This is a genomic window from Streptomyces sp. NPDC047049 (assembly GCF_040643995.1).
Lineage (GTDB): Bacteria > Actinomycetota > Actinomycetes > Streptomycetales > Streptomycetaceae > Streptomyces > Streptomyces mooreae.
On record NZ_JBEYVM010000011.1, the window covers coordinates 112045 to 215822 of the forward strand.

General features: G+C 70.3%; 108 protein-coding genes, 4 tRNA genes and 1 pseudogene (1 of these 113 running past the window's edge). 93 read left to right on the top strand and 20 right to left on the bottom strand.

Annotation, left to right across the window (positions count from 1 at the left end; translation table 11 throughout):
• On the top strand, nt 1–1306 hold the 3' portion of the coding sequence (gene nuoN, locus ABZ851_RS23725; RefSeq protein WP_361130973.1) for an NADH-quinone oxidoreductase subunit NuoN. It extends 347 nt beyond the left edge of the window; 1306 of the gene's 1653 nt are visible here — the last part of the coding sequence; its start codon lies off the left edge, out of view; its stop codon occupies nt 1304–1306.
• 116 nt (nt 1307–1422) lie between these two features.
• Here the strand turns inward: nuoN and ABZ851_RS23730 are convergent, their stop codons facing one another.
• Together ABZ851_RS23730 and fahA are read right to left on the bottom strand one after the other, a co-directional pair.
• The gene (locus ABZ851_RS23730) at nt 1423–1908 is read right to left on the bottom strand and encodes a hypothetical protein (protein WP_361130976.1); all 486 of its coding nucleotides are present in this window, start codon (nt 1906–1908) and stop codon (nt 1423–1425) included.
• 188 nt (nt 1909–2096) lie between these two features.
• Nucleotides 2097–3299 carry a fumarylacetoacetase gene (gene fahA / locus ABZ851_RS23735; protein WP_361130979.1) on the bottom strand — a complete coding sequence of 401 codons (1203 nt, stop codon included), beginning with the start codon at nt 3297–3299 and terminating at the stop codon, nt 2097–2099.
• Between the two features lie 371 nt (nt 3300–3670).
• Here fahA and ABZ851_RS23740 point away from each other — a divergent pair, with 371 nt between their 5' ends.
• From ABZ851_RS23740 to ABZ851_RS23755, 4 genes are all read left to right on the top strand, one after another.
• Complete coding sequence (locus ABZ851_RS23740; protein ID WP_361130982.1) at nt 3671–4861, top strand: ATP-grasp domain-containing protein; 1191 nt, start codon at nt 3671–3673, stop codon at nt 4859–4861.
• Entirely contained in the window at nt 4858–6060 is a 1203-nt protein-coding gene (locus ABZ851_RS23745) for an FAD-dependent oxidoreductase (protein ID WP_361130985.1), read from the top strand. The genes ABZ851_RS23740 and ABZ851_RS23745 overlap by 4 nt, the downstream gene beginning before the upstream one ends.
• A 471-nt stretch (nt 6061–6531) precedes the next feature.
• Complete coding sequence (locus tag ABZ851_RS23750; RefSeq protein WP_311623484.1) at nt 6532–7545, top strand: polyprenyl synthetase family protein; 1014 nt, start codon at nt 6532–6534, stop codon at nt 7543–7545.
• A 270-nt stretch (nt 7546–7815) separates the two neighbouring features.
• Complete coding sequence (locus ABZ851_RS23755; protein ID WP_361130988.1) at nt 7816–9081, top strand: DUF2092 domain-containing protein; 1266 nt, start codon at nt 7816–7818, stop codon at nt 9079–9081.
• Nucleotides 9082–9115: 34 nt separating this feature from the next.
• On the opposite strand, the gene ABZ851_RS23760 is transcribed toward ABZ851_RS23755, so the two are convergent.
• On the bottom strand, nt 9116–9256 hold the full coding sequence (locus ABZ851_RS23760) for a hypothetical protein (RefSeq protein ID WP_361130991.1): 141 nt from the start codon (nt 9254–9256) through the stop codon (nt 9116–9118).
• 18 nt (nt 9257–9274) lie between these two features.
• Here ABZ851_RS23760 and ABZ851_RS23765 point away from each other — a divergent pair, with 18 nt between their 5' ends.
• Both ABZ851_RS23765 and ABZ851_RS23770 read left to right on the top strand, forming a co-directional pair.
• Nucleotides 9275–10357, top strand: a complete 1083-nt coding sequence (locus tag ABZ851_RS23765; protein WP_361130994.1) for an ABC transporter ATP-binding protein — start codon at nt 9275–9277, stop codon at nt 10355–10357.
• Nucleotides 10344–11216, top strand: a complete 873-nt coding sequence (locus ABZ851_RS23770) for an ABC transporter permease (RefSeq protein ID WP_361130997.1) — start codon at nt 10344–10346, stop codon at nt 11214–11216. The genes ABZ851_RS23765 and ABZ851_RS23770 overlap by 14 nt, the downstream gene beginning before the upstream one ends.
• On the opposite strand, the gene rarD is transcribed toward ABZ851_RS23770, so the two are convergent.
• The 6 genes from rarD to ABZ851_RS23800 form a co-directional block, all read right to left on the bottom strand.
• Nucleotides 11206–12303 (bottom strand): EamA family transporter RarD, encoded by a 1098-nt coding sequence (rarD, locus tag ABZ851_RS23775; RefSeq protein WP_361131000.1) that lies wholly within the window; start codon nt 12301–12303, stop codon nt 11206–11208. The two genes, ABZ851_RS23770 and rarD, sit on opposite strands and share 11 nt — an antisense overlap.
• A gap of 260 nt (nt 12304–12563) precedes the next feature.
• Complete coding sequence (locus tag ABZ851_RS23780; protein WP_361131003.1) at nt 12564–13658, bottom strand: 2-oxoacid:ferredoxin oxidoreductase subunit beta; 1095 nt, start codon at nt 13656–13658, stop codon at nt 12564–12566.
• On the bottom strand, nt 13651–15603 hold the full coding sequence (locus ABZ851_RS23785; RefSeq protein WP_361131006.1) for a 2-oxoacid:acceptor oxidoreductase subunit alpha: 1953 nt from the start codon (nt 15601–15603) through the stop codon (nt 13651–13653). The genes ABZ851_RS23780 and ABZ851_RS23785 overlap by 8 nt, the downstream gene beginning before the upstream one ends.
• A gap of 293 nt (nt 15604–15896) precedes the next feature.
• Nucleotides 15897–16556 carry a response regulator transcription factor gene (locus ABZ851_RS23790; protein ID WP_361131172.1) on the bottom strand — a complete coding sequence of 220 codons (660 nt, stop codon included), beginning with the start codon at nt 16554–16556 and terminating at the stop codon, nt 15897–15899.
• Nucleotides 16557–16717: 161 nt separating this feature from the next.
• Nucleotides 16718–18031 (bottom strand): sensor domain-containing protein, encoded by a 1314-nt coding sequence (locus ABZ851_RS23795; protein ID WP_361131009.1) that lies wholly within the window; start codon nt 18029–18031, stop codon nt 16718–16720.
• Nucleotides 18032–18249: 218 nt separating this feature from the next.
• The gene (locus tag ABZ851_RS23800; protein WP_361131012.1) at nt 18250–19578 is read right to left on the bottom strand and encodes a sensor domain-containing protein; all 1329 of its coding nucleotides are present in this window, start codon (nt 19576–19578) and stop codon (nt 18250–18252) included.
• Nucleotides 19579–19733: 155 nt separating this feature from the next.
• Here ABZ851_RS23800 and ABZ851_RS23805 point away from each other — a divergent pair, with 155 nt between their 5' ends.
• The 15 genes from ABZ851_RS23805 (at nt 19734) to ABZ851_RS23875 (ending at nt 35368) form a co-directional block, all read left to right on the top strand.
• The gene (locus ABZ851_RS23805) at nt 19734–20978 is read left to right on the top strand and encodes a secretion protein snm4 (RefSeq protein ID WP_361131015.1); all 1245 of its coding nucleotides are present in this window, start codon (nt 19734–19736) and stop codon (nt 20976–20978) included.
• A gap of 64 nt (nt 20979–21042) precedes the next feature.
• Complete coding sequence (locus ABZ851_RS23810; protein WP_361131018.1) at nt 21043–21195, top strand: hypothetical protein; 153 nt, start codon at nt 21043–21045, stop codon at nt 21193–21195.
• Between the two features lie 653 nt (nt 21196–21848).
• Nucleotides 21849–22910 (top strand): hypothetical protein, encoded by a 1062-nt coding sequence (locus ABZ851_RS23815; protein WP_361131021.1) that lies wholly within the window; start codon nt 21849–21851, stop codon nt 22908–22910.
• 276 nt (nt 22911–23186) lie between these two features.
• Nucleotides 23187–23588 carry an NADH-quinone oxidoreductase subunit A gene (locus ABZ851_RS23820; RefSeq protein ID WP_361131024.1) on the top strand — a complete coding sequence of 134 codons (402 nt, stop codon included), beginning with the start codon at nt 23187–23189 and terminating at the stop codon, nt 23586–23588.
• Complete coding sequence (locus tag ABZ851_RS23825; RefSeq protein ID WP_361131027.1) at nt 23579–24253, top strand: NADH-quinone oxidoreductase subunit B family protein; 675 nt, start codon at nt 23579–23581, stop codon at nt 24251–24253. Before ABZ851_RS23820 ends, ABZ851_RS23825 begins: the two co-directional genes overlap by 10 nt.
• Nucleotides 24250–25533 (top strand): NADH-quinone oxidoreductase subunit C, encoded by a 1284-nt coding sequence (locus tag ABZ851_RS23830; RefSeq protein WP_361131030.1) that lies wholly within the window; start codon nt 24250–24252, stop codon nt 25531–25533. Before ABZ851_RS23825 ends, ABZ851_RS23830 begins: the two co-directional genes overlap by 4 nt.
• Nucleotides 25530–26498 carry a complex I subunit 1 family protein gene (locus ABZ851_RS23835; protein ID WP_235446528.1) on the top strand — a complete coding sequence of 323 codons (969 nt, stop codon included), beginning with the start codon at nt 25530–25532 and terminating at the stop codon, nt 26496–26498. Before ABZ851_RS23830 ends, ABZ851_RS23835 begins: the two co-directional genes overlap by 4 nt.
• Nucleotides 26495–27190: an NADH-quinone oxidoreductase subunit I gene (locus ABZ851_RS23840; protein ID WP_361131033.1), complete on the top strand. Its 696-nt coding sequence runs from the start codon at nt 26495–26497 to the stop codon at nt 27188–27190. The genes ABZ851_RS23835 and ABZ851_RS23840 overlap by 4 nt, the downstream gene beginning before the upstream one ends.
• Complete coding sequence (locus tag ABZ851_RS23845) at nt 27187–27825, top strand: NADH-quinone oxidoreductase subunit J (RefSeq protein WP_361131036.1); 639 nt, start codon at nt 27187–27189, stop codon at nt 27823–27825. The genes ABZ851_RS23840 and ABZ851_RS23845 overlap by 4 nt, the downstream gene beginning before the upstream one ends.
• Nucleotides 27825–28187, top strand: a complete 363-nt coding sequence (nuoK, locus tag ABZ851_RS23850) for an NADH-quinone oxidoreductase subunit NuoK (RefSeq protein ID WP_361131039.1) — start codon at nt 27825–27827, stop codon at nt 28185–28187. Before ABZ851_RS23845 ends, nuoK begins: the two co-directional genes overlap by 1 nt.
• Nucleotides 28184–30181 carry an NADH-quinone oxidoreductase subunit L gene (locus tag ABZ851_RS23855; protein WP_361131042.1) on the top strand — a complete coding sequence of 666 codons (1998 nt, stop codon included), beginning with the start codon at nt 28184–28186 and terminating at the stop codon, nt 30179–30181. Before nuoK ends, ABZ851_RS23855 begins: the two co-directional genes overlap by 4 nt.
• A 201-nt stretch (nt 30182–30382) precedes the next feature.
• A complete protein-coding gene (locus ABZ851_RS23860) occupies nt 30383–32116 on the top strand; it encodes an NADH-quinone oxidoreductase subunit M (protein ID WP_361131175.1) in 1734 nt (577 codons plus the stop codon).
• A complete protein-coding gene (locus ABZ851_RS23865; protein ID WP_361131045.1) occupies nt 32116–33681 on the top strand; it encodes an NADH-quinone oxidoreductase subunit N in 1566 nt (521 codons plus the stop codon). The genes ABZ851_RS23860 and ABZ851_RS23865 overlap by 1 nt, the downstream gene beginning before the upstream one ends.
• Nucleotides 33682–33982: 301 nt before the next feature.
• Nucleotides 33983–34843: a zinc metalloprotease HtpX gene (gene htpX / locus ABZ851_RS23870; RefSeq protein ID WP_336049313.1), complete on the top strand. Its 861-nt coding sequence runs from the start codon at nt 33983–33985 to the stop codon at nt 34841–34843.
• A 132-nt stretch (nt 34844–34975) separates the two neighbouring features.
• The gene (locus tag ABZ851_RS23875) at nt 34976–35368 is read left to right on the top strand and encodes a YccF domain-containing protein (RefSeq protein WP_361131048.1); all 393 of its coding nucleotides are present in this window, start codon (nt 34976–34978) and stop codon (nt 35366–35368) included.
• 139 nt (nt 35369–35507) lie between these two features.
• On the opposite strand, the gene ABZ851_RS23880 is transcribed toward ABZ851_RS23875, so the two are convergent.
• A complete protein-coding gene (locus tag ABZ851_RS23880; protein WP_018090929.1) occupies nt 35508–35996 on the bottom strand; it encodes a YajQ family cyclic di-GMP-binding protein in 489 nt (162 codons plus the stop codon).
• A gap of 190 nt (nt 35997–36186) precedes the next feature.
• On the opposite strand from ABZ851_RS23880, the gene ABZ851_RS23885 reads away from it, so the two are divergent.
• Nucleotides 36187–36268 (top strand) — tRNA-Tyr (locus ABZ851_RS23885).
• A 101-nt stretch (nt 36269–36369) separates the two neighbouring features.
• On the opposite strand, the gene ABZ851_RS23890 is transcribed toward ABZ851_RS23885, so the two are convergent.
• Nucleotides 36370–37038 carry an NAD(P)H-binding protein gene (locus ABZ851_RS23890; RefSeq protein ID WP_361131051.1) on the bottom strand — a complete coding sequence of 223 codons (669 nt, stop codon included), beginning with the start codon at nt 37036–37038 and terminating at the stop codon, nt 36370–36372.
• Between the two features lie 76 nt (nt 37039–37114).
• A complete protein-coding gene (locus tag ABZ851_RS23895) occupies nt 37115–38377 on the bottom strand; it encodes an amidohydrolase family protein (protein ID WP_361131054.1) in 1263 nt (420 codons plus the stop codon).
• A gap of 182 nt (nt 38378–38559) precedes the next feature.
• Between ABZ851_RS23895 and ABZ851_RS23900 the strand changes: the two genes are divergently transcribed.
• The 6 genes from ABZ851_RS23900 (at nt 38560) to ABZ851_RS23925 (ending at nt 41103) form a co-directional block, all read left to right on the top strand.
• A tRNA-Thr gene (locus ABZ851_RS23900) sits at nt 38560–38632 on the top strand.
• A 47-nt stretch (nt 38633–38679) separates the two neighbouring features.
• A tRNA-Met gene (locus ABZ851_RS23905) sits at nt 38680–38752 on the top strand.
• Between the two features lie 89 nt (nt 38753–38841).
• Nucleotides 38842–39006, top strand: a complete 165-nt coding sequence (gene rpmG, locus ABZ851_RS23910; RefSeq protein WP_006604855.1) for a 50S ribosomal protein L33 — start codon at nt 38842–38844, stop codon at nt 39004–39006.
• Between the two features lie 84 nt (nt 39007–39090).
• The gene (locus ABZ851_RS23915) at nt 39091–39543 is read left to right on the top strand and encodes a MaoC family dehydratase N-terminal domain-containing protein (protein WP_361131057.1); all 453 of its coding nucleotides are present in this window, start codon (nt 39091–39093) and stop codon (nt 39541–39543) included.
• Between the two features lies 1 nt (nt 39544).
• Complete coding sequence (locus ABZ851_RS23920; RefSeq protein ID WP_088798421.1) at nt 39545–39979, top strand: MaoC family dehydratase; 435 nt, start codon at nt 39545–39547, stop codon at nt 39977–39979.
• A gap of 68 nt (nt 39980–40047) precedes the next feature.
• Nucleotides 40048–41103 carry a UDP-N-acetylmuramate dehydrogenase gene (locus ABZ851_RS23925; RefSeq protein ID WP_361131060.1) on the top strand — a complete coding sequence of 352 codons (1056 nt, stop codon included), beginning with the start codon at nt 40048–40050 and terminating at the stop codon, nt 41101–41103.
• 61 nt (nt 41104–41164) lie between these two features.
• Here the strand turns inward: ABZ851_RS23925 and ABZ851_RS23930 are convergent, their stop codons facing one another.
• Together ABZ851_RS23930 and ABZ851_RS23935 are read right to left on the bottom strand one after the other, a co-directional pair.
• Nucleotides 41165–42208 (bottom strand): adenosine deaminase, encoded by a 1044-nt coding sequence (locus tag ABZ851_RS23930; protein WP_361131063.1) that lies wholly within the window; start codon nt 42206–42208, stop codon nt 41165–41167.
• Nucleotides 42209–42346: 138 nt separating this feature from the next.
• The gene (locus ABZ851_RS23935) at nt 42347–43582 is read right to left on the bottom strand and encodes a pyridoxal phosphate-dependent aminotransferase (protein WP_361131066.1); all 1236 of its coding nucleotides are present in this window, start codon (nt 43580–43582) and stop codon (nt 42347–42349) included.
• A 193-nt stretch (nt 43583–43775) separates the two neighbouring features.
• On the opposite strand from ABZ851_RS23935, the gene ABZ851_RS23940 reads away from it, so the two are divergent.
• From ABZ851_RS23940 to tuf, 15 genes are all read left to right on the top strand, one after another.
• Nucleotides 43776–43848: transfer RNA gene (locus ABZ851_RS23940), tRNA-Trp, on the top strand.
• A 107-nt stretch (nt 43849–43955) separates the two neighbouring features.
• Nucleotides 43956–44252 carry a preprotein translocase subunit SecE gene (gene secE / locus ABZ851_RS23945; RefSeq protein ID WP_042155825.1) on the top strand — a complete coding sequence of 99 codons (297 nt, stop codon included), beginning with the start codon at nt 43956–43958 and terminating at the stop codon, nt 44250–44252.
• Between the two features lie 73 nt (nt 44253–44325).
• The gene (nusG, locus tag ABZ851_RS23950; protein WP_336049320.1) at nt 44326–45192 is read left to right on the top strand and encodes a transcription termination/antitermination protein NusG; all 867 of its coding nucleotides are present in this window, start codon (nt 44326–44328) and stop codon (nt 45190–45192) included.
• A gap of 168 nt (nt 45193–45360) precedes the next feature.
• Nucleotides 45361–45795, top strand: a complete 435-nt coding sequence (gene rplK, locus ABZ851_RS23955; protein ID WP_030074757.1) for a 50S ribosomal protein L11 — start codon at nt 45361–45363, stop codon at nt 45793–45795.
• An 82-nt stretch (nt 45796–45877) separates the two neighbouring features.
• Entirely contained in the window at nt 45878–46594 is a 717-nt protein-coding gene (gene rplA / locus ABZ851_RS23960; protein ID WP_336049321.1) for a 50S ribosomal protein L1, read from the top strand.
• Between the two features lie 149 nt (nt 46595–46743).
• Nucleotides 46744–47616: a hypothetical protein gene (locus tag ABZ851_RS23965; RefSeq protein ID WP_361131071.1), complete on the top strand. Its 873-nt coding sequence runs from the start codon at nt 46744–46746 to the stop codon at nt 47614–47616.
• Nucleotides 47617–47935: 319 nt separating this feature from the next.
• Entirely contained in the window at nt 47936–48487 is a 552-nt protein-coding gene (rplJ, locus tag ABZ851_RS23970; protein ID WP_311623459.1) for a 50S ribosomal protein L10, read from the top strand.
• Nucleotides 48488–48571: 84 nt separating this feature from the next.
• The gene (gene rplL / locus ABZ851_RS23975; protein ID WP_088798414.1) at nt 48572–48958 is read left to right on the top strand and encodes a 50S ribosomal protein L7/L12; all 387 of its coding nucleotides are present in this window, start codon (nt 48572–48574) and stop codon (nt 48956–48958) included.
• A gap of 627 nt (nt 48959–49585) precedes the next feature.
• A complete protein-coding gene (gene rpoB / locus ABZ851_RS23980; protein ID WP_361131075.1) occupies nt 49586–53071 on the top strand; it encodes a DNA-directed RNA polymerase subunit beta in 3486 nt (1161 codons plus the stop codon).
• 103 nt (nt 53072–53174) lie between these two features.
• Entirely contained in the window at nt 53175–57074 is a 3900-nt protein-coding gene (locus ABZ851_RS23985) for a DNA-directed RNA polymerase subunit beta' (protein WP_311623458.1), read from the top strand.
• Between the two features lie 230 nt (nt 57075–57304).
• Nucleotides 57305–57787, top strand: coding sequence for a DUF1707 and DUF4190 domain-containing protein (locus ABZ851_RS23990; protein WP_361131178.1), 483 nt, complete (start codon nt 57305–57307; stop codon nt 57785–57787).
• Nucleotides 57788–58190: 403 nt separating this feature from the next.
• On the top strand, nt 58191–58562 hold the full coding sequence (gene rpsL / locus ABZ851_RS23995; RefSeq protein ID WP_003948652.1) for a 30S ribosomal protein S12: 372 nt from the start codon (nt 58191–58193) through the stop codon (nt 58560–58562).
• 2 nt (nt 58563–58564) lie between these two features.
• Nucleotides 58565–59035: a 30S ribosomal protein S7 gene (gene rpsG / locus ABZ851_RS24000; RefSeq protein ID WP_004571813.1), complete on the top strand. Its 471-nt coding sequence runs from the start codon at nt 58565–58567 to the stop codon at nt 59033–59035.
• A 39-nt stretch (nt 59036–59074) separates the two neighbouring features.
• The gene (gene fusA / locus ABZ851_RS24005; RefSeq protein WP_088798410.1) at nt 59075–61195 is read left to right on the top strand and encodes an elongation factor G; all 2121 of its coding nucleotides are present in this window, start codon (nt 59075–59077) and stop codon (nt 61193–61195) included.
• 155 nt (nt 61196–61350) lie between these two features.
• Nucleotides 61351–62544, top strand: coding sequence for an elongation factor Tu (tuf, locus tag ABZ851_RS24010; protein WP_088798409.1), 1194 nt, complete (start codon nt 61351–61353; stop codon nt 62542–62544).
• Nucleotides 62545–62584: 40 nt separating this feature from the next.
• Here the strand turns inward: tuf and ABZ851_RS24015 are convergent.
• Nucleotides 62585–63129 (bottom strand): annotated as a pseudogene (locus tag ABZ851_RS24015) (SUKH-3 domain-containing protein).
• 622 nt (nt 63130–63751) lie between these two features.
• On the opposite strand from ABZ851_RS24015, the gene rpsJ reads away from it, so the two are divergent.
• The 32 genes from rpsJ to truA all read left to right on the top strand — a co-directional run bounded on the left by rpsJ (nt 63752) and on the right by truA (nt 81783).
• Nucleotides 63752–64060 (top strand): 30S ribosomal protein S10, encoded by a 309-nt coding sequence (rpsJ, locus tag ABZ851_RS24020; protein ID WP_003948644.1) that lies wholly within the window; start codon nt 63752–63754, stop codon nt 64058–64060.
• A gap of 14 nt (nt 64061–64074) precedes the next feature.
• Complete coding sequence (gene rplC / locus ABZ851_RS24025; RefSeq protein ID WP_042155856.1) at nt 64075–64719, top strand: 50S ribosomal protein L3; 645 nt, start codon at nt 64075–64077, stop codon at nt 64717–64719.
• A gap of 8 nt (nt 64720–64727) precedes the next feature.
• Entirely contained in the window at nt 64728–65378 is a 651-nt protein-coding gene (gene rplD, locus ABZ851_RS24030; protein WP_088798408.1) for a 50S ribosomal protein L4, read from the top strand.
• Nucleotides 65378–65701, top strand: a complete 324-nt coding sequence (rplW, locus tag ABZ851_RS24035; RefSeq protein WP_129295745.1) for a 50S ribosomal protein L23 — start codon at nt 65378–65380, stop codon at nt 65699–65701. The genes rplD and rplW overlap by 1 nt, the downstream gene beginning before the upstream one ends.
• A gap of 39 nt (nt 65702–65740) precedes the next feature.
• Nucleotides 65741–66577, top strand: a complete 837-nt coding sequence (gene rplB / locus ABZ851_RS24040) for a 50S ribosomal protein L2 (protein WP_088798407.1) — start codon at nt 65741–65743, stop codon at nt 66575–66577.
• 12 nt (nt 66578–66589) lie between these two features.
• Nucleotides 66590–66871 (top strand): 30S ribosomal protein S19, encoded by a 282-nt coding sequence (gene rpsS / locus ABZ851_RS24045; RefSeq protein ID WP_018090899.1) that lies wholly within the window; start codon nt 66590–66592, stop codon nt 66869–66871.
• A 43-nt stretch (nt 66872–66914) separates the two neighbouring features.
• The gene (gene rplV, locus ABZ851_RS24050) at nt 66915–67262 is read left to right on the top strand and encodes a 50S ribosomal protein L22 (protein ID WP_037839423.1); all 348 of its coding nucleotides are present in this window, start codon (nt 66915–66917) and stop codon (nt 67260–67262) included.
• Complete coding sequence (gene rpsC / locus ABZ851_RS24055; RefSeq protein WP_088798406.1) at nt 67262–68089, top strand: 30S ribosomal protein S3; 828 nt, start codon at nt 67262–67264, stop codon at nt 68087–68089. Before rplV ends, rpsC begins: the two co-directional genes overlap by 1 nt.
• Before the next feature lie 5 nt (nt 68090–68094).
• Complete coding sequence (rplP, locus tag ABZ851_RS24060; RefSeq protein ID WP_006604880.1) at nt 68095–68514, top strand: 50S ribosomal protein L16; 420 nt, start codon at nt 68095–68097, stop codon at nt 68512–68514.
• Nucleotides 68514–68738, top strand: coding sequence for a 50S ribosomal protein L29 (rpmC, locus tag ABZ851_RS24065; protein ID WP_030283449.1), 225 nt, complete (start codon nt 68514–68516; stop codon nt 68736–68738). Before rplP ends, rpmC begins: the two co-directional genes overlap by 1 nt.
• A complete protein-coding gene (rpsQ, locus tag ABZ851_RS24070) occupies nt 68738–69019 on the top strand; it encodes a 30S ribosomal protein S17 (RefSeq protein ID WP_006604882.1) in 282 nt (93 codons plus the stop codon). The genes rpmC and rpsQ overlap by 1 nt, the downstream gene beginning before the upstream one ends.
• A 107-nt stretch (nt 69020–69126) precedes the next feature.
• On the top strand, nt 69127–69495 hold the full coding sequence (gene rplN / locus ABZ851_RS24075) for a 50S ribosomal protein L14 (RefSeq protein ID WP_003992364.1): 369 nt from the start codon (nt 69127–69129) through the stop codon (nt 69493–69495).
• 3 nt (nt 69496–69498) lie between these two features.
• On the top strand, nt 69499–69822 hold the full coding sequence (rplX, locus tag ABZ851_RS24080; RefSeq protein ID WP_006604883.1) for a 50S ribosomal protein L24: 324 nt from the start codon (nt 69499–69501) through the stop codon (nt 69820–69822).
• Complete coding sequence (gene rplE / locus ABZ851_RS24085) at nt 69822–70382, top strand: 50S ribosomal protein L5 (protein WP_361131087.1); 561 nt, start codon at nt 69822–69824, stop codon at nt 70380–70382. The genes rplX and rplE overlap by 1 nt, the downstream gene beginning before the upstream one ends.
• Before the next feature lie 2 nt (nt 70383–70384).
• Nucleotides 70385–70570, top strand: a complete 186-nt coding sequence (locus tag ABZ851_RS24090; RefSeq protein WP_004571834.1) for a type Z 30S ribosomal protein S14 — start codon at nt 70385–70387, stop codon at nt 70568–70570.
• A 239-nt stretch (nt 70571–70809) separates the two neighbouring features.
• The gene (gene rpsH / locus ABZ851_RS24095) at nt 70810–71208 is read left to right on the top strand and encodes a 30S ribosomal protein S8 (protein WP_006604885.1); all 399 of its coding nucleotides are present in this window, start codon (nt 70810–70812) and stop codon (nt 71206–71208) included.
• 22 nt (nt 71209–71230) lie between these two features.
• Nucleotides 71231–71770 (top strand): 50S ribosomal protein L6, encoded by a 540-nt coding sequence (rplF, locus tag ABZ851_RS24100; RefSeq protein ID WP_088798405.1) that lies wholly within the window; start codon nt 71231–71233, stop codon nt 71768–71770.
• A 3-nt stretch (nt 71771–71773) separates the two neighbouring features.
• Complete coding sequence (rplR, locus tag ABZ851_RS24105; protein ID WP_088798404.1) at nt 71774–72157, top strand: 50S ribosomal protein L18; 384 nt, start codon at nt 71774–71776, stop codon at nt 72155–72157.
• Between the two features lie 46 nt (nt 72158–72203).
• Nucleotides 72204–72806 carry a 30S ribosomal protein S5 gene (gene rpsE / locus ABZ851_RS24110; protein ID WP_088798403.1) on the top strand — a complete coding sequence of 201 codons (603 nt, stop codon included), beginning with the start codon at nt 72204–72206 and terminating at the stop codon, nt 72804–72806.
• Nucleotides 72806–72988, top strand: coding sequence for a 50S ribosomal protein L30 (rpmD, locus tag ABZ851_RS24115; RefSeq protein WP_030074796.1), 183 nt, complete (start codon nt 72806–72808; stop codon nt 72986–72988). The genes rpsE and rpmD overlap by 1 nt, the downstream gene beginning before the upstream one ends.
• Nucleotide 72989: 1 nt before the next feature.
• Entirely contained in the window at nt 72990–73445 is a 456-nt protein-coding gene (rplO, locus tag ABZ851_RS24120) for a 50S ribosomal protein L15 (protein ID WP_088798402.1), read from the top strand.
• 226 nt (nt 73446–73671) lie between these two features.
• Nucleotides 73672–74985 carry a preprotein translocase subunit SecY gene (gene secY, locus ABZ851_RS24125; protein WP_088798401.1) on the top strand — a complete coding sequence of 438 codons (1314 nt, stop codon included), beginning with the start codon at nt 73672–73674 and terminating at the stop codon, nt 74983–74985.
• Complete coding sequence (locus tag ABZ851_RS24130) at nt 74985–75641, top strand: adenylate kinase (RefSeq protein WP_336049325.1); 657 nt, start codon at nt 74985–74987, stop codon at nt 75639–75641. Before secY ends, ABZ851_RS24130 begins: the two co-directional genes overlap by 1 nt.
• A 123-nt stretch (nt 75642–75764) precedes the next feature.
• Nucleotides 75765–76601, top strand: coding sequence for a type I methionyl aminopeptidase (map, locus tag ABZ851_RS24135; protein ID WP_361131096.1), 837 nt, complete (start codon nt 75765–75767; stop codon nt 76599–76601).
• Nucleotides 76602–76850: 249 nt separating this feature from the next.
• Complete coding sequence (gene infA / locus ABZ851_RS24140; protein WP_003956442.1) at nt 76851–77072, top strand: translation initiation factor IF-1; 222 nt, start codon at nt 76851–76853, stop codon at nt 77070–77072.
• A 60-nt stretch (nt 77073–77132) separates the two neighbouring features.
• Nucleotides 77133–77246, top strand: a complete 114-nt coding sequence (rpmJ, locus tag ABZ851_RS24145; RefSeq protein ID WP_003956441.1) for a 50S ribosomal protein L36 — start codon at nt 77133–77135, stop codon at nt 77244–77246.
• A gap of 199 nt (nt 77247–77445) precedes the next feature.
• A complete protein-coding gene (gene rpsM / locus ABZ851_RS24150) occupies nt 77446–77826 on the top strand; it encodes a 30S ribosomal protein S13 (protein ID WP_030074809.1) in 381 nt (126 codons plus the stop codon).
• Between the two features lie 96 nt (nt 77827–77922).
• Nucleotides 77923–78327: a 30S ribosomal protein S11 gene (gene rpsK, locus ABZ851_RS24155; RefSeq protein WP_004571845.1), complete on the top strand. Its 405-nt coding sequence runs from the start codon at nt 77923–77925 to the stop codon at nt 78325–78327.
• A 29-nt stretch (nt 78328–78356) separates the two neighbouring features.
• Nucleotides 78357–78983 (top strand): 30S ribosomal protein S4, encoded by a 627-nt coding sequence (gene rpsD, locus ABZ851_RS24160; protein ID WP_088798398.1) that lies wholly within the window; start codon nt 78357–78359, stop codon nt 78981–78983.
• Nucleotides 78984–79092: 109 nt separating this feature from the next.
• Complete coding sequence (locus ABZ851_RS24165; RefSeq protein WP_003956430.1) at nt 79093–80115, top strand: DNA-directed RNA polymerase subunit alpha; 1023 nt, start codon at nt 79093–79095, stop codon at nt 80113–80115.
• Nucleotides 80116–80293: 178 nt separating this feature from the next.
• Nucleotides 80294–80761, top strand: a complete 468-nt coding sequence (rplQ, locus tag ABZ851_RS24170) for a 50S ribosomal protein L17 (protein ID WP_088798397.1) — start codon at nt 80294–80296, stop codon at nt 80759–80761.
• A 158-nt stretch (nt 80762–80919) separates the two neighbouring features.
• On the top strand, nt 80920–81783 hold the full coding sequence (gene truA, locus ABZ851_RS24175) for a tRNA pseudouridine(38-40) synthase TruA (RefSeq protein WP_093492411.1): 864 nt from the start codon (nt 80920–80922) through the stop codon (nt 81781–81783).
• Between the two features lie 79 nt (nt 81784–81862).
• Here truA and ABZ851_RS24180 read toward each other — a convergent pair whose 3' ends face one another.
• A complete protein-coding gene (locus tag ABZ851_RS24180) occupies nt 81863–82735 on the bottom strand; it encodes a hypothetical protein (protein WP_361131103.1) in 873 nt (290 codons plus the stop codon).
• A gap of 56 nt (nt 82736–82791) precedes the next feature.
• On the opposite strand from ABZ851_RS24180, the gene ABZ851_RS24185 reads away from it, so the two are divergent.
• The 4 genes from ABZ851_RS24185 to glmM all read left to right on the top strand — a co-directional run bounded on the left by ABZ851_RS24185 (nt 82792) and on the right by glmM (nt 87292).
• Nucleotides 82792–84426, top strand: coding sequence for an ATP-binding cassette domain-containing protein (locus tag ABZ851_RS24185; RefSeq protein WP_361131106.1), 1635 nt, complete (start codon nt 82792–82794; stop codon nt 84424–84426).
• Between the two features lie 364 nt (nt 84427–84790).
• Nucleotides 84791–85234 (top strand): 50S ribosomal protein L13, encoded by a 444-nt coding sequence (gene rplM / locus ABZ851_RS24190; RefSeq protein WP_006604900.1) that lies wholly within the window; start codon nt 84791–84793, stop codon nt 85232–85234.
• 43 nt (nt 85235–85277) lie between these two features.
• On the top strand, nt 85278–85790 hold the full coding sequence (rpsI, locus tag ABZ851_RS24195; protein ID WP_018090882.1) for a 30S ribosomal protein S9: 513 nt from the start codon (nt 85278–85280) through the stop codon (nt 85788–85790).
• Between the two features lie 143 nt (nt 85791–85933).
• The gene (glmM, locus tag ABZ851_RS24200) at nt 85934–87292 is read left to right on the top strand and encodes a phosphoglucosamine mutase (RefSeq protein ID WP_361131111.1); all 1359 of its coding nucleotides are present in this window, start codon (nt 85934–85936) and stop codon (nt 87290–87292) included.
• 88 nt (nt 87293–87380) lie between these two features.
• Here the strand turns inward: glmM and ABZ851_RS24205 are convergent, their stop codons facing one another.
• Nucleotides 87381–88319 carry a DUF389 domain-containing protein gene (locus tag ABZ851_RS24205; RefSeq protein WP_361131114.1) on the bottom strand — a complete coding sequence of 313 codons (939 nt, stop codon included), beginning with the start codon at nt 88317–88319 and terminating at the stop codon, nt 87381–87383.
• Between the two features lie 13 nt (nt 88320–88332).
• Entirely contained in the window at nt 88333–89316 is a 984-nt protein-coding gene (gene coaA, locus ABZ851_RS24210) for a type I pantothenate kinase (RefSeq protein WP_361131117.1), read from the bottom strand.
• Between the two features lie 327 nt (nt 89317–89643).
• On the opposite strand from coaA, the gene ABZ851_RS24215 reads away from it, so the two are divergent.
• The 9 genes from ABZ851_RS24215 (at nt 89644) to ABZ851_RS24255 (ending at nt 98596) form a co-directional block, all read left to right on the top strand.
• On the top strand, nt 89644–89814 hold the full coding sequence (locus ABZ851_RS24215) for a hypothetical protein (RefSeq protein WP_361131120.1): 171 nt from the start codon (nt 89644–89646) through the stop codon (nt 89812–89814).
• Between the two features lie 162 nt (nt 89815–89976).
• A complete protein-coding gene (glmS, locus tag ABZ851_RS24220) occupies nt 89977–91824 on the top strand; it encodes a glutamine--fructose-6-phosphate transaminase (isomerizing) (protein WP_361131123.1) in 1848 nt (615 codons plus the stop codon).
• A complete protein-coding gene (locus tag ABZ851_RS24225; protein ID WP_088798389.1) occupies nt 91821–92189 on the top strand; it encodes a holo-ACP synthase in 369 nt (122 codons plus the stop codon). The genes glmS and ABZ851_RS24225 overlap by 4 nt, the downstream gene beginning before the upstream one ends.
• A gap of 151 nt (nt 92190–92340) precedes the next feature.
• Nucleotides 92341–93765: an NAD(P)H-hydrate dehydratase gene (locus tag ABZ851_RS24230; RefSeq protein ID WP_361131126.1), complete on the top strand. Its 1425-nt coding sequence runs from the start codon at nt 92341–92343 to the stop codon at nt 93763–93765.
• A 234-nt stretch (nt 93766–93999) separates the two neighbouring features.
• Entirely contained in the window at nt 94000–94842 is an 843-nt protein-coding gene (locus tag ABZ851_RS24235) for a L,D-transpeptidase family protein (RefSeq protein WP_361131129.1), read from the top strand.
• 59 nt (nt 94843–94901) lie between these two features.
• Nucleotides 94902–96089, top strand: a complete 1188-nt coding sequence (gene alr / locus ABZ851_RS24240) for an alanine racemase (RefSeq protein WP_361131132.1) — start codon at nt 94902–94904, stop codon at nt 96087–96089.
• Nucleotides 96086–97420, top strand: a complete 1335-nt coding sequence (locus ABZ851_RS24245; RefSeq protein ID WP_336049336.1) for an alpha/beta hydrolase — start codon at nt 96086–96088, stop codon at nt 97418–97420. The genes alr and ABZ851_RS24245 overlap by 4 nt, the downstream gene beginning before the upstream one ends.
• 149 nt (nt 97421–97569) lie before the next feature.
• Nucleotides 97570–98106: a tRNA (adenosine(37)-N6)-threonylcarbamoyltransferase complex ATPase subunit type 1 TsaE gene (tsaE, locus tag ABZ851_RS24250; RefSeq protein ID WP_361131135.1), complete on the top strand. Its 537-nt coding sequence runs from the start codon at nt 97570–97572 to the stop codon at nt 98104–98106.
• A 220-nt stretch (nt 98107–98326) separates the two neighbouring features.
• Nucleotides 98327–98596, top strand: a complete 270-nt coding sequence (locus ABZ851_RS24255; protein WP_336049338.1) for a hypothetical protein — start codon at nt 98327–98329, stop codon at nt 98594–98596.
• Nucleotides 98597–98645: 49 nt separating this feature from the next.
• On the opposite strand, the gene ABZ851_RS24260 is transcribed toward ABZ851_RS24255, so the two are convergent.
• Nucleotides 98646–99215, bottom strand: coding sequence for a hypothetical protein (locus ABZ851_RS24260; RefSeq protein WP_361131139.1), 570 nt, complete (start codon nt 99213–99215; stop codon nt 98646–98648).
• Nucleotides 99216–99355: 140 nt separating this feature from the next.
• On the opposite strand from ABZ851_RS24260, the gene tsaB reads away from it, so the two are divergent.
• The 4 genes from tsaB (at nt 99356) to ABZ851_RS24280 (ending at nt 102281) form a co-directional block, all read left to right on the top strand.
• The gene (gene tsaB / locus ABZ851_RS24265) at nt 99356–100015 is read left to right on the top strand and encodes a tRNA (adenosine(37)-N6)-threonylcarbamoyltransferase complex dimerization subunit type 1 TsaB (RefSeq protein ID WP_361131142.1); all 660 of its coding nucleotides are present in this window, start codon (nt 99356–99358) and stop codon (nt 100013–100015) included.
• 122 nt (nt 100016–100137) lie between these two features.
• Nucleotides 100138–100638, top strand: coding sequence for a ribosomal protein S18-alanine N-acetyltransferase (rimI, locus tag ABZ851_RS24270; protein ID WP_088802129.1), 501 nt, complete (start codon nt 100138–100140; stop codon nt 100636–100638).
• Nucleotides 100639–100643: 5 nt separating this feature from the next.
• Nucleotides 100644–101780, top strand: coding sequence for a tRNA (adenosine(37)-N6)-threonylcarbamoyltransferase complex transferase subunit TsaD (tsaD, locus tag ABZ851_RS24275; protein WP_361131145.1), 1137 nt, complete (start codon nt 100644–100646; stop codon nt 101778–101780).
• Between the two features lie 135 nt (nt 101781–101915).
• Nucleotides 101916–102281 (top strand): hypothetical protein, encoded by a 366-nt coding sequence (locus ABZ851_RS24280; RefSeq protein WP_088798379.1) that lies wholly within the window; start codon nt 101916–101918, stop codon nt 102279–102281.
• Nucleotides 102282–102333: 52 nt separating this feature from the next.
• Here ABZ851_RS24280 and ABZ851_RS24285 read toward each other — a convergent pair whose 3' ends face one another.
• Nucleotides 102334–103581, bottom strand: a complete 1248-nt coding sequence (locus ABZ851_RS24285) for a class I SAM-dependent methyltransferase (protein WP_361131148.1) — start codon at nt 103579–103581, stop codon at nt 102334–102336.
• Nucleotides 103582–103778: the final 197 nt, after the last annotated feature.

Genomic DNA, 103778 nt, shown 5'->3' on the forward strand with positions numbered 1-103778 from the left:
GGTCTTCACCTTCGCCGAGCGGCGGCTCGACCCGGCGGCGCACGGAAAGCGGGTGGACTCCTTCGCCGCCCAGGCCGCTGCCGTTCCCGGCGGCGCCGCCGAACAGGCCGCGGTGAAGGCCGGGTTCACCACCACCGAGGTCTTCCCGATCCTGCTCTTCGCGGTCGGCGGGATGCTGGTCTTCCCGGCGGCCAACGACCTGCTGACGCTCTTCATCGCGCTGGAGGTCTTCTCCCTCCCGCTGTACATCCTGTGCGCGCTGGCCCGCCGCCAGCGGCTGCTGTCACAGGAGTCCGCGGTGAAGTACTTCCTCCTCGGCGCCTTCTCGTCGGCCTTCCTGCTGTTCGGCGTGGCCCTGCTGTACGGCTATGCGGGCACGGTCACCTACGCCGGGATCGCCGAGGTCGTCTCGGACGGCGCCAAGCAGATCGATCCGGCGCTGGCCGGCACGATGGGCAATGACGTGCTGCTCCTGATCGGTGCGGCGCTGGTGCTGATGGGGCTGCTGTTCAAGGTCGGCGCGGTCCCCTTCCACATGTGGACCCCGGACGTCTACCAGGGCGCCCCGACCCCCGTCACCGGCTTCATGGCGGCCGCCACCAAGGTCGCCGCGTTCGGTGCGCTGCTGCGGCTGCTGTACGTCGCCCTGCCGGGCCTGCGCTGGGACTGGCAGCCGGTGATGTGGGGCGTCGCGATCCTCACCATGCTGGGCGGGGCGATCGTCGCCATCACCCAGACCGACATCAAGCGGCTGCTGGCCTACTCCTCCATCGCCCACGCCGGCTTCATCCTCGCGGGTGTCATCGCCACCAGCAAGGACGGCATCTCCTCGGTGCTCTTCTACCTCGGCGCCTACTCCTTCGTGACGCTCGGCGCCTTCGCCGTGGTCACCCTGGTGCGGGACGCGGGCGGCGAGGCCACCGCGCTGTCCAAGTGGGCCGGGCTCGGCCGGCGTTCGCCGCTGGTGGCCGCGGTCTTCGCGGTCTTCCTGCTGGCCTTCGCCGGCATCCCGCTGACCTCCGGTTTCGCCGGGAAGTTCGCGGTGTTCAAGGCGGCGGCGCAGAGCGGCGCGGGCTGGCTGGTGGTCGTCGGTGTGATCTCGTCGGCCATCGCGGCGTTCTTCTACATCCGCGTGATCGTGCTGATGTTCTTCAACGAGCCCAAGGCGGACGGCCCGACCGTCGCGGTGCCCAGCCCGCTGACGAGCACGGCCATCGCCGTCGGCGTCACGGCCACGCTGGTGCTCGGCCTGGCGCCGCAGTACTTCCTCGACCTGGCCGGCCAGGCCGGGGTCTTCGTGCGCTGAGATCCGGCGGCGCGCCACGACAGCGGCCGCCGCCCGGAGCCCTCGGGGGGTTCCGGGCGGCGGCCGTGCGTCGTACGGCGCACGGTCCGTCGTGCGAGGGGCCGTCCGGTGGGCGGTCAGCCCTTGGGCATACCGCTCGGCAGCTGCGGCATGTCGGGGACCTTCACGCTGCCGTCGCTGGACTTGGTGTACTTCTCGGTGGGCCCGTTCTTCCAGTCGACGGTCAGGGTCTTGCCGTCGGCAGCGGGCTTGAGGGTGCCCATGGTGCGGGTGGTGTCCTTGTCGGTGCACTTGACCGCGGCCATGGTCATCCCGGCCATCTCCTGGACCTTGCCCAGGCAGGCGGCCTTGTGCCCGTTGCTGAAGGCGACGGTGCCCTTGCTGATCACCAGGATCAGCGGGCTGCTCTTCGTGCCGGCCTTCCAGGCACCCTCGACCGAGCCCGCGCCCCCGGACTTGTCGGCGCCGCCCGGAGTCGACGGCGCGGCCTGCGGCGTCTTGCTCGGCTTGCTGTCGCTGCCGTTGTCGCCGCTGCTTCCGCAACCGCTGAGCAGCATCGCGGCGATGGCTGCCGCCCCGGCGATCTGCGCTGCCTTGCGCACGTACGTCTCCTCCGTTGTGGGTCAGGGACCCGTGAGGCTAGCAGCGCTCCGCGACGGGCCCCGGACCGCGGCAACGCCGGTACGGACTTGGTGTGGGGCTGTGACGTAGGGCGGCATGTGCCGCCGGCCGCGGACCGGGGCGAGGGCGAGCAGCAGCAGCTCCTCCGGGAGGGTGAGCGGTGGCTCGGTCATTCCGCGGGCAGGATGCGGCCGGTGACCTCGCCCAGGCCGATCCGGGCGCCGTCGGGGCCGGGCGCCCAGGCAGTGAGGGTGACCTCGTCGCCATCCTGGAGGTAGGGGCCCTTGCCCTGGGTGAGCTCCAGCAGGCAGCCGAGCTGGTCGGGGTCGGGCCCGGAGACGGTGCCGGAGGCGAACAGGTCGCCGGTGCGCAGCGAGGCGCCGTTGACGGTCATATGGGCGAGCTGCTGGGCGGCCGTCCAGTACATGGTGGAGAACGGCGGCCGGGAGACGGTCTCGCCGTTGATGCGCACCTCGATGCGGATGTCGATGCCGCCCGGCTCCGCGTCCGCGTCGTCGAGGTAGGGCAGCAGCGGCACGTCACGGGCGGGCGGCGGCGTCCGGGCCTCGTCGAGGGCGTCGAGCGGGGTGATCCAGGCGGAGACGGAGGTGGCGAAGGACTTGCCCAGGAAGGGGCCGAGCGGCACGTACTCCCAGGCCTGGATGTCGCGCGCGGACCAGTCGTTGAGCAGGCAGACGCCGAAGACGTGGTCGCGGAAGGCTTCCTGCGGGACGGGCTCGTGCAGCGTGGAGGACGTCCCCACGACGAAGCCGACCTCGGCCTCGATGTCGAGGCGGAGGGAGGGGCCGAAGGCGGGCGCCTCGTCCGTGGGGGCCTTGCGCTGGCCGTGCGGCCGGACGACCGGGGTGCCGCTGACGACGACGGTGCCCGCCCGGCCGTGGTAACCGATCGGCAGGTGCTTCCAGTTGGGGGTCAGCGCCGCGGCGTCCGGGCGGAAGATCCGGCCGACGTTGGTGGCGTGGTGCTCGCTGGCGTAGAAGTCGACGTAGTCGGCGACCTCGAAGGGGAGGTGCAGCGTGACCTCGGCGAGCGGATGGAACAGCGGTGCCACTTCGTCGCGGTGCGCCGGGTCGGTCACGGCGCTGTGGACGGCCGCCCGGATCTGCTGCCAGACGGGGCGGCCTGCCGCCAGCAGCGGGTTGAGGGTCGGGGCCGCGAGCAGTTCGGCGTGCGGGTGGATGGCGGCGGGCAGGGCGCTCGGCAGTGCGCTCAGATCGAGGACCCGGTCGCCGTAGCGGACGCCGAGGCGCCGCTGACCGGGCGCGTCGGCGGTGCTGAACACACCGTAGGGCAGGTTGTGCGGGCCGAAGGGATCGCCTTCCGCCAGGTCGAACGGGCTCTGCTCGGGCATGGACAGCTCCTCGCGTTCGTCGTCGCCGGTGGGCGGGCCGGCCGGGCCTGGTGGCCCGTCGGCCGGCGGTGCCGACGATCAGCGTACGGCCGGGCGGCGACCGGCGGGGCGGTCATGGGGCGCGTGGGCGCGGAGGCGTACGGATTTGGACGGCGGGCGCGCTGCCTGATGCGCCCCCAAGCATCGGCAATGTCCGGAAAAGCCTTGCTGCACCGCGCAATTCGGGCCTAGCTTCCTTTCCTGGCGCGGGCCGGGGAGGGACCGCGCCGTTGGGGGGACACGTGGCTCGCAGTGCCGCACGGCCCGCGGTCGACCGGAGCGTTCCGGGGCTGATCGTGAAAATCGGGGCTTACCCCCTGCACCACGGAGGTGTGGGGGCGATCCGCAGCCTGGGGCGGCTCGGGGTGCCCATGTACGCCGTGACGGAGGACCGCTTCACCCCGGCGGCCCTCTCGCGCTACCTCCGTGGCCGTTTCGTCTGGCCGACCACCGGGCGGGAGGAGCCGGACCGGCTGGTGACGGGGCTGCTGCGGATCGGCCGGCGGATCGGCCGCCCGACGCTGCTGCTTCCCACCGACGAAGAGGCGGCCGTACTGATAGCCGAGCACGCCGAAGCGCTCGCCGGGTCGTTCCTCTTCCCCCGGGTCGCCCCCGGGCTGCCGCGCCGGCTGGCCAGCAAACAGGGCCTGCACGAACTGTGCGCGGCCCATGGGGTGCCCTCGCCGGCCGCCGTCTTCCCCGGTTCGTACGCGGACATCGAGGCGTACGCCGGGCGCGCGCGCTTCCCGGTGGTGGCCAAGAACCGCGAGGCGTTCGTCCGGCGCAAACGGCCCGCCGTCGCGGGGACGACCCGCATAGGAGGGCCGGACCAGCTGCTGGACCTGGCCCGTGACTGGGGTCCGCGGCCGGGCGTGATCCTGCAGGAGTACCTGCCGCGGGAGCAGGCCGAGGACTGGATCGTGCATGCCTGCTTCGGCGCGGACCGTGCGCCGCTGGTGCTGTTCACCGGGGTAAAGGTGCGCTCCTGGCCGCCGCACGCGGGCATGACGGCCTGCGCGTATGTCGTCGACAACCCGGAACTCGCCACCCTGTCGGCGCGGTTCGCCGACCGCATCGGGTTCATCGGCATCGCCGATCTGGACTGGCGGTTCGACCGCCGCGACGGCAAGTACAAGCTGCTGGACTTCAATCCGCGGATGGGCGCGCAGTTCCGGCTCTTCGAGAACGCCGCCGGGGTGGACGTCGTCCGCGCCCAGCATCTGGAACTCACCGGGCGCACCGTCCCCGAGGGGGCGCAGCGGGCCGGGCGCCGCTTCGTCGTCGAGAACGTCGATCTGCCCGCCCGGCTCGCGTACCGGCGCAGCGGCTCGCGCCCGCCGCACGCTCCGGCGCGGGCCTCGGGCACCGAGCTGGCGTGGTTCGCGGGCGACGACCCGCTGCCGTTCTTCACGATGCTGGCGCGGTCCGCCGGGCCGGGCGCCCGGCATCTGAGGCAGCTGCGGCGGGCGGGCCGCCGGGCGGGTACCGAGGCACCACTCAGGCAAGGGGAGGGACCGAAGTGAGCACTCCGGTAGCGGTCATCGGGGCCGGCCCGTACGGCGTGTCGACGGCCGCGCACCTACGGGCGCGCGGTCTGCCGGTGCGGGTCTTCGGGGCGCCGATGGCGAGCTGGCGCACGCAGATGCCCGCGGGCATGCTGCTCAAGTCGACGCCGGCGGCTTCCACCATCGATGTCCCGCAGCCCGGCCACACCCTCGGCGACTTCTGCGCGAAGACGGGGGAGGGGCCCTACCCCTCGGACTGGGACATCGTCCCCGTCGAGGTGTTCATCCGGTACGGGCAGTGGGTGCAGCAGCGCACGGTCCCCGGCCTGGAGCAGGTCAGGGTGGTCTCGGTCGACCGGCAAGGCGGCGGCTTCGAGCTGAAGCTGGACAGCGGGGAGCAGGTCGCCGCGCGGGCCGTGGTCGTGGCCACCGGCCTGAGCGGGCTGGCGCAGCTGCCGCCGGAGCTGGCCGCCGCGATCCCGGACGGGCCGTCCGCCACGGGGCCGGTCTCGCACAGTTCGCAGCACCACGACCTGTCCGCGCTGGCCGGCCGTGAGGTGGTGGTGATCGGCGCCGGGCAGTCGGCGCTGGAGAGCGCGGTGCTGCTCGCCGAGGCGGGCGCGGCGTCCGTACGGGTCGTGGCGCGCCGCGAGGGCGCGGTGGGCTTCGGGGCGCCGCCGGACCGCCAGCCCCGCCTGCGGCCGCCGTCGCCGTTCGGCAACGCCTGGTCGCTGCATGCGCTGACGTATTACGCCGGCGGCTTCCGCCGGCTGCCGGTGCCCGCCCGGCGGTATCTGGTGCGGCGGGTGCTCGGCCCGCTGGGGGCGTGGTGGCTGCGGGACCGTTTCGCCGGCCGGGTGCAGGTGACGCAGGGGCGGCGGATCGTACGGGCCACGGTCCGTGACGGCCGTCCCGTGCTGGCGCTGCGCGGGGCCGACGGGCAGGGCGGGGAGCTCGCCGCCGACCATGTGCTGGCCGCGACGGGCTACCGGATGGACCTGGCGGCACTGGATTTCCTGGGCCAGGGGTTGCGCACCGGGATCGTGACACGGGCCGGCGGGCCGCTGCTGGACGCCGGCTTCGGCTCGTCCGTACCGGGGCTGTACTTCACGGGGCTGCCGGCGGCCGCCTCGTTCGGGCCGGTGATGCGCTTCGTGTGCGGCACACGGTTCGCCTCGCCGCGGCTGGCACGGGCGGTGGCGCGGGCCTGGGGGTGAGCGGGGCTGCGCGTCTGCGGGGGAGCGGGCCCGGGGGAGCAGGCTTACGGGAGGCGGGCTCACGGGTGAGGTGAGCCGGTACGGCTGCGTGCTTCCGGTGGGGCCCGCGGTTCCTCTCCCATGGGGGAAGTCACCCTGCGCTGTGGTGCTTTCACCCGGGGGGCCGCGGCGAGGGCGGCGGCGAGCGGAGCCGCCGTGCCCGGGGCGGGGCCGTGCCCGGGGCCGGGCGAGAGGTCTTGCCGGACAAGAAGCAGGCCGGAAATACTCCTCTCGTTGCCGGACCCCATGCTCCCGCGTCACACTCGCGTCAACAGGTGATCCAGAACCTGTCGGCCGGGCCGCTGTGCTTCCCGGGCGGTTCGGGGGGCGGGCGCTCACGGTGATCGAACTGCGACCGGATACGCTGGCCAATGGTGGAGACAGCGACAGATCGACATTCAGTTTGATCGTCAGCAGACAGGAGTACCCCTCGTGACCGTCGTCGGGCCCTTCGGGCTGAGCGTGCGGGACCAGGCTCTTGAGGCCGATGTCCAGGCCGGGTTGGCGGCTGTCGAGGAGGGCCTGCTGGAGGCCACCAAGAGCGACGTGCCGTTCATCACCGAATCCGCGCAGCACCTCGTGCGCGCGGGCGGTAAGCGGTTCCGGCCGCTGCTGGTGACGCTCGCCGCCCAATTCGGTGACCCCTACAGCCCGGGCGTGGTGCCCTCCGCGGTCGTCGTGGAGCTGACGCATCTCGCGACGCTGTATCACGACGACGTGATGGACGAGGCCGAGGTGCGCCGTGGCGTGGCCAGCGCCAACGCCCGCTGGGGCAACTCCGTCGCGGTGCTGACCGGCGACTTCCTGTTCGCCCGCGCCTCGCACATCCTCGCCGACCTCGGGCCGGAGGCGGTCCGGATCCAGGCCGAGGCGTTCGAACGCCTGGTGACCGGCCAGATCCTGGAGACCGCGGGCCCGCGCGACGGCCGCGACCCCATCAGCCACTACCTGGACGTCCTCGCCGGCAAGACCGGCTCGCTGGTCGCCGTCGCCTGCCGGTTCGGCGCGATGATGTCGGGCGCCGAGGAGTCGACGGTCAACATCCTCACCCAGTACGGCGAGCGGCTGGGCACCGCCTTCCAGCTCGCCGACGACGTGCTGGACATCGCCAGCGATTCGCATGAATCGGGCAAGACGCCCGGCACGGATCTGCGGGAAGGCATCCCGACGCTGCCCGTGCTGCATCTGCGGGCACGCGCCGAGAGCGACGCCGGTACGCCCGAGGACCGCGCCCTCGCCGAGCTGCTGTCCGGGGATCTCACGGACGACGCCCGGCATGCCGAGGCGCTGGCCGGCCTGCGCGCCCACCCGGCGCTCGAAGAGGCCCGCCGCGACACCGTGCGCTATGCGCAAGAGGCCCGCGCGATGCTGGCGCCGCTGCCGTCCTGCACGGCCAAGTCGGCCCTGGAAGGGCTCTGCGACGCGGTGGTCCACCGGGCGGGCTGAGGCCTTTGTGCGGCGCTGTCCCGCCGCGTCCCTGAGAGTCCGCGTCCGCATCCCCTAGGGAACGGTCCGACTCCGGTGGTACGGACTCCGACCTGAGGTGACCATGCGTCATACCTCAGCAGTAGGACGAGTTGCTCCCGCTGGTTGACGTTATCCGTCCCGGGATTTGGTGAGATGGAAAGCACCAGAGCGCGGCGGACGGTCACAATGAGCCCCAGAGGTGACGGGTGGACAGCGCAGCAACCGCCGCATACGACGGAGGTAGAGCAGATGCCACGGAACGAACCGACACAGGTCACGGACGGATGGGACGAGGGGCGCTCCCTGAAGCGCCGTAAGGCGGTGCGGTACGGCGTACCGGTAGCCGTGGCGGGAGTGGCGGCGGCCACGATCGGGCTGGTTCCGGCGTTCGCCGGTTCTCCGGACCTGCCGAAGATCTCCGCGCAGGACCTGATAGCCAAGGTCGCCAAGTCGGACGTCCAGCAGCTCTCCGGGACGGTCCGGGTCTCCACGGACCTCGGCCTGCCGTCCCTGCCGGGTGCCGGCGGCGCGGCGGGCGGCTTCGGCGGCGGCCAGGCCGGTGCCGGCGGGAAGGGCGGCGACGGCGCCTCCGCCGCGCCCCAGAACAAGCTGATGGAGCTGGCGTCCGGTGCGCACACGCTGCGCGTCGCGGCCGACGGCCCCGAGAAGCAGCGGGTGTCGATCATCGACAAGGCCGCCGAGTACAGCCTGGTCCACAACGGCAACGAGGTCTGGGCCTACGACAGCGGCAGCAACACCGCGATGCACAGCACCGCACCCGACGCCGGCCGGCACGGCAAGCAGCACCAGGCGCCCGAGGGCCTGCCCAAGGGCCTGAAGAGCGCCACCCCGCAGGACCTCGCGAAGCAGGCCCTGAAGGCGGCCGGCGACACGACCTCGGTCACCGTCGACGGCACCGCCACGGTGGCCGGGCGGGACGCCTACCAGCTGCTGATCAAGCCCAAGCAGGCCGCCTCGACGGTCGGCTCGATCCGGGTCGCGGTGGACGCAGCCAACGGTGTGCCGCTGAAGTTCACCCTGACCCCCAAGAGCGGTGGCGCGGCCGCCATCGACGTCGGCTACACGAACGTCGACTTCGCCAAGCCCGCCGCGAGCACGTTCTCCTTCACCCCGCCCAAGGGCGCCAAGGTCGTCGACGGCGACAAGGAAGCGGCGAAGGACCGGCGCGAGCACGGCAAGAACCTCCCGTCCCACCAGGACGCGAAGGACTTCCAGAAGAACAGGGGCGGGCTGAAGGTCATCGGCAAGGGCTGGACGTCCATCGCCACGATCAAGGGCGCCGGCGCCGGCCTGCCCTCCGGCAAGGAGCAGGGCGCCGGCGGTGATGCCGCCAAGTTCCTGGACAGCATCGGCGAGAAGGTGCACGGCTCCTTCGGCTCCGGCCGGGTCTTCAGCACCCGCCTGGTCAACGCCCTGGTCACGGACCACGGCACCGTCTACGTCGGCGCCGTCGACAAGCAGGCCCTGATCGACGCGGCCAACGCCGCCAAGTAACGGGCCGGCGCGCGGAAGCGCAGAAGCGCCCACGTCAGTACAGGGCGCGGAAGCGCAGCGCGTAGAGCGCGGAATTGCGGAAGCGCAGACGCGCAACAAGTGCGGGAGCGCCGTGCCACCCCTCGGCGGGTGGCGCGGTGCGGCTCGTGGGCCATATCCGTACGTCGTTGTCCATACGTCGTTGGGGGAGCCGATGCCACAGTCCACCGCCTCGGCGCCCGACGGTGCCCGGCCGGCCGATGGCGCCCGCCCGGCCCACGACGGGCCCGCCTGCCGGGCGGCCGGGAAGCCGGCGATCGAGACGCGCGGGCTGACCAAGGCCTACCGTGGCGGCCGGCTCGCCGTCGACGGCCTTGAGCTGGCCGTACCGCGCGGCAGTGTCTTCGGCTTCCTCGGGCCCAACGGCTCCGGCAAGACCACCACCATCCGCATGCTGATGGGCCTGATCGAGGCGAGCGCCGGCAGCGCGCGGGTGCTGGGGCAGCCGATGCCCGCCGCGGTCCGCCGGGTGCTCCCCAAGGTCGGCGCGCTCATCGAGGGTCCGGCGCATTACGGCTTCCTCAGCGGGCGGGACAACCTCCGCCGGTTCGACGCCGCCGACCCGCTCGCCGATCCCCGTACCCGTGCCGAACGGGTCGGGCGGGCACTGGAGCGGGTGGGCCTGGCCGCCGCGGCCGGCAAGAAGGCGCGCGCCTACTCCCTCGGCATGAAGCAGCGCCTCGGCCTGGCCGCGGCCCTGCTCCAGCCCCGTGAGCTGCTGGTCCTCGACGAGCCGACCAACGGCCTGGACCCCCAGGGCATGCGGGAGATCCGTGCGCTGATCCGTGAACTCGCGGCGGACGGCACCACCGTCTTCCTCTCCTCCCATCTCCTCGACGAGATCGAGCAGGTCTGTACCCACGCCGCGGTGATGGCCCGCGGCCGCCTGATCACCCAGGGCACGGTCGCCGACCTCTCCGCCACGGTCCTCGACGCGCACGGCCCCGGGCACGGCCGGCTGACGGTGACCACCCCCGACCCGGCCGACGCGGTCCGGGTCCTGAAGGAGCACGGTCTGACCGGCCTGGAGGCCACCGGTGACCGGGTGACCGGCGAACTCCCGGACCCGCCCGCGCCCATGGGCACACCGGACGACGTAGCGCCCCCGGACCTGGCGGACCTCAACGCCGCGCTGGTGCTCGCCGGGGTACGGGTCCGTGGCTTCGGCAGGGAGCGGGCGTCGCTGGAGGACGTCTTCGTTCAGCTGACCGGGGAGGGCTTCGATGTCGCGGGCTGAGGCGGCGGTGCGCACGCCCCGGCTGCTCTGGTCGCTGGGGCTGCTGCGCAGCGAGATCGCCACGACGTTCCGGCGCTGGCGCACCCTCGCGCTGCTGGCGGTGCTCGCGGGCGTACCGGTCCTGGTCGGTATCGCCGTCAGGATCGAGACCGGAGACGGTGGCGGCGGGCCGGGCGGTGGCGGTGGCGGCCCGGCGTTCCTCTCGCAGGTCACCCACAACGGTCTCTTCCTGGTCTTCACCTCGCTCGCGGTGACGCTGCCGTTCTTCCTGCCGATGTCCATCGGGGTGATAGCGGGCGACTCCCTCGCCGGTGAGGCCCATGGCGGGACGCTGCGCTATCTCCTGGTGGCGCCCGCGGGGCGCACCCGCCTGCTGCTGGTCAAATACGCCACGACCCTGACGTTCTGCCTGGTGGGCACCCTGGTCGTGGCGCTCTCGGCCCTGGCGACCGGCGCCCTGCTCTTCCCCTTGGGCGAGGTCACCCTGCTCTCGGGGACCTCCATATCCTTCGGCGAGGGGCTGCTGCGGGCGCTGGCCATCGCGGTCGCGGTGGCGCTGTCCCTCATCGGAGTGGCCGCCATCGGCCTGTGCGTCTCGGCACTCACCACCAGCGGTATCGCCGCCATGGCGACCACGGTCGGCCTGCTGATCACCGTGCAGATCCTGGACACCCTCCCGCAGCTGCACGCCATCCAGCCCTATCTCTTCCCGCACTACTGGCTGTCGTTCGCGGATCTGCTCCGCGAACCCGTCTACTGGGACCAGTTGCAGAAGAACCTCGGCCTGCAGGCGCTGTACGCCCTGGTGTTCGGCTCGGCCGCCTGGGCGCGCTTCACCACCCGGGACATCACCGGGTGAGGCCGTCGGACCGTGGTGTCGCGGCCGGCGCTCCGGCGCGCCGCGCCGTCGCCGCGGCCCGGCCCGCTTCCGCCGCCTGCACCCCGTCCCCGTCCCTGGCCTCGTCCCCGGTCTCGGCCCCGTCTCCGTCCCCGCGCCCGTCCGCAGTCCCGCCCCCGGCCGCCGCCCCCGCACGTGCCGCCGCCTCGGCCAGTGCCGTCCGCCCCCGCCGTGGGGTCCGCAGCGCGTCCCAGGTCAGTACCGTCAGGGCCGCCCACACCAGCGCGAACCCGGCCCAGCGCTCCGGCGGCATCCGCTCGTGGAAAACGGTGAGCCCCAGCAGGAACTGAAAGGTCGGCGCCAGATACTGCATCATCCCGATCGTCGTCAGCGGCAGCCGCACGGCCGAGGCGCCGAAGCAGATCAGCGGGACCGCCGTCGCGATACCGCAGCCCGCGAGCAGCAGCGCCTGGCCCACCCCGCCGGTGGTGAAGCGGGACTCGCCGTGCACGGCGAGGAAGACCAGGATCCCCAGTGCGGGCAGCAGCTGGAAGGCGGTCTCGGCGCTGAAGCCCTCGATCCCGTCGAGCTTGATGCCCTTCTTGACCAGCCCGTATGTCGCGAACGAGAAGGCCAGCCCGAGCGCGATCCAGGGCACCTTGCCATAGGCGACGGTCATCACGACGACGGCGAGGAGGCCGATGCCCACCGCGGTCCACTGCAGCGGCCGCAGCCGCTCGCGCAGCACCAGTACGCCGAAGGCGATGCTGACCAGCGGGTTGATGAAATAGCCGAGCGAGGCCTCCAGGACATGCCCGGCATTGACCGACCAGATGTAGAGGAACCAGTTCGCCGAGATGACCAGGGAGCAGACCAGGACCAGCCCGAGCCTCCTGGGCTGCCGCGGCAAGGGGCCGATCCAGGACCAGCGGCGCAGCACGGCCAGGATGACGACGGCGACGGGCAGCGACCACACCATGCGATGGGCCAGGATCTCGAACGGCGAGGCGGCGTCCAGCAGATGCCAGTAGAGCGGCAGCAGGCCCCACATGGTGTAGGCGCCGAAACCGTAGGCAAGTCCGACACGCTGGTCGCTCCGAGGCTGCAAGGGGACCTCCGCAGGGTGCTTCACCGCCTCTGCGAAAGTAGCGCCGCCGTGCCCGGCTGTCCTCCGTGTCTTGCCATACGGTCATGACAGGGCGGCGGCCCGCGAGTGCCGGCCCGGCCCACGCGTGGCCGGGCCCGGGGAACGCGAACGGCTGCCTGTGACGCGCCACCGCGCCACGCAGAACGGGTGCCCGTACGGGACGCCGTAAGACGTTCCCGTACGGGCACCCGCGGGCGGCCCGTCAGGGCAGCCGTCAGCCGTCAGCCGACGACCGTCCAGGTGTCGTTGCCGTTCAGCAGAGTGGCCAGGTCGCCCTTGCCCTTCTGCTCGATGGCCTCGTCGAGCTGGTCGGACATCAGGGTGTCGTAGACCGGCCGGTTGACGTTGCGCAGGACCCCGATGGGGGTGTGGTGGAGCGTGTCGGGGTCGGCGAGCCGGGAGAGGGCGAACGCCGTGGTGGGCGAGGGGTTGTGCGCGTCGTGCACCAGCACGCCGCCCGTGCCCTCCTCCCGTACGTCGATGACCCGGAGGTCGCCGGTGGCCGGGTCGCGGATCACGCCCTTGGAGCCGAAGCCGTCGGGGGCCAGGGCGCCGAAGCGGATCGGCTGCCCGTGCTCCAGGCGGATGACGGCCTCCTCGGCCTGCTCCTTGTCCTTGAGGACTTCGAAGGCGCCGTCGTTGAAGATGTTGCAGTTCTGGTAGATCTCCACCAGCGCCGTGCCGGGGTGGGCGGCGGCCTCGCGCAGCACCGAGGTGAGGTGCTTGCGGTCGGAGTCGACGGTGCGGGCGACGAAGGACGCCTCGGCGCCGAGCGCCAGCGAGACCGGGTTGAACGGTGCGTCCAGCGAGCCCATCGGGGTCGACTTGGTGATCTTGCCGACCTCGGAGGTGGGGCTGTACTGCCCCTTGGTCAGACCGTAGATCCGGTTGTTGAACAGCAGGATCTTGAGGTTGACGTTGCGCCGCAGGGCGTGGATGAGGTGGTTGCCGCCGATGGAGAGCGCGTCGCCGTCGCCGGTGACGACCCACACGGACAGGTCGCGCCGGGAGGAGGCCAGGCCGGTGGCGATGGCGGGGGCGCGGCCGTGGATGGAGTGCATCCCGTAGGTGTTCATGTAGTACGGGAAGCGGGAGGAGCAGCCGATGCCGGAGACGAAGACGATGTTCTCCTTGGCCAGGCCGAGCTCGGGCATGAAGCCCTGCACGGCGGCAAGGACGGCGTAGTCACCGCAGCCGGGGCACCAGCGCACTTCCTGATCGGACTTGAAGTCCTTCATGGACTGCTTGGCATCGGCCTTGGGCACCAGGGAGAGCGCCTCGAACTGCGAGGACCCCTCCGCGATCGTCTCAGTCATTGATGGCCTCCTTAAAGACCTCCGCAAGCTGCTCGGCCTTGAACGGCATTCCGCTGACCTGGGTGTGCGACCGCGCGTCGACGAGGTACTTGGCGCGCAGCAGAGTGGCGAGCTGCCCGAGGTTCATCTCCGGCACGATCACCTTGTCGTAACGCGCCAGGACCTCGCCGAGATTCCCCGGGAAGGGGTTGAGGTGGCGCAGATGGGCCTGCGCGATGCGCTCGCCCGCGCGCCGCACGCGCCGTACCGCGGCGGTGATCGGTCCGTAGGTCGACCCCCAGCCCAGGACGAGGGTCCCGGCGCCCCGGCCGCCCTCGTCGGTGGGGTCGTCGACCTCGATGTCGGGGACGTCGACGCCGTCGACCTTCGCCTGGCGGGTGCGCACCATGAAGTCGTGGTTGGCCGGGTCGTAGGAGATGTTGCCCGTGCCGTCCTGCTTCTCGATGCCGCCGATCCGGTGCTCCAGGCCCGGTGTGCCCGGCACCGCCCAGGGCCGGGCCAGCGTCTGTTCGTCCCGCTTGTACGGCCAGAACACCTCGGTGCCGTCCGCCTGCTGGTGATTGGGGCCCGAGGCGAACTGGACCCGCAGGTCCGGCAGTTCGTCGACGTCGGGGATCCGCCACGGCTCCGAGCCGTTGGCCAGGTAGCCGTCGGAGAGGAGGAAGACCGGCGTGCGGTAGGCCAGCGCGATCCGGGCCGCTTCCAGGGCGGCGTCGAAGCAGTCCGCGGGCGTCTTCGGCGCCACGATCGGCACCGGCGCCTCGCCGTTGCGCCCGTACATCGCCTGCAGCAGGTCGGCCTGCTCGGTCTTCGTCGGCAGACCCGTTGACGGCCCGCCGCGCTGGATGTCCACGATCAGCAGCGGCAGTTCCAGACTGACCGCCAGACCGATCGTCTCGGACTTCAGCGCCACACCGGGACCCGAGGTGGTCGTCACCGCCAGCGCACCGCCGAACGCGGCACCCAGCGCCGCGCCGATCCCGGCGATCTCGTCCTCCGCCTGGAAGGTGCGCACACCGAAGTTCTTGTGCTTGGACAGCTCGTGCAGGATGTCGGAGGCCGGGGTGATCGGGTACGAGCCCAGATACAGCGGCAGGTCCGCCTGCCGGCCGGCCGCGATCAGCCCGTAGGACAGTGCGAGGTTCCCGGAGATGTTGCGGTAGGTGCCGGTGGGGAAGGCCGTGGTCGCCGGGGCGACCTCGTAGGAGACGGCGAAGTCCTCCGTCGTCTCGCCGAAGTTCCAGCCCGCCCGGAAGGCCGTGACATTCGCCTCCGCGATCTCCGGCTTCTTCGCGAACTTCGCCCGCAGGAACTTCTCGGTGCTCTCGGTCGGCCGGTGGTACATCCACGACAGCAGCCCCAGCGCGAACATGTTCTTGCTGCGCTCGGCCTCCTTGCGGGAGAGCCCGAACTCCTTGAGCGCCTCGATCGTCAGCGTCGTCAGCGGCACCGGGTGGACGTTGTAGGCCTCCAGCGACCCGTCCTCCAGCGGGCTGGTCGCGTACCCCACCTTCGCCATCGGGCGCTTGGTGAACTCATCGGTGTTGACGATGATGTCCGCGCCCCGCGGCACATCCGCGAGGTTCGCCTTCAGCGCGGCGGGATTCATCGCCACCAGCACATTCGGCGCGTCACCGGGCGTGAGGATGTCGTGGTCGGCGAAGTGCAGCTGGAAGCTGGAGACGCCCGGCAGGGTTCCGGCAGGGGCGCGGATCTCGGCGGGGAAATTCGGCAGCGTCGACAGGTCGTTTCCGAACGACGCGGTCTCGGATGTGAACCGGTCGCCGGTGAGCTGCATACCGTCACCGGAGTCACCGGCAAACCGGATGATCACCCGGTCGAGGCGTCGGACTTCTTTGCCTTCGCCGCCGTTACCGGAAGCGCGCTCTTCCCCGACAAGCGCTGCGTCGGTCTGCTCGGCTGTGCTACTGACCTGGCTGGTCACTGCTTCGGACCTCCCTCGAGGGGTGCGGCGTCCCCGCCGGAGGCAGGGCTCGGGACGTGTCATACCGACTGGTTGTCCCATAACCATCGTACGTGGGTAAGGGTGGCCTTCCCTGGGGCGCTCGCATGTTGGACGTCAACATGAGACACCGATCTGGTGTGTTTTGTCATGAAATCACCACCCCCGTGACCCCCTCTTCATGACGCTCCGGACTCCTCCATTGGTTCTACGGCCAAAGTCCCGGACCGCGGCGAAATCGCCTCGGAACGCCCACCTGACAGATTGTCAGACGCTTAGGAATCGAGGTAGGTGAGTACCGCAAGCACCCTGCGGTGATCCCCGTCACTCGGCGAGAGCCCCAGCTTCAGGAAGATATTGCTGACGTGCTTCTCGACCGCGCCGTCGCTGACCACCAGCTGCCGGGCGACCGCGAAATTCGTCCGGCCCTCGGCCATCAGGCCCAGGACCTCCCGTTCCCGGGGTGTCAGACGGTCCAGCACGTCCTGCTTCCGGCTGCGGCCCAGCAGCTGCGCCACCACCTCCGGGTCCAGGGCGGTCCCGCCCCCGGCGACCCGGACCACCGCGTCGACGAACTCCCGCACCTCGGCCACCCGGTCCTTGAGCAGATAACCGACGCCCCGGCTCGACCCGGCCAGCAGCTCCGTCGCGTACTGCTCCTCGACGTACTGCGAGAGCACCAGCACCCCGAGGCCGGGGTGGTCCCGGCGCAGCCGGATGGCGGCCCGGACCCCCTCGTCGGTGTGCGTGGGCGGCATCCGTACGTCCGCCACGACCACGTCCGGCAGTGCCCCCTCGTCCGCCAGCTCCCCGATCGTCTTGATCAGCGCTTCGGCGTCCCCCACGCCTGCCACGACCTCGTGCCCCCGGTCGGTGAGCAGCCGGGTCAGGCCCTCGCGGAGCAGCACCGAGTCCTCGGCGATGACCACCCGCACCTTGTCCTCCACGGCTCAGATTCCCCCATGTCTCCTCGCGTCCCGCCCCTGCCGGCCCCAGCATTCCAGCATTCGGACGGCGGCGCGGCGGATGCGGGGGGATCGGGGACGGATGAAGGGGGGAGGGGGCGATACGGGGCCGTGCTACGGCAGCTCCGCCGTCACCCGCGCCACGGGAGCTCCGCGGTGACGCAGGTCGGGCCGCCGGCCGGGGAGTCCACCAGCAGCAGGCCGTCGACGGCCGCCAGCCGCTCGGCGAGGGCGGCCAGGCCCGTGCCCGGCCCGGTGTGGGCGCCACCGTGGCCGTTGTCCGCGACCAGCACCATGAGCCGGTCCGCGGTGTGCCAGACGTCCAGCGTCGCGCCGGCGGCCCCGGAGTGCCGGGAGACGTTCCGCAGCAGCTCGGAGGCGGTGAAGTACGCGATGCCCTCGATCGCCGCGGCGGGCCGCCGGTCCAGGTCCACGGTCACCGTCACCGGAACCGTGCACCGCGCGGACAGCGCCGACAGGGCCGGCCCGAGCCCCCGGTCGGTGAGGATCGCCGGGTGGATCCCGCGGGCCAGGTCCCGCAGCTCCTGGAGTGCGACCTTCACCTCGCCGTGCGCCTCGTCCACCATTCGCGCGGCGGCCTCCGGATCCTCGGCCAGCTTCTCCTTGGCCAGGCCCAGGTCCAGGGCGAGCGAGGCCAGCCGGGCCTGCGCCCCGTCGTGCAGATCACGCTCGATGCGCCGCAGGTCCGCCGCCGCGGTGTCCACCACCGCCCCGCGGTCCGACTCCAGCTGCCGGGCGCGGGTGGCGAGGGAGGAGGGCCCCAGCAGGCCGTGGACCATGACCCGGTCCACCTGCGTCAGCCCGTGGATCACCCACGGTCCGGCCAGCACCAGCAGCAGCCCCGCCCCGGCGGTGACCGCGATCTCGGCCGGAGTGTCGAGCCAGGCGCCGTGCCCGTCGCCGTCGCCCCACAACTGGATGCCCGACTGGCCGAGGTAGGCGGGGAACGTCCACCGCCACAGCGGGTAGGTCAGCAGCCCCCAGCCGAGGGTCCAGAAGGTCACCGAGAAGATGAAGGAGAAGAGCGCCCACGGGAAGTGCAGCAGCGAGTACAGAAGGTGCCGCCAGGACGCCCCGCTCTTCAGTACGGCCCCGACCCAGCCCATCAGGGTGGGCTTGGACGGCCGGACGGGGCCGGGGTCGGCGACGTCCAGCCCCAGCAGCGCGTGGGCCCGCAACCGCTCCAGGCCGCCCAGCGCACGGGCGCCGGCCAGGCCGCCGGCCAGCAGCGGGATGCCGAGGAACGTGATCAGCAGACCGGCGCCCGTGGTGATCACCACCATCGCGTACGTGAACATCACGATGGACAGGGGGAGGCTGAGGAAGAGGTACAGGAACTCCCGCCAGGCGCGTCCGGAGAACGGGGCGCGCAGGCCCTCGGGCACCCGGGAGCCGTGGGGCTGCGGTGCGTATGCGGTTTCCATGTCTCGTCCGTTCTGCCGGATGCGGCCCATGCCCGGTCGGACCGACCCGCGCCGCCCGGACCGCGGGCCGTGCGGGTCTTTCCGCCATGACAAGGGTCCGCGGCCGGCGCCCCGCGCACCATGAGGCCTTTCGCAGTCTCGGCGGGGGTTTCCCCACCCCCGGACCGGAAGCCGCCGCCCACCGCGGGCAGGCGGTGGCCGGTGCCCCTTGGCCTCCGTCAGCGCTCCCGCGCCCCCGCCTTCGAGGCCCGTGTCCCCGTCTTCGCTGTCTTCGCCGTCTTCGCCGCCGCCCTCGGCGCCGTCCGCGCCCGCCACGGCAGCTCCGCCGTCACCCGCGTGGGACCGCCCGCCGGCGAATCCACCACGAACAGCCCGTCCACCGACCCCAGCCGCTCGGCGAGCCCGGCCATCCCGCTGCCGCCGTCCAGCCGCGCCCCGCCCTTCCCGTCGTCCGTCACCTGGACCAGCAGACGGTCGCCCGCCCGGCGCCCGCCACCGCCCTTGCCCGCGGGCCCGGCCGGCCCGCCCTCCCCGGCCCGCCACACCTCGACGGACGCCGTGCGCGCCGCACTGTGCTTGGAGACGTTCTGCAGCAGCTCCGAGACCGTGAAATAGACGATGCCCTCGATGGCGGGCGCGGGCCGCTCGTCCAGGTCCACGACCGTGGTGGCGGGCACCGTGCAGCGCCCGGCCAGCGAGGCCAGGGCGGGGCCCAGCCCGCGGTCGGTGAGGATCGCCGGATGGATGCCCCGGGCCAGATCCCGCAGCTCCTGCAGCGCCAGCTTCACCTCGCCGTGCGCCTCGTCCACCATCGCCGCCACGCTGTCGTCGGCCCGGCCCTCCAGCAGCTTCTCCTTCGCCAGGCCGAGCCCCATGGCGAGCGCCACCAGGCGGGCCTGCGCGCCGTCGTGCAGATCCCGTTCGATGCGCCGCAGATCGGCGGCCGCGGTGTCGGTGACCGTCATCCGGTCCGTCTCCAGCTCGGCGATCCGCCGCTCCAGTTCGTCGGAGGGCGAGAGCAGACCGCGCACCATGGCCCGGTCCACGGTGGTCAGCCAGCGCGCCAGCCACGGGAGCGCCGGCCAGGCCACCACGAGCGAGACCAGGGCGACGGCGAAGGTGAGCAGGGCCCAGGGCAGCCGGATGAACGCGAACAGCGCATGCCGCCAGGCGACCGGGTCCTTCAGGCACGTCCACAGCCGGGGCAGGAACCCCCGCTCCCGGGACCGCAGCGGACTCGGCTCCGGCACCCGCACCCCGAGCAGGGCCCGCGCCCGCGCCCGTTCCAGCTTCCCGTACTTGCGGCAGGCCACCAGGCCGCCGGCCAGCAGCGGCAGGCCGATCACGGTGACGGCCAGCCCGATTCCCAGGGCCAGCCACACCACCAGCACCACGAACCCGACCAGACCCAGCGGGAAGTTGGACAGCAGGTACGCGACCTCCCGCCACGTCGCGCCGCTGAGTGGCCCTGCGGGCGGCGGCAGTGACTCATCGTCAGGGGCGGTAACGCCGGCATCGGCAGCTCTGGGCCGGGGACTCTCCGTCATGCGCCCAGCCTGCCCGGTCGCCGATCCCCGTGCCATGGGGTGGCTGGGGTGGTGGGGGTGGGGTTTCCCCCACCCGCCGCTGCCGACCGTGCTGGACAGCGCGTCGGAGGGGGGCCGTATCGTGTCGCGGTACGGAACGGGAGGGGGAGCGTGCGATGGCGCGGCGGTTGGTGACGGCGGACGGGTCGGCGCTTTCGCAGGACGATTCGCATGCTTCGGCGCGCGTGGCCGACGGCTCGGTGGTGCGGTTCGTGGGGGAGCACGGGGTGCCGGCGGCACCGGGGGCGTCGGCGGCACCGATGACGCCGACGGCGCCGGTGGTGCAGCACGCCACCGGTCGCGTCACCGAAAACGCCGCTGACGAGGCCGCTGACGAAGCCACAGGCGGTCCGGCGGTGCGCGGCCGCTGCTGGGACGAGCGGAGCCGCACGTGGACGGCCGGTGCGGCGAGCGTGCTGTTGGCGCTGGTCGCCGGGGTTGCGGCGGCGAGTTGGTACGGGCCGGGCCCGGCCGCGCTCTGGACCGGGGTCGTCGCAGTGCTCGCCGCGGCCGGTGGAGCTGCTGCCGGAGGGCTCGGACGGCGTCCGCTGGGCACCGCACTGCTGGTGTGCGGCGGCGCGCTCGGCACGCTCGCCTCCTGGCAGGCCGCCCCGCCCGGCGCGGCGCGGCTGGCCGCCGTCGGACTGACCGTTGCGGCCGCGCTCGCGCTGCTCGGCCTCCGTAGCGAGCTGGGGCGCGGCGGACTCGTCGGCGCGGCGGCGGTCGCGCTCGCGGTGGGAGCGTGGGAGGCCGCGCTGGCGCTGACCGGTGTGGCCCGTACGGGAGTCGTACTCGGCGTGGTCTCGGTGCTCGTGCTGGGCTACCTGCCCCGACTGGCGTTGACGGCGGCCGGGTTGACCCGGCTCGATGACCGGCGTTCCGGCGGCGCGCCGGTGAGCCGGCATCAGGTGGCGACCGCGCTCGGTGCGACCCACCGCGGCCTCGCGCCGGCCACCGTCGCCATGGCGGTCTCCGCGGGCGCGGCGGGAGTGCTCGCGGCCGGTTCGGAGGACGGCTGGTCGGTGACGGCCGCGGCGCTGCTGTGTCTGGTGACGCTTTCGCGTGCGCGTGCCTATCCCCTGGTGGCCGAGGTCGTCGCGCTGTTGGCCGCCGGTACGGCGGTGGGGGTGGGCCTGGTGTGGCAGGGGGCTGCGGACGGCGCCGGGGCACCGGGTGCGCTCGCCGCGCTGTGTGTGGCGGCGGTGCTGCCACTGGTGGTGCTCGCGGTGCGGGTGCCGGAACACGTTCAGGCCCGGCTGCGCCGGCTGATGAACCTCGTCGAGTCGGTCAGTGTGGTGGCGCTGATCCCGGTGGCCCTCGGGGCATGCGGGGTCTTCAGCCGGCTGCTGCCCACGTTCTGACGGAACCGGAAAGGGGGCCGCGGGACCATGTCAGCAGAGGGAACAACGGGAGCGAGCGGGCCGGGTGGACCTGTGCAAGCGGGTGGGCCTGTGCCGGCGGGTGGACCTGTACCGGCGGGTGGACCCGTACCGGCGGGTGGATCCGTTCCAGCGGATGGTCCTGGGCAAGGAGACGGGCAGCACGATCTGCCGGCCGGCCTTGGCGCGGCAGCGATGACGCCGGGGACGCCCGCGGAAACGGCCGCCGCGGAGGGTGGCCCGGGGGCTCGCCCTGGTGCGGTCAGCCTGGAGAAGAGCGGCACCGGCGCTGCCACCGTATGGGACACACCGCTGACGGCGCGGGCGGAGCCGAACGCGCCGGACGCCGGTGCGGTCGCGCCCGGCGCCATGCCTCCTGCCGTGCCTTCTGCCATGCCCCCGGTCACGGCCCCCGTCATGCCTCCTGCCATGCCCTCCGTCGGACCGCTGCCGGCTGCCGCTCCGCCGCCGCAGCCCGTACCGGAACCGGCACCCGCACCGGCCACGTACGGCGCACCTGCCGCGTTCGGCGCACCTGCCGCGTTCGGCGCGCCTGCCGCGTACGGCGCACCGGCCACGTTCGGCGCACCTGACGCGTACGGCGCACCTGCCCCCCAAGCCGCCATGGCTCCCCACGCCACGCCGCCCCCGTCCGCCACGCCGCCCCCGTCCGCCACGCCGCCCCCGTCCGCCACGCCGCCCCCGTCCGCCACGCCGCCCCCGTCCGCCACGCCGCCCCCGTCCACCGCGACGGCCCCCTCCAGCCCGGCGGCCTCCTCCACTGCCCCGCCCCCGCCCGCTCCTGTTCACAGGCCCACGCCCGTACGCCGGTCCCAGCCCACACCCGTCTCGGTGCCGCTGCTGCCGCCCGAGCTGGACGCCGTGCGGTCCAAGCCGCGGCACGGAGAGTCCGTCGCGCAGCGCGCGGGGCGGGCCGTGCGGAGGGCGATCGCCTCATCGCCCGCCGCGGAGACCGCCGCCGTCACAGAGACCGCGTACGCCATCCAGCAACCGGTGGCCACCGGCCGGCAGATCTCCGTGACGAGCATCCGGGGCGGTGCGGGCAAATCCACCGTCGCCGCCCTGCTGGCCCTCACCTATGCGCACTACCGCGCCGATCCGGTGCTGGCGATCGAGGCCGATCCGGCGCTCGGCACCCTGCCGCACCGGCTGGGCGCGCGGGAAGTGCGCTGGTCGGGCACCGACCTGGCGCAGATAGTGGATCCGTCGATGCTGATCACGGACCTGACCGGCTACCTGATCCCGTTCCCCGGCGGCGGCTGGCTGCTGCCGGGCAGCCAGGGCGCCATCGGGACGAGGCTGGACATCGACACCTACCGGGTGGTGATGACGTCCCTGCGCCGGTACTTCGCGACCACCGTCGTGGACTGCGAGACGCTGCCCGCCGAGGTGGCGCGGACCGCGCTGGTGACGACGCAGGCGCGGGTGCTGGTGTCCCCGGCGACCCCGGAGGGCGTGGCGGCCACCCGCTCCGTACTGGACTGGGCCGGAGGGCTCCACCCCGGCATGCTGCCCACGACGGTGGTGGTGCTCAGCCATGTGTCCCCCGATTCCGGGCTGGACATGCGCAGGGCCACCGAGCATCTGGGCGTCGGCGGCGCGACGGTGCTCCCGCTCCCTTATGACCGCCATCTCGCGGCGGGCGGCGCGATCCGCACGGAACTGCTCGGCGAACGGACGCTGCAGGCGGCGGCGCGCATCGCGGCCGAGGCGATGAACCGGGCCGTCTCGCGCGGACCGGGCCGGCAGCGTACGGGCCGGAGCACACCGGAGGCCCCGGACGGCGGCCCCTCCGGCCCCGCCCACCCCGGTCCGGCCCACTCCGGCGCCACTCACCCCGGTCCGGCCCACTCCGGCCCCGCCCACCCGCACGCCGGGCCGCCGCCCCGGTGACCGGCCGCCGCCCCGGCGACCAGGCGAGACCCACGACGAGACCCACGACGCCCGCCCCGCCCGGATCACCCCACGCCCGTCCGCTTCGTGAGACACCTTCTGAGACAACCGACCGCGCCGTCTACGCTGCCTGCCGCCCAGGTAGGGCGAAGTAGGGACAACCCCACCGTCCGCGACGATCCGGCTGCTCACCGCGGCCGGGGCAGGGCCTAGACTCCCGTCCGTACAGATCGTCGAAGTCGTTGAACAAGCGCAGTCAGGGAGCGAGGGGCGGACGTGCCGGACGCGACCGTGGGCACCACCGTCGCCGCGGACTATTTCCAGGGCTACTCGGTCGTCGGCGTCATCGCCGTGATCGGGGTGCTCTTCGTGGCCGTGGCGTTCGGTGCCGGGCGGCTGCTGCGGCCCGTGGTGCCGACGCCCGAGAAGCTGTTGACGTACGAGTGCGGCGTGGACCCCGTCGGCGAGGGCTGGGCGCACACCCAGGTCCGCTACTACGTGTACGCCTTCCTCTACGTCATCTTCGCCGTCGACTCGATCTTCCTTTTCCCCTGGGCGACGATCTTCGCCGCCCCCGGTTTCGGTGGTGTGACGCTGGTGGAGATGTTCATCTTCCTCGGCTTCCTCGCCATCGGCCTGCTCTACGCATGGAAGAAGGGCGTCCTGGAATGGACGTGAACCCCGCACCCCACGGGCCCGCGTCCGAGGGCGCCGGCCCCGAGTTCCTGCCGGAGCCGCGGCGCCTGGGCACCCTGGCCCGGCTCGCTCCCGAACCGATGAAGGTGGTCCTCAACTGGGGCCGCCGCTACAGCCTCTGGGTCTTCAACTTCGGCCTCGCCTGCTGCGCCATCGAGTTCATCGCCGCGTCCATGGCCCGGCACGACTTCATCCGGCTCGGCGTGATCCCGTTCGCGCCCGGCCCGCGCCAGGCCGACCTGATGGTCGTCTCCGGCACGGTCACCGACAAGATGGCGCCCGCGGTCAAGCGGCTCTACGAGCAGATGCCCGAGCCGAAGTACGTCATCTCCTTCGGCGCCTGCTCCAACTGCGGCGGCCCGTACTGGGATTCGTACTCGGTCACCAAGGGCGTCGACCAGATCATTCCGGTGGATGTGTACGTACCGGGCTGCCCGCCGCGTCCGGAGGCGCTGCTCCAGGGCATCCTCAAGCTCCAGGAGAAGATCGCCCGCGAGTCGCTGGGGGAGCGCTACGCGAAGGGCGGCGCGGCCCGGCCCTCCGCCGCCGCGCTGCGCAGCGGACTGGTCACGCCGCCCGCGCCGAAGCCGGCGGGCGGGGCGACAGCGGCGGATGAGCCGAAGGCGGCGGGGGAGGAGCCCCGATGAGCGAGCAGCCGGAACAGCAGCCGGAGCAGCAGGCGGAGCAGCAGGCGGAGACCGCCGCCCAGGCCGAACAGCCCGAGCGGCCTGTCGCCGAGCCCGTTGTCGGCTGGCTGCCGCGGCCCGCGAGCGAGATCTTCGGTACGGGGGCCACGGCGGAGCTGGCGTACGACGCGCTGACCGTCGACGTCCCCGTGGACGGCTGGCTCACCGCGCTGACGGCCGCCCGCGACGACCTGGGCTGCAGCTACTTCGACTGGCTGAGCGCCGTCGATGAGCCCGGTACCGGCTTCCGGATCTGCGCGCACCTCGCCGATGTGGCGCGGCCCGGCACCGTCCACCGGCTGATCGTGCGGACGACCGTGCCGCACGAGGCGGCCGTGCTGCCCACCGCCGTCGGTGTGTACGCGGGCGCGGGCTGGCACGAGCGCGAGACCCACGAGATGTTCGGTGTCGACTTCACCGGCCACCCGCACCTCGTACCGCTGCTGCTCCCGGAGAACTTCGAGGGGCATCCGCTGCGCAAGGACTTCGTGCTGGCGGCGCGGGTCGCCAAGGCATGGCCGGGGGCCAAGGAACCGGGGGAGTCCGAGCACGGCGGGCCCAAGCGCCGCCAGATGCTGCCCCCCGGCGTTCCGGACCCGAACGAGTGGGGGCCGCTGAAGGGCCAGCTGCCGCCTGCTCCCGCGCGCCCGGCGCGGGGGGCGCGGGCGGCCGGTGGTGCACGTGCGGCCGGTGGTGCCGCGGGCGAGCGGCCGGCGCGGCGTACGCGGACCGCGGGCGAGGGCTCGGCCGGCCAGCGACAGGCAGCGGGGGAAGCGACCGGGACCCCGGCGGCCGAGGCACGTCCCGAGCGGCCGGAGCGGCCGGAGCGCCCGGCGCGGCGTACGCGGTCGGCGAGCGAGGGTCCGGCCGGCCAGCGGCAGGCGGCAGAGGCGGTCGCGACCGGGACTGCCGCGACCGGGGCTGCCGCGACCGAGGGGACCCCTGAGGCGGCCGCGACCAAGGGGACCTCTGAAACGAGCTCGCCGACGAAGACCCCGTCGGCCGAGGCCCCGTCGACGGAGACCCCGGCCAAGGAGGCCGCGGCGGCTCCCCCGAAGGAGGCGGCTCCCCGCTCCTCGGACGCGCCCTGGCACCACGCCCGTCCGGCCTTCGACGAGCCGGAGAAGAAACCGGAGCCGGAGAAAAACGCGGAGCCGAAGGAGAAGGCGGAGCCGGAGCCGGCGGAGAAGCCGGAGCCGAAGGAGAAGCCGGAGCCGGAGCAAGGAGGCGACACCCCATGAGCGACGCTCTCGACATCGCGCTGCGCCTCGTCGCCGTCTTCGTCGTCTTCCTGGTCTTCCCCCTGGTCATCGGGCAGACCGAGCACAAGGTCATGGCCCATATGCAGGGCCGCCTCGGGCCGATGTACGCGGGCGGCTTCCACGGCTGGGCGCAGCTCGTGGCCGACGGCGTGAAGTTCGCGCAGAAGGAGGACATCGTTCCGGCCGGCGCCGACCGGCGGATCTTCCAGCTCGCGCCCGCCGTCGCCCTGCTGCCGTACCTCCTGGTCCTGGTCGCCATCCCGATAGGCCCGCACAACGCCGTGGGACAGGCCCTGGACGCGGGGATCTTCTTCGTGCTCGCCGTCATGGGCGTGGGTGTGCTCGGCTCGCTGATGGCGGGCTGGGCCTCGGCGAACAAGTTCTCGCTGCTCGGCGGTCTGCGGACGGCCGCGCAGCTGCTGGCGTACGAGCTGCCGATGCTGCTGGCCGCGGCCTCCGTCGCGATGGCGGCCGGCACGCTCTCGCTGCCCGGCATCATCGAGGCCTTCCACTGGTGGTGGGTGCCGTGGCAGATCGTCGGCGGCGTCGTCTTCTTCACCGCCGGGCTCGCCGAGCTGCAGCGGCCGCCGTTCGACATGCCGGTCGCCGACTCGGAGATCATCTTCGGTGCTTACACCGAGTACACCGGACTGCGCTTCGCGCTCTTCCTGCTCGCCGAGTACGCCGGCATCGTCGTGCTCTGCGCCCTGACCTCGGTCCTCTTCCTCGGCGGCTGGCACGGCCCGTTCGGCGCCGACGGCCTGGGCTGGCTGTGGACGCTGCTGAAGACCGTGCTCCTCGCCTTCGGCGTCATCTGGCTGCGGGTGACCTACCCGCGGCTGCGCGAGGACCAGCTGCAAAAGCTCGCCTGGACGGTCCTCATCCCGCTCGCCCTCGCCCAGATCGCCCTCACCGGCGTCGTCAAGGTGGTGATCTCGTCATGAGCTTCCCCGGCTCCGGCCTCGCCAAGGGGCTGGCCGTCACCCTGCGGACGATGACGAAACGATCGGTCACCGCGCAGTACCCGGACGTCCAGCCCGACCTCGCGCCCCGTACCCGTGGCGTCATCGGGCTGTTCGAGGAGAACTGCACGGTCTGCATGCTGTGCGCCCGTGAGTGCCCGGACTGGTGCATCTACATCGACTCCCACAAGGAGACGGTGCCCCCGGCCGCTCCCGGGGGCCGGGAGCGCAGCCGCAATGTGCTGGACCGCTTCGCGATCGACTTCGCGCTGTGCATGTACTGCGGCATCTGCATCGAGGTCTGCCCCTTCGACGCGCTCTTCTGGTCACCGGAGTTCGAGTACGCCGAGACGGACATCCGCGATCTGACCCATGAGCGCGACAAGCTCCGTGAGTGGATGTGGACGGTGCCCGAACCGCCGGCGCTCGACCCGGCGGCCGAGGAGCCCAAGGAGCTCGCCGCCGCCCGCAAGGCCGCGGACAAGCTCGCCGCCCAGCAGCAGGCCGAGGCCGAAGCCGAGGCCGAGGCCGCCCGGGCCCGGGCCCAGGACCCGACAGCGGATCAGGACCCGACAGCGGATCAGGACCCGACCGCCGATCAGGCCGGAGCCGCCGATCGGGCCACGGACCGGAACCGACCGGACCGACCGGACACCCCAGGGGAGGGACAGTGACGCTCGCCGCCGCAGCCGGCCACGGCTTTCTCTCGACCACCGGTGTCGAGATCGCCTTCCTCCTCGTCGGGATCGCCACCCTCGGCGCGGCCGTCATCACCGTCACCACTCGGCAGCTGGTGCACGCCGCCCTCTGGCTGGTCGTCGCCCTCGGCGGGATCGCCGTCGAATACCTGCTGCTGACGGCCGAGTTCATCGCCTGGGTGCAGGTGCTGATCTACGTCGGTTCCGTCGTCGTCCTCCTGCTCTTCGGGCTGATGCTCACCAAGGCGCCCATCGGCCGCTCCCCGGACGCCGATTCGGGCAACCGCTGGGCCGCGCTCGCGGTGGCCCTCGCCTCGGCCGCCGCCCTGGTCTGGGTCGTCGTGGATGCCTTCCGCACCACCTGGATCAGCTTCGGGGGCGCCGCCCAGGGCTCCACCGAGGCCTCCGGGCGCAGTCTCTTCCAGTACTGGGTGCTGCCCTTCGAGGCGCTGTCCGTGCTGCTGCTGGCCGCGCTCGTCGGGGCGATCGTGCTGTCCCGCAGGACGGGGGAGGAGCGGTCCGCGGCGGCGAGCCTGAAGAACGCCGCCTCTCCGGCTCCCGCCGCCTCCCGGGCCCCTGCCGCCCCCGCCCCGCGAGAGGAGCAGCGCTGATGCATCTCGTCTACCCGGCCGTCCTCGCCGTCCTCCTCTTCTGCACCGGGCTCTACGGCGTGCTCGCACGCCGCAACGCGATCCTGGTGCTGATGTCCGTCGAGCTGATGCTCAACGCCGTCAACCTCAACCTCGTCGCCTTCGACGTCTGGCTGCGCGACACCCTGCACACCGGCCAGGCCCTCACCCTCTTCACCATCGCGATCGCCGCCGCCGAGATCGGCATCGGCCTGGCGATCGTGCTGCTCGTCTACCGCAACCGCGGCAGCTCCGACATCGACCGGCTCCGCGATCTCGCCGAGAAGTCGGGCGCCACGGACGGGGACCCGCAGCCGGACACCACGGCGGAGGCCGCCGCGTGACCCTCACCACCACCGCCGTTCTCGTTCCCCTCCTGCCCTTCCTCGGGGCCGTCGCCGGTCTCCTCCTCGGCCGCCGTGCGCCCGGCTTCGTCCGGCCGCTGGCCGTGCTGCCGACGCTGACCGCGGCCGTGCTCACCGTGACCGTCGCCGTCGGACAGGGCACCGGGCCGGCCACCGACATCGCGACCGAGCTCACCCCGACCGGCTCGATCCCCATCGACCTGGCCCTGCACATCGACGGCTTCGCCGCACTGATCGCCGTCCTGGTCGGTGTCGTGGCGACCTGTGTGCAGATCTACTCCACCGGCTATCTGCGCGACGACCCGCGCTACCCCTCCTACGCCGCGCTGGTCTCGCTCTTCACCTCCGCGATGCTGCTGGTCGTCTACACCGGCGACCTGATGCTGCTGCTGGTCGGCTGGGAAGTCATGGGCATCTGCTCCTACTTCCTCGTCGGCCACTACTGGGAGACCGAGGCCGCCCGCGCCGCCTCCCTCAAGGCCTTCCTCGTCACCAAGCTCGGCGACGTCCCCTTCCTCTTCGGCATCTTCGCGCTGGCCGCCGATGCCGGAACCTTCCGCATCACCGGCATCCTCGGCTCCGTCGCCGCCGGCGGCCTGGATCATCCGACGCTGATCGCACTGCTGCTGCTCGCCGGTGTCGCCGGCAAGTCGGCGCAGTTCCCGCTGCACACCTGGCTCCCGGACGCGATGGCCGGCCCGACGCCGGTCTCGGCGCTGATCCACGCCGCGACGATGGTGGCCGCCGGTGTCTATCTCGTGGCCCGTCTCCTCCCCGTCTTCGCCGCCTCCGCGGCCGCGCTGGTGGTGCTCGCCGTCATGGCCGCGCTCACCATGGTCGGCTCGGGGCTGGCCGCACTGGCCCAGGACGACATCAAGCGTGTCCTGGCCTATTCGACGGTCGGACAGCTCGGCTACATGCTCGGCGCCCTGGCCGTCGGCGACCGCGGCGCCGCCGTCTTCCACCTCATCTCGCACGGTGCCTTCAAGGCCCTCCTCTTCCTCGGCGCCGGCGTGATCATCCACGCCGCCGGCACCAACTCGCTGGCCGCCATGTCCCGGATGAGCGGCCTGGCCCGGCGCATCCCGGACGCCTACTGGACGGTCACCGTGGCGCTGCTCGCGCTCGCCGCGATCCCGCCGTTCGCCGGCTTCTTCTCCAAGGAAGCCGTCCTGGGCGCCGCCGAACACGCCGCCACCGGCCACGCGCACGGCATCCCAGGTGCGGCCGGCTGGACCGTACTGGTCTCCGGACTGCTGACCGCCCTGCTCACCGCGGCCTACGCGACCCGCCTGTGGCTGCTGGCCTTCAAGGGCAAGGGCGTCGAAGCCCCCGACCACGGCCCGCAGCCGGTCGCCATGAACGCCGTCCTGTGGGTGCTCTTCGTCCCGACCGTCGCGCTCGGCCTCGCTGCCCCCTTCCTGCCCGGCTGGTTCGACGGGCGTTCCCTCGCGCCGACTCTGACCACCTCCGTCCTGGGCACCGGTATCGCCCTCGTCGGCGGCCTGGTCACCTATGCGGCCTGGCGGCACACCACCGCGCTCGCCGCCCGTATCCCCCTCGGCGCGGTCGTCGCCGCGCCGGACGCCACCCCCGCGATCGCCGAGGAGGTGGCCATCGACATCCACGCCCCGGCCTACGGCGACAACGCCGGCGCCCCGGACCCGGCGGACCCCGGCCGCCTCCTCCTTGGCCCGCTGCAGCGTCATGCCGCGGTCGGCTTCCACCTCGACGCCGTCTACTCCGCCCTCTTCGTCCGGCCCGTACGCGCCGCCGCCACGCTCGTGCGCTTCCTCGACCGCGCGGTCGTCGACACCTACGTCCGCGGCGCGGGCACCGCCCCCCGCCTGCTGGGCGCCGCGGTCCGCCGCGCCCAGACCGGGAACGTGCAGACCTACCTCGCCGCGCTGCTCGCGGGCTCGCTCGTCCTGGCCGTCGCCGCCGTCCTCGTCGCCACGGGCACGGGAGCCTGACCGATGCCGATGCCGATGTTCCACGCCCCTGGCGCACGTATGCCTGATGGCCGCACCCCCGGTGCACGTACGCCTGGCGCACGTATGCCTGACGGCCGCACCCCCGGTGCACGCACCCCGCACCCCCAGCCGACGCCCCTCGTGGCCGGGCTCGCCGGAGCCGAACCCCTGAGGAGGGCCTGACCCGTGAACCCCACCGCTCTGCAGTACCTCCTCGCGGCGGTCGTCGTCCTCCCCCTGCTGGGCGCGGCCGGCGCCCTGCTCCCGGCGCCCCCCGGCCTCAAGGGCCGCAACCCCGGCCAGGCCGTACTGCGCCACGGCGTGACCGTCACCGGTGTCGTGCTCGCCGCGGCCGTCGCGCTGGCCGCCGGCTTCGACCACGACCACCCGGCCCGTATGCAGGCCACCACCGACCTCAGCTGGATCCCGGCGCTGGACATCCGCATCCACCTCGGCGTCGACGGCATCTCGCTCCCCCTTGTCGTACTGACCGCGCTGCTGGCCTTCCTCTGCGCCCTCTACAGCTACTTCCGCCCGCCCGTCACCCACCACCGCCCTTCGAAGGAAGCGCTGCGCGCTACTCGTGCCCCTGAGGGCCCGTCCTCCAAGGCATTCGTGGCTCTGCTGCTCACTCTCGAAGCCGGTACCCTCGCCAGCTTCGCCGTCCTCGACCTGATGCTGTTCTTCCTCGCCTTCGAGATGGTCCTCATCCCGATGTACTTCCTCATCGCCCGCTGGGGCGGCGCGGGAAAGCAGGCGGCGGCCTGGAAGTTCATCCTCTACACGCTGCTCGGCTCCGTCGTGATGCTGCTCGGCCTCCTCCTCATCGGTGTGAAATCCGGCACCTTCGACATGGTGGCACTCGCCACTGACAACGGGCCGAAAGCGCAGCTCAGCCACACGGTTCAGCTGCTGGCAGTGCTCGCGGTCGGCATCGGACTGGCCGTCAAGTCCCCGCTGTGGCCGCTGCACAGCTGGCTGCCGGACGCCCACACCGCCGCCCCCACCGTCGGCTCGGTGCTGCTGGCCGGCGTCCTGCTGAAGATGGGCACCTACGGCTTCGTGCGGATCGCGCTGCCCATCACCCCCGAGGGCATGCACACCTTCGCGCCGTACCTCGCCGCGCTGGCCGCCATCGGCATCATCTACGGCTCGCTCGCCTGCCTCGCCCTCGTCCGCAAGGGCGCGGGCGGCGACCTCAAGCGCCTGATCGCCTACAGCTCCGTCGGCCACATGGGCTTCGTGCTGCTCGGCATCGCCAGCATGACCCCCACCGGCGTCAACGGCGCGCTGTTCGCCAACATCGCCCACGGCCTCATCACCGGCCTGCTCTTCTTCATGGTCGGCGCGCTCAAGGACCGCACCGGCAGCACCGACCTCGACACCCTGTCCCGCCCGTCGCCCGACCACCGCCCCTCGACGCGCGGCTCCGCCGCACCCCTCCCGTACGGCACCGGCGCCGCCCTCTACGGCAAGGCCCCCCGCTTCGGCGGTCTGCTCGCCTTCGCGGCGGTCGCCTCGCTGGGCATCCCCGGGCTGGCCGGTTTCTGGGGCGAGATGCTGGCGATGTTCGGCGCTTTCCGGCCCGCCGCCGGGCTCAGCCGCCCCGCCTTCCTGACGTTCATGGCGCTGGCCGGCCTCGGCACCCTGCTGACCGCCGCCTACCTGCTGCTCGTCGTCCGCCGTGTCTGCATGGGCGGCACCCCGGCGGCCGTGGAAGCCGCCCCGGCGGTCGAGGAGGGCACCGCGACGGCGGCCGAAGCGGCCACCGCGGCCCCGGCCGCACCGGCCCCCGTCATCCCCGACCTCGCGCGCCACGAGTACGCGGCCTGGACCCCCCTCGCCGTCCTCACCGTCCTCGCCGGACTGTGGCCCGCGGCCCTCCTCGGCCTCACCGACCCGGCCGTCCAGCAGCTCCTCGGAGGCGGTAAGTGATGAGCACGGTGACCTCTCTGGTCCAGTCCGTCGACTGGCTCGCCCTCGCGCCGCCCACCCTCGCCGCGGCCGTCGCCCTGGTGATCCTCGTCGCCGACCTCTTCCTCCCGGCGGCCCGCAAGCCGCTGCTGGGGTGGATCGCGACGGCGGGCCTGGCGCTCGCCACGCTGTCCCTGCTGCCCCTCCTGGACGGCGACCGCCGCACCTTCTGCCTGCCCGCCCACCCGGACGTGTGCAGCTATGCGGCCGACCCGTTCGCCCTGGTCATCCAGTTCCTGGTGCTCGGCGGGGCGCTGCTGACCGCCCTGCTGTCCATCGATACCGTCCGGGACCAGGACCTCCCCGCCGGCGAGTACTGGTTCCTGCTGCTCTCCTCGGCGGCCGGCGCCGCCCTGCTGCCCGCCTCCCGCGATCTGGCCACCCTGGTCATCGCCCTCGAAGTCGCCTCGCTGCCCGCCTTCGCGCTGGTCGGGCTGCGGCGCGGCGACCGGCTCTCCTCCGAGGCCGCGCTCAAGTTCTTCCTGTCCTCGGTGGCCGCCACCGCCGTGATGCTGCTCGGCGTGAGCTTCCTCTACGCGGCCACCGGCAGCCTGCACCTCTCCCGGGTGGCCCACGCCCTCACCCACCTGCCCGACCCGCGCCTGGCCACCCTGGCGAGCGCCGGCGCCGCCCTGACCCTGGTCGGCTTCGCCTTCAAGACGGCCGCCGCCCCGTTCCACTTCTGGGTGCCGGACACCTACGTCGGCGCGCCGCTGCCCATCGCCGGCTACCTCTCCGTGGTGGGCAAGGCCGTCGGCTTCTCCGGCCTGATCCTCGTCACCGTCCAGGGCTTCCCCTCGTACGCCAACGTCTGGGGCCCGGCACTGGCCGTCCTCGCCGCGCTCACCATGACGGTCGGCAATGTCGCGGCCCTGCGCCAGGACCCCCGCCGCGCGCACAGCGCCGTACGCCTGCTCGCCTGGTCCTCGGTCGGCCAGGCCGGCTACCTCCTGGTCCCGATCGCGGCGGCGGGCTACGCCCATGACCCGGGGCACGCCATCGGCTCCACCGTGGCCTACGCCCTGATGTACGCGGCCGTGAACCTCGGCGCCTTCGCGGTCGCCGCCCTGGTGGCCCGTACGAGCCCCGCGAACCGCATCAGCGACTACCGGGACCTGTACCACCAGCGGCCCGTAGTGGCGCTCGCCCTCGGCTTCTTCCTGCTCTGCCTCGCCGGACTGCCGCCCGGCATCATCGGCCTGTTCGCCAAGGTCACGGTCTTTTCGGCGGCCGTCGACGCGGGGCTGGCCTGGCTCGCCGTGATCATGGCCGTCAATGTCGTGATCGCGCTCTACTACTACCTGGAGTGGACCACGGTCCTCTTCCGGGGAGCCGGGGAAGCCGGGGAAGCGGAGGTCACCGGGGAGGCGGCAGGAACCGGAACCCCCGCCCCCGCGGGACACCCGGCCGGCGCCGCGGTCCCGGCCCCCCTGGCCACCGCCATCGCGCTCGCCGCCGTCCTCGGCATCGCCCTCTCCGGCGCCCCGCAGCTCGTCCTGCGCTTCGCCTCCGGGGCGCTGCTCTAACGGCTGCTTCCACCGTTGCTCCAGGCCGCCCCGCCCGGCCCGTCCTGCGGGAATCCTCACCGACGGCCGCACAGGACGACCACGGGCGGACACGGACGGCCCTATGGGCCCACACCGGCCTCCACCCCGCCCGTACGGCGCCACGCCCCGGCGGGCGCGCCCGGATGCCCTCCCCGGTGCGCCGGCGGCGGACAAGGGAACCTGGCTCGTTCATCTCGCGTTGACCAGTGAGTAAGGGTCCACTGGTCAGTGGAGAAACGCAGCACAGGGTTCCCCTGCCGCACCGCTTGGAGGGCGTACCGTGCACCGCCGGCACAACGGGCTCAGGACCGCCGTACTCCTCGGGGGCCTGTCCGCCCTCATCATCGTCATCGGCAGCCTCTTCGGCCGTACGGGCCTGATCATCGCCGTCGTCGTGGCCCTGGGCACCAACGCCTACGCCTACTGGAACAGCGACAAACTGGCCCTGCGGGCGATGCGCGCCCGCCCGGTCAGCGAGTTCGAGGCGCCACAGCTCTACCGCATGGTCCGTGAGCTCTCCACCGCGGCCCGCCAGCCCATGCCGCGCCTGTACATCTCCCCGACCCAGGCGCCCAACGCCTTCGCCACCGGCCGCAACCCCCGCAACGCCGCGGTCTGCTGCACCGACGGCATCCTCCAGCTGCTCGACGCACGCGAGCTGCGCGGCGTCCTCGGCCATGAGCTCAGCCATGTCTACAACCGCGACATCCTGATCTCCTCCGTCGCCGGCGCGCTGGCCTCCGTCGTGATGTTCCTCGTCAACTTCGCCTGGCTGATCCCGGTGGGCCGCTCCGACGACGACGAGGGGCCCGGCCTCCTCGGCATGCTGCTGATCATGATCCTCGGCCCGGTCGCGGCCTCCCTCATCCAGCTCGCCGTCAGCCGCTCGCGCGAGTACGAGGCCGACGCCGCGGGCGCCCAGCTCACCGGCGACCCGCTGGCCCTGGCCTCCGCCCTGCGCAAGCTGGAGACCGGAACCCGCCAGCTCCCGCTCCCGCCCGAGCCGCGCCTGGAGACCGCCGGCCACATGATGATCGCCAACCCGTTCCGGGGCGGCGGCCTGTCCCGGCTCTTCTCCACCCACCCCCCGATGGACCAACGGATCGCCCGCCTCGAAGACATGGCCGGCCACCGTCCCTGACGCCCCCGGTTCCACCGGGACCGGTGGCCGTCAGCAGGCACCCGGCGCATCATGAACGCAACGATTCACCGGGCTCCGCGCGTCTAGCACCGCAAGTACATTCTCCGCCGTGCCCGTGGAAGGCTGCTGATCATGAAGTTCATCCTCAACGTCCTCTGGCTGGTCCTCAGCGGCTTCTGGCTGGCGCTCGGCTACGTCTTCGCAGGCATCATCTGCTGCATCCTGATCATCACCATCCCGTTCGGCATCGCGTCCTTCCGGATCGCGGGCTACGCCCTGTGGCCCTTCGGCCGGACGACCGTCGTGCGCCACGACGCCGGCGCCGGATCGGCGATCGGCAATGTCATCTGGATCATCTTCGCGGGCTGGTGGCTGGCCCTGGGCCACATCGTCACCGGCATCGCCCTGTGCGTGACGATCATCGGGATCCCCTTCGGCATCGCCAACTTCAAGATGATCCCGGTCTCCCTGATGCCCCTGGGCCGCGACATCGTCCCCACCGACGAGCCGTTCGCCGCCCGCTGACCGCCCGCTGAGCGCGAGGGCCGCCGCCCGGGGGCCCTCGCGTCCCGCCGCACGCTCCTCATGGCGCCGCCCCGGCACACCGGTGGGGCGGCACGCCGAAGCGCGCCGCCCCATCCCGTGGCTCCCGAAAGCCGGGCTGCTACCGGTAGTTCACGAACTGCAGGGCGAAGTCCAGGTCCTTGCCCTTGAGCAGCTGCTGCACCGCCTGCAGGTCGTCCCGGCTCTTCGAGCTGACCCGCAGCTCGTCGCCCTGCACCTGCGCCTTGACGCCCTTCGGGCCCTCATCGCGGATGATCTTGGCGACCTTCTTGGCGTTGTCCTGCGAGATCCCCTCCTCGATCGAGGCGAAGATCTTGTACTCCTTGCCCGAGGCCTGCGGCTCACCGGCGTCCAGCGCCTTCAGCGAGATCCCGCGCTTGACCAGCTTGGACTGGAAGATGTCGAGCACGGCCTTCACCCGCTCCTCGGCGTTGGCCCGCATCTCGATCTTCTCGCCCGACCACTCGATCGACGCGCCCACGCCCTTGAAGTCGTAGCGCTGCGAGATCTCCTTGGCGGCCTGGTTGAGGGCGTTGTCGACCTCCTGCCGCTCTACCTTCGAGACGATGTCGAAACTGGAGTCGGCCATGTTGAGTTGGCTCCTCGTACGTAGATCCGTCAGGGCTGCGGCCCTTCCCGGGCCCGCCTGCCAAGCCTAGCCACCCGGCCAAGATCCAGCGCTCCCGAATCGAGTGGCGAACCACCCCCAGCCATCGGGTATGGTTTACGTCGTTGCCACGGAGCACCGCCCCACAGCGGCTCTCCCGGCAGCAAACCCAGGCGGTGTGCCCGAGCGGCCAAAGGGAGCAGACTGTAAATCTGCCGGCTCAGCCTTCCCAGGTTCGAATCCTGGCGCCGCCACAGGGAACAAAGGGCCCCTGGTCTGCGATTCCGCAGACCAGGGGCCCTTTGGCATGGACCGGGCCGGGGCCCGCCGTGTCCTTCGGGCCCCGGCAGGCCTCCTACCGCGGTGCCGCCGACACCGCCCGCACCGCGTCCACCACCGGCACATCCCCGGCGATCAGCTCCAACGTCTTGCCGATCGTGCCCGGTTCGTCGAGAAGGGCCATCAGGGTGGCGGCGACGTCGTCGCGGGGGACGGGGCCGCGGCCGGTCGCGTCGGCCAGTGTCACCCGGCCCGGTCCGGGGTCGTTCGTCAGCCGGCCGGGCCGCAGGATCGTCCAGTCCAGGCCGGCCCGGGACCGGATGTCCGCGTCGGCTGCGGCCTTGGCCCGCAGGTAGGCGGCGAAGACCGGGTCGGTGCCCTCCGGCGGCTCGCGGTCCGCGCCCATGGAGGAGATGACGAGGAAGCGCCGTACGCCCGCGGCCTCGGCCGCGTCCGCGAAGAGCCGCGCCGCGCCGCGGTCCACCGTTTCCTTGCGTTCGGTGCCGCTGCCCGGCCCCGCACCCGCCGCGAAGACGGCCGCGTCGGCGCCTTCCATGTGCCGGGAGACGTCCTCCACCGACGCCGACTCCAGGTCGCAGACCACCGGCTCGGCGCCCGCGGCCAGCAAATCACCGGCCTGCTCCGGCCGGCGGACGATGCCCGCGACCTCGTCCCCGCGCCCGGCGAGCAACCGCTCCAGCCGCAGCGCGATCTGACCATGTCCACCTGCGATGACAATGCGCATGATCCCGACCGTACGCCGAAGGCCCGGCGCACCGTGCGGGACCGGCCGGGGCCCGGGGGCTTCTCGCCGCCGTGGCTCAGCGCTGCGACTGCCGGGGCAGCGCCGGCGCCACCTCCGCCGCCGAGTCGCAGTACTCCCGCACCGCGCTGGTACGGGCGACCACCCGCCCGCGGTGGATCACGATCCGGCTGTAGGCCAGCGACAGCACCCCGGCGATCCGCTCGCCGCGCACCGCCAGCAGCTCCGCGGGGAAGCCCGCCTCGACCCGCACCTCGGGCAGGCCCAGCGTCGCCCGCGCCGCCGCACTCACGGTCTCGTACGCCGCATCCGGCGTGGCCTCCCCCAGGGAAGCCAGGAGGTAGGCCGCCTCCAGCGGGTCGCCCCGCCCGACCGGGTTCGCCACGTCCCGCAGCGCCCCGCTGCCCGCCGCCACCCGCACCCCGGCCGCCCGCAACAGCCGTACGGGCGCCGGCCGCGACACCCGCGAGCCGTACCGCTCCAGCCCGGTGCAGTCGCCCTGGGGCAGACAGACGACGGCGACCCCGGCGGCCGCCAGCTGCTCGGCGACCCGCGCCGCCACGCTGCGCGGCATCCGGGCCATCCCCGCGCACGGCCCGAGGGCGACGCCCGGCCGCAGCCCGCCGGCCATCGCCGCGAACCGCGCCAGCCGTGCCGGATCGTCGCCGTCGGTGTGCAGGTCCACCGGGCAGCCGTGCTCCCCGGCCAGCTCCAGGACCGTTTCGACGTACCCGGCCGGGTCGGGGTCGAGGTCCGGACAGCCGCCGATGACCGCTGCGCCCATCTTCACGGCATCCCGCAGCATCGCCAGCCCGTCCGCCCCGGCCACCCCGGTCAGCACCCGCGGCACCGCGACCGCCGCCAGGTCGGCCAGCCCGCGCAGCGACCGGCGGGCCTGCAGCACCGCCTCCAGCGAACGCAGGCCCTGGACGTCGCCGATCCGCACGTGACTGCGCGACGCGGTGGCGCCGTGCCCCAGCTGCAGCAGCGCGGCCTCGGTCGTCCGCCGCTGGACGTCCTCGGGGGACCCGGAGGCGGGGCCGTCGGCATCCGCCGTCAGGGCGGTGTCGCAGTGCGCATGGGGTTCGGCGGGGGCGGGGAGCAGGAGGTAGCCGGCGAGGTCGACGCGGGCGCCCTGCGGGGCGAGGCTGCCGGCCGTTCCGACGGCCTCGATGCACCCGCCGCCGAGCCGTACGTCCACCGTCCGGCCGTCCGCGAGCCGGGCACCGCACAGCACCAGCGCACCGCTGTCCGGCCCGGCGTAGCGGCCGGCACCGCCGGGCCTTCCCGGCTGGGGCTGCGGCGAACTGCTGTCGGACATCGCGCTCCTCGAAGCCACCGGCGTGCAAGATCACGCAGCGTTCTTCCGAGCCTAGGGCGCTGCCGGGAGAGCTTCGCGCAGGCGCGGAATAGTCGTACCGGTGTGGTGCGCGGGGCCGTTGGGGCGCGGCCCGGATACGGATTTCACGTTTGGCGGCGGGCCGTGTAATGTCTTCATCGCTCGCCCCAATAGCTCAGTCGGCAGAGCGTCTCCATGGTAAGGAGAAGGTCTACGGTTCGATTCCGTATTGGGGCTCTGATGTGTGAGGTACCTCGCCTTCGGGCGGGGGACTCTTACATCACAGCGGTGTAGCTCAGTCGGTAGAGCAAGCGGCTCATAATCGCTGTGTCACCGGTTCAAGTCCGGTCACCGCTACTGACAGTAGCCGATTGTGGGGTCGGTCCTCCGATCGGCTACTCTTTTATGCGTTAATCCGACCACCCGTCCGTCCAAGGAGCACTCACGTGGCTGCCACCGACGTCCGCCCGAAGATCACGCTGGCCTGCGTGGAGTGCAAGGAGCGGAACTACATCACCAAGAAGAACCGGCGTAACGACCCGGACCGTCTTGAGATGAAGAAGCACTGCCCCCGTTGCAACTCGCACACCGCGCACCGCGAGACGCGATAACACAGGCTCGTCCGTGAGGCCGTCCCCATTCGTGGGGGCGGCCTCACGGCGTTATCACCATCAGTACAGGGAGGTTGCGAGCCCATGGCGCTCGACCAGTCTTTTGTCGGACGCACGTACCCGCCCACCGACCCGTACGAGGTCGGCCGGGAAAAGATCCGCGAATTCGCCGAGGCGATCGGTGACACCAACCCCGCTTACACGGACGCCGAAGCGGCCAAGGCACTCGGCCACTCCGACGTGATCGCGCCGCCGACGTTTGTGTTCGCGATCACTTTCCAGGCCGCGGGCCAGGTCATCGAGGATCCGCAACTGGGTCTGGACTACAGCCGGGTGGTGCACGGCGACCAGAAGTTCGCCTACACCCGGCCGGTGCGCAGCGGGGACCGGCTGAGCGTCACCTCCACCATCGAGGCCATCAAGTCCATGGCGGGCAACGACATCATCGACATCCGCGGCGAGGTGCACGACGAGGCGGGCGAACACGTCGTGACCGCCGTCACCAAGCTGGTGGCCCGCGCCGTGAAGGAGGCCTGAGATGACCGCCACGATTTCTTACGACGAGGTCGAGGTCGGCACCGAACTCCCGGCGCAGACCTTCCCCGTGAGCCGCGCCACGCTCGTCCGGTACGCGGGCGCCTCCGGCGACTTCAACCCGATCCACTGGAACGAGAAGTTCGCCAAGGAGGTCGGACTGCCGGACGTCATCGCCCACGGCATGTTCACCATGGCCGAGGCGATCCGGGTGGTCACCGACTGGGCCGGCGACCCGGGTGCGGTCGCCGAGTACGGCGTGCGCTTCACCAAGCCCGTCGTCGTCCCCAACGACGAGACCGGTGCGCTGATCGAGGTCACCGCCAAGGTCGCCGCCAAGCTGGACGACGACGACCGTACGGTCCGGGTCGACCTCACCGCGGTGAGCGCGGGCCAGAAGGTGCTGGGCATGTCCCGCGCCGTGGTCCGTCTCGCCTGAGCGGCCCCTAGGGCCTGTCGGGGGCGGCCGGCCGGGCATCGCCGGACCGTCCCCGTACCCTTGGGCGCGTGCAGGAACTCCATGACGCCCCCCTCGCCCCGCTGACCACCTTCCGCCTCGGCGGACCGGCCACCCGCCTCGTCACGGCCACCACCGACGACGAGGTGATCGAGACGGTCCGCGCGGCCGACGAAGCCGGGACCCCGCTGCTGATCATCGGCGGCGGCAGCAACCTCGTGATCGGCGACAAGGGCTTCGACGGCACGGCCCTGCGCATCGCCACCCGCGGCTTCGCGCTCGACGGCACGGACCTCACCCTCGCCGCCGGCGAGAACTGGTCCGACGCGGTCGCCCGTACGGTCGAGGCCGGACTGGCCGGTGTGGAGTGCCTGGCGGGCATCCCCGGCTCGGCGGGCGCCACCCCGATCCAGAACGTGGGGGCGTACGGCCAGGAGGTCTCCGCCACGATCACCGAGGTCGTCGCCTACGACCGCCGGGCCGGTGAGACGGTCACGATCCCGAACGCGGAGTGCGGCTTCTCGTACCGCCACAGCCGCTTCAAGGAGCACCCCGACCGGTTCGTGGTGCTGCGGGTGCGCTTCGCCCTGGAGGACGCCGGAGGGCTCTCCGCGCCCCTGAAGTACCCCGAGACGGCCCGCGCCCTCGGCGTCGAGGCCGGGGACCGGGTCCCGGCCGCGGTCGCCAGGGAGACCGTTCTGGCGCTGCGCGCGGGCAAGGGCATGGTGCTGGACGCCGGCGACCACGACACCTGGTCGGCCGGCTCCTTCTTCACCAACCCGATCCTCACCGAGGCCGAGCACGCCGTCTTCCTGCGGCGCGTCCAGGACCACCTCGGCCCGGACACCGCCCCGCCCGCCTTCCCGGCCGGTGACGGCCTGGTGAAGACCTCCGCGGCCTGGCTCATCGACCGGGCCGGCTTCACCAAGGGCTACGGCACCGGCCCGGCCCGCATCTCCACCAAGCACACCCTCGCGCTCACCAACCGCGGCGAGGCCACCACCGAGGACCTGCTCGCCCTGGCCCGCGAGGTCCGCGACGGTGTCCATGCGGCCTTCGGCGTCACGCTCGTCAACGAACCGGTCACGGTCGGCGTCAGCCTCTAGCCGGGACCTGGACAAGTCCGTCACGGCAGCCCCCGGGGCGCCCCGAGCCGCCCCGGGGACGCTACGCGTCCAGCCAGTCGTCGATCTCCGCCAGCAGCCGCCGTTGCTCGTCCTGCGGGGCGCACGAGCCGCGCACCGACTGCCGGGCGAGTTCGGCCAGTTCGGTGTCCGTGAAGCCGTGTGAGGTGCGGGCGATCTCGTACTGCGCGGCCAGCCGCGCGCCGAACAGCAGCGGATCGTCCGCGCCCAGCGCCATCGGCACGCCGGCGTCGAAGAGCGCCCGCAGCGGTACGTCCTCCGGCTTCTCGTAGACCCCCAGCGCCACGTTCGACGCCGGGCACACCTCGCAGGTCACCCCGCGCGAGGCCAGCCGGCGCAGCAGCACGGGGTCCTCCGCGGCCCGTACGCCGTGCCCGACCCGGCCGGCGTGCAGATCGTCCAGGCAGTCCCGGACGCTGGCCGGCCCCGACAGCTCGCCGCCGTGCGGTGCCGCCAGCAGTCCGCCCTCCCGGGCGATGGCGAAGGCCCGGTCGAAGTCCCGGGCGAAACCCCGGCGTTCGTCGTTGGACAACCCGAAACCGATCACCCCCCGGTCGGCGTAGCGCACCGCGAGACGCGCCAGCGTGCGGGCGTCCAGCGGGTGCTTCATGCGGTTCGCGGCGACCACGACGCGGATGCCGAGCCCGGTGTCACGGGAGGCGCCGTGCACCGCGTCCAGGATGATCTCCAGGGCCGGGATCAGCCCGCCCAGCCGCGGTGCGTACGAGGTCGGGTCGACCTGGATCTCCAGCCAGCGCGACCCGTCCCGGACGTCCTCCTCGGCGGCCTCGCGGACCAGCCGCTGGATGTCCCCGGGCTCCCGCAGACACGACCGGGCGATGTCGTAGAGCCGCTGGAAGCGGAACCAGCCGCGCTCGTCCGTGGCTCTCAGCTGGGGCGGTTCACCGCTCCGCAGCGCCTCGGGCAGATGGACGCCGTACTTGTCGGCGAGCTCCAGCAGGGTCGCGGACCGCATCGAACCGGTGAAGTGCAGGTGCAGATGGGCCTTCGGCAGTCGGCGCAGGTCTCGAGGTGCGGCTCCGCCGCGGGCACGAACGCTCTCCATCCCAAGATCTTGCCGTACGGGGGCGGTGCGCCGGTAGGCCTTTCCCGAAGGGGTGTCCCAGGGAACGCGCGAACGGGCGCCCGGAAGGCTCCGGACGCCCGCTGCGGGCCACCTCCGGATTTCCGGAGGCGGGTTTGACTACTTGGCCTCGGCCAGCAGCTTCTGCAGCCGCGACACGCCCTCGACCAGGTCCTCGTCGCCCAGCGCGTAGGAAAGCCGCAGGTAGCCGGGGGTGCCGAAGGCCTCACCCGGGACGACGGCGACCTCCGCCTCCTCCAGGATCAGCTCGGCCAGCTCGACGCTGGTCTGCGGGCGCTTGCCGCGGATCTCCTTGCCCAGGAGCTCCTTGACCGACGGGTACGCGTAGAACGCGCCCTCCGGCTCCGGGCACAGCACGCCGTCGATCTCGTTGAGCATCCGCACGATCGTGCGGCGGCGGCGGTCGAAGGCGACCTTCATCTCCTCGACGGCCGTCAGATCGCCGGAGACCGCCGCGATGGCCGCCGCCTGCGCGACGTTGGAGACGTTGGACGTGGCGTGCGACTGAAGGTTCGCGGCGGCCTTGATGACGTCCTTGGGGCCGATCGCCCAGCCCACCCGCCAGCCGGTCATCGCGTACGTCTTCGCCACGCCGTTGACGATGATGCACTTGTCGCGCAGCTCCGGCACGACCACGGGCAGCGACGAGAACTCGGCGTCGCCGTAGACCAGGTGCTCGTAGATCTCGTCGGTCAGCACCCACAGGCCGTGCCCGGCGGCCCAGCGGCCGACCGCCTCGACCTGCTCGCGGGTGTAGACCGCACCGGTCGGGTTCGACGGCGACACGAAGAGCAGCACCTTGGTGCGCTCCGTACGGGCCGCCTCCAGCTGCTCGACGGTCACGCGGTAGCCGGTGGTCTCGTCGGCGACCACATCGACCGGGACGCCGCCCGCGAGCCGGATCGACTCGGGGTAGGTGGTCCAGTACGGGGCGGGGACGATGACCTCGTCGCCCGGGTCGAGGATCGCCGCGAACGCCTCGTAGATGGCCTGCTTGCCGCCGTTCGTCACCAGGACGTTCGCGGCCTCGATCTCGTAGCCGGAGTCACGCAGCGTCTTCGCGGCGATCGCGGTCTTGAGCTCGGGGAGGCCGCCGGCCGGGGTGTAGCGGTGGTACTTCGGGTTGCGGCAGGCCTCGATCGCCGCCTCGACGATGTAGTCGGGCGTGGGGAAGTCGGGCTCACCGGCGCCGAAGCCGATCACCGGGCGTCCGGCCGCCTTGAGGGCCTTCGCCTTGGCGTCGACGGCGAGGGTGGCGGACTCGGAGATCGAACCGACGCGGGCCGAGACCCGGCGGTCGGTGGGGGACGATGCGGAAGGGGTTGCAGCGCTCATATATGCATCGTTGCAGACCTCTGAGGAGCCCGGTACACGGGTTTGCGGGCACCACCCGGGAGGCCCCGGGGGGATCCTGTTCGACGCCTGGCTCCGAACCACGTACACTCGCTGACCGTTGGCTCCGAACAGGCCGCCGCGGCGCACGCACTTAGTGCAGTCGACCGCATGCGGTAGGTTGGGGGAACCACAAAGGGTCGTAGCTCAATTGGTAGAGCACTGGTCTCCAAAACCAGCGGTTGGGGGTTCAAGTCCCTCCGGCCCTGCTACACGCACTCTCCACCGCAGTGCGTGCACGCGTACGTATGAAATGCACCGCCGTGCGGCTCAACCGGGCGCGGCACGGCCACGACCCGGATTCAGGTGAGGACGAGTGACGGACGCCCTGGGCTCCATCGACATGCCTGAGCGCGGTCGTTCCGAGGACGACACCGCGGAATCCCAGAAGAAGCCCCGCCGTGGCGGCAAGCGCGGCAAGAAGGGCCCCTTCGCGCGGCTCGCGCTCTTCTACCGCCAGGTCGTGGCGGAACTCCGCAAGGTCGTCTGGCCCACGCGTAGCCAGCTGTCGACGTACACCAGTGTGGTGATCGTCTTCGTTGTCATCATCATCGGTCTCGTAACCGTGATTGACTTGGGAATCAACCGAGTCGTCGGGTACGTCTTCGGCTGATCCCGCGGAGGGCGCCTCAGCGGGCGCCCCTTTCGCATGTTCAACCCCTTGAAGCCAGGAAGAAGCAGCCACCGTGTCTGACCCGAACCTGAACGACGCCGCCGACTCCGCAGAGCCGGCAGCGGCCGACGTTGACGCGGCTGCCTCGGCCGAGGTCGAGGGCGACGACACCGCGCTTGAGATCGTCGAGGCCGCCGACGAGGTCGACGAGCTCGACTCCGAGGACGCCGCCGCCGGCGAGCCCGCCGAAGAGGCTGCGGTGCACCTCGAAGAGGACGCCGAGGCCGCCGCCGAGGTCGCCGAGGACGAGGAGCAGGAGCCGGTCGACCCGGTGGCCGCCCTCCGTGACGAGCTCCGTGGCCTGCCCGGCGAGTGGTACGTCATTCACACCTACGCCGGTTACGAGAACCGCGTGAAGACCAACCTCGAGCAGCGTGCCGTCTCGCTGAACGTCGAGGACTTCATCTTCCAGGCCGAGGTGCCGCAGGAAGAGGTCGCGCAGATCAAGAACGGCGAGCGCAAGACCATCCGCCAGAACAAGCTCCCGGGCTACGTGCTCGTGCGCATGGACCTGACGAACGAGTCCTGGGGCGTCGTCCGCAACACCCCGGGCGTCACCGGCTTCGTCGGCAACGCCTACGACCCCTACCCGCTGACGCTGGACGAGATCGTCAAGATGCTCGCCCCGGAGGCCGAGGAGAAGGCCGCCAAGGAGGCCGCCGCGGCCGAGGGCAAGCCGGCGCCGTCCCGCAAGGTCGAGGTCCAGGTGCTGGACTTCGAGGTGGGCGACTCCGTCACCGTCACCGACGGCCCGTTCGCGACGCTGCAGGCGACGATCAACGAGATCAACGCCGACTCGAAGAAGGTCAAGGGCCTCGTCGAGATCTTCGGCCGCGAGACCCCGGTCGAGCTGAGCTTCGACCAGATCCAGAAGAACTAGGTTCTTCCGGAACACCAGCCGAACCGACCAGGTCAGACGGGCTCACAGCCGGTCTGACCTGCTCGGTTTTTGGCCGCACGACGATACCCGTTATCGTTGTGCGGTATGCCTCCATCCGGATGACCGGGTGGATCGGCGAAACACCTCTCACTAGGACCCGGAGAGAGCATGCCTCCCAAGAAGAAGAAGGTCACGGGGCTTATCAAGCTCCAGATCAGCGCCGGCGCCGCAAACCCGGCCCCGCCGGTCGGCCCCGCGCTGGGCCAGCACGGCGTCAACATCATGGAGTTCTGCAAGGCCTACAACGCCGCGACCGAGTCGCAGCGTGGCATGGTCGTGCCGGTGGAGATCACGGTCTACGAAGACCGTTCCTTCACCTTCATCACCAAGACCCCGCCGGCCGCGAAGCTCATCCTGAAGGCCGCGGGCGTGGAGAAGGGCTCCGGCGAGCCGCACAAGACCAAGGTCGCCAAGATCACGCGCGACCAGGTCCGTGACATCGCCACCACCAAGATGCCCGACCTGAACGCCAACGACCTGGACGCCGCCGAGAAGATCATCGCCGGCACCGCCCGTTCCATGGGCATCACGGTCGAGGGCTGATCCCAGCCCCTCAGGCACCACCCGTGGCAGGACCAGGCGCTGGTCCGCACCACGACTCCACCCCACTGCATCAGGAGCAGAAGTGAAGCGCAGCAAGACTCTTCGCAACGCGGACGCGAAGATCGACCGGGAGCGCGTGTACGCCCCCCTCGAGGCCGTCCGTCTCGCCAAGGACACCGCGTCCGTCAAGTTCGACGCGACCGTCGAGGTGGCCATGCGTCTGGGTGTCGACCCGCGCAAGGCCGACCAGATGGTCCGTGGCACCGTGAACCTCCCGCACGGCACCGGTAAGACCGCCCGGGTCCTGGTCTTCGCGACCGGTGACCGTGCTGCGGCCGCGGAAGCCGCCGGCGCCGACATCGTCGGCTCGGACGAACTGATCGACGAGGTCTCCAAGGGCCGTCTGGACTTCGACGCCGTCGTCGCCACCCCGGACCTCATGGGCAAGGTCGGCCGCCTCGGCCGCGTGCTCGGTCCGCGTGGTCTGATGCCGAACCCGAAGACCGGCACCGTCACCCCGGATGTCGCCAAGGCTGTCACCGACATCAAGGGCGGCAAGATCGAGTTCCGCGTGGACAAGCACGCGAACCTCCACTTCATCATCGGCAAGGTCTCCTTCGACGAGACCAAGCTGGTGGAGAACTACGCCGCGGCGCTCGAGGAGATCAACCGCCTCAAGCCGTCCGCCGCCAAGGGCCGCTACATCAAGAAGGCGACCGTCACCACCACGATGGGCCCCGGCATCCCGCTGGACGCCAACCGCACCCGCAACCTCCTTGTCGAGGACGAGACCGTCTGATCTTCCCGATCGACGCCTCGTAGCGCGTGATCCACGCGTCAGGCCCCGTTTCTCCCGGTGGAGAGACGGGGCCTGACGCATGTGCGGTCAGTGGCCTGCACTACAGTCGCCCCCGAGGTCGACACACATGATCCAAGGGGGAGCCTCACATGCGCAGCACGCGTATAGCCGCCGCTGTGGCGGGTGCCGTGATTCTGGTGGGCGGTCTGAGCGCCTGCAACAACGACGAGGGCGGCAAGGCGTCCGGGGGCGGGAGCAGCAGCACCGGCGGCAGCGACGCGGGCGGGAAGCAGGACCCGGCGCAGAATCCGGCGGACGCGCTGAAGGCCGCCCAGCAGGCGACCAAGGCCAAGAAGACCGCGAAGATCGACGGCTCCACGACCGCGACCATGGTCGGCAAGCAGGTGAAGCAGTCCACCAAGGGCGATCTGGACTGGTCGCAGGGCATGCGGATGAACGTGGAAAACACCATGGACGTCGCCGGGAGCTCCGGTAAGCCGCTCAAGCCGGTCAAGGCGATCTACGCCGAGGACGCCGTGTACATGAACATGGGCGGCGCCCTGCCCGGTGGCGGCGGCAAGCCCTGGACGAAGTACCCCTACAGCCTCCTGTCGAAGAAGCTGGGCGGCTCCGGCACCCTGCTCCAGGAAGCGCTGCAGAAGGCCGACCCGAGCCAGGCGATCGAGCTGCTGGCCACCTCCGGCTCCGCCAAGGCCGTCGGCAAGGAGGACGTGGGCGGCGTCCAGGCGACGCACTACACCGGCACCCTCGAGCTGGACCAGCTGAGCGACAAGCTCGGCAAGGACCTCCGCGACATGATGCGCAAGCAGCTCGCGAAGGGCGGCGCGAAGAGCGAGCAGCTCGACGTCTGGATCGACTCGCACAACCTGCTGGTCAAGAAGCGGGAGAAGCTCGGCGGCAAGCAGCCCAGCGACTCCACCGTGTTCTACACGGGCTACGGCACCAAGGTCGACGTGGCCCCGCCGCCGGCGGACCAGACGGCGACCGCTCCCGGCGCCTGACCGGTACCGCGCACGTCTGACGGCGTGGGCGGGGGCCCTGCGATGTCCCCGTCCACGCCGATTTGCCTGAGCGCATCCGGCTCCCGTATCTTTTCCCGGAAGCCAAAGACCGCTGGTTGTCTCTGCGCGTCCGGTCCCGGACGTGTGGTGGCCGAAGGATCCGCTAGCTGCGGACGGCCTGCGCAGGTGTGTATGGATGAACTCCCGGACGGATTCCGATCCGCCCCGGTCGAGTACGCCCCGTGCGCCTGCGCCGGGGCGTTTGTTTTGCCCAGCCCCTTCTGCGCGGTCCTCATCACCCGGAAGGAGGCCGAGGCTCATGGCGACGTCTGACAAGAACGCAGCAGTTGCGGAGATCACTGAGAAGCTCCGTGACTCCAGCGCAGCTGTTGTGACTTCTTACACCGGACTGACTGTGGCGCAGCTCAAGGAGCTGCGTCGTTCTCTCGGCGAGAACGCTCAGTACCGTGTGGTGAAGAACACGCTGACCAAGATCGCGGCCAAGGAGGCCGGGATTCAGCTGGACGAGCACCTCAAGGGCTCGACCGCTGTCGCCTTCGTGACCGGTGACCCGGTCACGGCGGCGAAGGGTCTTCGTGACTTCGCCAAGGAGAACCCCGCTCTCGTCATCAAGGGCGGTGTCCTTGACGGCAAGGCGCTGTCCGCCGACGAGATCAAGAAGCTTGCGGACCTCGAGTCCCGTGAGGTTCTGCTCGCCAAGCTGGCGGGTGGCATGAAGGCGTCCATGGCCAAGGCCGCGGCGACCTTCCAGGCCCCGCTCACGAAGTTCGCCCGCACCGCGGACGCGCTTCGCAGCAAGGTCGAGCAGGGCGGTGCCGGTACGCCGGCTCCCGCCGAGGCTGCCGAGTAACCACTCGGACGCCCAGCGGGCCCGTAGTACGCCCGCCAGACATGTACATCCGGCACCAGCCGAATTAGTGGAAGGACCGCCACCATGGCGAAGCTCAGCCAGGAAGACCTGCTCGCGCAGTTCGAAGAGATGACCCTCATCGAGCTCTCCGAGTTCGTGAAGGCCTTCGAGGACAAGTTCGACGTCGAGGCTGCCGCCCCCGTCGCCGTTGCCGCCGCCGGCGCCCCGGGTGCCCCGGCCGCCGCCGAGGCCGAGGAGCAGGACGAGTTCGACGTCATCCTCACCGGTGCGGGCGACAAGAAGATCCAGGTCATCAAGGTCGTGCGTGAGCTGACCTCCCTGGGTCTGAAGGAGGCCAAGGACCTCGTCGACGGCACCCCGAAGCCGGTCCTCGAGAAGGTCGCCAAGGACGCCGCTGACAAGGCCGCCGAGGCCCTCAAGGGCGCCGGCGCCTCCGTCGAGGTCAAGTGACCCCACGGAGTCTCTGACTCCCGTCCACGGCGCCTGAGGCGTCACGGACACCAGCCAAGGGCGATCACCCATGCGGGTGGTCGCCCTTCGGCGTGCTCGCCACGGCTGCGTTCTCTCGCGCCTGCGTGCGAGTATGGTGATCATCGTTGCCCGGACGTGCCCCCATGTGACGATCTCCCTGAGGTGGGGGGCCTTGACGAACCGGACGCGGCGCGCAATTCTCGGGACGCGACGCAGAAGCGATCCAGGGTTCGAGGCATGGATCGCCGACGAAGAGGGAAGCATCGGTGTGCGCCACTGGCGCAGGGCTTTCGGCAGGCGCAGGGCAATGGGCGTAGAGAAGAACAACGAGGAGTTCCTCCGGTGCGGAGGACACGACCTCCCGGAGGGAGAAGATCGGTATCACGGCGTTGAACCGGTCTCCGGAAACTCGCTCTGGACATCAGTGTGCCAAGTGGCTACACTGACCCTTTGCGCTGCCTGTTAGCTGCTCCCTGCCCGTCACCAGGGGCATACCCGAGCCCGAGCAAAGCTGAATGATCTGCCCTGACCTGGGCTTTCCCTCAGTCTGTTCGGTTCGGGACCGGTACGCGCGTAGTGAGTCCGAGCCCTCGGAAGGACCCCCTCTTGGCCGCCTCGCGCAACGCCTCGACTGCCAATACGAACAACGGCGACAGCACCGCCCCGCTGCGCATCTCTTTTGCGAAGATCAAGGAGCCCCTCGGGGTTCCGAACCTCCTTGCGCTGCAGACCGAAAGCTTCGACTGGCTGCTCGGCAATGCCGCATGGAAGGGTCGCGTCGAGGCTGCGCTGGAGAGTGGGCAGGAAGTCCCCACCAAGTCCGGTCTGGAGGAGATCTTCGAAGAGATCTCCCCGATCGAGGACTTCTCCGGGTCGATGTCGCTGACGTTCCGCGACCACCGCTTCGAGCCCCCGAAGAACTCCATCGACGAGTGCAAGGAGCGCGACTTCACGTACGCGGCTCCGCTCTTCGTCACCGCTGAGTTCACGAACAACGAGACCGGCGAGATCAAGTCCCAGACGGTCTTCATGGGCGACTTCCCGCTCATGACGAACAAGGGCACCTTCTGCATCAACGGCACCGAGCGTGTCGTCGTCTCGCAGCTGGTGCGCTCGCCGGGCGTGTACTTCGACAGCTCCATCGACAAGACGTCCGACAAGGACATCTTCTCCGCCAAGATCATCCCGTCCCGGGGTGCCTGGCTGGAGATGGAGATCGACAAGCGCGACATGGTCGGTGTGCGCATCGACCGCAAGCGCAAGCAGTCCGTGACCGTTCTGCTCAAGGCTCTCGGTTGGACGACCGAGCAGATCCTCGAGGAGTTCGGCGAGTACGAGTCGATGCGCGCCACCCTGGAGAAGGACCACACCCAGGGCCAGGACGACGCGCTGCTCGACATCTACCGCAAGCTGCGTCCGGGCGAGCCGCCCACGCGTGAGGCCGCGCAGACGCTGCTGGAGAACCTGTACTTCAACCCGAAGCGCTACGACCTCGCGAAGGTCGGCCGCTACAAGGTCAACAAGAAGCTCGGCGGCGACGAGCCGCTGGACGCCGGTGTGCTGACCACCGATGACGTCATCGCCACGATCAAGTACCTGGTCAAGCTGCACGCCGGCGAGACCGAGACGATCGGCGAGAACGGCACGGAGATCGTCGTCGAGACCGACGACATCGACCACTTCGGCAACCGCCGTCTGCGCAACGTCGGCGAGCTCATCCAGAACCAGGTCCGTACGGGTCTCGCCCGTATGGAGCGCGTCGTGCGCGAGCGCATGACCACCCAGGACGTCGAGGCGATCACGCCGCAGACCCTGATCAACATCCGGCCGGTCGTCGCCTCCATCAAGGAGTTCTTCGGCACCAGCCAGCTGTCCCAGTTCATGGACCAGACCAACCCGCTGTCGGGTCTGACCCACAAGCGCCGTCTGTCGGCGCTGGGCCCGGGTGGTCTCTCCCGTGAGCGGGCCGGCCTGGACGTCCGTGACGTGCACCCCTCGCACTACGGCCGCATGTGCCCGATTGAGACCCCCGAAGGTCCCAACATCGGTCTGATCGGCTCGCTGGCCTCCTACGGCCGGGTCAACGTCTTCGGCTTCATCGAGACGCCCTACCGCAAGGTCGTCGACGGCCAGGTCACGGAGGAGGTGGACTACCTCACCGCTGATGAGGAGGACCGCTTCCTGATCGCCCAGGCCAACGCGAAGCTGACCGAGGACATGCGCTTCGCCGAGCAGCGTGTCCTGGTCCGCCGTCGTGGCGGCGAGGTCGACCTGGTCCCCGCCGACGAGGTCGACTTCATGGACGTCTCGCCGCGCCAGATGGTGTCGGCCGCGACCGCCATGATCCCCTTCCTCGAGCACGACGACGCCAACCGTGCGCTCATGGGCTCGAACATGATGCGCCAGGCCGTTCCGCTGATCAAGGCGGAGTCGCCGCTGGTCGGCACCGGCATGGAGTACCGCTGTGCGGTCGACGCCGGTGACGTCATCAAGGCGGAGAAGGACGGTGTGGTCCAGGAGGTCTCCGCGGACTACATCACCGTCGCCAACGACGACGGCACGTACACCACGTACCGCGTCGCCAAGTTCACCCGCTCCAACCAGGGCACCTCCTTCAACCAGAAGGTCGTCGTGGACGAGGGCGCGAGGGTCATCGAGGGCCAGGTCCTCGCCGACGGTCCGTCCACGGACGAAGGCGAGATGGCGCTCGGCAAGAACCTGCTCGTGGCGTTCATGCCGTGGGAGGGCCACAACTACGAGGACGCGATCATCCTGTCGCAGCGCCTCGTGCAGGACGACGTCCTCTCCTCGATCCACATCGAGGAGCACGAGGTCGACGCCCGTGACACCAAGCTGGGCCCCGAGGAGATCACCCGGGACATCCCGAACGTCTCCGAGGAGGTCCTCTCCGACCTCGACGAGCGCGGCATCATCCGTATCGGTGCCGAGGTCGTGGCCGGCGACATCCTCGTCGGCAAGGTCACGCCCAAGGGTGAGACCGAGCTGACCCCCGAGGAGCGCCTGCTCCGCGCGATCTTCGGTGAGAAGGCGCGCGAGGTGCGCGACACCTCGCTGAAGGTGCCGCACGGTGAGATCGGCAAGGTCATCGGCGTCCGCGTCTTCGACCGCGAAGAGGGCGACGAGCTGCCCCCGGGCGTGAACCAGCTGGTCCGCGTCTACGTCGCCCAGAAGCGCAAGATCACCGACGGTGACAAGCTCGCCGGCCGTCACGGCAACAAGGGCGTCATCTCCAAGATCCTCCCGGTCGAGGACATGCCGTTCCTGGAGGACGGCACCCCGGTCGACATCATCCTCAACCCGCTGGGTGTCCCGTCCCGAATGAACCCGGGACAGGTCCTGGAGATCCACCTCGGCTGGCTCGCCAGCCAGGGCTGGAAGGTCGAGGGCGTCGAGGAGGAGTGGAAGAAGCGTCTGCACGCGATTTCCGCCGACGAGGTCGCCCCGGGCTCCAACGTCGCCACCCCGGTGTTCGACGGTGCGCGCGAGGACGAGATCTCCGGTCTCTTCGAGTCGACGATCCCCAACCGCGACGGCGAGCGGATGGTCAAGGGCTCCGGCAAGGCGCGGCTGTTCGACGGCCGCTCCGGTGAGCCGTTCCCGGACCCGATCTCGATCGGGTACATGTACATCCTCAAGCTGCACCACCTGGTCGACGACAAGCTCCACGCGCGTTCGACCGGTCCGTACTCGATGATCACCCAGCAGCCGCTGGGTGGTAAGGCTCAGTTCGGTGGCCAGCGGTTCGGTGAGATGGAGGTGTGGGCGCTGGAGGCTTACGGCGCCGCCTACGCCCTCCAGGAGCTGCTGACGATCAAGTCCGACGACGTGACCGGCCGCGTGAAGGTCTACGAGGCCATCGTCAAGGGCGAGAACATCCCCGAGCCCGGCATTCCCGAGTCCTTCAAGGTGCTCATCAAGGAAATGCAGTCCCTGTGCCTCAACGTGGAGGTGCTGTCCTCGGACGGCATGTCCATCGAGATGCGCGACACCGACGAGGACGTCTTCCGCGCAGCGGAGGAGCTCGGCATCGACCTGTCCCGGCGCGAGCCGAGCAGCGTCGAAGAGGTCTGACGGGAGTTCCGGCCGCGGGGAGTCAGCGATGGCTCCCCCGGCCGGCCCCAGGACCCCCGTTTCAGACCCCAAGACTTACAACCCTGAGAGGGATTGACGCATAGTGCTCGACGTCAACTTCTTCGATGAGCTCCGGATCGGTCTGGCCACCGCTGACGACATCCGTCAGTGGAGCCACGGCGAGGTCAAGAAGCCCGAGACCATCAACTACCGCACCCTCAAGCCCGAAAAGGACGGACTCTTCTGCGAGAAGATCTTCGGTCCGACCCGGGACTGGGAGTGCTACTGCGGTAAGTACAAGCGCGTCCGCTTCAAGGGCATCATCTGCGAGCGCTGTGGCGTCGAGGTCACTCGCGCCAAGGTGCGCCGTGAGCGGATGGGCCACATCGAGCTGGCCGCTCCCGTCACCCACATCTGGTACTTCAAGGGCGTGCCGAGCCGGCTGGGCTACCTGCTGGACCTCGCCCCCAAGGACCTCGAAAAGGTCATCTACTTCGCCGCCTACATGATCACGTGGGTGGACGAGGAGCGCCGCACGCGCGACCTGCCCTCGCTGGAGGCGCACGTCTCCGTCGAGCGTCAGCAGATCGAGCAGCGCCGCGACTCCGACCTGGAGGCCCGCGCCAAGAAGCTCGAGACCGACCTGGCCGAGCTGGAGGCCGAGGGCGCCAAGGCCGACGTGCGCCGCAAGGTGCGCGAGGGCGCCGAGCGTGAGATGAAGCAGCTGCGCGACCGTGCGCAGCGCGAGATCGACCGTCTCGACGAGGTCTGGAGTCGCTTCAAGAACCTCAAGGTCCAGGACCTCGAGGGCGACGAGCTGCTCTACCGCGAGCTGCGGGACCGCTTCGGCACGTACTTCGACGGCTCCATGGGTGCCGCTGCCCTGCAGAAGCGCCTGGAGACCTTCGACCTCGACGAGGAGGCCGAGCGCCTCCGCGAGATCATCCGTACCGGCAAGGGCCAGAAGAAGACCCGTGCGCTCAAGCGCCTCAAGGTCGTCTCCGCCTTCCTGCAGACCCGCAACAGCCCCAAGGGCATGGTGCTGGACTGCATCCCGGTGATCCCGCCGGACCTGCGTCCGATGGTGCAGCTGGACGGTGGCCGCTTCGCGACCTCCGACCTGAACGACCTGTACCGCCGTGTGATCAACCGCAACAACCGCCTCAAGCGGCTTCTCGACCTCGGCGCGCCCGAGATCATCGTGAACAACGAGAAGCGCATGCTCCAGGAGGCCGTGGACGCCCTCTTCGACAACGGTCGTCGCGGCCGCCCGGTCACCGGTCCCGGTAACCGCCCGCTGAAGTCCCTCAGCGACATGCTGAAGGGCAAGCAGGGCCGCTTCCGTCAGAACCTGCTCGGTAAGCGAGTCGACTACTCGGCGCGTTCCGTCATCGTCGTCGGCCCGCAGCTCAAGCTGCACCAGTGCGGTCTGCCCAAGGCCATGGCGCTGGAGCTCTTCAAGCCGTTCGTGATGAAGCGCCTGGTGGACCTCAACCACGCGCAGAACATCAAGAGCGCCAAGCGCATGGTCGAGCGCGGCCGCACGGTCGTTTACGACGTGCTCGAAGAGGTCATCGCCGAGCACCCGGTGCTGCTGAACCGTGCACCCACCCTGCACCGTCTGGGCATCCAGGCCTTCGAGCCGCAGCTGGTCGAGGGCAAGGCCATTCAGATTCACCCGCTCGTCTGCACCGCGTTCAACGCGGACTTCGACGGTGACCAGATGGCCGTCCACCTCCCGCTGTCCGCGGAGGCCCAGGCCGAGGCCCGCATCCTGATGCTGTCCTCGAACAACATCCTCAAGCCGGCCGACGGCCGTCCGGTCACCATGCCGACCCAGGACATGGTGCTCGGCCTCTTCTTCCTCACCACGGATGAAGAGGAGCGCGAGGTCAAGGGCGAGGGCCGGGCCTTCGGCTCGGTCGCCGAGGCCATCATGGCCTTCGACGCCCGTGAGCTCTCGCTGCAGGCGAAGGTCGACATCCGCTTCCCGATCGGTACCGTCCCGCCCCGCGGCTGGACCCCGCCGGTTCCGGAGGAGGGCGAGCCCGAGTGGCAGCAGGGTGACAGCTTCCGGCTGCGGACGACCCTGGGCCGCGCGCTCTTCAACGAGCTGCTGCCCGAGGACTACCCGTTCGTCGACTACTCGGTGGGCAAGAAGCAGCTCTCCGCGATCGTCAACGACCTGGCGGAGCGCTACCCCAAGGTCATCGTGGCGGCGACGCTCGACAACCTGAAGGCGGCCGGCTTCCACTGGGCGACCCGTTCCGGCGTCACCGTCGCCGTCTCGGACATCGTCGTGCCGGAGGCCAAGAAGGCCATCGTCGCGGGCTACGAGGCCCAGGACGAGAAGGTCCAGAAGCAGTACGAGCGCGGTCTGATCACCAAGGACGAGCGCACTCAGGAACTGATCAACATCTGGACCAAGGCGACCAACGAGGTCGCCGAGGCGATGAACGAGAACTTCCCCAAGACGAACCCCATCTTCATGATGGTTGACTCGGGTGCCCGAGGAAACATGATGCAGATGCGGCAGATCGCCGGTATGCGTGGTCTGGTGTCGAACGCGAAGAACGAGACCATCCCGCGTCCGATTAAGGCGTCGTTCCGCGAGGGCCTGTCCGTGCTGGAGTACTTCATCTCCACCCACGGTGCCCGTAAGGGTCTGGCGGACACCGCCCTGCGTACCGCCGACTCCGGTTACCTCACCCGTCGTCTGGTCGACGTCTCCCAGGACGTCATCATTCGCGAGGAGGACTGCGGCACCGAGCGCGGCCTCAAGCTGCGGATCGCCTCGAAGGACGCCGCCGGTGTCCTGCGCAAGGCGGACGACGTCGAGTCCAGCGTCTACGCCCGCATGCTCGCCGAGGACGTCGTCGTCGACGGCAAGGTCGTCGCCCCGGCGAACGTCGACCTCGGTGACGTGCTCATCGACGCGCTGGTCAACGCGGGCGTCGAGGAGGTCAAGACCCGCTCGGTCCTGACCTGTGAGTCCGCGGTCGGCACCTGTGCCTTCTGCTACGGCCGTTCGCTGGCCACCGGCAAGCTGGTCGACATCGGTGAGGCGGTCGGCATCATCGCCGCCCAGTCCATCGGTGAGCCCGGCACCCAGCTGACGATGCGTACCTTCCACACCGGTGGTGTGGCCGGTGACGACATCACCCTGGGTCTGCCGCGTGTCGTCGAGCTCTTCGAGGCCCGTACGCCCAAGGGTGTCGCCCCGATCTCGGAGGCGGCCGGCCGCGTCCGCATCGAGGAGACCGAGAAGACCAAGAAGGTCATCGTCACCCCGGACGACGGCAGCGACGAGACGGCTTACGGCGTCTCCAAGCGTGCCCGTCTCCTGGTGGGCGAGGGCGACCACGTCACGGTCGGCCAGCCGCTGACCGTGGGTGCCGTGAACCCGCACGACGTGCTGCGGATCCTCGGCCAGCGTGCCGTCCAGGTCCACCTGGTCGGCGAGGTCCAGAAGGTCTACAACAGCCAGGGCGTGGCGATCCACGACAAGCACATCGAGATCATCATCCGGCAGATGCTGCGCCGTGTGACGATCATCGAGTCCGGCGACGCGGAGCTGCTGCCGGGCGAGCTGGTGGAGCGCACCAAGTTCGAGGGCGAGAACCGTCGCGTCGTGGCGGAAGGCGGCCACCCGGCCTCCGGCCGTCCGCAGCTGATGGGTATCACCAAGGCGTCGCTGGCCACCGAGTCGTGGCTGTCGGCGGCGTCCTTCCAGGAGACGACCAGGGTCCTGACCGACGCGGCGATCAACGCCAAGTCGGACTCCCTGATCGGCCTCAAGGAGAACGTCATCATCGGTAAGCTCATCCCGGCCGGTACGGGCCTGTCCCGCTACCGCAACATCCGGGTGGAGCCCACCGAGGAGGCGAAGGCCGCGATGTACTCGGCCGTCGGTTACGACGACATCGACTACTCGCCCTTCGGCACCGGCTCCGGCCAGGCGGTCCCGCTGGAGGACTACGACTACGGTCCGTACAACCAGTAAGCCCGGTCCGTACGACAGCAACGGGGCGGCCATCCCTCGCGGGGTGGCCGCCCCGCGGCGTTGTCCGGCCCTCCCGCAGGGTTGGCGGCCGTGCGGTGGAACTTGTCCTCCCATTGCTGCGTCTGTGATGAGAAGATGGGGAGAACTGTCGAGCGGGGGAGGTTCGCGAAGTGGCATTCCAGCCGTGGCAGGGCGGGCAGCCGGCTCAGCCGTCGCATCAGGTGCCGGCGATGCGGGCCTCGCACGCTGATCGCGAGCGGGCGGTCGATGTGCTCAAGGCGGGATTCGCCGAGGGGCGGCTGCAGCAGCCGGAGTACGAGCAGCGGATAGGGCGGGCCTACAAGGCGCAGACCCACGCGGAGCTGCAGATGCTGGTCGCGGATCTTCCGCAGGGGCCGGTACCGCAGGCGCAGTTCCAGCCGCAGCGGCCGATGGTGCCGGCGACGTTCATGCCGGTGCAGATGCCGGCGCCGGTGCACTCCAACTCGTCGGCGACGGGTGCGCTGGTCTGCGGGATCATGACGCCGGTGACCTGGGGGCTGACGGCGATTCCGGCGGTGATCCTGGGACACAAGGCGCGTGCCGAGATCCGTCGCTCGGGGGAGCGGGGGGACGGCCAGGCCATCGCGGGGCTGGTGCTGGGCTGGCTGGCGATCGGCGGCTGGGCGCTGTTTCTGCTGGTCTTCATCCTGTCGGCGGCGGTCAACCTCTGACTGGTGGGCGGCTCGGACAGCAGGCGGCCGCGGCGGTGGCGCAGCGGCCGTGGCGGCGGGGCGGTGCCTTCTTCCGTACGGTCGCCGATCCCACTACGGTGGCCGCAACGCCGTGAGGAGTCCGGCGTGTCCTTCGCGTGTGCATTTGTTTTGACCGCAGCCCATGCGGTAGGTACGCTCTGACCTTGTGCCTGGGGTGTCCCTGGGCTGTCGTGCGCGCAATTCTTCACAGCCGCTGGCCTGGAGAGTCACAGCACGGAAGCCGGGTTTTGACACCGCAATCTGCCGCCTCACTCGTTCCAGCGAGGGACCGGACTGCAGTATTCGACACACCCGACCGCGTGGGTCGGGGAACGTTCCAGGTTAGCTTTACCGAGACTGGCACACAGAAACCGGAGAAACGGTGCCTACGATCCAGCAGCTGGTCCGCAAGGGCCGGCAGGACAAGGTCGAGAAGAACAAGACGCCCGCGCTCGAGGGTTCCCCCCAGCGCCGTGGCGTCTGCACGCGTGTTTTCACGACCACCCCGAAGAAGCCGAACTCGGCCCTGCGTAAGGTCGCGCGTGTGCGTCTGACCAGCGGGATCGAGGTCACCGCTTACATTCCGGGTGAGGGCCACAACCTGCAGGAGCACTCGATCGTGCTCGTGCGTGGTGGTCGTGTGAAGGACCTGCCGGGTGTTCGGTACAAGATCATCCGCGGCTCCCTCGACACGCAGGGCGTCAAGAACCGCAAGCAGGCTCGCAGCCGCTACGGCGCCAAGAAGGAGAAGTAAGAATGCCTCGTAAGGGCCCCGCCCCGAAGCGCCCGGTCATCATCGACCCGGTCTACGGTTCTCCTCTGGTGACCTCCCTCATCAACAAGGTGCTGCTGAACGGAAAGCGCTCCACCGCCGAGCGCATCGTTTACGGCGCCATGGAGGGTCTGCGCGAGAAGACCGGCAACGACCCGGTCATCACGCTCAAGCGCGCGCTCGAGAACATCAAGCCGACCCTTGAGGTCAAGTCCCGCCGTGTCGGTGGCGCGACCTACCAGGTCCCGGTCGAGGTCAAGCCCGGCCGCGCCGCCACCCTCTCGCTGCGCTGGCTCGTGGGCTACTCCCGCGCCCGCCGCGAGAAGACCATGACCGAGCGCCTCATGAACGAACTGCTCGACGCCTCCAACGGCCTCGGCGCTTCGGTCAAGAAGCGTGAGGACACGCACAAGATGGCCGAGTCCAACAAGGCCTTCGCGCACTACCGCTGGTAGTCGCAACCCACATCGAGACCGAGAGAAGATTGAGCCACTATGGCTACCACTTCGCTTGACCTGGCCAAGGTCCGCAACATCGGGATCATGGCCCACATCGACGCGGGCAAGACGACCACCACCGAGCGGATCCTGTTCTACACCGGTGTTTCGTACAAGATCGGTGAGGTCCACGACGGCGCTGCCACGATGGACTGGATGGAGCAGGAGCAGGAGCGCGGCATCACCATCACGTCTGCCGCGACGACCTGCCACTGGCCGCTGGAGAACGTCGACAACACCATCAACATCATCGACACCCCGGGCCACGTCGACTTCACGGTCGAGGTGGAGCGCTCGCTGCGCGTCCTGGACGGTGCGGTGACGGTGTTCGACGGCGTTGCCGGTGTCGAGCCCCAGTCCGAGACCGTTTGGCGTCAGGCGGACCGCTACGGCGTGCCGCGTATCTGCTTCGTCAACAAGCTCGACCGCACGGGCGCCGAGTTCCACCGCTGCGTGGACATGATCGTGGACCGCCTGGGCGCGACCCCGATCGTGATGCAGCTCCCGATCGGCACCGAGGCGGACTTCAAGGGTGTCGTCGACCTCGTCACCATGAAGGCCCTGGTCTGGTCGGCCGAGGCCGCCAAGGGCGAGATGTACGACACCGTCGACATCCCGGACACGCACATCGAGGCTGCCGACGAGTGGCGCGGCAAGCTGCTCGAGGCCGTTGCCGAGAACGATGAAGAGATCATGGAGCTGTACCTGGAGGGCCAGGAGCCCACCGTGGAGCAGCTCTACGCGGCGATCCGCCGGATCACCATCGCTTCGGGCAAGGCCGAGAACACCACCGTGACCCCGGTGTTCTGCGGTACCGCGTTCAAGAACAAGGGCGTCCAGCCCCTGCTCGACGCGGTCGTGCGCTACCTCCCCTCCCCGCTGGACGTCGAGGCCATCGAGGGCCACGCGGTCAACGACCCGGAAGAGGTCATCAAGCGCAAGCCGTCCGAGGCCGAGCCGCTGTCCGCCCTTGCGTTCAAGATTGCGAGCGACCCCCACCTGGGCAAGCTCACCTTCATCCGGGTGTACTCGGGCCGCCTCGAGGCCGGCTCGCAGGTGCAGAACTCGGTGAAGGGCAAGAAGGAGCGCATCGGCAAGATCTACCGGATGCACGCGAACAAGCGTGAGGAGATCGAGTCGGTGGGTGCCGGTGACATCGTCGCCGTCATGGGTCTGAAGCAGACCACCACCGGTGAGACCCTCTGCGACGCGGGCAACCCGGTGATCCTGGAATCGATGGAGTTCCCGGCTCCGGTCATCCAGGTCGCCATCGAGCCCAAGTCCAAGGGCGACCAGGAGAAGCTGGGTGTCGCCATCCAGCGTCTCGCCGAAGAGGACCCCTCGTTCCAGGTGCACACCGACGAGGAGACCGGCCAGACCATCATCGCGGGTATGGGCGAGCTGCACCTCGACGTGCTGGTCGACCGTATGAAGCGTGAGTTCCGGGTCGAGGCCAACGTCGGCAAGCCGCAGGTCGCGTACCGCGAGACCCTGCGCAAGCCGGTCGAGCGTCTCGACTACACGCACAAGAAGCAGACCGGTGGTTCCGGCCAGTTCGCGAAGGTGCAGATCGCGATCGCGCCGCTCGAGGGCGACGGGTACGAGTTCGAGAACAAGGTCACCGGTGGCCGTATCCCGCGGGAGTACATCCCGTCCGTGGACGCGGGCTGCCAGGAGGCCATGGAGTTCGGTGTTCTCGCCGGCTACCCGCTGACCGGTGTCAAGGTCACCCTGCTCGACGGTGCCTTCCACGAGGTCGACTCGTCGGAAATGGCCTTCAAGATCGCCGGTTCGATGGCCTTCAAGGAGGCCGCGCGCAAGGCCTCCCCGGCTCTGCTCGAGCCGATGATGAAGGTCGAGGTCACCACGCCCGAGGACTACATGGGCGACGTGATCGGCGACATCAACTCCCGCCGTGGACAGATCCAGTCCATGGAGGAGCGCAGCGGTGCCAAGCTCGTCACGGGCCTGGTCCCCCTCTCGGAGATGTTCGGCTACGTCGGAGACCTCCGCAGCAAGACGTCGGGTCGCGCGAGCTACTCGATGCAGTTCGACTCCTACGCCGAGGTTCCCCGGAACGTCGCCGAGGAGATCATCGCGAAGGCCAAGGGCGAGTAGTCCCGTCTCCGCGGAGTCGGAACACGCTTTAGGCTTGACACCGTCTGATGGGGTAATCCCCGCAATCCGCGAGGATTGCCCCGTCAGCCGGCATCCCAGCAAAGATCACCTGGCGCCGATGAGTAAGGCGTACAGAACCACTTCAGGAGGAACCAGTGGCGAAGGCGAAGTTCGAGCGGACTAAGCCGCACGTCAACATCGGCACCATCGGTCACATTGACCACGGTAAGACGACCCTCACGGCCGCCATTACCAAGGTGCTGCACGACGCGTACCCGGAGCTGAACGAGGCCTCGGCCTTCGACCAGATCGACAAGGCTCCTGAGGAGCGCCAGCGCGGTATCACGATTTCGATCGCGCACGTCGAGTACCAGACGGAGAACCGTCACTACGCCCACGTCGACTGCCCCGGTCACGCGGACTACATCAAGAACATGATCACGGGTGCGGCGCAGATGGACGGCGCCATCCTCGTGGTTGCCGCCACCGACGGCCCGATGCCGCAGACCAAGGAGCACGTGCTCCTGGCCCGCCAGGTCGGCGTTCCGTACATCGTTGTCGCCCTGAACAAGGCCGACATGGTGGACGACGAGGAGATCCTGGAGCTCGTCGAGCTCGAGGTCCGCGAGCTCCTCTCCGAGTACGAGTTCCCCGGCGACGACGTTCCGGTCGTCAAGGTCTCGGCGCTCAAGGCGCTCGAGGGCGACAAGGAGTGGGGCGACTCCGTCCTCAAGCTCATGGCCGCCGTCGACGAGGCGATCCCGCAGCCCGAGCGTGACGTCGACAAGCCGTTCCTGATGCCGATCGAGGACGTCTTCACGATCACCGGCCGTGGCACCGTTGTCACCGGTCGTATCGAGCGTGGTGTCCTCAAGGTCAACGAGACCGTCGACATCATCGGCATCAAGACCGAGAAGACCACCACCACGGTCACCGGTATCGAGATGTTCCGGAAGCTCCTCGACGAGGGCCAGGCCGGTGAGAACGTCGGTCTGCTGCTTCGCGGTATCAAGCGCGAGGACGTCGAGCGCGGCCAGGTCATCATCAAGCCGGGTTCGGTCACGCCGCACACCTCGTTCGAGGCCCAGGCCTACATCCTGTCGAAGGACGAGGGTGGCCGCCACACCCCGTTCTTCAACAACTACCGCCCGCAGTTCTACTTCCGTACCACGGACGTGACCGGCGTCGTGACCCTCCCCGAGGGCACCGAGATGGTCATGCCGGGCGACAACACCGAGATGTCGGTCGAGCTGATCCAGCCGGTCGCCATGGAGGAGGGCCTGAAGTTCGCCATCCGTGAGGGTGGCCGGACCGTCGGCGCCGGCCAGGTCACCAAGATCAACAAGTAATTCCGTTGATCCGGTTGATCCGGTCGTAGCTCCCCGGAGCTCACAAGGAGCCCCGCTCACCGTCAGGTGGGCGGGGCTCCTTGGTGTCCGGGTGGGGGCCTCCGGTGGGTCGGCAGAGGTATTCCTCGATGGGCTGAAGGCGCACCGTATACAGGTTGGAAAATGCTTCGTGCATTCCTGTTCCTGCGTAGTAGGTGCCGGTGTGGTGCAGGTAGAACATCCGCTTACCGGGGTCCATTACCACGAGCCCGTTCTCGATTCTTTCCCACCCGATGGGAATACTGGATGTTGCGTATCGTCCATGGCTTCGGAGATCTGCTCGGCCATATCGCCGCAGAATCTTGCCCAGGTGTGGAAGCGGTCCGTGTGCCCCGCGGCAGGGAAGAAGGGCACGTCCAGGAACCCGTACGAGCGCAGGAAGGCCTCCGCTTCCGGGAAGAGTCCGAGTCGGCAACCGCGTGCTGCCAGGTCGGCAATGACGAACTCCGCCAATTCCCGGACCCTTTCGGATTCGTCGCGAGCGGGGTGCCATCCCGCGCCGGCAAAGAGTTGATCGATCTCTGCCCGTGTCGGCGCGATCGGCATGTCCGGGCCCCTTCGTGCTGCGGATATTCCGTTTCGCCGGTACCGGCGACCGACTACGTTATTCCGTGACGAGGGGGACGGCTGACGGACCGCGGAACACGGAAGCGTCACCGCCGGCCCGATGTGCCACCATCCGCTGCGTGCGGCCCACGGGCCGCCGGTGTGAGGTGAGTCAGGGCGGTGGCGGCCCCGGTTCCCGCCGCTCCCTCGGCCCGCCGCGGCCCAGGGAACACCCGCTCGGCCCGGCGGTCGGGTAGTGTCTCCCGCTTCAGTTGGCCAGTGCCGTGGCCTGTATGGCACACTGTCCAGGTTGCTCGGTTGAGTGCCGATGCTGCGCGCCTCCCGCCGGGAGGACCGGAAGCGAGTCCCAGGTATTCGTCGTCCCTTCTCAGGGTCGGAAATACGGGAATCTTCCGGGAAGCGTCAGCGGGGTGCCTCGGCCAGGCGCCCGGTGGGTGTCCTACCCCCACGCATTCCTTCCAGAGGGATCCTCCTTGTGGGGATTTACCGGAAGGCGCGCGACACGCCCGACCGCGGGGGTCGGAGGTAGGGCGGTGCTCCTCACGGAGCACAGCGCACCGGGTCCCAGAGCGTTTACGAGAGACAGGACTACGAAGTAGCCATGGCGGGACAGAAGATCCGCATCCGGCTCAAGGCCTACGACCACGAGGTCATCGACTCCTCGGCGAAGAAGATCGTCGAGACGGTGACCCGTACTGGTGCGTCGGTCGCGGGCCCGGTGCCGCTGCCCACTGAAAAGAACGTGTACTGCGTCATCAAGTCGCCGCACAAGTACAAGGACTCGCGCGAGCACTTCGAGATGCGCACGCACAAGCGCCTGATCGACATCCTCGACCCGACGCCCAAGACCGTTGACTCGCTGATGCGCCTGGACCTTCCGGCCGGCGTTGACATCGAGATCAAGCTCTGAGAGGCGCGGAAGAGATGGCTAAGCAGATCAAGGGCATCCTGGGCGAGAAGCTCGGCATGACCCAGGTCTGGGACGAGAACAACCGTGTCGTCCCGGTGACCGTGGTGAAGGCCGGCCCCTGTGTCGTTACCCAGGTGCGCACCAATGACCAGGACGGTTACGACTCCGTCCAGATCGCCTTCGGCGAGATCGACCCGCGCAAGGTGAACAAGCCCCTCAAGGGCCACTTCGCGAAGGCCGACGTCACCCCCCGTCGTCACCTCGTCGAGGTCCGTACCGCCGACGCCGGCGAGTACACCCTCGGCCAGGAGCTGACCGCTGAGACCTTCGAGTCCGGCGTCAAGGTGGACGTGACCGGCAAGAGCAAGGGCAAGGGCTTCGCCGGTGTCATGAAGCGTCACGGCTTCCATGGCGGCAAGGCCTCCCACGGTGCCCACCGCGTGCACCGTAAGCCTGGCTCCATCGGTGGCTGTGCCACCCCGGGCCGCGTGTTCAAGGGCATGCGGATGGCCGGCCGTATGGGCAATGAGCGGGTCACCACCCAGAACCTGACCGTCCATGCCGTTGACGCGGAGAAGGGCCTGCTGCTCATCAAGGGCGCAGTTCCTGGTCCGAACGGCGGCCTCGTCCTGGTCCGTACCGCGGCCAAGGGGGCCTGAGGTAACCGATGAGCACCATTGACATCCTTTCGCCGGCAGGCGACAAGGCCGGTAGCGTCGAGCTCCCCACGGAGATCTTCGACGCCAAGGTCAGCGTTCCGCTGATCCACCAGGTCGTTGTCGCGCAGCTGGCCGCGGCCCGTCAGGGCACGCACAAGACCAAGACTCGCGGCGAGGTCCGCGGCGGTGGCAAGAAGCCGTACCGCCAGAAGGGCACCGGCCGTGCGCGTCAGGGTTCGACCCGCGCGCCGCAGTTCGCCGGCGGTGGCATCGTCCACGGCCCCGTGCCGCGTGACTACAGCCAGCGGACCCCGAAGAAGATGAAGGCCGCCGCCCTGCGCGGTGCCCTCACCGACCGGGCCCGCAACAGCCGCATCCACGTCGTTTCCGGCGTGGTCGAGGGCGACATCTCCACCAAGGCCGCCAAGACTCTCCTCGGCAAGGTCAGCGAGCGCAAGAACGTGCTCCTGGTCGCCGAGCGCAGCGACGAGGCCGCGTGGCTGTCCGCCCGCAACCTGCCCCAGGTTCACATCCTGGAGCCGGGCCAGCTGAACACGTACGACGTGCTCGTCTCCGACGACGTGGTCTTCACCAAGGCCGCTTTCGAGTCCTTCGTGTCTGGCCCCAAGGCCGCTGAGACCGAAGGGAGCGACGCCTGATGACTGAGGCCGTCGTCACCAGCAAGAACTTCTCGGACCCGCGTGACGTGCTCGTCAAGCCGGTTGTCTCGGAGAAGAGCTACGCCCTGCTGGACGAGAACAAGTACACGTTCATCGTCGCGCCGGGCTCGAACAAGACCCAGATCAAGCAGGCCGTCGAGGCGGTCTTCTCGGTCAAGGTCACCGGGGTCAACACGATCAACCGGCAGGGCAAGCGCAAGCGCACCCGCACCGGTTACGGCAAGCGTGCGAACACCAAGCGCGCCATCGTGACCCTCGCCGAGGGCGACCGTATCGACATCTTCGGCGGCCCGGTCTCCTAACGGAGTCCGAGTCGTCCGGAATCGGACGAGGACTGAGAAATGGGTATCCGCAAGTACAAGCCGACGACCCCGGGCCGTCGTGGCTCCAGCGTCGCCGACTTTGTCGAGATCACGCGGTCCACGCCGGAGAAGTCGCTGGTCCGCCCGCTGCACAGCAAGGGCGGCCGTAACAACGCCGGTCGTGTGACCGTTCGCCACCAGGGCGGTGGCCACAAGCGCGCCTACCGAGTGATCGACTTCCGTCGTCACGACAAGGACGGCGTGCCGGCCAAGGTCGCGCACATCGAGTACGACCCGAACCGCACCGCGCGCATCGCGCTCCTGCACTACGCAGACGGCGAGAAGCGCTACATCATCGCGCCCCGTGGCCTGGTCCAGGGTGCTCGGATTGAGAACGGCGCTGGCGCCGACATCAAGCCGGGCAACAACCTGCCGCTGCGTCACATCCCCGTGGGTACGACGATCCACGCGATCGAGCTGCGTCCGGGCGGCGGTGCGAAGTTCGCCCGCTCGGCCGGTGCCTCCGTGCAGCTGCTGGCGAAGGAGGGCCGCATGGCTCACCTTCGTATGCCGTCCGGTGAGATCCGCCTGGTCGACGTGCGCTGCCGCGCCACCGTCGGCGAGGTCGGCAACGCCGAGCAGTCGAACATCAACTGGGGTAAGGCCGGCCGCATGCGCTGGAAGGGCGTCCGCCCGACCGTGCGTGGTGTCGTGATGAACCCCGTCGACCACCCGCACGGTGGTGGTGAAGGCAAGACTTCCGGTGGTCGCCACCCGGTCTCGCCGTGGGGTCAGAAGGAGGGTCGTACTCGTTCGCCGAAGAAGGCGAGCAACAAGTACATCGTCCGCCGCCGCAAGACGAACAAGAAGCGCTAGGAGCGGGTTTAGATGCCGCGCAGTCTCAAGAAGGGGCCCTTCGTCGACGACCACCTTTCCAAGAAGGTGGATGTTCAGAACGATGCCGGCACCAAGAACGTCATCAAGACCTGGTCCCGCCGCTCCATGATCGTCCCGGCCATGCTCGGCCACACGATCGCGGTGCACGACGGCCGCAAGCACGTCCCGGTGTTCGTCACCGAGTCGATGGTCGGCCACAAGCTCGGCGAGTTTGCGCCGACCCGCACCTTCCGCGGCCACGAGAAGGACGACCGCAAGTCGCGGCGTCGTTGATCGGCGGAGTGCGAAGACTATGACTGACACCGAAGGGACAACCATGGAAGCCAGGGCCCAGGCGCGGTACATCCGCGTCACGCCCATGAAGGCCCGCCGCGTGGTGGACCTTATCCGTGGCATGAATGCCACGGAGGCTCAGGCGGTCCTGCGTTTCGCCCCGCAGGCCGCGAGCGTGCCGGTGGGCAAGGTGCTGGACAGCGCCATTGCCAACGCCGCGCACAACTACGACCACACCGACGCCGGCAGCCTCGTCATCTCCGAGGCATACGTCGACGAGGGCCCGACCCTGAAGCGGTTCCGTCCGCGCGCCCAGGGCCGTGCCTACCGGATCCGCAAGCGGACCAGCCACATCACCGTGGTCGTCAGCAGCAAGGAAGGAACCCGGTAATGGGCCAGAAGGTTAACCCGCACGGGTTCCGGCTCGGCATCACCACCGACTTCAAGTCGCGGTGGTACGCCGACAAGCTGTACAAGGACTACGTCAAGGAAGACGTCGCCATTCGTCGCATGATGACGAAGGGCATGGAGCGCGCCGGTATCTCCAAGGTGGAGATCGAGCGCACCCGTGAGCGCGTCCGCGTTGACATCCACACCGCTCGTCCGGGCATCGTCATCGGCCGCCGCGGCGCCGAGGCGGACCGCATCCGCGGCGAGCTGGAGAAGCTGACCGGCAAGCAGGTCCAGCTGAACATCCTCGAGGTCAAGAACCCCGAGACCGATGCTCAGCTCGTGGCCCAGGCCGTCGCCGAGCAGCTGTCCTCCCGCGTCTCCTTCCGTCGCGCCATGCGTAAGAGCATGCAGTCGACGATGAAGGCCGGCGCCAAGGGCATCAAGATCCAGTGCGGTGGCCGTCTCGGCGGCGCCGAGATGTCCCGCTCGGAGTTCTACCGCGAGGGCCGTGTGCCCCTGCACACGCTCCGTGCGAACGTCGACTACGGCTTCTTCGAGGCCAAGACCACCTTCGGCCGCATCGGCGTGAAGGTCTGGATCTACAAGGGCGACGTCAAGAACATCGCCGAGGTGCGTGCCGAGAACGCTGCCGCCCGTGCGGGTAACCGCCCGGCTCGCGGTGGCGGCAACGACCGCCCGCGCCGCGGTGGCGAGCGTGGCGGCCGCGGTGGCCGCAAGCCGCAGCAGCAGGCCGCCGCTGCCGAGGCCCCCAAGGCCGAGGCCGCAGCCGCTGCTCCGGCGGAGACCCCCGGAACGGAGGCCTGACCGACATGCTGATCCCTCGCAGGGTCAAGCACCGCAAGCAGCACCACCCGAAGCGCAGCGGTATGGCCAAGGGTGGCACCGAGCTGGCCTTCGGTGAGTACGGCATCCAGGCCGTCACCCCGGCTTACGTGACGAACCGTCAGATCGAGTCCGCTCGTATCGCGATGACCCGTCACATCAAGCGTGGCGGCAAGGTCTGGATCAACATTTACCCGGACCGCCCGCTCACGAAGAAGCCGGCCGAAACCCGCATGGGTTCCGGTAAGGGTTCTCCGGAGTGGTGGGTCGCGAACGTCAAGCCCGGTCGGGTGATGTTCGAGCTGTCCTTCCCGAACGAAAAGGTTGCCAAGGAGGCGCTGACCCGCGCCGCCCACAAGCTTCCGATGAAGTGCCGCATCGTGCGGCGCGAGGCAGGTGAGTCGTGATGGCGGCCGGTACCAAGGCGACCGAGCTGCGCGAGCTGAACAACGAGGACCTCGTTGCCAAGCTTCGTGAGGCCAAGGAGGAGCTGTTCAACCTCCGCTTCCAGGCGGCGACGGGACAGCTCGAGAACCACGGTCGGCTCAAGTCCGTCCGTAAGGACATCGCCCGGATCTACACCCTGATGCGTGAGCGCGAGCTGGGCATCGAGACGGTGGAGAGCGCCTGATGAGCGAGAAGAATGTGACTGAGACGAACGAGCGCGGTTTCCGCAAGACCCGTGAGGGTCTCGTCGTCAGCGACAAGATGGACAAGACCGTCGTCGTCGCTGTCGAGGACCGCGTCAAGCACGCGCTGTACGGCAAGGTCATCCGCCGTACCAACAAGCTCAAGGCGCACGACGAGCAGAACGCTGCCGGTGTCGGCGACCGCGTCCTCCTGATGGAGACCCGGCCGCTGTCCGCCACCAAGCGCTGGCGCATCGTCGAGATCCTCGAGAAGGCCAAGTAATCCCTCCTAGGGGGACCCCCTAGGAACAGTTCCGCCAGGCTCGGCAGGGGCTTCGTCTCGTACGAGGCGGCCCCTGCCGGGAACCGGCAGACACACAGGAGATAGACGTGATCCAGCAGGAGTCGCGACTTCGGGTCGCCGACAACACTGGTGCGAAGGAGATCCTTTGCATCCGTGTTCTCGGTGGTTCCGGTCGCCGCTACGCGGGCATCGGTGACGTCATCGTCGCCACCGTGAAGGATGCGATCCCCGGTGGCAACGTGAAGAAGGGTGACGTCATCAAGGCGGTCATCGTTCGGACCGTCAAGGAGCGCCGCCGTCCGGACGGCTCGTACATCCGCTTCGACGAGAACGCGGCCGTCATCCTCAAGAACGATGGCGACCCCCGCGGCACCCGCATCTTCGGCCCCGTGGGCCGGGAGCTGCGCGAGAAGAAGTTCATGAAGATCATCTCGCTCGCGCCGGAGGTGCTGTAACCGATGAAGATCAAGAAGGGCGACCTGGTCCAGGTCATCACCGGTAAGGACAAGGGCAAGCAGGGCAAGGTCATCCAGGCCTTCCCCCGCGAGGACCGTGTCCTGGTCGAGGGTGTCAACCGGGTCAAGAAGCACACCAAGGCCGGACAGACCGCTCGTGGTTCGAAGACCGGCGGCATCGTGACGACCGAGGCCCCTGTCCACGTGAGCAACGTTCAGCTCGTGGTGGAGAAGGACGGCAACAAGGTCGTCACCCGCGTCGGATACCGCTTCGACGACGAGGGCAACAAGATCCGCGTTGCCAAGCGGACCGGTGAGGACATCTGATGACTGCCACCACCAACGCGCCGCGTCTCAAGACGCGCTACCGCGAAGAGATCGCCGGGAAGCTGAAGGACGAGTTCTCGCTCGAGAACGTCATGCAGATCCCCGGTCTGACCAAGATCGTGGTCAACATGGGTGTGGGCGACGCCGCCCGCGACTCCAAGCTGATCGAGGGTGCCATCAAGGACCTCACCACGATCACCGGACAGAAGCCGGCCGTCACCAAGGCCCGTAAGTCCATCGCGCAGTTCAAGCTGCGTGAGGGCCAGCCGATCGGTGCCCACGTCACCCTCCGCGGTGACCGCATGTGGGAGTTCCTGGACCGCCTGCTGTCGCTGGCGCTGCCGCGCATCCGCGACTTCCGTGGTCTGTCCCCGAAGCAGTTCGACGGTCGGGGCAACTACACCTTCGGTCTCACGGAGCAGGTCATGTTCCACGAGATCGACCAGGACAAGATCGACCGGACGCGGGGCATGGACATCACCGTGGTCACCACGGCGTCCAACGACGATGAGGGCCGCGCCCTGCTTCGTCACCTCGGCTTCCCGTTCAAGGAGAACTGACCGTGGCGAAGAAGGCTCTGATCGCTAAGGCGGCTCGTAAGCCGAAGTTTGCTGTCCGCGCGTACACGCGCTGCCAGCGCTGCGGCCGTCCGCACTCCGTCTACCGCAAGTTCGGCCTGTGCCGCGTGTGCCTTCGTGAGATGGCTCACCGTGGCGAGCTGCCGGGCGTGACCAAGAGCTCCTGGTAATCCCCTAGTTGGGATGACCAGAAGCTCTCGGTAAGCATTCGGCCGGCGGGCGCCCGCCCCCCTTTTCCCGTAGGGTAGAAGGGTTTGGGCGCCCCGCCGTCCGAGACCGACCGCGGGCCGAGCCCGCATAAAGTCGCTTACTACGCCGTAGGTCCCCGCGCCGCACCCGTCCCGACTCTGATCGGGGAGAGGGATGGCGCACATAGGAAACCCCGGCGAGAGAGGCCGAAGGCCAATTCATGACCATGACTGATCCCATCGCAGACATGCTGACCCGTCTGCGGAACGCGAACTCGGCATACCACGACACCGTCGTGATGCCGCACAGCAAGATCAAGTCGCACATCGCGGAGATCCTCCAGCAGGAGGGCTACATCACCGGCTGGCGCGTCGAGGACGCCGAGGTTGGCAAGAACCTCGTCCTCGAGCTGAAGTTCGGCCCGAACCGCGAGCGCTCGATCGCCGGCATCAAGCGGATCTCGAAGCCGGGCCTGCGGGTCTACGCAAAGTCCACCAACCTGCCGAAGGTCCTCGGCGGCCTGGGCGTGGCGATCATCTCCACGTCCCACGGTCTCCTGACCGGTCAGCAGGCCAGCAAGAAGGGCGTGGGTGGGGAAGTCCTCGCCTACGTCTGGTAACCAGGGAACGGAGGAATAGCTAATGTCGCGTATTGGCAAGCTGCCCATCCAGGTTCCCGCTGGTGTGGACGTCACCATCGATGGCCGTACGGTCGCGGTGAAGGGCCCCAAGGGTTCTCTCTCGCACACCGTCGCGGCGCCCATCGAGGTCGCCAAGGGTGAGGACGGTCTGATCACCGTCTCGCGCCCGAACGACGAGCGTCAGAACAAGGCCCTGCACGGCCTGTCCCGCACGCTGGTGGCGAACATGATCACCGGCGTGACCCAGGGCTTCAGCAAGGCGCTCGAGATCAGCGGTGTCGGTTACCGCGTCCAGGCGAAGGGCTCCAACCTGGAGTTCTCCCTGGGCTACAGCCACCCGATCCTGATCGAGGCCCCCGAGGGCATCTCCTTCAAGGTCGAGTCCCCGACCAAGCTCAGCGTCGAGGGCATCGACAAGCAGAAGGTCGGCGAGGTTGCGGCGAACATCCGCAAGCTGCGCAAGCCTGACCCGTACAAGGCCAAGGGCGTCAAGTACGCCGGCGAGGTCATCCGCCGCAAGGTCGGAAAGGCTGGTAAGTAAGCCATGGCATACGGTGTGAAGATCGCCAAGGGCGACGCTTACAAGCGGGCCGCCGCCAAGCGGCGCCACATCCGCATCCGTAAGCGGATTTCGGGTACCCCGGAGCGTCCGCGTCTGGTGGTGACGCGGTCCAACCGTGGCATCACCGCTCAGGTCATCGACGACATCGCGGGCCACACGCTGGCCTCGGCGTCGAGCCTGGACGCGTCGATCCGTGGTGGCGAGGGCGACAAGAGCGCTCAGGCCAAGCAGGTCGGTTCCCTGGTCGCCGAGCGTGCGAAGGCCGCCGGTGTCGAGGCCGTCGTGTTCGACCGTGGTGGCAAGCAGTACGCCGGGCGGATTGCCGCTCTGGCCGACGCCGCCCGCGAAGCCGGGCTGAAGTTCTAAGCCCCGGTTCCGGAGCTAGCGGACGTAACAGAGAGAGGTAAATCCAATGGCTGGACCCCAGCGCCGCGGGAGCGGTGCCGGTGGCGGCGAGCGGCGGGACCGGAAGGGTCGCGACGGTGGCGCTGCCGCCGAGAAGACCGCATACGTTGAGCGCGTTGTCGCGATCAACCGTGTCGCCAAGGTTGTCAAGGGTGGCCGTCGCTTCAGCTTCACCGCGCTGGTCGTGGTGGGCGACGGTGACGGCACCGTAGGTGTCGGTTACGGCAAGGCCAAGGAAGTTCCGGCTGCCATCGCCAAGGGCGTGGAAGAGGCCAAGAAGAACTTCTTCAAGGTCCCCCGTATCCAGGGCACCATCCCTCACCCCATCCAGGGCGAGAAGGCTGCGGGCGTCGTCCTGCTCAAGCCGGCTTCCCCCGGTACCGGTGTGATCGCCGGTGGCCCCGTGCGTGCCGTTCTGGAGTGCGCGGGCATCCACGACGTGCTGAGCAAGTCGCTCGGTTCGTCGAACCCGATCAATATCGTGCACGCCACGGTGGAGGCGCTCTCGGGGCTGCAGCGTCCCGAGGAGATCGCCGCCCGTCGTGGCCTGCCGCTGGAGGACGTTGCTCCCGCCGCTCTGCTGCGGGCGCGTGCCGGGGTGACCGCGTAATGGCGCACCTCAAGATCACGCAGACGAAGTCCTTCATCGGTAGCAAGCAGAACCACCGCGACACCCTCCGTTCGCTGGGCCTCAAGCGGCTCAACGACGTGGTTGTCAAGGAGGACCGCCCCGAGTTCCGCGGCATGGTGCACACCGTCCGCCACCTCGTGACGGTTGAGGAGGTCGACTGACATGGCGGAGAACAACCCGCTGAAGGTCCACAACCTCCGGCCCGCCCCGGGCGCCAAGACCGCCAAGACCCGTGTCGGTCGTGGTGAGGCGTCCAAGGGTAAGACCGCTGGTCGTGGTACCAAGGGCACGAAGGCCCGTTACCAGGTTCCGGAGCGCTTCGAGGGTGGGCAGATGCCCCTCCACATGCGCCTCCCGAAGCTGAAGGGCTTCAAGAACCCCGCCCACAAGCAGTTCCAGGTCGTGAACCTGGACAAGCTGGCCGCGCTCTACCCGCAGGGTGGCGAGGTCACGGTGACCGACCTGGTCGCCAAGGGCGCGGTGCGCAAGAACGAGCTCGTCAAGGTGCTCGGCACCGGCGAGATCTCCGTGGCGCTGCAGGTGACGGTTGACGCCGTTTCCGGCTCCGCCAAGGAGAAGATCGCCGCCGCCGGCGGCACCGTCACCGAACTCATCTGAGTTCGCTGACTCAACTGACCGGGGATGCCCATCGTTTGGGGCATCCCCGGTTGGTCGTTCCACGGGGGTATGGTCGCCGGTAAGGTGGGATGGACTGTTGTTTTCCGGGCTCCGGCCCGGACCCCCGCCGCGCGGGCCGTGTCCGCGCGGTTTTTGCCCGCTACGTATTCGTCGATCCTCAAGACCGTCACCTCTCGCACTCAAGGCGGGAGGCGCAGGAGGCACCGTGCTCACCGCGTTCGCCCGAGCGTTCAAGACGCCCGACCTGCGCAAGAAGCTGCTGTTCACACTGGGCATCATCGTGCTCTACCGGATCGGCGCACACGTCCCGGTCCCCGGGGTCAACTATGCGAACGTCGAGACCTGCATGAAGCAGGCCGGCGGGAGCAGCGGGTTGTTCGCCCTGGTGAACATGTTCAGCGGTGGTGCGCTGCTGCAGATCACGATCTTCGCGCTGGGGATCATGCCGTACATCACGGCGAGCATCATCCTCCAGCTGCTGACCGTGGTGATCCCGCGGCTGGAAGCCCTCAAGAAGGAGGGCCAGTCCGGGCAGGCGAAGATCACCCAGTACACCCGCTACCTGACCGTGGCGCTCGCCATCCTGCAGGGCACCGGCCTGGTGGCCACGGCCCGCAGCGGTGCGCTCTTCCAGAGCTGCCCGGTCGCCAGCGAGATCGTCCCCAGCGACTCGATCTTCACCACGATCACCATGGTCATCACGATGACCGCCGGCACCGGCCTGATCATGTGGCTCGGTGAGCTCGTCACCGACCGCGGTATCGGCAACGGCATGTCGATCCTGATGTTCATCTCCATCGCGGCCGGCTTCCCGGGCGCGCTGTGGCAGATCAAGCTCACCGGCAAGCTGGCCGACGGCTGGATCGAGTTCTTCGCGGTGATCGCGGTCGGCCTGGCGATGGTCGCCCTGGTGGTCTTCGTCGAGCAGGCCCAGCGGCGCATCCCGGTGCAGTACGCGAAGCGGATGATCGGCCGCCGGTCCTATGGCGGAACGTCCACTTACATCCCGCTCAAGGTGAACCAGGCGGGTGTGATTCCCGTCATCTTCGCGTCATCGCTGCTCTACATTCCAGCCCTCATCGCACAGTTCAGCGGGTCGAAGGCGGCATGGGCGACGTGGATCGCCACCAACTTCACCAAGGGAAATCACCCGGTTTACATCGTTACGTACTTCCTGCTGATCGTCTTCTTCGCCTTCTTCTACGTCGCCATCAGCTTCAACCCCGAAGAAGTTGCCGACAACATGAAGAAGTATGGTGGCTTCATCCCGGGTATCCGGGCTGGTCGCCCGACGGCCGAGTACCTCAGCTACGTGCTCAACCGGATCACGTGGCCGGGCTCGCTGTACCTGGGGCTGATCGCGCTCGTACCAACAGTGGCGTTGGTGCTTTTCAACGCGAACCAGAACTTCCCGTTCGGCGGGACGAGCATCCTGATCATCGTGGGTGTGGGCCTGGAGACCGTGAAGCAGATCGAGAGCCAGCTTCAGCAGCGCAACTACGAAGGGTTCCTCCGCTGATGCGAATCGTCCTCGTCGGACCCCCGGGGGCCGGCAAGGGTACGCAGGCTGCGTACCTTGCCAAGAACCTCGAGATCCCGCACATCTCCACGGGGGACCTGTTCCGCGCCAACATCAGCCAGGGCACGCCCCTCGGCCGCGAGGCGAAGTCGTACATGGACGCCGGCAACCTGGTGCCCGACTCGGTCACCATCGCGATGGCCGAGGACCGTATGGAGCAGCCCGACGCGGCAGGCGGTTTCCTCCTGGACGGCTTCCCGCGCAACCTTGGCCAGGCCAAGGCGCTGGACGAGTACCTCAAGGACAAGAACCTCAAGCTGGACGCCGTCCTGGACCTGGAGGTCCCGGAGGACGAGGTCGTCAAGCGGATCGCCGGCCGGCGCATCTGCCGCAACGACTCCAGCCACGTCTTCCACGCGGAGTACAACAAGCCGGAGGCCGAGGGCGTCTGCGACGTCTGCGGCGGCGAGCTGTACCAGCGGGACGACGACCGCGAGGAGACCGTCCGCAAGCGGCTCGAGGTCTACCACACGGAGACCGAGCCGATCATCGACTACTACAAGGACCAGGACCTGGTCGTCACCATCCCCGCCATGGGGAAGGTCGACGAGGTCACCCGGCGCTCCATGGCGGCCCTGCCGTCGCGGGACGCGTAGCAGCACACGGTCTCCGATACGGCCGCGGTGCCCGCAAGGGCTACCGCGGCCGTATCGTGTACGGGGCGGTCATCACGGCCGCCGGATATGCGTTGCAGTCGGTTCAGGAAGGCGCCAGCCGTCATGGTGGAGATCAAGACCCCCGAGCAGATCGCGAAGATGCGCGAGGCGGGGCTGGTGGTCGCCGCCATTCACGCGGCGACCCGGGAGGCCGCGGTGCCCGGCGCCACGACCAAGGACCTGGACGACGCGGCACGCAAGGTGCTCGCCGAGCACGGAGCGAAGTCGAACTTCCTCGGTTACGGCGGCTTCCCCGCGACGATCTGCACCTCGGTCAACGATGTCGTGGTCCACGGCATCCCCGACACCGAGACGGTGCTGCAGAACGGCGACGTCATCTCCATCGACTGCGGCGCGATCATCGACGGCTGGCACGGCGACGCGGCGTACACCGCCTTCGTCGGCTCCGGCCACTCCGCGGAGCTGGTCGAGCTGAGCCGGGTCACCGAGGAGTCGATGTGGGCCGGCATCGCGGCGGTCGCCAAGGGCAACCGGCTGGTCGACATCTCCAAGGCGATCGAGGGCTACATCCGCCGCCAGCCGCGCCCCGCCAACGGTAAGTACGGGATCGTCGAGGACTACGGCGGCCACGGCATCGGCTCGCAGATGCACATGGACCCGCACCTGCTGAACTACGTCGACCGCAAGCGCGGCCGCGGCCCCAAGCTGGTGCCCGGCTTCTGCATCGCCATCGAGCCGATGGTCAATCTCGGCACGGCCAAGACCCACGTCCTCGACGACGACTGGACGGTCAAGTCGAACGACGGCAGCTGGTCCTCGCACTGGGAGCACTCGGTCGCGCTGACCGAGGACGGCCCGCTGGTGCTGACCGCGCCGGACGGCGGCAAGGCCAAGCTCGCCGAGCTGGGGATCACCGCGGCGCCCGACCCTCTGGCCTGACCCGCTCACCGGCCCCGACCCGCCTGGCGGCCCGACTCGCCTCGGCGGCCCGACTCGCCCGGCGTTCTGACGCGCCCGGCCGACCGGCCCCGGCGTAAGGATCTCCCCGGGTGGGCAATAATCCTGGATTCGTCTTTTGCTGGGCGCTGACGTAGACTAACGCGTCGGCTCTCGTGCATCCGTATGCCCTCTTGGTCGAGGGTGTGGTGCGGGATAGCCGATCAAGGTAGCCGATTCGAAGGGCGAAGCGTGGCCAAGAAGCAAGGTGCCATCGAGATCGAGGGCACCGTGATCGAGTCCCTCCCGAACGCCATGTTCAAGGTGGAGCTCCAGAACGGTCACAAGGTCCTCGCGCACATCAGCGGAAAGATGCGGATGCACTACATCCGTATCCTCCCGGATGACCGGGTCGTCGTGGAGCTCTCTCCCTACGACCTGACGCGTGGCCGGATCGTCTACCGCTACAAGTAGATCTTGTCGGCGCCCCGCTCCCGTGGGGTGACGGCACTGACCCGGAGAACCTCACATCCCATGAAGGTCAAGCCGAGCGTCAAGAAGATCTGCGACAAGTGCAAGGTGATCCGCCGTCACGGCCGGGTCATGGTCATCTGCGACAACCTGCGCCACAAGCAGCGCCAGGGCTGACGCACGCCGACCACCTGCATTTCGCAGTTTTCGCGCGACGCAAGCACATACGTACATACGCAGTCACCCGACCCCCCGCATCACTCGCGTGGGGACGACACCCCCGGCTCGGAGGCCGGGGACCCGGCTCGTAATTCTGCAGAGTCTTACGGGAACGGTGCTGCGGAAGACCTCCGAATAGCCATCAGGAGCCACATCAATGGCACGCCTCGCAGGCGTTGATCTCCCGCGCGAAAAGCGTGTGGAGGTCGCCCTCACCTACGTCTTCGGTATCGGGCGGACGCTGTCGCAGCAGACTCTCGCCGCCACCGGCGTGAACCCGAACACCCGTGTTCGCGACCTTGCCGAGGAAGACCTCATCAAGATCCGCGAGTACGTGGACAACAACCTCAAGACCGAGGGTGACCTCCGTCGCGAGATCCAGGCCGACATCCGCCGCAAGGTCGAGATCGGCTGCTACCAGGGTCTGCGTCACCGCCGCGGTCTGCCGGTGCACGGTCAGCGCACCAGCACGAACGCGCGTACCCGCAAGGGCCCGCGTCGCGCGATCGCCGGCAAGAAGAAGCCGGGCAAGAAGTAGTCCTCAGCAGGACGCACTGTGTGCTCCGGGGGACGCCCCCCGGGCCCCTGCAAGCGGTCTTCGCTGTAGGACCGACCACCTCCACGGGAGTAATGAATGCCTCCGAAGGGCCGTACGGCCGGCGCCAAGAAGGTGCGCCGCAAGGAGAAGAAGAACGTTGCCCACGGGCACGCTCACATCAAGAGCACGTTCAACAACACGATCGTTTCGATCACCGACCCCACGGGCAACGTGATCTCTTGGGCCTCTGCCGGCCACGTCGGCTTCAAGGGCTCGCGCAAGTCCACCCCCTTCGCCGCGCAGATGGCCGCCGAGTCGGCCGCCCGCCGCGCGCAGGAGCACGGCATGCGCAAGGTCGACGTCTTCGTCAAGGGTCCCGGCTCCGGCCGTGAGACCGCGATCCGCTCCCTCCAGGCCACCGGCCTCGAGGTGGGTTCGATCCAGGACGTCACCCCCACTCCGCACAACGGATGCCGCCCGCCCAAGCGCCGGCGCGTCTGACGCACTGAGGTAACGGAGACAACTGGAAAATGGCGCGATACACCGGGGCCGACTGCAAGCGTTGCCGTCGGGAGAAGCAGAAGCTCTTCCTCAAGGGGAGCAAGTGCGAGAGCGCGAAGTGCCCGATCGAGATCCGTCCTTACCCCCCGGGTGAGCACGGTCGCGGGCGCACCAAGGACAGCGAGTACCTGCTCCAGCTTCGTGAGAAGCAGAAGTGCAGCCGTATCTACGGTGTCCTGGAAAAGCAGTTCGTGAACTACTACAAGGAAGCGAACCAGAAGACCGGCAAGACCGGTGAGAACCTTCTGCGCATCCTTGAGACCCGTCTCGACAACGTGGTCTACCGGGCCGGCTTTGCCAAGTCCCGCGACCACGCCCGTCAGCTGGTCCGTCACGGACACATCACGGTGAACGGCCGCAAGACCGACATTCCGTCGGCTCGCGTGGCCGTGAACGACATCGTCGAGGTCCGCCAGGCCTCTCGGAACCTGACCCCGTTCGCGGTGGCGCAGGCCGAGGCCGGCGAGAGGACCGTTCCGGCCTGGCTGGAAGCGATCCCCTCGAACCTGCGGATCCTCGTGCACAGCATGCCCGAGCGCCAGGTGATCGACACCCAGGTGCAGGAGCAGCTGATCGTTGAGCTCTACTCCAAGTAAGAGCTGACCGGTGGGGGCGGTACGGAGCCGATGGCGCCGTACCGCCCGTACCCTTGTCAGTACAGCGGGCGTCAAATAGCGGGCGTCCACGACTGAAGGATCGAACACCATGCTGATTGCTCAGCGTCCCTCGCTGACCGAAGAGGTCGTCGACGAATACCGCTCCCGGTTCGTGATCGAGCCGCTGGAGCCGGGCTTCGGCTACACCCTCGGCAACTCCCTGCGTCGGACCCTCCTGTCCTCGATTCCGGGTGCGGCGGTCACGTCCATCCGCATCGACGGTGTCCTGCACGAGTTCACCACCGTGCCGGGCGTCAAGGAGGACGTCACCGACCTCATCCTCAACATCAAGCAGCTGGTCGTCTCCTCGGAGCACGACGAGCCGGTCGTGATGTACCTGCGCAAGCAGGGCCCCGGCCTGGTCACCGCCGCGGACATCGCCCCGCCGGCCGGTGTCGAGGTGCACAACCCGGACCTGGTCCTCGCCACGCTCAACGGCAAGGGCAAGCTGGAGATGGAGCTGACCGTCGAGCGCGGTCGCGGCTACGTCTCCGCCGTCCAGAACAAGCAGGTGGGCCAGGAGATCGGCCGTATCCCGGTCGACTCCATCTACTCGCCGGTGCTCAAGGTCACGTACAAGGTCGAGGCGACCCGTGTCGAGCAGCGCACCGACTTCGACAAGCTGATCGTCGACGTCGAGACCAAGCAGGCCATGCGCCCGCGTGACGCCATGGCGTCCGCCGGTAAGACCCTGGTCGAGCTGTTCGGTCTGGCGCGCGAGCTCAACATCGACGCCGAGGGCATCGACATGGGCCCGTCCCCGACGGATGCCGCCCTGGCCGCCGACCTGGCGCTGCCGATCGAGGAGCTGGAGCTCACGGTCCGCTCGTACAACTGCCTCAAGCGTGAGGGCATCCACTCCGTGGGTGAGCTCGTGGCGCGCTCCGAGGCCGACCTGCTCGACATCCGCAACTTCGGTGCGAAGTCGATCGACGAGGTCAAGGCGAAGCTGGCCGGCATGGGCCTGGCCCTCAAGGACAGCCCGCCCGGATTCGACCCGACCGCCGCCGCGGACGCCTTTGGCGCCGATGACGACGCGGATGCCGGTTTCGTGGAGACCGAGCAGTACTAAGAGCTCGGGCCTTTCGGTCCGTACCCGGGTGCGGGTGCACTGTGCTTGTCGCGCAGTTCCCCGCGCCCCTTCCGGGAGCGCCCTTCGGGGCCGCTCCCGGTCTCTGACGGACAACCGTCTGCTCAGATACTGACCCCGGTACCTGATACGGCCGGGGCAGACATCAAGGAGATACACCATGCCGAAGCCCGCCAAGGGTGCCCGTCTGGGCGGCAGCGCTGCGCACGAGCGTCTGATGCTGCGCAACCTGGCCACCTCGCTCTTCGAGCACGGCCGCATCACCACGACCGAGGCCAAGGCCCGTCGTCTGCGTCCGTACGCGGAGCGTCTGGTGACCAAGGCGAAGAAGGGCGACCTTCACAACCGCCGTCAGGTCATGCAGCTGATCTCGGACAAGAGCGTCGTGCACACGCTCTTCACGGAGATCGCCCCGCGGTTCGAGAACCGCCCGGGTGGCTACACCCGTATCACCAAGATCGGTAACCGCCGTGGCGACAACGCGCCCATGGCCGTCATCGAGCTGGTGGAGGCGCTGACCGTGGCCCAGCAGGCCACCGGTGAGGCCGAGGCCGCGACGAAGCGTGCGGCCAAGGACGCGGAGGCGGCCCCGGCTGCCGAGGCGACCGAGGAGTCGAAGGACGCCTGAGTCCTGACCGACGTGTGAGCGGGTCCGCCCTTCGGGGCGGGCCCGCTTTCGCATGCGCGGGCGGGCCGTGGCGGGGGCGGACCGCCGTGCCCGGGGCGTGGTGCCCGGGGAGGGCCCGTGCGGAACAGCTGCCCGTGGCGTGAGGGAGGATTGCTGTCGTGAGTGACGAAGTGGAGCCCGGGTTCGTCCGGGTGCGGATGGACCTTTCCTACGACGGAAAGGACTTCTCCGGGTGGGCGAAGCAGGCCGGTGGCCGGCGGACCGTGCAGGGGGAGATCGAGGACGCGCTGCGGACCGTGACCCGGTCCGGGCAGACGTATGAGCTCACCGTGGCCGGGCGGACGGACGCGGGGGTGCATGCGCGCGGGCAGGTGGCGCACGTGGACCTGCCCGCGGCGGTGTGGGCCGAGCATCAGGACAAGCTGCTGCGGCGGCTGGCCGGGCGGCTGCCCAAGGACGTGCGGGTGTGGCGGCTGGCCGAGGCGCCGTACGGGTTCAACGCGCGGTTCTCGGCGATCTGGCGGCGGTATGCGTACCGGGTGACCGATCACCACGGGGGCGTGGACCCGCTGCTGCGCGGCCATGTGCTGTGGCACGACTGGGAGCTGGACGTCGAGGCGATGAACGAGGCCTCGCGGCCGCTGCTGGGGGAGCACGACTTCGCGGCGTACTGCAAGCGGCGGGAGGGCGCGACGACGATCCGTACGCTGCAGGAGCTGAGCTGGTCGCGCGGGGCGGACGGGATCATCACCGCGACCGTGCGGGCGGACGCCTTCTGCCACAACATGGTGCGGTCGCTGGTGGGGGCGATGCTGTTCGTCGGCGACGGGCACCGGCCGGTGGAGTGGCCGGGGAAGGTGCTGGCTGCCGGGGTACGGGACTCCGCCGTCCATGTCGTACGGCCGCACGGGCTGACGCTGGAGGAGGTCGGCTATCCGGCCGACGAGCTGCTGATGGCGCGCAACCAGGAGGCGCGGAACAAGCGGACGCTGCCCGGGGGCGGCGGGGGCGGCTGCTGCTGAGCGGTGTCCGTTAGGCCTTGCGGTGCCCCGTGGAGCATGCGGTGGCGCCGCCGGGAAGGGCGGGCGCCACCGGACGCGGTCAGGACTTTCCGGCCTTCTTCTGGGCGTCCTTGAGCTGCTGTTCGGCAGCCTTGGCGGCCTGGTCCTTGCCGCGCTGGGTGATCTGGCTGAACGCGTAGGCGCCGCCGTCCCGGGCGATCTGGCGGGCCTTGGTCTCCGCGGCGGTGACGTCCTTGCCGTTGAGGTAGCCGGCGATCGTGAAGTAGGCGTAGCGGCCGGTGGCGTTCGTCGCCATCCGGCACTTCGTGCCCTGGCAGAAGTCCGAGGGGACCCCGCCGCCGGGCAGCGGCATGAGGTTGGCCTTGTTCTCGTTCATGACCTTGGCGGCCTGGGCCGGGGAGTCGAAGACCGCGATGCCGAGGGTGACCGCGACGCCGCCCCTGGCGTAGGTGGCGCGCAGCAGCTGCTTGCAGCCGTTGTGGGACAGCGAGGAGACCAGCGGCCCCTGGGCGGCGGCGGTGCAGTCCTTGGTGGTGGCGGTCTTGGTGCGCGGGTAGGTGTGCGCGCCGACGACCATGCTCTTCTGCGCGAAGAGGGTGGCCGGGGTGAGCGGCGCCTTGTCCTTCTTCGGGTCGGAGATGTAGTCCCGCGGGTTGGGCGGGGGCGGCACGGAGACGTCGGGGAAGGACGGCTGGGCGTCCGGCGCCGCGGCCTGGTCGGACGCCGTGGGCGACGCCGTCGGGTTGCCGCCCGGTGTGCCGCTGCCGCCGGATATGACGGCGAAGGTGACGATGCCGGCCACCGCGAGGGCCGCCAGCGCTCCGCCGCCGATCCACAGCAGGCGTTTGCGGCGGGCCTGTGCCTCGCTCTCCTCGGCGAGTGCACCCCAGTCCGGAGTGGACGACGAAGAACCCCCGGGGCCGTCGAACGGCCCCCCTTGCCCAAAGCTCATGCCGCGCATCCTAATGGGGTTGGTGGAACGCCCGGAGGCCGGTCACAATCCCGCTCATGGGACATCTTGAGGCCGGACATCTGGAGTACTACCTGCCGGACGGGAGGGTCCTGCTGGGAGACGTGTCCTTCCGGGTGGGGGAGGGCGCGTCGGTGGCGCTGGTGGGGGCCAACGGCGCCGGGAAGACGACGCTGCTGCGGCTGATCTCGGGGGAGCTCCAGCCGCACGGCGGGGCGGTGACGGTCAGCGGCGGGCTGGGCGTGATGCCGCAGTTCGTGGGCTCCGTACGGGACGAGCGCACGGTGCGCGACCTGCTGGTATCCGTGGCGCAGCCGCGGATCAGGGCGGCGGCAGCGGCGGTGGACGCCGCCGAGCTGGCGATGATGAGTGCCGAGGGCGACGACGAGGCCGCGCAGATGGCCTATGCCCAGGCGCTCAGCGACTGGGCCGAGGCGCGCGGCTACGAGGCCGAGACGGCCTGGGACATCTGCACGACGGCGGCCCTGGGGATGCCGTACGAGAAGGCGCAGTGGCGGCAGGTGCGCACGCTGTCCGGGGGCGAGCAGAAGCGGCTGGTGCTGGAGTCGCTGCTGCGCGGCACGGACGAGGTGCTGCTGCTGGACGAGCCGGACAACTATCTGGACGTGCCCGGCAAGCGCTGGCTGGAGGAACAGCTCCGGCAGACCCGTAAGACGGTGCTGTTCGTCTCGCACGACCGGGAGCTGCTGGCGCGGGCCGCGGAGAAGATCGTCAGCGTCGAGCCGGGCCCCGCGGGCTCCGACGTCTGGGTGCACGGCGGCGGCTTCGACACGTACCACGAGGCGCGCAAGGAGCGCTTCGCCCGCTTCGAGGAGCTGCGGCGGCGCTGGGACGAGAAGCATGCGCAGCTCAAGAAGCTGGTGGTCTCGCTGCGCCAGGCGGCCTCGGTCAGCCACGAGCTGGCCTCGCGCTATGCGGCGGCGCAGACCCGGCTGAAGAAGTTCGAGGAGGCCGGGCCGCCGCCGGAGCCGCCGCGCGAGCAGGACATCACCATGCGGCTGCGCGGCGGGCGCACCGGGGTACGGGCGCTCACCTGCGAGGGGCTGGAGCTGACCGGCCTCATGAAGCCGTTCTCCCTGGAGATCTTCTACGGCGAGCGGGTCGCGGTCCTCGGCTCCAACGGGTCGGGCAAGTCCCACTTCCTGCGGCTGCTGGCCGGGGACGAGCAGAACCCCGTCCCGCACACCGGCAGCTGGAAGCTGGGCGCCCGCGTCGTCCCGGGCCACTTCGCGCAGACCCACGCCCACCCCGAGCTGATGGGCCGCACCCTGCTCGACATCCTGTGGACCGAGCACGCCAAGAACAAGGGGCAGGCCATGTCGGCGCTGCGCCGCTATGAGCTGGAGCAGCAGGCCGAGCAGCGCTTCGAACGGCTCTCCGGCGGCCAGCAGGCGCGCTTCCAGATCCTGCTGCTGGAGCTGTCCGGCACGACCGCGCTGCTGCTCGACGAGCCGACGGACAACCTGGACCTGGAGTCGGCCGAGGCGCTGCAGGAGGGGCTGGAGGCGTACGAGGGGACGGTGGTGGCGGTGACCCACGACCGGTGGTTCGCGCGGTCCTTCGACCGGTTCCTGGTGTTCGGCTCGGACGGGCTGGTACGGGAGACGGCGGAGCCGGTGTGGGACGAGCGGCGGGTGGTGCGCGAGCGGTAGGCCTGGCCTGCGGCGTTGCCGGGGTGCCGGGGTCGGGGTGGGCACCGGGGCGTGGGGCAGTCACTACGCACGGTGACAGGGGTGGCGGTGGAGGCCGGTGCCGCGCGCCGGTCCGGGGGGCGTTTTGACCCCACCGGGGCCGGGCCGGTATTCTGCCTGTTCGTTATGCGTATTGGCTTGCTCTATCTCACGTGAGGGGGCCCTTACGCGGTCCACCGGGCCGATGACCAGCGACGGACGATCGGGTTGCGTCACCCGTAGCGCCGCTCCTGCTGGTGTGATCGGCAGCGGTGACCAGTACAGGACCCGTCCCCGAGGCCCAGGCCCTGGGGATATCCCACCTCTGAAGAAGCGAAGGCTAACCGTGCGTACGTTCAGCCCCAAGCCCGGCGATGTCCAGCGCCAGTGGCACATCATTGACGCGCAGGACGTTGTCCTCGGCCGTCTGGCCACCCAGGCCGCGTCCCTCCTGCGGGGTAAGCACAAGCCCGTCTACGCGCCGCACGTTGACATGGGTGACTTCGTCATCATCGTCAACGCCGACAAGGTGCACCTGTCCGGCAACAAGCGGACCCAGAAGATGGCCTACCGCCACTCGGGCTTCCCGGGCGGTCTGCGCTCCGTCCGCTACGACGAGCTGCTCGACAAGAACCCCGAGAAGGCCGTCGAGAAGGCCATCAAGGGCATGCTCCCCAAGAACACCCTCGGCCGTCAGATGCTCTCGAAGCTGAAGGTCTACGCGGGCGCCGAGCACCCGCACGCTGCGCAGCAGCCGGTCCCGTTCGAGATCACCCAGGTCGCGCAGTAGTTCCGGCCACCCCCTAAGACGACAGAGAATTCTGAGGAGCATCGTGGCCGAGACCACTCCCGAGACCGTCATCGAGAACGACGACGCCGTCGAGGAATACACCACTGAGACCGAGGTCGTGGAGTCGGAGTACACCTCCGAGTCCCTCGCCTCCCGCTTCGGCGACCCGCAGCCGGCTGCCGGCCTGGGCCGTCGCAAGAACGCCATTGCCCGCGTCCGGATCGTTCCGGGCACCGGCCAGTGGAAGATCAACGGTCGCACCCTTGAGGGCTACTTCCCCAACAAGGTGCACCAGCAGGAAGTCAACGAGCCCTTCAAGGTGCTCGAGCTCGACAACCGCTACGACGTGGTGGCCCGCATCTCCGGCGGCGGCATCTCCGGCCAGGCCGGTGCGCTGCGCCTGGGCGTGGCCCGTGCGCTGAACGAGGCGGACGTCGACAACAACCGCGGCGCGCTGAAGAAGGCCGGGTTCCTCAAGCGTGACGACCGTGCGGTCGAGCGCAAGAAGGCCGGTCTGAAGAAGGCCCGTAAGGCGCCGCAGTACAGCAAGCGCTAATCCGCGCTCGCTGCGACATGCAGCACTTGGCGAACGCCCCGGTGGCACGGATCCGTGCTGCCGGGGCGTTCGGCTATCCAGGACCCGGGGCGTATACCTGGACTTAATGCTCTGGTCCAAGCTCATCTACTCGGAGGACACCAGTGGGACGACTCTTCGGCACGGACGGTGTGCGCGGCGTCGCCAATGCGGATCTGACGGCGGAGCTGGCGCTCGGTCTGTCGGTCGCTGCGGCGCATGTGCTCGCGGAGGCGGGCACGTTCGAGGGTCACCGGCCGGTGGCGGTGGTCGGCCGCGATCCACGCGCGTCCGGGGAGTTCCTGGAGGCCGCGGTCGTCGCGGGCCTGGCCAGCGCCGGTGTGGACGTGCTGCGGGTGGGGGTGCTCCCGACCCCGGCGGTCGCCTATCTGACCGGCTCGCTCGGTGCGGACCTCGGTGTGATGCTCTCCGCCAGCCACAACCCGATGCCCGACAACGGCATCAAGTTCTTCGCCCGCGGCGGCCACAAGCTCGCCGACGAACTGGAGGACCGGATCGAGAAAACCTACCGCGCCCACAGCTCCGGAGAGCCCTGGGAGCGGCCGACCGGCGCCGGGGTGGGCCGGGTCACCGTCTATGACGAGGGCTTCGACAACTACGTCGCGCACCTCGTCGGTGTGCTGCCCAACCGCCTGGACGGGCTGAAGATCGTCATCGACGGTGCTCACGGTGCGGCGGCGCGGGTCTCGCCCGAGGCCTTCGCGCGGGCCGGCGCCGAGGTCATCACGATCGGCACCGACCCCGACGGCCTGAACATCAACGAAGGCTGTGGCTCCACCCACCTCCAGCTGCTGCGGGCGGCCGTCGTCGAGCACGGCGCCGACCTGGGTGTCGCCCACGACGGCGACGCGGACCGCTGCCTGGCCGTGGACCGCGAGGGCAACGAGGTCGACGGCGACCAGATCCTGGCCGTGCTGGCGCTCGGGATGCGCGAGGCGGGGATGCTGCGCAAGAACACCGTCGTCGCCACCGTGATGTCCAACCTGGGCTTCAAGCTGGCCATGGAGCGCGAGGGCATCGACCTCGTCCAGACCGCGGTCGGCGACCGCTACGTCCTGGAGGAGATGAAGGCGCACGGCTTCGCGCTGGGCGGCGAGCAGTCCGGGCACGTGATCGTTTTGGACCATGCGACGACCGGCGACGGCACGCTGACCGGCCTGATGCTGGGGGCCCGGGCCGCCGCGACCGGCCGGCCGCTGGCCGACCTGGTGGGCGTCATGGAGCGGCTGCCGCAGATCCTCATCAACGTCCCCGATGTCGACAAGTCGCGGGTGACGACCTCCCCCGAGCTGACCGCGGCGGTCGCCGAGGCGGAGCGGGAGCTGGGCGCCACCGGGCGGGTGCTGCTGCGGTCGTCCGGCACGGAGCCGCTGGTGCGGGTGATGGTGGAGGCCGCGGACATCGAGCAGGCGCGGTCGGTGGCCGAGCGGCTGGCCGATGCGGTCAAGTCGGCGCTGGGCTAGCCCGGCCCCCGGTCCTGGCATGGCGAAGGCCCCGGTCCCCGTACGGGACCGGGGCCTTCGCCATGGGAGCGGGTCCGCGGCGCGGTGGCTAGCCGGCCTGCGGACCCGTGTCGTGCCGGGCCCACAGGAGCTTCTGCGTGACCAGCGTGAGGGTGCCGGCGATCACGATGCCCGCCAGGTTCAGCCCGAGCTGGGTGGAGGAGCCCCATGTCTGCGCGTAGTCGCCGTAGGTGAAGGCGACCGCGGCGTTGGCAGCGGCGGGGACGGTGGTCACGGAGATCGCCACGCCCACCAGAGCACCGGACTTCGCCGAGGTCAGCGAGAGGGTGCCGGCGACACCGGCGAGGAAGGCCACCACGAACGACATCCAGTCCGGCTGCCAGATGAACGACGTGTTGGGCCGGGGGCCCTCGACCTGGTGCTCCGTGAACAGTCCCACCGCGTCCATGAAGTAGCTGAAACCGCAGGTCAGCACCATCGCCACGACGAAGCCGACGACCAGTGCCACCAGCGAGCGCCAGGCCAGCAGCGGGGCGCGCCGCACCAGGGCCGTGGAGATGCCGGCCAGTGGGCCGAACTCGGGGCCGACCGCCATCGCGCCGACGATCAGAATGGCGTTGTCCAGCACCACACCACAGGCCGCGATCATCGTCGCGAGGGCCAGGAACGCCAGATAGGTCGCGGAGAGCGTGGACTCCTCGTGGGTGGCGTCGGCCAGCGACTCCCACAGCACGGCGTCCGCGCCCTCGCCGGGTGCCTCGTCCTCCGCCCGGTCGGCCCGTCGGGACAGCGACAGGTCGATGTTCTCGATCGCGATCGACCCGGTGGTGTCGAGGCCCATCTCCCGCAGCCGGACCAGCAGTCCGTCACCGGCCTCCCGGGCGACATCGCACATCACCACGTCGCCCCGCGGGTCGCGGGCCGCCCCGCTCAGCACCACCAGATGGGTCACCCCGACGGTCGTCTCCAGCAGCCGGAGCACGTCGTCCGTGCGGCTGTCGGGGACGATCAGGCGTAGATGCAGCACGGTGTGCGCCTCCCTAGAGCTTGCGCAACGACAGCCGCTGCACCTTGTGGTCAGGTCCTTTGCGCAGCACCAGGTTGGCGCGCCCGCGGGTCGGGGCCACGTTCTGCTGCAGGTTGGGCTTGTTGACGGTGCGCCAGATCATCCGGGCGTAGTCGAGCGCTTCGTCCTCGGAGACCTGGGTGTACTTGCGGAAGTACGAGAACGGGTTCTGGAAGGCCGTCTCGCGCAGTTTGCGGAAGCGGCCGAGGTACCACTTCTCGATGTCCTCGGTGCGGGCGTCGACGTAGACGGAGAAGTCGAAGAAGTCGGCGAGCCCGAGGCGGGTGCGGCCGTCCTTGCCGGGCAGCGCCGGCTGCAGGACGTTCAGGCCCTCGACGATGAGGATGTCCGGGCGGTGCACGGTCAGCCGCTCGCCGGGCACGATGTCGTAGATGAGGTGGGAGTAGACGGGCGCGGTGGCCTCGGCCTTGCCGGACTTCACATCCGCGACGAAGCGGGTCAGCGCCCGCCGGTCGTACGACTCGGGGAAACCCTTACGGGACATCAGGCCGCGGCGGTGCAGCTCGGCGTTGGGAAACAGGAAGCCGTCGGTGGTGACCAGCTCGACCCGCGGATGCTCGGGCCAGCGGGCCAGCAGCGCCTGCAGCAGCCGGGCGGTGGTGGACTTCCCGACCGCCACGCTGCCCGCGACCCCGATGACGAACGGGGTGCCGGGCTGGGGGCCGCCGCCCACATCGCCGAGGAAGGTGTTCAGCGCGCCGCGCAGATTGCTGGTGGCGCCGACATAGAGGTTGAGGAGCCGGGACAGCGGGAGGTAGACGTCGCGCACCTCGTCGAGGTCGATGACATCGCCCAGGCCCCGCAGCCGTTCGACCTCGTCGGCCGTCAGGGGCAGGGGGGTCTTCTCCCGCAGGGCGCTCCACTGTGCGCGCGTCAGGTCGACGTACGGAGAGCTGTCGGCGCGGCGTCGTTGCTGCGGATCGGTCGTCAGGGGCACGCGCCCATTGTGCGCAGCCGTCACCCGCCGCTCCTATCGGGGTGTCCGGCGGGGCACCCGGAGATGAACGGCCGGTGCACACCGGAGGCCGGTCTTGTGGACATCGGGGCGGGCTTGCGGCTTCTCTTCCCGGGTGTCTGTACCCGAGGGTTTTTGCCCGGTACGGTCGGCAGCGGGGAGAGGCCCGGCTTCGGGCCGAGGACGCTTTTGGGGGTACGTGTGGGAGCGCGTAGGGCCGGCCTGCTGGGACAGTGGCCGTGGGGGAGGACCACAAGCGCGACCGGGGGCCGGGCGGGGGATGCCGCCCCGGACGGATTCGCCGCGCGGGTGTACGCCGAGCTGGCGGAGGAGCTGCCGGACGAGGACCTGGGGGAAGATTTAGGGGACTTCCTGGAGCGCCACGAGCCGGGCAGCGAGCTCGGGGCGGACGCGGAGGCGGACGAGGAGTTCCTGGAGACGGTGCGGGAGGCGCACGCCCGGATAGCGCGGGGGTTCTGAGGGCGCCCCTCATTGTCTCGCCGTCGTGTCGTCATCGCGCGGCATTCCAGAACCGACCGGGGGCCGGCGTGCGTCGGCTCCCTGAAGGCCGGGATTTCCGATCGGTGACTCGCCGGTACATGCCGCGGCCGGTCGCTCAGGGCCCCGGCGTACCCTGCCCCCATGTGCGGAATCGTGGGTTATGTGGGCGGGCAGAGCGCCCTTGACGTCGTCCTGGCCGGTTTGAAGCGGCTGGAGTACCGCGGCTATGACTCGGCGGGTATCGCCGTGCTGGCCGATGGCGGGCTGGCAGCGGCCAAGAAGGCCGGCAAACTCGCCAATCTGGAGAAGGAGCTGGCCGACCGTCCGCTGCCGGCCGGCTCGACCGGTATCGGGCACACCCGGTGGGCCACCCATGGCGGGCCCACCGACGAGAACGCCCATCCCCATATGGACAACGCCGGCCGGGTCTCCGTCGTGCACAACGGCATCATCGAGAACTTCGCCGGGCTGCGCGCGGAACTCACCGACCGCGGGCACGAGTTGGCGTCCGAGACGGACACCGAGGTCGTGGCGCATCTGCTGGCCGAGGCCTACTCGTCCTGCGGGGAGCTGGCCGAGGCGATGCGGCAGGTCTGCCGGCAGCTGGAGGGTGCGTTCACGCTGGTCGCGGTGCATGCCGACGAGCCGGACGTGGTGGTCGGGGCACGCCGTAACTCGCCGCTGGTGGTGGGCGTCGGGGACGGGGAGGCCTTCCTCGCGTCGGATGTGGCGGCGTTCATCGCGCACACCCGGGAGGCGATCGAGCTGGGGCAGGACCAGGTGGTGGAGCTGCGCCGGGAAGCGGTGACGGTCACCGGGTTCGACGGGGCGCCCGCCGAGGTGCGCGAGTACCACATCGACTGGGACGCCTCGGCCGCCGAGAAGGGCGGCTATGACTACTTCATGCTCAAGGAGATCGCCGAGCAGCCGAAGGCCGTCGCCGACACGCTGCTGGGGCGGATCGACGCCTCGGGCGTGCTGTCCCTGGACGAGGTGCGGATCCCGCCCGCCGTGCTGCGAGAGGTCGACAAGGTCGTCATCGTGGCCTGCGGGACGGCGTACCACGCGGGAATGATCGCCAAGTACGCCATCGAGCACTGGACGCGCATCCCGTGCGAGACGGAGCTGGCGAGCGAATTCCGCTACCGCGACCCGATCCTGGACCGGCGGACGCTGGTCATCGCGATCAGCCAGTCCGGCGAGACCATGGACACCCTGATGGCGCTGCGCCATGCGCGCGAGCAGGGCGCGAAGGTGCTCGCCATCTGCAACACGAACGGTTCGACCATCCCGCGGGAGTCGGACGCGGTGCTGTACACGCACGCCGGACCCGAGGTCGCGGTGGCGTCGACCAAGGCGTTCCTGACGCAGCTGGTGGCCTGTTACCTGGTGGCGCTGTACGTCGCGCAGGTGCGGGGCACGAAGTGGGGCGACGAGATCCGGGACGTGGTGCGCGAACTGGCGGCCATCGGCACCCAGGTCGAGCGGGTGCTCGGCACGATGGAGCCGGTCCGGGAGCTGGCCCGCAGCCTCGCCGACAAGAACACCGTGCTGTTCCTCGGCCGGCATGTGGGCTATCCGGTGGCGCTGGAGGGCGCGCTCAAGCTCAAGGAACTCGCGTATATGCACGCGGAGGGCTTCGCGGCCGGGGAGCTCAAGCACGGGCCGATCGCGTTGATCGAGGACGATGTGCCGGTGGTCGTCGTGGTGCCGTCGCCGCGCGGGCGGTCCGTGCTCCACGACAAGATCGTGTCGAACATCCAGGAGATCCGGGCCCGGGGGGCGCGGACGATCGTGATCGCGGAGGAGGGGGACGAGACGGTGGTGCCCTACGCCGATCACCTCGTGCGGATTCCGCGGACACCGGTGCTGCTGCAGCCGCTGGTCTCCACGGTCCCGCTGCAGGTGTTCGCCTGCGAGCTGGCCACCGCCCGCGGCAACGAGGTCGACCAGCCGCGCAACCTCGCCAAGTCGGTGACGGTCGAGTGATCATCGGGGTCGGGATCGATGTCGCCGAGATCGAGCGCTTCGGCGAGGCGCTGGAGCGTACGCCGGAGCTGGCGCAGCGGCTGTTCCTCGGCGAGGAGCTGATACTGCCCAGCGGTGAGCGCCGCGGCATCGCCTCGCTGGCGGCCCGGTTCGCCGCCAAGGAGGCACTGGCCAAGGCGCTCGGGGCACCGGGCGGGCTGCACTGGAGCGACGCCGAGGTGTACGTCGAGGACAGCGGCCGGCCGCGGTTGCGGGTACGGGGCACCGTCGAGGCCCGGGCGAAGGAGCTCGGGGTCCGGTCGTGGCATGTGTCGCTGAGCCATGACGCGGGGGTCGCCTCCGCCGTGGTGATCGCTGAGGGATGAGGACCGCCGCGGCGCCCGCCCCCGTTCGCCGGTGGGCGGGCGCCGTCCTTGCGGGAGGGAGCCGCGAGGCGGGCGGGACTTTGCGGACAGGTCCCGGGGCCCGCGGGAGAAATGCCGCATACCCCGTGGGCGAGGGGTGAGACTTGTCGGCATGAGGACTGCCTACAGCGTGGAGACCGTGCGGGCCGCGGAGCGAGAGCTCATGGCCCGGTTGCCCGAAGGGGCCCTGATGCAGCGGGCGGCGGCCGGACTGGCCACGGCCTGCGCGCAGTTGCTGGGGCGGGTGTACGGAGCCCGGGTGGTGCTGCTGGTGGGCAGCGGCGACAACGGCGGGGACGCGCTGTACGCCGGTGCCCGGCTGGCGCGCCGGGGGGCCGGGGTGGCGGCGGTGCTGCTCTCGCCCGAAAAGGCGCACCGGGGCGGGCTGGCCGCGCTGCGGGCCGCCGGGGGGCGCGTCTCGGCCGACGCCCGGCGGGACATCGCACGGGCCGCGCTGGTCGTGGACGGGATCGTCGGGATCGGCGGACGGGGCGGGCTGCGCCCGGAGGCCGCCCAACTCGCCCGGGAGGCATGGGAGTCGGCGCCGGTGGTGGCGGTGGACCTGCCCAGCGGAGTGGACGCGGACAGCGGTGAGGTCGCCGGGGACGCCGTACGGGCCGACGCCACGGTGACCTTCGGCGCGTACAAACCCGGGCTGCTGATCGATCCGGCGCACGAGCGGGCGGGCGCGCTGCGGCTGGTGGACATCGGGCTCCCCCTGCCGCACGAGGCCGACGTCGAGGCCTTGCAGCACGCGGACGTGGCCCGACTGCTGCCGCGCCCGGCGCCCGAGAGCGACAAGTACCGGCGCGGCGTGGTCGGGGTGGTCGCCGGGTCCGCGCGGTATCCGGGGGCGGCGGTGCTCGCGGTGGCGGGCGCGTTGCGGGGCGGCGCGGGGGCGGTGCGCTATGTCGGGCCGGCCGCCGAGGCGGTGCTGGCGCACTTCCCGGAGACGCTGGTGCATGCCGGGCCGCCGGACAAGGCGGGCCGGGTGCAGTCGTGGGTGATCGGTCCCGGCATCGGCGAGGAGTCGGACGCGCTGGAGGACGTGCTGGCGGCGGAGGTACCGGTGCTGGTGGACGCGGACGGGCTGCGGTTCCTGACGCCGCGCCGGGTCGCCGAGCGCCCGGCCCCGACCCTGCTGACGCCGCACGCGGGGGAGGCCGCCGCGCTGCTCGGGCGCGGGCGCGAGGAGGTCGAGGCGGCCCGGCTGGCCTCCGCACGGGAGCTGGCGGCGCGCTACGGCGCCACGGTGCTGCTCAAGGGCTCGACGACGCTGGTGGCGGAGGCGGCCGGGCCGGTACGGGTCAACCCCACGGGCAGCAGCTGGCTGGCGACGGCCGGGAGCGGGGACGTGCTGTCGGGGCTGACGGGTTCGCTGCTCGCCGCGGGACTCACGGCGCGGGACGCGGGATCGGGCGGTGCGTATCTGCACGGGCTGGCGGCCCGCCGGGCGGCCGGGCCGGACGGCGCCCCGATCCTCGCCTCGGAGGTAGCGGACCATCTGGCGGCGTCCTGGCGGGATGTGACGGGCTGACAGCAACAGAGCAACAGCCATGGCGACAGCGACCGCAACAGCTACGGCCGGCGACGGACCAGACGGCCGGCGGCCGATGACGGGTCGTCCGCGGACGACGGACCGGCGGCGGACGACCGGCCGACGGCACGCAACGGACCGGCGTTACGCCCCGCGGGGGAATGGGGCGGGCACCAGGGCGAACCTGACGTCCGGCGGGCCGAACGGCCGCGGCGCCACGGCATGCGTGAGGGCATGAAACGCACTCTTCCGGCGCTGCTGGTCTGCGCCTCGTTGCTCGTTGTCGCCGGGCCGCCCGCGGTGGCCGTGGCACCGTCGCCCACCGTGGCCGTGCGGCAGGAGTCCGCGAAGGCCGTGACGCAGCCGTCCGTCGCCTACGGGCCGTCCGACCTGGTCCCCGGTGTCCCGCGCACGGTGCGGGAGCCGGGGCGGCAACTGCACATCGAGTACGTGCCGCGGTCCGAGGCGCAGCGCCCCGGCACCCGGGCGTTGCGCTGCAGTGCCGCCACCGGGCCCTACCAGCGGCAGACGGAGCGCTATCTGGGGCGCGAGGTGGACGGGCGGCAGAGCGCGGGGGACTGCCGGGCGATCCGGCGGTTCCAGCAGACGCACCGGATCGCGCCGGCGACCGGCTTCGCGGGGCCGGTCACCGGTGCGATGGTGCGGGTGATGCGGGCCAGGAAGGACCCCAACCGGGCCGGTCACTGTCCCGACCGGGCCGAGCGGACCGTGTGCGTCGATCTGAACCGGCAGCTGATGTGGGTGCAGCAGGACGGGCGCGTGATCCTCGACCCGGTGGCGATCCGCTCCGGTGCGCCGACGATGGAGACCCGTACCGGTACGTACCGGATCTATCTGCGGCACCGCCGGCACATTTCCAACCTGTACGGCACCTCGATGCCGTACGCCCAGTTCTTCGACCGCGGGGAGGCGCTGCACGGCGTCTACGAGGACATCTTCTCCGGGGCCGGCTCGCACGGCTGCGTCAACCTCACCATGACGGACGCGCGCAGGGCCTGGGACGTGCTCGACAAGGGCGACATCGTGCACGTCTGGGGGCGGAAACCCGGCGTGTGAGCACGGTTTTCCCGCCCGTCCCCCGGGGCTGCGCAATGTCGCCTGCGACACTGAGGGGGATGAACGAGACAGTGAAGCGTGCCCGTGCCGCCATCGACGTCGCCGCCGTGCGGTCGAACGTCCGTGCGCTGCGGGCCCGTGCACCCCGGGCAGAGCTGATGGCCGTGGTCAAGTCCGACGGCTACGGGCACGGGGCGGTGCGCTGCGCGCGCGCCGCCCGGGAGGCCGGTGCGGGCTGGCTGGGCACGGCGCTGCCCGAGGAGGCGTTCGCGCTGCGGGCGGCCGGTGACACCGGGCGTCTGCTGTGCTGGCTGTGGACGCCCGGCGGCCCCTGGCGGCAGGCGATCGAGCAGGACATCGACGTCGCGGTGAGCGGGCTGTGGGCGCTCGACGAGGTGCGGGCGGCGGCGCGGGCCTGCGGCCGCACCGCCCGCGTCCAGCTCAAGGTCGACACCGGTCTCGGCCGCAACGGCTGCACGCCCGCCGACTGGCCGGAACTGACCGCCGCGGCCCGCGCCGCCGAGGCCGAGGGCACGGTGGCCGTCACCGGTGTCTGGTCGCACTTCGCCTGCGCCGATGAGCCCGGACACCCCTCGATCGCCGCCCAGCTGGACGTCTTCCACGCGGCGCTGAAGACCGCCGAGACGGCCGGGCTGCGCCCCGAGGTGCGGCATATCGCCAACACCCCGGCGCTGCTGACGCTGCCCGAGGCGCACTTCGACCTGGTCCGCACCGGCATCGGCATCTACGGCCTCTCGCCCAGCCCCGAGGTCGGCACCTCCCAGGACTTCGGACTGCGGCCGGCGATGACCCTGGAGGCCTCGCTCGCGTCGGTCAAGCGCGTCCCGGGCGGCCACGGCGTGTCGTACGGGCACCACTACACGACGCCCGGCGAGACCACCCTGGCGCTGGTCCCGCTCGGCTACGCCGACGGCATCCCGCGGCATGCCTCCGGCGTCGGCCCCGTGCTGGTCGCAGGCGCGCGGCGGACGGTCGCCGGGCGGGTCGCGATGGACCAGTTCGTGGTCGACCTGGGCGCCGAGCACGCCGAGCCGGGCGATCCGGCCGTGCTGTTCGGCCCCGGGGACCGCGGGGAGCCGACCGCCGAGGACTGGGCCCGGGTGGCCGGAACCATCGGGTATGAGATCGTCACCCGGATCGGATCCCGGGTGCCGCGCGTCTATGTGGACAGCGGCACGGGGAGCGAAGCCGAAGGAGACAGCGCGCTCACGGGGGGTACGGCATGACCGAGGGACAGGAAGCCGCCGCGCAGGCGGTCGAGACCGCGGCCGAAGTGGCCGGCAACTGGGCGAAGGCCGGCCGGCACGCCGGTGTCGCCGGCGCCGCGATCGGCGTGGTCGCGGCGGGCGCCGCGGCCGGTGTGGCGATAGAGCGGCTGACGGTCGGCCGCGGGATGCGGCGCCGCGCCCGGCTCGCACTGGACGCCGCGGGCCCGTACGGCACGCTGCGCGGCACCCCGGGCGCCGCGATCGCCGAGGACGGCACCGAGCTGTATTACGAGGTCGACGAGCCGGGCCCGCCGGAGAAGGACGACGCGGCGGACAAGGGCGCGGTGAACGGCAAGCACGCCAAGCACGGCAAGAACGACCGGTCCGCCAAGCCGGTACGCGGCAAGGAGGCCCGCGCCGCGCAGGAGGCCCACGGCGGGCTGCGCAAGCGGCTGACGGCGGCACTGGGACGGCGCTCGCAGGCCCCCACGGTCGTCTTCAGCCACGGCTACTGCCTGAGCCAGGACTCCTGGCACTTCCAGCGCTCCGCGCTGCGCGGCACGGTGCGCACCGTCCACTGGGACCAGCGCAGCCACGGCCGCTCCTCGCGCGGCCACGGCCAGATCGACGGCACGGAACCGGTCACCATCGACCTGCTGGGCCGGGACCTGAAGGCGGTGCTGGACGCCGCGGTCCCCGAGGGGCCGATCGTGCTGGTCGGGCACTCCATGGGCGGGATGACGGTGATGGCGCTGGCCGACCAGTTCCCCGAGTACGTCGCGCAGCGGGTGGTCGGGGTGGCCCTGATCGGCACCTCGGCGGGCCGGCTCAGCGAGGTCGGCTTCGGACTGCCGTCCATGGGCGTCAAGGCCTTCCACTGGCTCGCGCCGGGCGTCCTCAAGGCACTGGGCTGGCAGCGCGAGATCGTCGAGCGCGGGCGGCGGGCCACCGCCGACCTCTTCGCGGGGCTGATCAAGCGCTACTCGTTCGGGACGCCGGAGAAGGTGGACCCGGGCATCGCCCGCTTCGGCGAGCGGCTGATCGAGGCGACCCCGATCGATGTGGTCGCCGAGTTCTTCCCGGCGTTCGCGGTGCACGACAAGACCGAGGCGCTGGTGGCGTACGACGCGGTGCCCGCGCTGGTGCTCGCCGGGGAGAGCGATCTGATCACCCCCGCCGACCACAGCCGGACGATCGCCGAGGTGCTGCCCGACGCGGAGCTGGTGTGCGTCCCCGGCGCCGGACACCTGGTGATGCTGGAGCGGCCCGAGCTGGTCAATGAACATCTGGTGTCGCTGGTGGAACGCGCGAGCGCGGCGGCCCGCAGCTCACGGCACGCTCGCGCCTGAGCCCGTAGGGGTGTCGACGGGGACGGGGCTGCCGCCCCGGAGGGGCGCCGTTGAGGGGTGGTGGTCGGGAGAGGACAGGGGCTGCCGCCCCGGAGGGGTGTCATCGGGGGGTGGCGGTCGGGCGACGGGCGGGACGTACCATTTGCGGCATGAGCACCACCGGAGCGATTGCGCATGTCACCGTCAAGTCCCCCGACCAGATGCAGGAGTTGGGCCGCCGGCTGGCCCCGCTGCTGCGCCCCGGCGACCTGGTACTGCTCACCGGTGAGCTGGGCGCCGGCAAGACGACGCTGACCCGTGGCCTGGGCGAGGGGCTGGGCGTCCGCGGCGCCGTGACCTCGCCCACCTTCGTCATCGCCCGGGTGCACCCCTCGCTGACCGGCGGCCCCGCGCTGGTGCACGTCGACGCGTACCGGCTCGGCGGCGGACTGGACGAGATGGAGGACCTGGACCTCGATGTCTCGCTGCCGGAGTCGGTGGTGGTCGTGGAGTGGGGCGACGGCAAGGTCGAGGAGCTTTCCGAGGACCGGCTGCACGTGGTCATCGGGCGTGCCGTGGGTGCGGAGGCGCCCGGTGGTGCGGGCGGGCATCCCGAGGACGACGTGGACGATGTGCGCGAGGTGACGGTCACCGGCCTCGGCGCTCGCTGGGCGGACGCCGGCCTGCTCGCGCTGGAGACCTGCTGACGGCCGTCCCGTGGCCGGCCGGCGGCGGTGGCGGTCCCCTCGGCGACGGACCGGCGGACACCGATCCGGACAACACCGCCCGGTAGTTTCCGACAAGCCGTCGGTAAGATGTTGCGTACCTGGTACCGGCCGTGGTGACATGGGAGGAGACCCCAGTTAGGTCAGCCTAAGTAGCGAGCCTAGCTTCTGTCGCTCGTCCCAGGAGCCCCGGGAGGCGTCCATGTCGGCCCACCAGCCCTCCACCACGCCCGAAGGGCGCGGGGGCACCCCCGTCGCGGCGGCCGCGTGCGCCGCGCGCGAGACGCCGACCATGAACGAACTGCTGGCGGCCGGTGCCGCGGCCAGCGCCGTCTCCACACCCCCCGACGCCGCCGGGGAAGCCCGCCGGGACAAGCCCGCGGAGCCGTCCGGCGCGCCGGAAGCGGAAGCGGAGGACGAGGACCAGGACGGGCCCCGGGCCGCGTCCACCCCGGGCCGCGACGCGGCGTAGCCCGTAGGGGCGAATGCGGCGGCCCGCGGAAGCGGCCGGGGCCGCGCGGTCAGGAGACCACGACGACCTTGGTGCCGTGCAGGGCGAAGTCCCACATCGCCTTGCCGTCGGCCCGCGACTCACGGATGCCGCCGGTCCGCTTCTCCGAGCCCGGGTCGGGCATGGAGCCGTCGACGGCCGCGCTGAAGCCGATGGTGACGCCTTCCACGCTCGCGAACCGCACCACATGCTCGATCGCGATGCCGTCCGAGCCCGTGACGCTCACCGAACGCGAGCCGACGGCGTACGCGCCCAGCGGCGGGCTGACCGTGCTCGGCGTGACCGGGTACGTACGCACCGCCTTGCCGTCCGCGCCGACCAGCCAGACCCGCTTGGCGTCCAGCGCATAGACGATCCGCCGGCCCTTGCCGGACGCCGGCGGGACCGGGGCCGCGGCCGGGGCCTTGTCCTTCTTGCCGCTGCGCTCCGGCGGGCTCTTGGGCGCGCTGTGGCGGGGGTCCTTGCGGGTCTGGGTGAGGGTGTCCGGAGCGGACGCCGCCGCCTGGTAGCCGAGCACACCGACCACGACCACGGCGGCCGTGGTCAGCGCGGTGACGATCGTGCTGCTCTTAGCGGGCACCGCTGTGCACCTTTCCTCCCTCTCCCTGCCCGGTGGCGGGGAGCCCCGGACCTGGGAATGCCGGGCTGCTTGCTGCTGGGCTACGGGGGCGACGGTAGCACCGCGACAGGTACCTCCGGCCGAGCCGTAGTCTTAAGGACGTGCTGCTGCTAGCTCTTGACACCGCCACCCCCGCCGTCACCGTCGCGCTCCACGACGGCACCCGGGTCCTCGCCGAGTCCCGCCAGGTGGATGCGCGCCGCCACGGCGAGCTGCTGCTGCCCGCCGTCGACCGGGTGCTGGCCGAGGCGGGGCAGAAGCTCGACGCCGTCAGCGACATCGTGGTCGGCGTGGGCCCGGGCCCGTACACCGGCCTGCGGGTCGGCCTGGTGACCGCCGCGACCTTCGGGGCGGCCCTCGGCGTCCCCGTCCACGGCCTGTGCTCCCTGGACGGCCTCGCCTATGCCTCCGGGCTCACCGAGCCCTTCGTCGTGGCCACCGACGCCCGCCGCAAGGAGGTGTACTGGGCGCGCTACGCGGATGCCCGTACCCCTCTCACCGAGCCCGCCGTCGACCGCCCCGCGGACATCGCCGACCAGGTGGCCGGCGTCCCCGCCGTGGGCGCGGGCGCGGTGCTCTACGACACGGTCTTCACCGGTCTGCGGCGCGAGGCCCCCGAGCACCAGTCCGCCGGGGCGCTCGCCGCGCTGGCCGCGGAGAGGCTGGCCGCGGGCGAGGAGCTGCCGCCCCCGCGGCCGCTGTACCTGCGCCGCCCGGACGCCCAGGTGCCCGCCAATTACAAGGTGGTCACTCCCCGGTGACCACCCGCCCGTCGCCCGACCTTCCCCAAGCTCTCAACTCCGTTCGAGCAGGGGAGCCCCCAATCCCCGCGGCGCCCCCGCCGCCCGGCGGGGGCGCCGAGCCCGGCGCGGTGCTGCGTGAGATGCGCTGGTGGGACATCGCGCCGGTGCTGGAGCTGGAACGGGAGCTCTTTCCTGAGGACGCCTGGTCGCCGGGCATGTTCTGGTCCGAGCTGGCCCATGCGCGCGGCCCGTACGCCACCCGCCGCTACCTCGTCGCCGAACTGGAGGTGCCGCGGCCGGACGGCGGGCGGGAGAGCCGGCTGGTGGGCTACGGCGGGCTGGCCGCCGTCGACGGCACCGGCGACATCCAGACCATCGCCACCGCCCGCGAGATGTGGGGCACCGGCCTCGGCGCCCGGCTGCTGACCGAACTCCTCGGTGCCGCGACGGACTTCGAATGCCACGAGGTGCTGCTGGAGGTGCGGGTCGACAATGTGCGCGCCCAGCGCCTCTACGAGCGCTTCGGCTTCGAGCCGATCGGTTTCCGCCGCGGCTACTACCAGCCCGGCAACGTCGACGCCCTGGTCATGCGGCGCACCACCCAGACCTCCTCCGAAGCACCCTCCGTACAAGGAACTTGACACTCATGGCTGACTCACGCGGCGGACCGCTCGTCCTCGGCATCGAGACCTCCTGCGACGAGACCGGTGTCGGCATCGTCCACGGCCACACCCTCCTCGCCGACGCGGTCGCCTCCAGCGTCGACGAGCACGCCCGCTACGGCGGTGTGGTGCCGGAGGTGGCCTCGCGCGCCCACCTGGAGGCGATGGTCCCCACCATCCAGCGCGCGCTGAAGGAAGCCGGGGTCGCGGCCTCTGACCTGGACGGGATCGCGGTCACCGCGGGACCCGGCCTGGCCGGTGCGCTGCTGGTCGGCGTCTCGGCCGCCAAGGCGTACGCCTACGCCCTCGGCAAGCCGCTCTACGGCGTCAACCACCTCGCCTCGCACATCTGCGTCGACCAGCTGGAGCACGGCCCGCTGCCCGAGCCCACGATGGCCCTGCTGGTGTCCGGCGGCCACTCCTCCCTCCTGCTCGCCCCGGACATCACCTCCGACGTACGGCCGCTGGGCTCGACGATCGACGACGCGGCGGGCGAGGCCTTCGACAAGATCGCGCGGGTGCTGAACCTCGGCTTCCCCGGCGGCCCGGTCATCGACCGCTACGCCCGCGAGGGCAACCCCGACGCGATCCGCTTCCCGCGCGGACTGACCGGCTCGCGCGATCCGGTCTACGACTTCTCCTTCTCCGGTCTGAAGACGGCCGTGGCCCGCTGGATCGAGGCCAAGCGGGCGGCCGGCGAGGAGGTGCCGGTGGCGGATGTCTCGGCGTCCTTCCAGGAGGCCGTGGTGGACGTGCTGACCCGTAAGGCCGTCCGGGCCTGCAAGGACAACGGCGTGGACCACCTGATGATCGGCGGCGGGGTCGCGGCCAACTCCCGGCTGCGGGCGATGGCCGAGAGCCGCTGCGAGGACGCCGGGATCACCCTGCGGGTGCCGCGGCCCAAGCTGTGCACCGACAACGGCGCGATGGTCGCCGCCCTGGGCGCCGAGATGGTGGCCCGGGGCCGGTCCGCCTCCGCCTGGGACCTCTCCGCCGACTCGTCCCTGCCGGTCACCGAACCGCATGTGCCCGGGGAGACCGACGAGGAGCCGTCCGCCGCCGCGCACCACCACGACCACGATCACGTCCACGAGATGAGCAAGCACAACCTCTACTCCTGAGGCGCTGCTCCGCTTCCGGGCGAGGACTCGTTTTGTCGTGTCGCGAGTCCTCGCCGCCGCCCCCGGCCCGTGCCGGGGCCAGAGGTCTTACCCTGGCAGGCAGCACCGGGCGCGCACGTGGGGAGGCGGCAGGCTGTGGACTGGTTCTGGTGGGTCTTCATCTTCTTCATGGCGGGCGGCTTCGCGAAGGTCGCCGACACCGCCCGCACGGCGCTGCGCACGCGGCACGAACGCAAGATGGAGCGGCTGGAGACCGCCCGTCAGGAACGGCAGGAGCTGGCCGCCGCGCAGCAGCCGCCGCAGCCGGTGTGCGGCTGCACCCACCACCTCGCCAAGCATGACAAAAAGGGCAAGTGTCATGAGCTGGTGGAGGTCGCGGTCGCCTGGGACGCCGACCACAAGCCGGTGCAGTACGAGGCGGGCCAGTGCACCTGCCAGCAGTACATCGGCCCGCAGCCGCTCTCCCAGATCTACGCCGAGGACCTCACCGACCTGGCGTGAGCGCCGGCACCGACCTGGGTGAGCGCCGGCACCGGCCTGGCCTGAGCGCCGGTCAGGAGGCCTCCGCCGCCGGGTGCCCCAGCAGCATCATGGGGGCGCCGGCGACCCGGGTCAGGAAGATCGTGCAGGAGTTGCGGCCCCCGCCGAGCTTCAGCTTCCTGCGCAGCTCCTCCGGCTCCACCGCCGAGCCACGCTTCTTGATCACCGCGATGCCGACCTCGCGCTCCCGCAGCAGCGCCTTGAGCCTCTTCACATGGAACGGCAGCACATCGGTGATCGCGTAGGCGGTCGCGTACGGCGTCTCGGCCTGCCGGTCCGCGGTCAGGTAGGCGATCGTCGGATCGATCAGCCGCCCGCCGATCTGCTGGGCGACATCCGCGACCAGATGGGCGCGGATCACCGCCCCGTCCGGCTCGTACAACCAGTCCCCGACCGGCCCCGGCTCGGGGTCCGGCAGCCCCGCGCCCAGCAGCGAGTCCCCGGCCGGCAGCAGCGTGGCCCGGCGGCCGCCGGGTGTGATGCGGCCGGCGCCGTCCTGCGCCGCGTCTTCCGCCCTGTCCTCCGCCGCGTCCTCTGCCGTGCCGAACCACACCACGGCTTCTTTGACGTCGCCCCCGTCCGAGATCCACTCCGTCTCGGCGTCCTCGGGCAGCGCCTCGTGCGGCACCCCCGGCGCGATCTTCAACGCCGCGACCGGTGCCTTACGGGCCGCCTCGATCGCCCATGACAGGGGCGGCGAGTACGCCTCGGGGTCGAAGATCCGGCCGCCCCTGGCCTTGCTGCGCCGCGCCGGGTCGACGAACACCGCGTCGTACCCGCCGGTGTCCACGTCCGTGACATCCGCACACCGCACCTCGATCAGCTCCGCGAGCCCCAGCGCCTCGGCGTTGGCCCGCGCCGCCGCACAGGCCAGCGGGTCGCGGTCGACGGCCAGCACCCGGATCCCGGCCCGGGCCAGCGCGATCGCGTCGCCGCCGATACCGCAGCACAGGTCCGCCAGCGTCCGCACGCCCAGCGCCGCGAGCCGGGCCGCCCGGTGGGCGGCGACCGTGGCCCGGGTGGACTGCTCCACGCCGTTCGGCGTGAAGTACATCCGGCCCGCGTCCGCCCCGAACTTCGCTGCCGCGCGCTGCCGTAGCTGGGCTTGGCCCAGCGCTGCGGAGACCAGCGGCGCGGGGTACGTGCGCCGCAGCCGGGTGGCTGCCGCCAGCTCGTCCGACGGGGTGTGGTCCCGCAGCTCGGCCAGCAAGGCTTGCCCCTCCGGGGCGAGGAGGCCGACGAAAGCGTCTAGGTCGTTCACGGTGCCATTGTCTCCCCCGCGTTTTTGTCTTTCCCGCCGTGGGGGTTGCTCGCCGTTTTTCGCCCGCTGCGCGGTGCGCCCGCCGTTTCGCCTGGCGGCGGGCGGGTCCGCTGCGCGGGGCTGTGGGTGCGGTGACGGGCCTCCGGGGCCTGGTGTGTGGACTGCTTCGCTTTACGTCCACACACCAGGCCCCTCCG

What these genes read in the sequence shown, in the direction of transcription:
- ABZ851_RS23835 (WP_235446528.1), top strand. Translation starts at nt 25,530, where the DNA reads ATGAGCGACGCTCTCGACATCGCGCTGCGCCTCGTCGCCGTCTTCGTC.
- rpsK (WP_004571845.1), top strand. Translation starts at nt 77,923, where the DNA reads ATGCCTCCGAAGGGCCGTACGGCCGGCGCCAAGAAGGTGCGCCGCAAG.
- ABZ851_RS23935 (WP_361131066.1), bottom strand. Translation starts at nt 43,582, where the DNA reads ATGAGCGCTGCAACCCCTTCCGCATCGTCCCCCACCGACCGCCGGGTC.
- ABZ851_RS23865 (WP_361131045.1), top strand. Translation starts at nt 32,116, where the DNA reads ATGAGCACGGTGACCTCTCTGGTCCAGTCCGTCGACTGGCTCGCCCTC.
- rplF (WP_088798405.1), top strand. Translation starts at nt 71,231, where the DNA reads ATGTCGCGTATTGGCAAGCTGCCCATCCAGGTTCCCGCTGGTGTGGAC.
- map (WP_361131096.1), top strand. Translation starts at nt 75,765, where the DNA reads ATGGTGGAGATCAAGACCCCCGAGCAGATCGCGAAGATGCGCGAGGCG.
- ABZ851_RS23825 (WP_361131027.1), top strand. Translation starts at nt 23,579, where the DNA reads ATGGACGTGAACCCCGCACCCCACGGGCCCGCGTCCGAGGGCGCCGGC.
- rpmJ (WP_003956441.1), top strand. Translation starts at nt 77,133, where the DNA reads ATGAAGGTCAAGCCGAGCGTCAAGAAGATCTGCGACAAGTGCAAGGTG.
- ABZ851_RS23760 (WP_361130991.1), bottom strand. Translation starts at nt 9,256, where the DNA reads ATGGACAACGACGTACGGATATGGCCCACGAGCCGCACCGCGCCACCC.
- ABZ851_RS23755 (WP_361130988.1), top strand. Translation starts at nt 7,816, where the DNA reads ATGCCACGGAACGAACCGACACAGGTCACGGACGGATGGGACGAGGGG.
- rplL (WP_088798414.1), top strand. Translation starts at nt 48,572, where the DNA reads ATGGCGAAGCTCAGCCAGGAAGACCTGCTCGCGCAGTTCGAAGAGATG.
- ABZ851_RS24180 (WP_361131103.1), bottom strand. Translation starts at nt 82,735, where the DNA reads ATGAGCTTTGGGCAAGGGGGGCCGTTCGACGGCCCCGGGGGTTCTTCG.
- rimI (WP_088802129.1), top strand. Translation starts at nt 100,138, where the DNA reads ATGCGCTGGTGGGACATCGCGCCGGTGCTGGAGCTGGAACGGGAGCTC.
- rpsD (WP_088798398.1), top strand. Translation starts at nt 78,357, where the DNA reads ATGGCGCGATACACCGGGGCCGACTGCAAGCGTTGCCGTCGGGAGAAG.
- rplW (WP_129295745.1), top strand. Translation starts at nt 65,378, where the DNA reads ATGACTGAGGCCGTCGTCACCAGCAAGAACTTCTCGGACCCGCGTGAC.
- rpsS (WP_018090899.1), top strand. Translation starts at nt 66,590, where the DNA reads ATGCCGCGCAGTCTCAAGAAGGGGCCCTTCGTCGACGACCACCTTTCC.
- ABZ851_RS24245 (WP_336049336.1), top strand. Translation starts at nt 96,086, where the DNA reads ATGACCGAGGGACAGGAAGCCGCCGCGCAGGCGGTCGAGACCGCGGCC.
- alr (WP_361131132.1), top strand. Translation starts at nt 94,902, where the DNA reads ATGAACGAGACAGTGAAGCGTGCCCGTGCCGCCATCGACGTCGCCGCC.
- rplD (WP_088798408.1), top strand. Translation starts at nt 64,728, where the DNA reads ATGAGCACCATTGACATCCTTTCGCCGGCAGGCGACAAGGCCGGTAGC.
- rplP (WP_006604880.1), top strand. Translation starts at nt 68,095, where the DNA reads ATGCTGATCCCTCGCAGGGTCAAGCACCGCAAGCAGCACCACCCGAAG.
- rplE (WP_361131087.1), top strand. Translation starts at nt 69,822, where the DNA reads ATGACTGCCACCACCAACGCGCCGCGTCTCAAGACGCGCTACCGCGAA.
- ABZ851_RS23800 (WP_361131012.1), bottom strand. Translation starts at nt 19,578, where the DNA reads ATGACGGAGAGTCCCCGGCCCAGAGCTGCCGATGCCGGCGTTACCGCC.
- ABZ851_RS23780 (WP_361131003.1), bottom strand. Translation starts at nt 13,658, where the DNA reads ATGACTGAGACGATCGCGGAGGGGTCCTCGCAGTTCGAGGCGCTCTCC.
- fusA (WP_088798410.1), top strand. Translation starts at nt 59,075, where the DNA reads ATGGCTACCACTTCGCTTGACCTGGCCAAGGTCCGCAACATCGGGATC.
- ABZ851_RS24230 (WP_361131126.1), top strand. Translation starts at nt 92,341, where the DNA reads ATGAGGACTGCCTACAGCGTGGAGACCGTGCGGGCCGCGGAGCGAGAG.
- rplB (WP_088798407.1), top strand. Translation starts at nt 65,741, where the DNA reads ATGGGTATCCGCAAGTACAAGCCGACGACCCCGGGCCGTCGTGGCTCC.
- rplX (WP_006604883.1), top strand. Translation starts at nt 69,499, where the DNA reads ATGAAGATCAAGAAGGGCGACCTGGTCCAGGTCATCACCGGTAAGGAC.
- rplK (WP_030074757.1), top strand. Translation starts at nt 45,361, where the DNA reads ATGCCTCCCAAGAAGAAGAAGGTCACGGGGCTTATCAAGCTCCAGATC.
- ABZ851_RS23965 (WP_361131071.1), top strand. Translation starts at nt 46,744, where the DNA reads ATGCGCAGCACGCGTATAGCCGCCGCTGTGGCGGGTGCCGTGATTCTG.
- ABZ851_RS23805 (WP_361131015.1), top strand. Translation starts at nt 19,734, where the DNA reads ATGGCGCGGCGGTTGGTGACGGCGGACGGGTCGGCGCTTTCGCAGGAC.
- rplQ (WP_088798397.1), top strand. Translation starts at nt 80,294, where the DNA reads ATGCCGAAGCCCGCCAAGGGTGCCCGTCTGGGCGGCAGCGCTGCGCAC.
- rpsC (WP_088798406.1), top strand. Translation starts at nt 67,262, where the DNA reads ATGGGCCAGAAGGTTAACCCGCACGGGTTCCGGCTCGGCATCACCACC.
- ABZ851_RS24235 (WP_361131129.1), top strand. Translation starts at nt 94,000, where the DNA reads ATGAAACGCACTCTTCCGGCGCTGCTGGTCTGCGCCTCGTTGCTCGTT.
- ABZ851_RS24130 (WP_336049325.1), top strand. Translation starts at nt 74,985, where the DNA reads ATGCGAATCGTCCTCGTCGGACCCCCGGGGGCCGGCAAGGGTACGCAG.
- rpmD (WP_030074796.1), top strand. Translation starts at nt 72,806, where the DNA reads ATGGCGCACCTCAAGATCACGCAGACGAAGTCCTTCATCGGTAGCAAG.
- fahA (WP_361130979.1), bottom strand. Translation starts at nt 3,299, where the DNA reads ATGCCCGAGCAGAGCCCGTTCGACCTGGCGGAAGGCGATCCCTTCGGC.
- rpsJ (WP_003948644.1), top strand. Translation starts at nt 63,752, where the DNA reads ATGGCGGGACAGAAGATCCGCATCCGGCTCAAGGCCTACGACCACGAG.
- ABZ851_RS23770 (WP_361130997.1), top strand. Translation starts at nt 10,344, where the DNA reads ATGTCGCGGGCTGAGGCGGCGGTGCGCACGCCCCGGCTGCTCTGGTCG.
- ABZ851_RS24165 (WP_003956430.1), top strand. Translation starts at nt 79,093, where the DNA reads ATGCTGATTGCTCAGCGTCCCTCGCTGACCGAAGAGGTCGTCGACGAA.
- rpsE (WP_088798403.1), top strand. Translation starts at nt 72,204, where the DNA reads ATGGCTGGACCCCAGCGCCGCGGGAGCGGTGCCGGTGGCGGCGAGCGG.
- rplJ (WP_311623459.1), top strand. Translation starts at nt 47,936, where the DNA reads ATGGCGACGTCTGACAAGAACGCAGCAGTTGCGGAGATCACTGAGAAG.
- rpsQ (WP_006604882.1), top strand. Translation starts at nt 68,738, where the DNA reads ATGAGCGAGAAGAATGTGACTGAGACGAACGAGCGCGGTTTCCGCAAG.
- rpsG (WP_004571813.1), top strand. Translation starts at nt 58,565, where the DNA reads ATGCCTCGTAAGGGCCCCGCCCCGAAGCGCCCGGTCATCATCGACCCG.
- rpsH (WP_006604885.1), top strand. Translation starts at nt 70,810, where the DNA reads ATGACCATGACTGATCCCATCGCAGACATGCTGACCCGTCTGCGGAAC.
- ABZ851_RS24255 (WP_336049338.1), top strand. Translation starts at nt 98,327, where the DNA reads ATGTCGGCCCACCAGCCCTCCACCACGCCCGAAGGGCGCGGGGGCACC.
- rplO (WP_088798402.1), top strand. Translation starts at nt 72,990, where the DNA reads ATGGCGGAGAACAACCCGCTGAAGGTCCACAACCTCCGGCCCGCCCCG.
- ABZ851_RS23795 (WP_361131009.1), bottom strand. Translation starts at nt 18,031, where the DNA reads ATGGAAACCGCATACGCACCGCAGCCCCACGGCTCCCGGGTGCCCGAG.
- ABZ851_RS23765 (WP_361130994.1), top strand. Translation starts at nt 9,275, where the DNA reads ATGCCACAGTCCACCGCCTCGGCGCCCGACGGTGCCCGGCCGGCCGAT.
- tsaE (WP_361131135.1), top strand. Translation starts at nt 97,570, where the DNA reads ATGAGCACCACCGGAGCGATTGCGCATGTCACCGTCAAGTCCCCCGAC.
- rplC (WP_042155856.1), top strand. Translation starts at nt 64,075, where the DNA reads ATGGCTAAGCAGATCAAGGGCATCCTGGGCGAGAAGCTCGGCATGACC.
- nuoK (WP_361131039.1), top strand. Translation starts at nt 27,825, where the DNA reads ATGCATCTCGTCTACCCGGCCGTCCTCGCCGTCCTCCTCTTCTGCACC.
- rpmC (WP_030283449.1), top strand. Translation starts at nt 68,514, where the DNA reads ATGGCGGCCGGTACCAAGGCGACCGAGCTGCGCGAGCTGAACAACGAG.
- ABZ851_RS23875 (WP_361131048.1), top strand. Translation starts at nt 34,976, where the DNA reads ATGAAGTTCATCCTCAACGTCCTCTGGCTGGTCCTCAGCGGCTTCTGG.
- ABZ851_RS23895 (WP_361131054.1), bottom strand. Translation starts at nt 38,377, where the DNA reads ATGTCCGACAGCAGTTCGCCGCAGCCCCAGCCGGGAAGGCCCGGCGGT.
- rplV (WP_037839423.1), top strand. Translation starts at nt 66,915, where the DNA reads ATGGAAGCCAGGGCCCAGGCGCGGTACATCCGCGTCACGCCCATGAAG.
- glmS (WP_361131123.1), top strand. Translation starts at nt 89,977, where the DNA reads ATGTGCGGAATCGTGGGTTATGTGGGCGGGCAGAGCGCCCTTGACGTC.
- ABZ851_RS23930 (WP_361131063.1), bottom strand. Translation starts at nt 42,208, where the DNA reads ATGGAGAGCGTTCGTGCCCGCGGCGGAGCCGCACCTCGAGACCTGCGC.
- rplR (WP_088798404.1), top strand. Translation starts at nt 71,774, where the DNA reads ATGGCATACGGTGTGAAGATCGCCAAGGGCGACGCTTACAAGCGGGCC.
- ABZ851_RS23915 (WP_361131057.1), top strand. Translation starts at nt 39,091, where the DNA reads ATGGCGCTCGACCAGTCTTTTGTCGGACGCACGTACCCGCCCACCGAC.
- tsaD (WP_361131145.1), top strand. Translation starts at nt 100,644, where the DNA reads ATGGCTGACTCACGCGGCGGACCGCTCGTCCTCGGCATCGAGACCTCC.
- ABZ851_RS23990 (WP_361131178.1), top strand. Translation starts at nt 57,305, where the DNA reads ATGCGGGCCTCGCACGCTGATCGCGAGCGGGCGGTCGATGTGCTCAAG.
- ABZ851_RS23830 (WP_361131030.1), top strand. Translation starts at nt 24,250, where the DNA reads ATGAGCGAGCAGCCGGAACAGCAGCCGGAGCAGCAGGCGGAGCAGCAG.
- ABZ851_RS23920 (WP_088798421.1), top strand. Translation starts at nt 39,545, where the DNA reads ATGACCGCCACGATTTCTTACGACGAGGTCGAGGTCGGCACCGAACTC.
- ABZ851_RS23880 (WP_018090929.1), bottom strand. Translation starts at nt 35,996, where the DNA reads ATGGCCGACTCCAGTTTCGACATCGTCTCGAAGGTAGAGCGGCAGGAG.
- ABZ851_RS24185 (WP_361131106.1), top strand. Translation starts at nt 82,792, where the DNA reads ATGGGACATCTTGAGGCCGGACATCTGGAGTACTACCTGCCGGACGGG.
- rpsM (WP_030074809.1), top strand. Translation starts at nt 77,446, where the DNA reads ATGGCACGCCTCGCAGGCGTTGATCTCCCGCGCGAAAAGCGTGTGGAG.
- ABZ851_RS23890 (WP_361131051.1), bottom strand. Translation starts at nt 37,038, where the DNA reads ATGCGCATTGTCATCGCAGGTGGACATGGTCAGATCGCGCTGCGGCTG.
- ABZ851_RS23840 (WP_361131033.1), top strand. Translation starts at nt 26,495, where the DNA reads ATGAGCTTCCCCGGCTCCGGCCTCGCCAAGGGGCTGGCCGTCACCCTG.